The 111,028-nt window shown below is 63.8% G+C and carries 112 protein-coding genes and 8 tRNA genes (1 of these 120 running past the window's edge); 82 read left to right on the forward strand and 38 right to left on the reverse strand.

Features of this window, described 5'->3' with window-relative positions:
- The 38 genes from ACSQ3O_RS09760 to ACSQ3O_RS09945 form a co-directional block, all read left to right on the forward strand.
- Positions 1–70: the 3' portion of a hypothetical protein gene (locus ACSQ3O_RS09760; RefSeq protein ID WP_436138700.1), read on the forward strand. Its footprint begins 497 nt before the window's first position; 70 of the gene's 567 nt are visible here — the last part of the coding sequence; its start codon lies off the left edge, out of view; the stop codon is at positions 68–70.
- Between the two features lie 287 nt (positions 71–357).
- The gene (locus tag ACSQ3O_RS09765; protein WP_436138701.1) at positions 358–534 is read left to right on the forward strand and encodes a hypothetical protein; all 177 of its coding nucleotides are present in this window, start codon (positions 358–360) and stop codon (positions 532–534) included.
- On the forward strand, positions 531–737 hold the full coding sequence (locus ACSQ3O_RS09770; protein WP_436138702.1) for a hypothetical protein: 207 nt from the start codon (positions 531–533) through the stop codon (positions 735–737). The genes ACSQ3O_RS09765 and ACSQ3O_RS09770 overlap by 4 nt, the downstream gene beginning before the upstream one ends.
- Positions 734–1,186 (forward strand): DUF1064 domain-containing protein, encoded by a 453-nt coding sequence (locus ACSQ3O_RS09775; RefSeq protein WP_436138703.1) that lies wholly within the window; start codon positions 734–736, stop codon positions 1,184–1,186. The genes ACSQ3O_RS09770 and ACSQ3O_RS09775 overlap by 4 nt, the downstream gene beginning before the upstream one ends.
- The gene (locus ACSQ3O_RS09780) at positions 1,183–1,563 is read left to right on the forward strand and encodes a hypothetical protein (RefSeq protein WP_436138704.1); all 381 of its coding nucleotides are present in this window, start codon (positions 1,183–1,185) and stop codon (positions 1,561–1,563) included. Before ACSQ3O_RS09775 ends, ACSQ3O_RS09780 begins: the two co-directional genes overlap by 4 nt.
- Positions 1,563–2,150 carry a terminase small subunit gene (locus ACSQ3O_RS09785; RefSeq protein ID WP_436138705.1) on the forward strand — a complete coding sequence of 196 codons (588 nt, stop codon included), beginning with the start codon at positions 1,563–1,565 and terminating at the stop codon, positions 2,148–2,150. The genes ACSQ3O_RS09780 and ACSQ3O_RS09785 overlap by 1 nt, the downstream gene beginning before the upstream one ends.
- The gene (locus ACSQ3O_RS09790; protein ID WP_436138706.1) at positions 2,140–2,475 is read left to right on the forward strand and encodes a hypothetical protein; all 336 of its coding nucleotides are present in this window, start codon (positions 2,140–2,142) and stop codon (positions 2,473–2,475) included. Before ACSQ3O_RS09785 ends, ACSQ3O_RS09790 begins: the two co-directional genes overlap by 11 nt.
- Positions 2,472–2,771: a DUF4406 domain-containing protein gene (locus ACSQ3O_RS09795; RefSeq protein ID WP_436138707.1), complete on the forward strand. Its 300-nt coding sequence runs from the start codon at positions 2,472–2,474 to the stop codon at positions 2,769–2,771. Before ACSQ3O_RS09790 ends, ACSQ3O_RS09795 begins: the two co-directional genes overlap by 4 nt.
- The gene (locus ACSQ3O_RS09800) at positions 2,768–4,360 is read left to right on the forward strand and encodes a terminase (RefSeq protein ID WP_436138708.1); all 1,593 of its coding nucleotides are present in this window, start codon (positions 2,768–2,770) and stop codon (positions 4,358–4,360) included. Before ACSQ3O_RS09795 ends, ACSQ3O_RS09800 begins: the two co-directional genes overlap by 4 nt.
- 26 nt (positions 4,361–4,386) lie before the next feature.
- Positions 4,387–4,803, forward strand: a complete 417-nt coding sequence (locus tag ACSQ3O_RS09805) for a hypothetical protein (RefSeq protein WP_436138709.1) — start codon at positions 4,387–4,389, stop codon at positions 4,801–4,803.
- Positions 4,796–7,087, forward strand: a complete 2,292-nt coding sequence (locus ACSQ3O_RS09810) for a hypothetical protein (protein WP_436138710.1) — start codon at positions 4,796–4,798, stop codon at positions 7,085–7,087. Before ACSQ3O_RS09805 ends, ACSQ3O_RS09810 begins: the two co-directional genes overlap by 8 nt.
- Positions 7,088–7,156: 69 nt before the next feature.
- Entirely contained in the window at positions 7,157–7,435 is a 279-nt protein-coding gene (locus ACSQ3O_RS09815) for a hypothetical protein (protein ID WP_436138711.1), read from the forward strand.
- A 109-nt stretch (positions 7,436–7,544) separates the two neighbouring features.
- Entirely contained in the window at positions 7,545–7,739 is a 195-nt protein-coding gene (locus ACSQ3O_RS09820) for a hypothetical protein (protein WP_436138712.1), read from the forward strand.
- Positions 7,740–7,766: 27 nt separating this feature from the next.
- On the forward strand, positions 7,767–8,741 hold the full coding sequence (locus ACSQ3O_RS09825; protein WP_436138713.1) for a hypothetical protein: 975 nt from the start codon (positions 7,767–7,769) through the stop codon (positions 8,739–8,741).
- A gap of 23 nt (positions 8,742–8,764) precedes the next feature.
- The gene (locus ACSQ3O_RS09830; protein ID WP_436138714.1) at positions 8,765–8,950 is read left to right on the forward strand and encodes a hypothetical protein; all 186 of its coding nucleotides are present in this window, start codon (positions 8,765–8,767) and stop codon (positions 8,948–8,950) included.
- 79 nt (positions 8,951–9,029) lie between these two features.
- A complete protein-coding gene (locus ACSQ3O_RS09835) occupies positions 9,030–10,145 on the forward strand; it encodes a N4-gp56 family major capsid protein (RefSeq protein WP_436138715.1) in 1,116 nt (371 codons plus the stop codon).
- 67 nt (positions 10,146–10,212) lie between these two features.
- A complete protein-coding gene (locus ACSQ3O_RS09840; protein ID WP_436138716.1) occupies positions 10,213–10,656 on the forward strand; it encodes a hypothetical protein in 444 nt (147 codons plus the stop codon).
- An 81-nt stretch (positions 10,657–10,737) separates the two neighbouring features.
- Complete coding sequence (locus ACSQ3O_RS09845; protein WP_436138717.1) at positions 10,738–11,118, forward strand: hypothetical protein; 381 nt, start codon at positions 10,738–10,740, stop codon at positions 11,116–11,118.
- 9 nt (positions 11,119–11,127) lie between these two features.
- Positions 11,128–11,742 (forward strand): hypothetical protein, encoded by a 615-nt coding sequence (locus ACSQ3O_RS09850; protein WP_436138718.1) that lies wholly within the window; start codon positions 11,128–11,130, stop codon positions 11,740–11,742.
- A gap of 2 nt (positions 11,743–11,744) precedes the next feature.
- Entirely contained in the window at positions 11,745–12,380 is a 636-nt protein-coding gene (locus tag ACSQ3O_RS09855; RefSeq protein ID WP_436138719.1) for a phage adaptor protein, read from the forward strand.
- Positions 12,381–12,383: 3 nt separating this feature from the next.
- On the forward strand, positions 12,384–12,665 hold the full coding sequence (locus ACSQ3O_RS09860; protein ID WP_436138720.1) for a phage fiber-tail adaptor protein: 282 nt from the start codon (positions 12,384–12,386) through the stop codon (positions 12,663–12,665).
- Between the two features lie 15 nt (positions 12,666–12,680).
- Entirely contained in the window at positions 12,681–13,097 is a 417-nt protein-coding gene (locus tag ACSQ3O_RS09865) for a phage tail fiber protein (protein WP_436138721.1), read from the forward strand.
- Positions 13,098–13,108: 11 nt separating this feature from the next.
- Entirely contained in the window at positions 13,109–13,675 is a 567-nt protein-coding gene (locus tag ACSQ3O_RS09870) for a hypothetical protein (RefSeq protein WP_436138722.1), read from the forward strand.
- Positions 13,676–13,963 carry a phage fiber-tail adaptor protein gene (locus ACSQ3O_RS09875; RefSeq protein ID WP_436138723.1) on the forward strand — a complete coding sequence of 96 codons (288 nt, stop codon included), beginning with the start codon at positions 13,676–13,678 and terminating at the stop codon, positions 13,961–13,963.
- Entirely contained in the window at positions 13,964–15,337 is a 1,374-nt protein-coding gene (locus ACSQ3O_RS09880; RefSeq protein WP_436138724.1) for a hypothetical protein, read from the forward strand.
- Between the two features lie 4 nt (positions 15,338–15,341).
- Complete coding sequence (locus ACSQ3O_RS09885; RefSeq protein WP_436138725.1) at positions 15,342–15,827, forward strand: discoidin domain-containing protein; 486 nt, start codon at positions 15,342–15,344, stop codon at positions 15,825–15,827.
- Positions 15,828–15,838: 11 nt separating this feature from the next.
- On the forward strand, positions 15,839–16,330 hold the full coding sequence (locus ACSQ3O_RS09890) for a hypothetical protein (RefSeq protein ID WP_436138726.1): 492 nt from the start codon (positions 15,839–15,841) through the stop codon (positions 16,328–16,330).
- Positions 16,327–16,986 carry a hypothetical protein gene (locus ACSQ3O_RS09895; RefSeq protein WP_436138727.1) on the forward strand — a complete coding sequence of 220 codons (660 nt, stop codon included), beginning with the start codon at positions 16,327–16,329 and terminating at the stop codon, positions 16,984–16,986. The genes ACSQ3O_RS09890 and ACSQ3O_RS09895 overlap by 4 nt, the downstream gene beginning before the upstream one ends.
- Before the next feature lie 19 nt (positions 16,987–17,005).
- Complete coding sequence (locus tag ACSQ3O_RS09900; RefSeq protein WP_436138728.1) at positions 17,006–17,302, forward strand: hypothetical protein; 297 nt, start codon at positions 17,006–17,008, stop codon at positions 17,300–17,302.
- On the forward strand, positions 17,299–17,907 hold the full coding sequence (locus ACSQ3O_RS09905) for a glycoside hydrolase family protein (RefSeq protein ID WP_436138729.1): 609 nt from the start codon (positions 17,299–17,301) through the stop codon (positions 17,905–17,907). The genes ACSQ3O_RS09900 and ACSQ3O_RS09905 overlap by 4 nt, the downstream gene beginning before the upstream one ends.
- Positions 17,908–17,974: 67 nt before the next feature.
- A complete protein-coding gene (locus ACSQ3O_RS09910) occupies positions 17,975–18,427 on the forward strand; it encodes a hypothetical protein (protein ID WP_436138730.1) in 453 nt (150 codons plus the stop codon).
- A gap of 30 nt (positions 18,428–18,457) precedes the next feature.
- Entirely contained in the window at positions 18,458–20,851 is a 2,394-nt protein-coding gene (locus tag ACSQ3O_RS09915) for a hypothetical protein (protein WP_436138731.1), read from the forward strand.
- A gap of 62 nt (positions 20,852–20,913) precedes the next feature.
- The gene (locus tag ACSQ3O_RS09920; protein WP_436138732.1) at positions 20,914–21,861 is read left to right on the forward strand and encodes a hypothetical protein; all 948 of its coding nucleotides are present in this window, start codon (positions 20,914–20,916) and stop codon (positions 21,859–21,861) included.
- A 45-nt stretch (positions 21,862–21,906) separates the two neighbouring features.
- Positions 21,907–22,323, forward strand: a complete 417-nt coding sequence (locus tag ACSQ3O_RS09925) for an N-acetyltransferase (RefSeq protein WP_436138733.1) — start codon at positions 21,907–21,909, stop codon at positions 22,321–22,323.
- Positions 22,316–23,173: a hypothetical protein gene (locus ACSQ3O_RS09930; protein WP_436138734.1), complete on the forward strand. Its 858-nt coding sequence runs from the start codon at positions 22,316–22,318 to the stop codon at positions 23,171–23,173. Before ACSQ3O_RS09925 ends, ACSQ3O_RS09930 begins: the two co-directional genes overlap by 8 nt.
- Complete coding sequence (locus ACSQ3O_RS09935) at positions 23,173–23,898, forward strand: phosphoadenosine phosphosulfate reductase domain-containing protein (RefSeq protein ID WP_436138735.1); 726 nt, start codon at positions 23,173–23,175, stop codon at positions 23,896–23,898. The genes ACSQ3O_RS09930 and ACSQ3O_RS09935 overlap by 1 nt, the downstream gene beginning before the upstream one ends.
- Before the next feature lie 2 nt (positions 23,899–23,900).
- On the forward strand, positions 23,901–25,514 hold the full coding sequence (locus tag ACSQ3O_RS09940; RefSeq protein ID WP_436138736.1) for a hypothetical protein: 1,614 nt from the start codon (positions 23,901–23,903) through the stop codon (positions 25,512–25,514).
- A gap of 54 nt (positions 25,515–25,568) precedes the next feature.
- Positions 25,569–29,576 (forward strand): LPD23 domain-containing protein, encoded by a 4,008-nt coding sequence (locus tag ACSQ3O_RS09945; protein ID WP_436138737.1) that lies wholly within the window; start codon positions 25,569–25,571, stop codon positions 29,574–29,576.
- Here the strand turns inward: ACSQ3O_RS09945 and istB are convergent.
- Both istB and istA read right to left on the reverse strand, forming a co-directional pair.
- On the reverse strand, positions 29,557–30,321 hold the full coding sequence (istB, locus tag ACSQ3O_RS09950) for an IS21-like element helper ATPase IstB (protein ID WP_374258801.1): 765 nt from the start codon (positions 30,319–30,321) through the stop codon (positions 29,557–29,559). The genes ACSQ3O_RS09945 and istB overlap by 20 nt on opposite strands.
- A 5-nt stretch (positions 30,322–30,326) precedes the next feature.
- Entirely contained in the window at positions 30,327–31,973 is a 1,647-nt protein-coding gene (istA, locus tag ACSQ3O_RS09955) for an IS21 family transposase (protein ID WP_374258795.1), read from the reverse strand.
- Positions 31,974–32,116: 143 nt separating this feature from the next.
- Here istA and ACSQ3O_RS09960 point away from each other — a divergent pair, with 143 nt between their 5' ends.
- Positions 32,117–37,348 carry an LPD38 domain-containing protein gene (locus ACSQ3O_RS09960; RefSeq protein ID WP_436138738.1) on the forward strand — a complete coding sequence of 1,744 codons (5,232 nt, stop codon included), beginning with the start codon at positions 32,117–32,119 and terminating at the stop codon, positions 37,346–37,348.
- 9 nt (positions 37,349–37,357) lie between these two features.
- On the opposite strand, the gene ACSQ3O_RS09965 is transcribed toward ACSQ3O_RS09960, so the two are convergent.
- Together ACSQ3O_RS09965 and ACSQ3O_RS09970 are read right to left on the reverse strand one after the other, a co-directional pair.
- Positions 37,358–37,915 (reverse strand): hypothetical protein, encoded by a 558-nt coding sequence (locus ACSQ3O_RS09965; protein ID WP_436138739.1) that lies wholly within the window; start codon positions 37,913–37,915, stop codon positions 37,358–37,360.
- Positions 37,916–38,277: 362 nt separating this feature from the next.
- Complete coding sequence (locus tag ACSQ3O_RS09970) at positions 38,278–38,625, reverse strand: hypothetical protein (RefSeq protein WP_436138740.1); 348 nt, start codon at positions 38,623–38,625, stop codon at positions 38,278–38,280.
- A 141-nt stretch (positions 38,626–38,766) separates the two neighbouring features.
- On the opposite strand from ACSQ3O_RS09970, the gene ACSQ3O_RS09975 reads away from it, so the two are divergent.
- The 3 genes from ACSQ3O_RS09975 (at position 38,767) to ACSQ3O_RS09985 (ending at position 40,129) form a co-directional block, all read left to right on the forward strand.
- Complete coding sequence (locus tag ACSQ3O_RS09975) at positions 38,767–39,426, forward strand: SOS response-associated peptidase (RefSeq protein ID WP_436138741.1); 660 nt, start codon at positions 38,767–38,769, stop codon at positions 39,424–39,426.
- A gap of 107 nt (positions 39,427–39,533) precedes the next feature.
- A complete protein-coding gene (locus ACSQ3O_RS09980; RefSeq protein ID WP_436138742.1) occupies positions 39,534–39,788 on the forward strand; it encodes a hypothetical protein in 255 nt (84 codons plus the stop codon).
- Between the two features lie 125 nt (positions 39,789–39,913).
- Positions 39,914–40,129 (forward strand): hypothetical protein, encoded by a 216-nt coding sequence (locus tag ACSQ3O_RS09985; RefSeq protein ID WP_436138743.1) that lies wholly within the window; start codon positions 39,914–39,916, stop codon positions 40,127–40,129.
- Between the two features lie 135 nt (positions 40,130–40,264).
- Here the strand turns inward: ACSQ3O_RS09985 and ACSQ3O_RS09990 are convergent, their stop codons facing one another.
- Together ACSQ3O_RS09990 and ACSQ3O_RS09995 are read right to left on the reverse strand one after the other, a co-directional pair.
- Positions 40,265–41,080 carry a KilA-N domain-containing protein gene (locus ACSQ3O_RS09990; protein ID WP_436138744.1) on the reverse strand — a complete coding sequence of 272 codons (816 nt, stop codon included), beginning with the start codon at positions 41,078–41,080 and terminating at the stop codon, positions 40,265–40,267.
- Between the two features lie 281 nt (positions 41,081–41,361).
- The gene (locus ACSQ3O_RS09995) at positions 41,362–41,796 is read right to left on the reverse strand and encodes a thermonuclease family protein (RefSeq protein ID WP_436138745.1); all 435 of its coding nucleotides are present in this window, start codon (positions 41,794–41,796) and stop codon (positions 41,362–41,364) included.
- Positions 41,797–42,038: 242 nt separating this feature from the next.
- Here ACSQ3O_RS09995 and ACSQ3O_RS10000 point away from each other — a divergent pair, with 242 nt between their 5' ends.
- On the forward strand, positions 42,039–42,617 hold the full coding sequence (locus ACSQ3O_RS10000) for a 2'-5' RNA ligase family protein (protein ID WP_436138746.1): 579 nt from the start codon (positions 42,039–42,041) through the stop codon (positions 42,615–42,617).
- Between the two features lie 83 nt (positions 42,618–42,700).
- Here the strand turns inward: ACSQ3O_RS10000 and ACSQ3O_RS10005 are convergent, their stop codons facing one another.
- The gene (locus ACSQ3O_RS10005) at positions 42,701–43,612 is read right to left on the reverse strand and encodes a hypothetical protein (protein WP_436138747.1); all 912 of its coding nucleotides are present in this window, start codon (positions 43,610–43,612) and stop codon (positions 42,701–42,703) included.
- Between the two features lie 455 nt (positions 43,613–44,067).
- On the opposite strand from ACSQ3O_RS10005, the gene ACSQ3O_RS10010 reads away from it, so the two are divergent.
- Complete coding sequence (locus tag ACSQ3O_RS10010) at positions 44,068–45,141, forward strand: DUF6352 family protein (RefSeq protein WP_436138748.1); 1,074 nt, start codon at positions 44,068–44,070, stop codon at positions 45,139–45,141.
- 99 nt (positions 45,142–45,240) lie between these two features.
- Here ACSQ3O_RS10010 and putA read toward each other — a convergent pair whose 3' ends face one another.
- Positions 45,241–48,987, reverse strand: coding sequence for a trifunctional transcriptional regulator/proline dehydrogenase/L-glutamate gamma-semialdehyde dehydrogenase (putA, locus tag ACSQ3O_RS10015; RefSeq protein ID WP_436138749.1), 3,747 nt, complete (start codon positions 48,985–48,987; stop codon positions 45,241–45,243).
- Between the two features lie 127 nt (positions 48,988–49,114).
- Between putA and ACSQ3O_RS10020 the strand changes: the two genes are divergently transcribed.
- The 3 genes from ACSQ3O_RS10020 (at position 49,115) to rlmD (ending at position 51,526) form a co-directional block, all read left to right on the forward strand.
- Positions 49,115–49,588 (forward strand): Lrp/AsnC ligand binding domain-containing protein, encoded by a 474-nt coding sequence (locus ACSQ3O_RS10020; RefSeq protein WP_121506038.1) that lies wholly within the window; start codon positions 49,115–49,117, stop codon positions 49,586–49,588.
- Between the two features lie 113 nt (positions 49,589–49,701).
- A complete protein-coding gene (locus ACSQ3O_RS10025; RefSeq protein ID WP_137746424.1) occupies positions 49,702–50,007 on the forward strand; it encodes a hypothetical protein in 306 nt (101 codons plus the stop codon).
- A 58-nt stretch (positions 50,008–50,065) separates the two neighbouring features.
- Complete coding sequence (rlmD, locus tag ACSQ3O_RS10030; RefSeq protein WP_436138750.1) at positions 50,066–51,526, forward strand: 23S rRNA (uracil(1939)-C(5))-methyltransferase RlmD; 1,461 nt, start codon at positions 50,066–50,068, stop codon at positions 51,524–51,526.
- Between the two features lie 103 nt (positions 51,527–51,629).
- Here rlmD and ACSQ3O_RS10035 read toward each other — a convergent pair whose 3' ends face one another.
- Together ACSQ3O_RS10035 and ACSQ3O_RS10040 are read right to left on the reverse strand one after the other, a co-directional pair.
- Entirely contained in the window at positions 51,630–52,007 is a 378-nt protein-coding gene (locus ACSQ3O_RS10035) for a hypothetical protein (protein ID WP_436138751.1), read from the reverse strand.
- A 112-nt stretch (positions 52,008–52,119) separates the two neighbouring features.
- Positions 52,120–52,815 carry a Bax inhibitor-1/YccA family protein gene (locus ACSQ3O_RS10040; protein WP_436141102.1) on the reverse strand — a complete coding sequence of 232 codons (696 nt, stop codon included), beginning with the start codon at positions 52,813–52,815 and terminating at the stop codon, positions 52,120–52,122.
- 241 nt (positions 52,816–53,056) lie between these two features.
- Between ACSQ3O_RS10040 and ACSQ3O_RS10045 the strand changes: the two genes are divergently transcribed.
- Complete coding sequence (locus tag ACSQ3O_RS10045; protein WP_298451070.1) at positions 53,057–53,464, forward strand: GlcG/HbpS family heme-binding protein; 408 nt, start codon at positions 53,057–53,059, stop codon at positions 53,462–53,464.
- Positions 53,465–53,786: 322 nt separating this feature from the next.
- On the opposite strand, the gene hemP is transcribed toward ACSQ3O_RS10045, so the two are convergent.
- From hemP to ACSQ3O_RS10090, 9 genes are all read right to left on the reverse strand, one after another.
- Positions 53,787–54,008: a hemin uptake protein HemP gene (gene hemP / locus ACSQ3O_RS10050; RefSeq protein ID WP_298451066.1), complete on the reverse strand. Its 222-nt coding sequence runs from the start codon at positions 54,006–54,008 to the stop codon at positions 53,787–53,789.
- Between the two features lie 261 nt (positions 54,009–54,269).
- Positions 54,270–54,677 (reverse strand): ExbD/TolR family protein, encoded by a 408-nt coding sequence (locus ACSQ3O_RS10055; RefSeq protein ID WP_063460710.1) that lies wholly within the window; start codon positions 54,675–54,677, stop codon positions 54,270–54,272.
- A 3-nt stretch (positions 54,678–54,680) separates the two neighbouring features.
- Positions 54,681–55,400 (reverse strand): MotA/TolQ/ExbB proton channel family protein, encoded by a 720-nt coding sequence (locus ACSQ3O_RS10060; RefSeq protein ID WP_137746428.1) that lies wholly within the window; start codon positions 55,398–55,400, stop codon positions 54,681–54,683.
- 41 nt (positions 55,401–55,441) lie between these two features.
- Positions 55,442–56,128, reverse strand: a complete 687-nt coding sequence (locus tag ACSQ3O_RS10065; RefSeq protein ID WP_137746429.1) for an energy transducer TonB — start codon at positions 56,126–56,128, stop codon at positions 55,442–55,444.
- Between the two features lie 98 nt (positions 56,129–56,226).
- Positions 56,227–56,499: a (2Fe-2S)-binding protein gene (locus tag ACSQ3O_RS10070; protein WP_298451054.1), complete on the reverse strand. Its 273-nt coding sequence runs from the start codon at positions 56,497–56,499 to the stop codon at positions 56,227–56,229.
- Positions 56,500–56,676: 177 nt separating this feature from the next.
- On the reverse strand, positions 56,677–57,822 hold the full coding sequence (locus ACSQ3O_RS10075; protein ID WP_436138752.1) for an alpha-hydroxy acid oxidase: 1,146 nt from the start codon (positions 57,820–57,822) through the stop codon (positions 56,677–56,679).
- Positions 57,823–57,948: 126 nt separating this feature from the next.
- On the reverse strand, positions 57,949–58,641 hold the full coding sequence (locus tag ACSQ3O_RS10080; RefSeq protein ID WP_436138753.1) for a Fe2+-dependent dioxygenase: 693 nt from the start codon (positions 58,639–58,641) through the stop codon (positions 57,949–57,951).
- 70 nt (positions 58,642–58,711) lie between these two features.
- A complete protein-coding gene (locus tag ACSQ3O_RS10085) occupies positions 58,712–60,949 on the reverse strand; it encodes a TonB-dependent receptor (RefSeq protein ID WP_436138754.1) in 2,238 nt (745 codons plus the stop codon).
- A 238-nt stretch (positions 60,950–61,187) separates the two neighbouring features.
- Positions 61,188–61,508, reverse strand: a complete 321-nt coding sequence (locus tag ACSQ3O_RS10090; RefSeq protein ID WP_015014555.1) for an SWIB/MDM2 domain-containing protein — start codon at positions 61,506–61,508, stop codon at positions 61,188–61,190.
- A 277-nt stretch (positions 61,509–61,785) separates the two neighbouring features.
- Here ACSQ3O_RS10090 and rraA point away from each other — a divergent pair, with 277 nt between their 5' ends.
- Positions 61,786–62,298 carry a ribonuclease E activity regulator RraA gene (rraA, locus tag ACSQ3O_RS10095; protein ID WP_436138755.1) on the forward strand — a complete coding sequence of 171 codons (513 nt, stop codon included), beginning with the start codon at positions 61,786–61,788 and terminating at the stop codon, positions 62,296–62,298.
- A 24-nt stretch (positions 62,299–62,322) separates the two neighbouring features.
- Here the strand turns inward: rraA and ACSQ3O_RS10100 are convergent, their stop codons facing one another.
- Positions 62,323–63,231, reverse strand: a complete 909-nt coding sequence (locus ACSQ3O_RS10100) for a DMT family transporter (RefSeq protein WP_436141103.1) — start codon at positions 63,229–63,231, stop codon at positions 62,323–62,325.
- Positions 63,232–63,314: 83 nt separating this feature from the next.
- Here ACSQ3O_RS10100 and ACSQ3O_RS10105 point away from each other — a divergent pair, with 83 nt between their 5' ends.
- The 15 genes from ACSQ3O_RS10105 to ACSQ3O_RS10175 all read left to right on the forward strand — a co-directional run bounded on the left by ACSQ3O_RS10105 (position 63,315) and on the right by ACSQ3O_RS10175 (position 79,438).
- The gene (locus tag ACSQ3O_RS10105; RefSeq protein ID WP_436138756.1) at positions 63,315–63,734 is read left to right on the forward strand and encodes a gamma-glutamylcyclotransferase family protein; all 420 of its coding nucleotides are present in this window, start codon (positions 63,315–63,317) and stop codon (positions 63,732–63,734) included.
- 252 nt (positions 63,735–63,986) lie between these two features.
- Complete coding sequence (gene aceA / locus ACSQ3O_RS10110; RefSeq protein WP_055402695.1) at positions 63,987–65,318, forward strand: isocitrate lyase; 1,332 nt, start codon at positions 63,987–63,989, stop codon at positions 65,316–65,318.
- A 318-nt stretch (positions 65,319–65,636) separates the two neighbouring features.
- Complete coding sequence (thrS, locus tag ACSQ3O_RS10115) at positions 65,637–67,556, forward strand: threonine--tRNA ligase (RefSeq protein WP_436138757.1); 1,920 nt, start codon at positions 65,637–65,639, stop codon at positions 67,554–67,556.
- An 81-nt stretch (positions 67,557–67,637) separates the two neighbouring features.
- Positions 67,638–68,243 carry a translation initiation factor IF-3 gene (infC, locus tag ACSQ3O_RS10120; RefSeq protein ID WP_436141104.1) on the forward strand — a complete coding sequence of 202 codons (606 nt, stop codon included), beginning with the start codon at positions 67,638–67,640 and terminating at the stop codon, positions 68,241–68,243.
- Between the two features lie 181 nt (positions 68,244–68,424).
- On the forward strand, positions 68,425–68,628 hold the full coding sequence (rpmI, locus tag ACSQ3O_RS10125; RefSeq protein WP_008904041.1) for a 50S ribosomal protein L35: 204 nt from the start codon (positions 68,425–68,427) through the stop codon (positions 68,626–68,628).
- A gap of 26 nt (positions 68,629–68,654) precedes the next feature.
- Positions 68,655–69,014 (forward strand): 50S ribosomal protein L20, encoded by a 360-nt coding sequence (gene rplT, locus ACSQ3O_RS10130; protein WP_055402682.1) that lies wholly within the window; start codon positions 68,655–68,657, stop codon positions 69,012–69,014.
- 101 nt (positions 69,015–69,115) lie between these two features.
- Positions 69,116–70,168, forward strand: coding sequence for a phenylalanine--tRNA ligase subunit alpha (locus tag ACSQ3O_RS10135; RefSeq protein WP_436138758.1), 1,053 nt, complete (start codon positions 69,116–69,118; stop codon positions 70,166–70,168).
- Positions 70,169–70,257: 89 nt separating this feature from the next.
- On the forward strand, positions 70,258–72,705 hold the full coding sequence (pheT, locus tag ACSQ3O_RS10140; RefSeq protein WP_436138759.1) for a phenylalanine--tRNA ligase subunit beta: 2,448 nt from the start codon (positions 70,258–70,260) through the stop codon (positions 72,703–72,705).
- Positions 72,706–72,743: 38 nt separating this feature from the next.
- Positions 72,744–73,070, forward strand: a complete 327-nt coding sequence (locus ACSQ3O_RS10145) for an integration host factor subunit alpha (protein ID WP_436138760.1) — start codon at positions 72,744–72,746, stop codon at positions 73,068–73,070.
- Between the two features lie 97 nt (positions 73,071–73,167).
- Positions 73,168–73,599: a MerR family transcriptional regulator gene (locus ACSQ3O_RS10150; RefSeq protein ID WP_436138761.1), complete on the forward strand. Its 432-nt coding sequence runs from the start codon at positions 73,168–73,170 to the stop codon at positions 73,597–73,599.
- Positions 73,600–73,629: 30 nt separating this feature from the next.
- A tRNA-Pro gene (locus ACSQ3O_RS10155) sits at positions 73,630–73,706 on the forward strand.
- Positions 73,707–73,906: 200 nt separating this feature from the next.
- Positions 73,907–74,215, forward strand: a complete 309-nt coding sequence (locus ACSQ3O_RS10160) for a single-stranded DNA-binding protein (RefSeq protein ID WP_137746441.1) — start codon at positions 73,907–73,909, stop codon at positions 74,213–74,215.
- 934 nt (positions 74,216–75,149) lie between these two features.
- The gene (nirB, locus tag ACSQ3O_RS10165) at positions 75,150–77,693 is read left to right on the forward strand and encodes a nitrite reductase large subunit NirB (RefSeq protein WP_436138762.1); all 2,544 of its coding nucleotides are present in this window, start codon (positions 75,150–75,152) and stop codon (positions 77,691–77,693) included.
- Between the two features lie 17 nt (positions 77,694–77,710).
- A complete protein-coding gene (gene nirD, locus ACSQ3O_RS10170; RefSeq protein WP_298451001.1) occupies positions 77,711–78,067 on the forward strand; it encodes a nitrite reductase small subunit NirD in 357 nt (118 codons plus the stop codon).
- A gap of 57 nt (positions 78,068–78,124) precedes the next feature.
- Positions 78,125–79,438, forward strand: coding sequence for a nitrate- and nitrite sensing domain-containing protein (locus ACSQ3O_RS10175; RefSeq protein ID WP_436138763.1), 1,314 nt, complete (start codon positions 78,125–78,127; stop codon positions 79,436–79,438).
- Positions 79,439–79,591: 153 nt separating this feature from the next.
- Here the strand turns inward: ACSQ3O_RS10175 and ACSQ3O_RS10180 are convergent.
- From ACSQ3O_RS10180 to ACSQ3O_RS10205, 6 genes are all read right to left on the reverse strand, one after another.
- Positions 79,592–79,667: transfer RNA gene (locus ACSQ3O_RS10180), tRNA-Thr, on the reverse strand.
- A gap of 12 nt (positions 79,668–79,679) precedes the next feature.
- Entirely contained in the window at positions 79,680–80,687 is a 1,008-nt protein-coding gene (locus ACSQ3O_RS10185) for a class 1 fructose-bisphosphatase (protein WP_298450996.1), read from the reverse strand.
- A gap of 22 nt (positions 80,688–80,709) precedes the next feature.
- Complete coding sequence (gene pepN, locus ACSQ3O_RS10190) at positions 80,710–83,469, reverse strand: aminopeptidase N (RefSeq protein WP_436138764.1); 2,760 nt, start codon at positions 83,467–83,469, stop codon at positions 80,710–80,712.
- Complete coding sequence (locus ACSQ3O_RS10195; protein WP_436138765.1) at positions 83,450–84,139, reverse strand: HAD family hydrolase; 690 nt, start codon at positions 84,137–84,139, stop codon at positions 83,450–83,452. Before ACSQ3O_RS10195 ends, pepN begins: the two co-directional genes overlap by 20 nt.
- 3 nt (positions 84,140–84,142) lie before the next feature.
- Positions 84,143–85,247 (reverse strand): peptide chain release factor 2 gene (gene prfB / locus ACSQ3O_RS10200; RefSeq protein ID WP_109790915.1). Its coding sequence is split into 2 segments (ribosomal slippage): positions 84,143–85,165 and positions 85,167–85,247, totalling 1,104 coding nucleotides; the frame shifts between segments, so codons are not numbered across the junction.
- Positions 85,248–85,448: 201 nt separating this feature from the next.
- Complete coding sequence (locus ACSQ3O_RS10205; RefSeq protein WP_436138766.1) at positions 85,449–86,357, reverse strand: alpha/beta fold hydrolase; 909 nt, start codon at positions 86,355–86,357, stop codon at positions 85,449–85,451.
- A 157-nt stretch (positions 86,358–86,514) separates the two neighbouring features.
- Here ACSQ3O_RS10205 and ACSQ3O_RS10210 point away from each other — a divergent pair, with 157 nt between their 5' ends.
- On the forward strand, positions 86,515–87,576 hold the full coding sequence (locus tag ACSQ3O_RS10210; protein ID WP_436138767.1) for an aldo/keto reductase: 1,062 nt from the start codon (positions 86,515–86,517) through the stop codon (positions 87,574–87,576).
- A 95-nt stretch (positions 87,577–87,671) separates the two neighbouring features.
- Here ACSQ3O_RS10210 and ACSQ3O_RS10215 read toward each other — a convergent pair whose 3' ends face one another.
- Both ACSQ3O_RS10215 and ACSQ3O_RS10220 read right to left on the reverse strand, forming a co-directional pair.
- Positions 87,672–89,096 (reverse strand): M20 family metallopeptidase, encoded by a 1,425-nt coding sequence (locus ACSQ3O_RS10215; RefSeq protein WP_436138768.1) that lies wholly within the window; start codon positions 89,094–89,096, stop codon positions 87,672–87,674.
- Between the two features lie 26 nt (positions 89,097–89,122).
- The gene (locus tag ACSQ3O_RS10220; protein WP_436138769.1) at positions 89,123–90,121 is read right to left on the reverse strand and encodes a Bug family tripartite tricarboxylate transporter substrate binding protein; all 999 of its coding nucleotides are present in this window, start codon (positions 90,119–90,121) and stop codon (positions 89,123–89,125) included.
- 151 nt (positions 90,122–90,272) lie between these two features.
- Here ACSQ3O_RS10220 and ACSQ3O_RS10225 point away from each other — a divergent pair, with 151 nt between their 5' ends.
- From ACSQ3O_RS10225 to plsY, 3 genes are all read left to right on the forward strand, one after another.
- Positions 90,273–91,232: a LysR family transcriptional regulator gene (locus ACSQ3O_RS10225; protein ID WP_436138770.1), complete on the forward strand. Its 960-nt coding sequence runs from the start codon at positions 90,273–90,275 to the stop codon at positions 91,230–91,232.
- Between the two features lie 71 nt (positions 91,233–91,303).
- Positions 91,304–91,795: an aminoacyl-tRNA deacylase gene (locus ACSQ3O_RS10230; RefSeq protein WP_137746451.1), complete on the forward strand. Its 492-nt coding sequence runs from the start codon at positions 91,304–91,306 to the stop codon at positions 91,793–91,795.
- Positions 91,796–91,852: 57 nt separating this feature from the next.
- Positions 91,853–92,524, forward strand: coding sequence for a glycerol-3-phosphate 1-O-acyltransferase PlsY (plsY, locus tag ACSQ3O_RS10235; RefSeq protein ID WP_436138771.1), 672 nt, complete (start codon positions 91,853–91,855; stop codon positions 92,522–92,524).
- A gap of 41 nt (positions 92,525–92,565) precedes the next feature.
- Here plsY and ACSQ3O_RS10240 read toward each other — a convergent pair whose 3' ends face one another.
- Genes ACSQ3O_RS10240 through ACSQ3O_RS10250 form a run of 3 tightly spaced genes read right to left on the reverse strand, consistent with a single transcriptional unit; the run spans position 92,566 to position 94,787 of the window.
- Positions 92,566–93,585: an HD-GYP domain-containing protein gene (locus tag ACSQ3O_RS10240; protein WP_137746453.1), complete on the reverse strand. Its 1,020-nt coding sequence runs from the start codon at positions 93,583–93,585 to the stop codon at positions 92,566–92,568.
- Positions 93,586–93,592: 7 nt separating this feature from the next.
- Positions 93,593–94,258, reverse strand: a complete 666-nt coding sequence (locus ACSQ3O_RS10245; RefSeq protein ID WP_436138772.1) for a retropepsin-like aspartic protease family protein — start codon at positions 94,256–94,258, stop codon at positions 93,593–93,595.
- 43 nt (positions 94,259–94,301) lie between these two features.
- Positions 94,302–94,787 carry a YajQ family cyclic di-GMP-binding protein gene (locus tag ACSQ3O_RS10250; RefSeq protein WP_137746455.1) on the reverse strand — a complete coding sequence of 162 codons (486 nt, stop codon included), beginning with the start codon at positions 94,785–94,787 and terminating at the stop codon, positions 94,302–94,304.
- 74 nt (positions 94,788–94,861) lie between these two features.
- On the opposite strand from ACSQ3O_RS10250, the gene murB reads away from it, so the two are divergent.
- A complete protein-coding gene (murB, locus tag ACSQ3O_RS10255; protein ID WP_436138773.1) occupies positions 94,862–95,935 on the forward strand; it encodes a UDP-N-acetylmuramate dehydrogenase in 1,074 nt (357 codons plus the stop codon).
- A 193-nt stretch (positions 95,936–96,128) separates the two neighbouring features.
- Here the strand turns inward: murB and argG are convergent, their stop codons facing one another.
- From argG to ACSQ3O_RS10275, 4 genes are all read right to left on the reverse strand, one after another.
- The gene (gene argG, locus ACSQ3O_RS10260) at positions 96,129–97,466 is read right to left on the reverse strand and encodes an argininosuccinate synthase (RefSeq protein ID WP_137746457.1); all 1,338 of its coding nucleotides are present in this window, start codon (positions 97,464–97,466) and stop codon (positions 96,129–96,131) included.
- A 28-nt stretch (positions 97,467–97,494) separates the two neighbouring features.
- On the reverse strand, positions 97,495–97,812 hold the full coding sequence (locus ACSQ3O_RS10265) for a pyrimidine/purine nucleoside phosphorylase (RefSeq protein WP_010465797.1): 318 nt from the start codon (positions 97,810–97,812) through the stop codon (positions 97,495–97,497).
- Between the two features lie 184 nt (positions 97,813–97,996).
- Entirely contained in the window at positions 97,997–98,647 is a 651-nt protein-coding gene (locus tag ACSQ3O_RS10270; RefSeq protein WP_298450947.1) for a glycine zipper 2TM domain-containing protein, read from the reverse strand.
- 169 nt (positions 98,648–98,816) lie between these two features.
- Entirely contained in the window at positions 98,817–99,203 is a 387-nt protein-coding gene (locus ACSQ3O_RS10275; protein ID WP_436138774.1) for an ArsC family reductase, read from the reverse strand.
- A 60-nt stretch (positions 99,204–99,263) separates the two neighbouring features.
- Between ACSQ3O_RS10275 and folC the strand changes: the two genes are divergently transcribed.
- From folC to ACSQ3O_RS10330, 11 genes are all read left to right on the forward strand, one after another.
- Entirely contained in the window at positions 99,264–100,589 is a 1,326-nt protein-coding gene (gene folC / locus ACSQ3O_RS10280) for a bifunctional tetrahydrofolate synthase/dihydrofolate synthase (protein ID WP_436138775.1), read from the forward strand.
- 34 nt (positions 100,590–100,623) lie between these two features.
- Positions 100,624–101,466: an SPOR domain-containing protein gene (locus ACSQ3O_RS10285; RefSeq protein WP_436138776.1), complete on the forward strand. Its 843-nt coding sequence runs from the start codon at positions 100,624–100,626 to the stop codon at positions 101,464–101,466.
- Positions 101,467–101,498: 32 nt separating this feature from the next.
- Entirely contained in the window at positions 101,499–101,987 is a 489-nt protein-coding gene (locus ACSQ3O_RS10290) for a CvpA family protein (RefSeq protein WP_137746462.1), read from the forward strand.
- A gap of 78 nt (positions 101,988–102,065) precedes the next feature.
- Positions 102,066–103,571, forward strand: a complete 1,506-nt coding sequence (purF, locus tag ACSQ3O_RS10295; protein ID WP_436138777.1) for an amidophosphoribosyltransferase — start codon at positions 102,066–102,068, stop codon at positions 103,569–103,571.
- 121 nt (positions 103,572–103,692) lie between these two features.
- Positions 103,693–105,114, forward strand: a complete 1,422-nt coding sequence (gene gltX / locus ACSQ3O_RS10300) for a glutamate--tRNA ligase (RefSeq protein WP_436138778.1) — start codon at positions 103,693–103,695, stop codon at positions 105,112–105,114.
- Between the two features lie 65 nt (positions 105,115–105,179).
- Positions 105,180–105,255 (forward strand) — tRNA-Ala (locus ACSQ3O_RS10305).
- A 30-nt stretch (positions 105,256–105,285) separates the two neighbouring features.
- Positions 105,286–105,361 (forward strand) — tRNA-Glu (locus ACSQ3O_RS10310).
- 53 nt (positions 105,362–105,414) lie between these two features.
- Positions 105,415–105,491: transfer RNA gene (locus ACSQ3O_RS10315), tRNA-Asp, on the forward strand.
- Between the two features lie 63 nt (positions 105,492–105,554).
- Positions 105,555–105,630 (forward strand) — tRNA-Ala (locus ACSQ3O_RS10320).
- A 30-nt stretch (positions 105,631–105,660) separates the two neighbouring features.
- Positions 105,661–105,736: transfer RNA gene (locus ACSQ3O_RS10325), tRNA-Glu, on the forward strand.
- A gap of 53 nt (positions 105,737–105,789) precedes the next feature.
- Positions 105,790–105,866 (forward strand) — tRNA-Asp (locus ACSQ3O_RS10330).
- A 170-nt stretch (positions 105,867–106,036) separates the two neighbouring features.
- Here the strand turns inward: ACSQ3O_RS10330 and ACSQ3O_RS10335 are convergent.
- Positions 106,037–106,921, reverse strand: coding sequence for a LysR family transcriptional regulator (locus ACSQ3O_RS10335; protein ID WP_436138779.1), 885 nt, complete (start codon positions 106,919–106,921; stop codon positions 106,037–106,039).
- A 147-nt stretch (positions 106,922–107,068) separates the two neighbouring features.
- Between ACSQ3O_RS10335 and ACSQ3O_RS10340 the strand changes: the two genes are divergently transcribed.
- Together ACSQ3O_RS10340 and ACSQ3O_RS10345 are read left to right on the forward strand one after the other, a co-directional pair.
- On the forward strand, positions 107,069–107,695 hold the full coding sequence (locus tag ACSQ3O_RS10340; protein WP_436138780.1) for an N-acetyltransferase family protein: 627 nt from the start codon (positions 107,069–107,071) through the stop codon (positions 107,693–107,695).
- Positions 107,696–107,775: 80 nt separating this feature from the next.
- Positions 107,776–108,981, forward strand: coding sequence for an MFS transporter (locus tag ACSQ3O_RS10345; protein WP_436138781.1), 1,206 nt, complete (start codon positions 107,776–107,778; stop codon positions 108,979–108,981).
- A gap of 98 nt (positions 108,982–109,079) precedes the next feature.
- Here the strand turns inward: ACSQ3O_RS10345 and ACSQ3O_RS10350 are convergent, their stop codons facing one another.
- Positions 109,080–109,838, reverse strand: coding sequence for a 3-hydroxyacyl-CoA dehydrogenase (locus tag ACSQ3O_RS10350; protein WP_436138782.1), 759 nt, complete (start codon positions 109,836–109,838; stop codon positions 109,080–109,082).
- Between the two features lie 115 nt (positions 109,839–109,953).
- Complete coding sequence (locus ACSQ3O_RS10355; RefSeq protein ID WP_436138783.1) at positions 109,954–111,006, reverse strand: extracellular solute-binding protein; 1,053 nt, start codon at positions 111,004–111,006, stop codon at positions 109,954–109,956.
- Positions 111,007–111,028: the final 22 nt, after the last annotated feature.

Genomic DNA, 111,028 nt, shown 5'->3' on the forward strand with positions numbered 1-111,028 from the left:
GATTCGCCCCTACACCCTGCAGTCCGCTCGTTTGGCGCTGGGAATTGAGGGGCGGCAATCATGGCAATGAGCAAAGTGACGGCGGATTGTGCCAACCAGCAGGACAGTCAACGATTGGGCAAGGTGCCTGTAGATGCCAGACGAGATTGCAGAAGTCCCAGCACGTGCGAGCCCCAGTCCATGCGATGCGTGCCTGGCTGCGGCATCGAACCCACGAAGCGGGCGGTACCAGATGCGGTGCTTGGCTTGCTGTACGCGGCTGGTGCTGTCTGCGCACCCGAGCAAGCCGCAGGCTGCCGCAATGCTGGAGAGCATCGGCCGGTTCGAGGGGAGCCCTGGCCGGGCCGAAATATTGGCGTGCGTGGCCCAGATGCTGACGAAACCCCGCTGAGCGCGGCCGAGGTGCAGGCCGGAGTGATGTGCGGGGAGTTCGACAGCTGGCCCATGGAGCAGCGCTGGCTGCGCGCAGGGGCATGGGAGCGCAGGACGACTGGCCTGCTGGCCGCGCCTGCTTTCTGGGATGCCCTGCTGTGAAGTGGCGCTGCGCGATCTGCGGCCGCGTCACGCCGCAGCCTGCTGTGATGCTGGGTGCTGAGCCCATCGGCCCGAAATGCGCGCGCCGCGCGGGGTTGCTCAAGCTGGCCAAGCGCCCCGGCTCACGCCTGTCGACCGGCAAGCGGCATGCCCCACAACGCGACCCGAAAACCCGCGACCTGTTCGAGGGCCTCGCCGCATGAGCACGAAAGCCCTGCGCCTGACGCCCGCCGAGCTGGTGAACCTGCAGGCTCGAATCTCTGGAACCCGCCCCCTGACCGAGATGCGGGACGCGCCGGCCGAGCGCGCCAGGCGCGACCAGAAGTACGGCAACACCAAGGTGGAGGACGGCGGGCTCAAGTTCGACAGCAAGGCCGAGCACAAGCGGTGGCAGTACCTGGCCATGCTGGAGCGCGCTGGCGAGATCCGCGAGCTGCGCATGCAGGTGCCGTTTCAACTGATCCCTGCCCAGGTGTCGCCCAGCGGCAAGAAGGAGCGGCCGACGGTGTACCTGGCCGACTTTGTGTACCAGACGAAACAGGGGGGCCGCGTGGTCGAGGACGTGAAGGGGGCAGTGACGCCCGAATTCAGGCTGAAACGCAAGCTCATGCTGCATGTGCATGGCATTGAAGTGAAAGAGGTGAGATCGTGAAAGTGGTGCTCTACACACAGGACATGGAACCCATCACCGTGTTTGATTTGCCCATGCGGGCATTGGAGTTGGGCGGCGCATTGCGTTACGTGGATGTCGCAGTCGTTGAGGAAATCAGCCTCAGCCCCCCTGGGCGTGTGGCGGCAATGCACGAGCCCACCATGCACAAGGTAACTCTTGAGTTCCACAAGCTGCGGATGCCGGGCGGGGTTGAAAGCTGGATTGTCACGACGCGCGACGAGGCGCTGGCGCTGCGCTTGCGCCCGAGCTGGCTTCCCGGACAGCGCGGGGCGATCAACCAATACGAGCAGCGTATCCGCACCCTGTCGGAAGGCTTGCTGGCTGCTCTTTCGGGACCGTCACGAGGGGAGCGCTGATGGCTGTCAAACCCGAGCGAGGCCTGACCCCGGCCCGCGAGCGCTTCGCCCAGCTGGTGGGCTCTGGCATCAATCAGGCCGAGGCCTATCGCCAGTGCTACCCATCCTCCGCAACCTGGAAGCCGGTGAGCGTGCACCAGAAGGCCAGCCACCTGGCGGCCCAACCTATTGTGGCTGCCCGCATTGCCGAGGTCCAGGCCGGGGCTGCTGAGCGCGCGGAGCTGGACGGGGCGGAGATCCTTAAAGAGATCAAGCGCCTGGCGCTGTCCGACATCGGCGGGATCATGCACGAGGACGGCAAGCGCGTGAAGCTGCCCCACGAGCTGGACCCGGCCACGCGCGCCGCGGTCGCCAGCTTCAAGATCGACGAGTACGGCCGCATTGAATACAAGTTCTGGGACAAGAATGCCGCGCTGGAGAAGGCAGCCAAGATCAAGGGCCTGTACGAGGTGGACAACAAGCAGAAGGCCGACGCCCTGGGCGAGCTGCTGCAGGGCCTGTCGGGCAACGTGATGGGCCCGGCCCCCGGCGCCGAGTCCCCTGCGATGCACTTCCCTGACGACGATGGGGACCAGCATGGCGAATGAAAACCCCTTTGTGCACGAGACGCGCGCCGCCAATGCCATCGCCGCCAGCCTGCGCCCTGGGCGCGCCCCGCTGTCGGCCCCGAAGTCTCGCAAGGCCCAGGGCCTGACGCCCAGGCAGGGCGAGGTGCTTGCGTACCTGCACGAGTTCTTCGCCGACAACGACCAGATACCGCCCGTGTCGGCCGTGGGCAAGCGCTTCGGGATACGCCCGGGCGCCGCGCAATGGCACATGGATCAGTTGCTGCACCACGGAGCCATTGAGAGAAACACCGTTGGCCGCTGGCGCTTCGCGCGCCGCGGCGAAATCACACACGCGACCCCATGACCAAGCGCATCTACATTGCCGGCCCCATGTCCGGGCTGCCTGCCCTGAACTATCCCGCCTTCCACGCGATGGCGCTGGACCTGCGTGCCCAGGGCTACCACGTCGAGAACCCCGCGGAGAACCCTGAGCCGCATTGCAGGAGCTGGCTGGGATACATGCGCCTGGCCGTGGCCCAGCTGTCGAGCTGTGATGCTGTGCTGCTGCTGCCAGGGTGGTCGAGGTCCAAGGGCGCGTGCATTGAGCACCAGCTCGCCGTGGGGCTCGGGCTGGAGATCATTGAGGCTTCCCGCGCATGAGCGCACGCGTCGCGCTGACCCCCGAGGTGCTGGCCGCCAACCTGGACGACCCGGTTTGGCGGCTTTCCAACCTGTACAAGATCATCACCAAGGGCGACGGCGACGACGATGAGGGGCTGGTGGTGCCGTTCCGCCCGAACCGGGCGCAGCGCCGCCTGTTGGCCAGGCTCTGGCACCGCAACATCATCTTGAAGGCGCGCCAGCTGGGCTTTACTACCTTGATCGCCATCCTGTGGCTGGATACCGCGCTGTTCTCCAAAGAGCCCATCCGCTGCGGGATCATTGCCCAGGACAAAGACACGGCAGAAGAGATCTTCCGCGACAAGGTGCGCTTTGCCTACGACCAGCTGCCCGAGGCGCTGCGCGAGCGCATGCCCCTGAAATCGGCCACGACCAAGCAGCTGGTGTGGGCCCACAACGGGAGCAGCATCAAGGTGGCCACCAGCGTACGGGGCGGCACCTTCCACCGGCTGCACGTCTCCGAGTTCGGGAAGATCTGCGCGAAGACGCCCGACAAGGCGAAGGAGGTCGTAACCGGCTCCATCCCGGCCGTGCCCAAGTCGGGTGTGCTAGTGATCGAGTCGACCGCCGAGGGTCAAGAGGGCCCGTTCTATGCCATGACGGAGCGCGCCCAGGCTGTGCAGGAGCAGGGCAGAGCGCTCACACAAAAGGACTACGCCTTCCACTTCTTTGCCTGGTGGGAGGCGCCTGAGTACGTGCTGCCGGAAGATGCCGAAGTGGTGCTGACCGAGGCGCACCACGACTATTTCAACCGGTTGGAGGGCCAGATTGGGCGCACGCTGAGCCTGGGCCGGCGCAAGTGGTACGTGGCCACCATGGAAGCGGACTTTGGCGGCGACGCGCCGCTGATGTGGCAGGAGTACCCGAGCACGCCCAAGGAAGCGTTCCAGGTGAGCACCGAGGGCTGCTACTACGCCGCCCAGCTGTCGCTTGCGCGCAAGCAGGGCCGGGTGGTGCACACGATCCCGCGTGAAGCGGTGCCGGTCAATACCTTCTGGGACATCGGCCGCGGTGACATGACGACGATCTGGCTGCACCAGCGTGTGGGCTTGCAAAACCGCTTCATCGGATACTACGAGGCGAGCGGGGAAGACCTGGACCATTTCGCAGCCTGGCTGCAAAAGCTGGGCTACACCTACGGCAAGCACTACCTGCCGCACGACGCCAACGCCCGGCGCATCGGCATGAATCCCGACACGAGCCGCACGATCAAGGAAATGCTCGAAACCCTGATGCCGGGCCAATTCTTCGAGATCGTGCCAGTGGTCAGCAACATCACGGCGGGCATTCAGGCCACGCGCAACGTGTTCGCGTCCTGCTACTTTGACGAAACAGCGTGCGCCCAGGGCTTGAAGCGCTTGGGCGGGTATCGCAAGGAGTGGGACAAGAACCGCGGATGCTGGCGGGCGACCCCCTTACACGACGACAACAGCCACGCATCGGACGCTTTCCGGCAGTTTGGCCAGGAGGCCGACGGCGGCAATCAGTTCCCGAACGGGGGTTCTTCCGCCATGGCCGCGCGCAGCCAGCGGACGGGTCGGCGCAGGGCCAGCGGGATGACTGCCTGACGCACCAAGCATGGCGCAATCCGGCTATGGCAGCATCTATCGACCTTCGCAAAGCCCACCTTTCACGCTTCCACGGCGACCTGATGGCCGTCTATTCGTGGATCGACGACGAGCGGGCACTGTTCCTGATCCCCCACCTCCGCAAGGGAGCGCCCTGGTACATCGTCAAGGAATCCGCTGCCTATAAGTACGACAACCCGCACTACATGGCCCGCCAGTGCGCCGTGGCGTGCGACGTGCTGGGTATTGAGCCATCGCGGCCCAACTGGGTGCGGGTGGCCACGATCATTCACGAGGGCCTGCCCGACCTGGTGGCCATGCCCAGCGCCCCGCCCAAGGAATTCCACAACGCCAGCTTCGGCCAGGTGCTGCTGCGCGAAGACGGCAAGGTGCTGGGCGGTGAAGAGATCCGCCTGCCCAAGGAGGGCGTGTCGTATGGATGACTTCAATCAGGGCGGCGAAGTCGATTGGCTGGACGATCTCGAAGACGACATCGACGGCGCCGGGCAGGGCTCTACTGCGCTGGCAGCGGCCAAGGCCCCTCATGTGCTGGACTCCGACGAGGCGCGTGCCGAGCACCGACGCCTGCTGGAGTGGTACTACTACGAGAAGGAAAAGCAGGCCCCCAACCGCCTGGAAATGGCGATTGACCACGATTTCTACGACAACATCCAGTGGAATGCCGAGGATAAGGCCGAGGTCGAGGGCCGGGGCCAGGCTGCGCTGGTGTACAACGAAGTCGCGCCCATGGTGGACTGGCTCATCGGCACTGAGCGCCGCAGCCGCGTGGACTGGAACGTACTGCCGCGCACCGAAGACGATGTGGAGCTGGCGGCGGTCAAGAAGGACGTGCTCAAGTACGTCAGCGACATCAACCGCGTGCCGTTTCAGCGCTCGCGCGCGTTTTCCGACTCGATCAAGGGCGGTATCGGCTGGCTCGATGACGGCGCCCGCGATGACCCGACCAAGGACATTCTCTATTCGAAGACCGAGGACTGGCGCAACGTCATTCACGATTCGGACGCCTATGAGCTGGACCTGAGCGACGGCCGGTACATCTTCCGCTGGCGCTGGGTGGATGTGGACATCGCCGTCATGATGTTCCCCGACCGGCGCGACCAGATCCTGCGCGCGGTGCAAGAGCACTCACGCCACGGGTTCATCACCTTCCAGGACGACGAACTCACCATTGAAGGCACCGACCCGCTGCAGGGCCTGGCGCGAACGGGCTCCATCCAGTCGGGGTTTGGCGGCACAACCGTCGGCGCCAAGCGCAACAAGGTGCGGCTGATCGAAGCCCAGTACCGCAAGCCGGTCAAGGTCAAGGTCATCAGCGATGGCCCGCACAAGGGCGCGGTGTTCGACGAGCGCGATATGGCGCTGGTGGACTCCGTCAAGCTGCGCGGCGGCTCGATCATCGACCGCGTGATGATGCGCTTGCACGTGGCGGTGTTCACCGAAACCGACATGCTGGCGATGGGCCCGAGCTTCTACCGGCACAACAACTTCAGCTTGACGCCCGTGTGGTGCTACCGGCGCAACCGCGACCGCATGCCCTATGGGACGATCCGGCGCGTTCGGGATGTGCAGCAGGACCTGAACAAGCGGGCGTCCAAGGCGCTGCACATGTTGAACACCAACCAGATCATCGCGGACGAGGGCGCGGTTGCGGACTGGGACGTGGCATCCGAGGAGGTCAGCCGGCCAGACGGTCGGATCATCAAGAAGCCCGGCAAGCATTTCGAGATTCACCGGGATTCCGAAGGTGCGACCGGCCAGGTGCAGATGATGACGCTGCAGGCCCAGAGCATCCAGAAGAGCGCGGGCGTGGCGCAGGAGAACATGGGCCGCCAGACCAACGCGGTCAGTGGGGAAGCCATCAAGGCCCGCCAGCTGCAGGGTAGCGTGGTCACCACCGAGCCATTCGACAACCTGCGCCTGGCCACCCAGCTGCAGGGAGAAAAGCAGCTGTCCTTGACGGAGCAGTTCTACACCGAGGCCAAGGTCATCCGCCTCACCGGCCACAAGGGGAAGCTGCGCTGGGTCAAGGTCAACCAGCCCGAACCCCAGGCCGACGGCTCCGTTCGCTGGATCAACGACATCACCTCCAGCGCGGCCGACTTCCAGGTGTCGGAGCAGGACTATGCGGGCACGCTGCGCCAGGTGATGTTTGACTCGCTCAACAACATCGCCGGCCGGGTGACGCCCGACGTGGCCATGCGCCTGCTGACAATGGCCTACGAGTTTTCCGACCTGCCCAACAAGGACGAGATCGCGGACCAGTTCCGCAAGCTCACCGGCGAGCGTGATCCAGACAAGGAAATGTCGCCCGAGGAGGAGCAGGCCGCCATGGAACAGCAGCGGCAGCAGGCCGAGGCGATGGAAATGCAGCGCCAGACGGCTATGGCAGCCCTGGACGAGCAGCGCGCCAAGATCCGCGAGATCAATGCCAAGGCATCGAAGCTCGAAGCCGATGCGGGGGGCGCCGCCGATGGCACGGCCATGCAGGTGCGCGGCCAGATGGATCAGGAGATCGAGCGCCTGACCGAGCAGCTGCGCACCCTGCAGATCGACCTGAGAAACCAGACGCTCAAGATCAACAAGGACGCAGACACCGCCATCGAGGTGGCCCGCATTGAGGCAGCCAGCCGAGAGCGCATTGCCGAGATCCAGCGTGAGAGCGATGCCCGCCTGGGTGCCGTGTCGCAAAGACTGCCCGCCGCCTGAACAAAGCGATTCCCCCGCCATGGCAAGGGATACCCGCCGTCAGCCGCGGCACACCAACCGGAGATTCACATGACACGTTCCCGCCCCCTGTTCTCGCTGCTCTCCCTCGCCGCGGTTGCCGTAGCCGCCGCCTGTTCGGCTGTCGCCAGTACCGTGAGTGCCGGGTTTGGCTATGCCCGCGATTTCATCGTGGCCACGTTCACCGATGCCCCCCGCGCTGCGTGTGCTGTGCCGAGCCAGGCCTCGCCACGTGTCGTACTGGTCGCTGCCAAGGCCTTCGCGCACCGGCTGATGAAGCGACGACCCACGGTACAGCCATCGTCCTGGCGTATGTGCCCGTCGGTTTGACGCTCAACACCCCCGGAAAGCCCGCGCCCGCGGGCTTTTTTGCCTTCTGGGCACGCACCAAGCATGGAATTCTGCAGGCTCTCTTTCCACAGCCCCTATGGAGTACGCAATGGCCAAACGCAAGTCGCTAAGCACCGCGGTGCCGTCTGAAAACGATTGGCGCACTGAGTCGGACATGAGCACCCTCATAGAGGCCGAGAAGATCGAGAAAGACCCGAAGCGCATGGCGGCTGTCCGCAAGTTGGCGAAAAGCCGGCTGATGGGTTTGGCAGCCATTGCCGCTGAGGGTAAAGACGAGTCCTGATCCTCAACCTCCCTTGAAAGTAAGCGCATGAGTGCTCAACAGCCCCCCGCCCAGGCAGCCGACGACCAGCTCGACCCGGATCTGCTGACCCCCGAAGAGCGTGCCGCCATCGACGACGGTGCTCCGGACGAGGCCGAGCGCCTTGCTCTGCAGCGCCTGGCCAACGATGCCGACGGCGACGATCCGGATGACGCCGACGGCGACGACGACCCAGACGACAACACCGCCGCCGATGTGGCTGCCGATGTCGCTGCAGCGCCGCCCGCCTCACCAGCACCACCCCCCCAGCCTGCGCCAGCAGCCGATGATCAGGGCGATACGAAGCCTGCGCCCAAGCCGAGCGCTGCGGTGTACACAGCCGACGTGCCCAGCGATTTCAAGGAGCAGCAGGAGGCCATTGCAACCGAGCTGACACAGCTTCGCGACAAGTTCAAATCTGGCGAGCTGGAAGTTGACGAATACGAGACGCAGCGCGATACGTTGCTGGGCAAGCGCGATGACCTGCAGAAGGCGGTCATCAAGGCCGAGATTTCTCAGGAAATGCGACAGCAGGACGCGCAGCAAGCCTGGCAGTCGGCCATCGAACGCACGTTCGACAACGCCGCCAAGCCGGACGGCGGCGGCATCGACTACCGCACTGACGGCGCCAAGGCGGCCGATCTGGACCTGTTCGTGCGCCGCCTGGGTGAAGACCCGGCGAACGCCGACAAGGATATGGACTGGTTCCTGACCGAAGGGCATCGCCGCGTGCTGGCGCTGCACGGCATCACCAAGGCTGCGCCTCCGCCACCCCCCACCGCCACCGCGCCAACACCGCCCCCATCGCGCAAGCCGCCTGTGGGTTCCGTGCCCGCAACGCTGGCCCAGGTGCCTGGCAGCGACGGCCCGGGCGATGTGGCCGGCGAGTTCTCCGACCTGGATGCCCTGGAGGGTGAGGCGCTGGAAGATGCGCTGGCCCGCCTGTCGCCCGCCCAGCTCGAGAAGTACCAGCGCGGCCGCTGATGGCTTCCAACCGGCCCACCAGCATGATCGTCGACGTGCGGCCGGGCGAAAGCCTGGAGCTGCAGGGCGGGCTTGTCACCGTTGAGCTGCTGCACAAGAGCGGGCAGTTGGCGCGCTTGCGCGTCACTGCGCCGCCCGAAGTCTCGATCAGAAAACAGACCGAGCCCCACGGGGCCGGCGACCCTCGCACCGTACCAAGCATGGTGTGATGACTACCGGCCGATAAGTAACACGGCTTTCCCTGAGCGCAGGAGGTGCTCCCAAGGTTTAAACCCAAGGAGTATCTCTATGGCACGCACGATTGTTGGCGTAAACGACGCAAAGGCCGTCAAGCGCTTTTCGGGTCTTCTGGCGATGGACGTCAGCCAGAAGTCCTACTTCGGTCCCCGCTTCATGAAGCGCGGAGCTGATGCAGAAGTCCCGATCCAGATCCTCACTGATCTGGAAACGGACGCCGGTGAGCAGATCACGTATGACCTGCTGGCCGAACTGACCATGGCGCCCGTTGAAGGCGAAGACAACCTGGAAGGCAACGAGGAGCGTCAGCGCTTCTACACCGACCAGATCTACATCGACCAAGCTCGCTGCGGCGTGAACACTGGCGGCCGGATGACGCGCAAGCGCACCCTGCACGACCTGCGCCTGCGCGCCAAGCAGCAGCAGTCCAACTGGTGGGCCCGCCTGCAGGATGAACTGATCTTCATCTACCTGTCGGGTCGTCGCGGTATCAACCCCAACTTCCTGGTGCCCATCGGCTACACCGGCCGCGCCAACAATGGGCTGGCTGCGCCCGATGCGAATCACACCCTGTACGGTGGTGATGCGACTGCGTACAACAACGTGGACGCCACCGACAAGTTCGACCTGCGCCTGGTGGACCGCGCGAAGACCCGGGCCGACGCCCAGGGTGGTGGCGGCACCAACATCCCGGTGCTGCAGCCCTGCAAGATCGACGGCAACGAGACGTTCGTGCTGGTGATGCACACGTATCAGGAAGACGACCTGCGCTCCAACACGGCGACCGGCCAGTGGCTGGACATCCAAAAGGCCGCCGCGAGCGCAGAAGGCCGCAACAACCCCTTGTTCAAGGGCTCCCTGGGCATGTACCGCAACGTGATCCTGCACAGCCACCGCAACGTGGTCCGCTCCGCCGACGGCGGTGCTGGCGCCAACGTGGAAACCGCCCGTGCCCTGTTCATGGGTGCTCAGGCTGGTGTCTGCGCCTTCGGGTCGCCCGGCACGAACATGCGCTACGACTGGCACGAGGAAACCCGTGACAACGGCGACAAGGTCGTGATTTCCACGTCGAGCATCTTCGGTACCAAGAAGGTGCGCTTCGACATCGAGGGCACGCAGCAGGACTTTGGCCTGTTCAGCCTGGACACGGCAGCGGCCAGCCGCTGATAGGAACCCCCGCCAGGGATGGCGGGGCGTACTGACCACCCCCGAATGTTTCCTCTAGGAGAACCCCATGTTCACCAACAGCAATGACCTCTTGACCGGCCGCCGCCCTGTAGTCACTCCCTCGGGCTGCGAAGTGGTGGCCCAGCGCGGCGCGATTGCGCTGGTAGCCGCCGACCTCGACGCGAACGACGCAGGCTCGGTGTGCATTCTGCCGGCCGGTTGCGTGCCCGTCGGCATCGTGTACGACAGCGACGACCTCGACACCAACGGTGCTCCGACCATCGTGGCCTCTGTCGGCCTGATGACCGCAGACGACAGCGACCTGGCCACCGCCTGGGTGACGGGGATTACCGCGAGTCAGACCGGCACCTCTGCCGTGCTCACGTCCCGCGATCTGATGCGCGTGGCCCCGGCCACGACCGACCGCCGCGTGGGCATCAAGTTCACCGCTGCCGCGGCCACCAAGGCAGCCGGCACCGTCGGCCTGACCCTGCAGTACCGCGCCGCCTGATAGGCGCCGCCGAAGAGCCACCCGGCTGCAATCAGAAAAGGGGCATGCACTGCCCCTTTTTTCCACACACCGGAGATACCCATGAAACTGCAAACCGCGATCAAGCCACGCCGTGACGGCACCGTGACCGTCCAAGGCCTCAACGGCAAGACCTACGTATTCCAGCCCGACGAGTTCGGCGAGTTGAATGCCGATGTTGAACACGAGGCGACCGTAGCGCACCTGCTGTCGCTCGATTCATTCCTTCCTGCCGATGAAGCCGACTTTGACCGAGCACTGCTCACAATGAAATCCGCGCAGGGCGGGGCGGCTGCTGGCGATGACGAAGGCAACGACGAGAACGACTCGCCGAATCCTGACGCGCCTCCGCTTGAAGCTCGAACCCCGCCAGCGGCCTCTGGAAAGGCTACCAAGGCAGCGGCCAAGGCGACCGCTGCTGCTGCTGCTGCTGCAAAACCCTGATCGCTTGCCATGGCCACCTGGGCAGACTTCTATCCTGAGCTGATGCCGCATGTTGTGGGCTGCCCGCAGCCCATGGCAAACATCGCGCTGCGTGAAGCTGCCCGCGTGTTCTTTGAGCGCACGCGCATCTGGCGCGAGTGGCTGGACCTCGTCTCGGTGCAGGCCAATGTGCGCGAGTACGACCTGGATGTGCCGGATGGCGCAATGGTTGTGCGCATTGAGCGCACAACGTTGGACGGCGAACCATTGGCCGTGCTGTCGTTCAACCAGTTGCCCAGCGATCCCGCCCAGTCTGAGACATCGCCAGGCCTGACGAGCAGGGACCGCGCTGTCTTTACGCTGACGCGTGCGCTGCCAGCGGGCAAGCAAATTTCCGTATTCGCATCGCTCAAGCCGACAAAAACGGCCATGGGCGTGCCCGATGACTTGTTTGAGCACCACGGCCAAGACATCGTCGAGGGTGCAAAGCGGCGTCTGATGATGGTCCGAGGCACGAGCTTCTACGCTCCTGATCTGGCTGCAATGGCTGGCACGGAATTTGAGTCCGCCATTGGCACCAAGACGGTCACTGCCTGGCGCAGCGCCACCGGCAACACACCACGCGCTCGCGTGGGCTGGGCTTGATCATGCCCATCGCCGTTGCCAGCCTGATTGATGACCTGCGGATTGCCCTGCAGGACGCCACCGGCATCCGATGGAGCACGCCCGAGCTGGTTCGCTATATCAACCGGGCCCAGGACGATGTGCACCGCGCCCGTCCTGACACGACCGCTACCGTGAAAGCTGTTGCCTTGCGTGCCGGGTTCCGTCAGTCGCTGCCGGCCGAGGCCGCTTCGCTGATGGACATCCCGAGCAACGCCGACGGTCCCTCCATCACTAAGGTGGACAAACCGATGCTTGATGCGGTTGAGCAGAACTGGCGCAGCCGCAGCCCGTCCGGGCGGATCGTGCATTTCATGCACGACCTGCGCACACCGCGCATTTTTGAGGTGTACCCGCCCGCCACGTCAGGTGCGCGCGTTGACATCGAATTCTCAGCCTACCCAACGCCAGCGGTGGCGCAGCAGCAGGGCGCTTACAGCGATCTGGCCATCGCATCGCAGTGGGCGCCAGTGATCTACCACCTGGCGCTCTTCTACGCTTGGTCCAAGGACGCAGAGCACGCTGGGAACGCCGCCCTTGCTACCGGACACCTGGCGCGCGCTGAGCAGATGCTGGGTGTGGACCTGCAGACTACGGCCACCGTGGCTCCCAAGGAATAACCGATGGCCTACCACGCAAAACACGTCAAGCAGCCCATCGAGGTGCAGGACTACCCCTTCGATTTCACCGAGTACCTCCAGGAGATCAACGACGTGGCCGCGAGCTTCGTCGTCGCCGCCGCAGAGGGGGTGACCATCGAGTCGTCGAGCATGGAGCGCGGAGTTGTTCGCGCCTTCGTGTCCGGTGGCACTTCCGGCCGCTCCTACAAGGTGAGCGCCACGTTGACCACCCAGGGGGGCCGCGTCAAGCAGCTCGACATCCTGGTGAAGGTCAAGGAAATCTAACTCTAGGAGTCTCACATGGCTGGTTTTTCTGCCTCCCTCGCTAACGCCATCATCAACTCCACCTTGCGTGGTCAGGCGTTCCCCACCATTCGCACCACCTATTTCGCGCTGTTCTCCGCGGACCCCACCGATGCCTTCACGGCGGGCACTGAGGTGAGCGCGGCCTGGTATGCACGACAACCTGCGGGCGCGTTCGCTGCGCCGACCAACGGGGCGTCCTACAACAGCACCCGAGTGCAATTTCCACCCCTGACGGGCAGTGATGTGACCGTCACCCATGTGGGGATTGTCGAAGGAGCGAGCCCTACGGACCCCACCGCCACCCTGTTGTACAGCCAGGCACTCAGCTCACCCAAGGTGATGTCGGTGAACGACGTGTTTGTCGTTGATTCCGAGACGGTGTCGGGCGACTGGACCATCACGCTGGTCTAACCGAGCAGGTCATGAATCGCGGCACGATCAACGGTTACGCGCTGAACGCTCGTGGGCAGCGTGGTGGAGCCTTCCGTGTCGCTGCGGACTTGATCGCCTCTGCCTACGTTGTAGCGCAGTCGCGCGTGGTTCGTCGGCTGACTGGGCCGCTCACCGTGTCTGCTGCCATCGGCCAGGGCGGGCGCCGGGCGATACGGGAGAACTTCGGTTTACTGGTCGAAGCGGCCATTTCCGTGACTGCCATCCCTCTATTGCGGGGCTTGTTCAACGCAGCGTGTACCGCAGTCATCGCAGCTTCTGCAAGGGTGGGTCGCCGGTCGCTGATGACTTTGCCGGTGTCGGCAGAAGTGGTGATCGGCGCGCGCTCGGTTCGGCGCCAAGTGGTGAACTTCGTTGCCTCGGCCTCTTTGCCCCAAGACCTCACCAGCTGGCGGCTGTCACCCGAGGTGTTTGAAGGCACTGCCGGCATCACGCTTACAGCGGGAGTGCTCAACGAATTCCCATACGACGAGGACGCCCCTGATGAGCGCGTGTTCATCGTGCCCCCCGAGGACAACGTTTTTTATGTGGTGGTCTGAATGGCACTAGCAACAGTAACCCAGCAGCCTGGCGATGTGAAGGACTACGACATCGACTTCGATCAGTGGTTTCCCTCCGGTGACCAGATCGTGTCGGCCGTGGTCAACGCGTCCCCTGTGATGCCCGAGGCTCCCTCCGCTGTCGTTTCCCCCTCTGCGCGCCGCGTGAAGGTGTGGGTGTACGACGGTGGCTCGGACGGCCTGACCTACACGCTCTCCATCAAAGCATCGACAACAGACGGCCGCGTGAAGGAAGTGGAACTCATCGTGAAGATTCGGGAGACTTGAATGGCGAAGCAGCTTTGGCTCAACAACTTCGACACCGACCTTACCGGTGTCGTCAAGGCCCTCCCGGACACCGGCTCCCCCGCGACAGAACTGGGCTACGGGATCATCCAGCTGTCAGGAGCTGCTGGCACTGTGCTGCCTGCCCTCACCGATGGAAACTGGTTTCTGCTGACCCTGTTCAGCATGTCCGGTGGGCTAGAGACAAATCTGGAGATCGTGCGCGTGACCGCGGTGGACACCACCAGCGGCTCGGAAACACGTTTGACCGTGCAGCGTGCGCAGGAGGGAACGACCGCCCGCACTTACGCCATTGGGGACAAGGTCAGCTTGCGCATGACGGCCGGCTCAGCCACCAACATGCTCCAAGGTAGTGACAACCTGGCCGGCCTTGCCGACACGGCAGCAGCGCGCACGAACCTCGGAGCGGAGGCCGCGATCACGTCGGGAACCACCGCGCAATATTGGCGCGGAGACAAGACATGGCGCGATTTTGCTGCCGACGTGCGCGCAGCTGTCTTGACAGGATTGAGCACCGCAACCAATGCAGCAGTTGTCGCCACCGATTCGGTGCTCGCTGCGATTGGCAAGCTGCAAAAGCAATTTACAGATCACTTCGGCGCTGGCGGGACGGCACACTCAAATGCGGTAGCGGGTGGCGCAGCCGGGTTCATGACCGGCTCCGACAAGACCAAGCTGGACAGCGTTGCCAGCGGTGCAACGGCTAACAGCTCTGACGCCACGTTGCTTGCTCGTGCTAACCACACGGGCGGGCAGGCCATCAGCACAGTAACCGGGCTGCAGGCCGCTCTGGATGGCACTGAACCAAGCATCACGGCAGGAACCACCGCGCAATATTGGCGCGGAGATAAGACGTGGCGCGACTTCGCCACCGACGTGCGAGCTGCGGTACTCACAGGTCTTTCCACCGCCACATCGACCGTTGCAGACGCAACCGACACCGTGTTGTCGGCCATCGGCAAGCTGCAGGCGCAGGTGTCGCTGCGTGCGCTCATCGCATCGCCATCGTTTACCGGCACCGCAACCTTCCAGGGCGTGCGTGAAACGTTCATCACGGCCAACACCGGGACGGCCTACACCGTGGCGAACACGGCCGGCTCAATCCTGAATCTCACGCTCACTGGGAACTGCACGTTCACCTACCCCACGCCCGCGTCGGGAGGGCAGTTCACCCTACTGCTGGCACAGGATGCCACGGGAGGACGCACCGCCACCTGGCCCGCTACGGTGCGCTGGCCCGGCGGCACGGCACCCACGATCACCGGGACAGCATCGCGCACCGATGTGATCTCGTTCGTGTCCGACGGCACCTACTGGCTCGGCTTTGTCGGCGGCCAGAACTTCACGCGGGCCTGACGCTATGTTTGCAGCAACACGCGCAGGGGTGATGGTCAAAAAAGCCGGCACGGCAGTCCCGTACCGTTACTGGCGCATCTACGTCACGCTGCTGAATTCCAGTGGCATAACCATTGGCCTTGAGGAAATTGAACTGCGCGGGACGGTTGGAGGCGCAGACCTTACTACCGGTAGCACGCCTGTTCTCGTGAGTTCGTATTTGGACAACGGAGAGGAAGGGGCATACCCCGGAAGCGGCACCGTGGACAACATAGTGGATAGCCAGTTCTCGATTTGGTTCAGCGCGGGAGGCGGGCCACCGCACTGGGCGCGCTATGACCTTGGTACGGCCCAGTCGGTGGCACAGGTTGCAATCAAGCCGGGTCCATCCACAACATATTGCCCCCGTGACTTCATCGTCCAAGGCTCTGCAGACGGCACCACCTTCACCGACGTGAAGGCGTTTTCCGGTGTTTCCGCATGGTCCGGCTGGCAAGCTTTCACGCTCTGAGGTACCCGCCCGTGCCATACCGCAACACCCAAACCAACACCTTCGGCCACAGCGTCAGCACTGTTCGGTCAGCCTACCCACGGGTTTCAATTCCCGAAGGCGCGAACCACGGCGTGTTTACCTGGTACGTCCCCAGCAACCCTCCACCGCATGACTCGCGCGTCCAGGTCGCGGTTGAGATCATGCCCGCGAACAACATGCAACAGTGGCGCGTTGACCCCGCGCCGGTAGAGCAAGTGATTGCCTCCGTCACAGCAGCGGTTCAGCAGCGGCTCGACGCCTTTGCCCGCTCGCGCAACTACGACAGCATCCTGAGCGCCTGCACCTACGCCACAAGCACTGTGCCCAAGTTCGCGGCTGAGGGTCAGTACGCCGTCAACGCGCGCGATGCGAGCTGGGCCACTTGCTACCAGATCATGGCTGCCGTTCAGGCTGGGCAGCGCCCCATGCCATCGGTTGAGCAGGTGCTCTCAGAACTCCCCGTCCTGGACTGGCCCAAATGAAAAACATCCTTCAATACCTCCAGGCTGCCAGTGTTCCAGTGGAGCATGAACGGGATGCCGTCGATTCGCTGCTCGAAGCCCAAGAACGCGCCCACGGCCTGACCTGGACCAAGTGGAAGGTACGCCTGCTACACGCCGGCAAGATCGCCAAGCTGCTGCCGTGGCATGCCGAACGGCTGATCGAGGTGCGTCCCGACCTGGCCGATTGGGACATCGCGCCGATGGTCAACATCACAGCCCAAGGCGACAACGTGCCCTGGCCCAACGGCCGACCAGCTCCGGGCGCCTGGATGGACGACACACCCGAGGCACGCGCCGCCAACTACTGGTGCCAGGGCGCCCACCCCCGCAGCACCGAGTCGCGCAAGGCCTGGTACCGGCGCAACGCCGGGGAGTACCGCGCCTGGCGCCTCGGTCACCGGGTCACGCCTGGCGCAACGCGGGTGTGGAGCGCCAACGGCGTGACCGTCCGCGAAAACAACGGCGCCTGGCAGATCGTGGCGCAGGACAAATGGCTCGGCCTCGTTCCGGTACGCGTTCGCATCGGCTACGAGATCGACAACGTGGTGCGCGATGACGGCACGCAGCTTTGGTATCCGATCCCAGGGCACGACCTGCGCGCTCCCGTGACCTGGTCAACCATCCCATTTCGGTAATTCACCAGGAAGGACACCTGTGATCCCAGATAACTTCGGCAACCTCGTTGAGGTGCCACATATTGCGGCCCTCAAACAACGTCTTGACGAAGGGGATGAGCGCTTTTCGCGGGTGGAAAAGGAACTAGCCGAAAACACTGCCGCTACCCAGCGCATCGAGGCAAGCACCGCTGAATTGGTCGAATTTTTCTCCGCCATGAAGGGCGCCTTCAAGGTGCTCAACTGGGTCGGTTCAGCTGCCAAGCCCATAGGTGCGATCGTTGCTGCTTGCACCGCCATCGGCGTTGCCTGGGCCAACTTTCGGGGTGGCAAATGAAAGAGGCAATCCGCAAACGGCTCATCCAGGCCGCCCTGGCCATCACCATGGGTGCCGCTGGCGTGGCCACCTACCAAGCCCAGCAGCCCAGCGCCGAAGTGCTGCTGGCCATGGAGCTGGGCGCCCACTACGAAAGCAGCGGCCGCCACATCGGCACGCCCTACGTCGACAAGCTGGGCAAGGGTCAACCGCTCACCGTGTGCAACGGCGTCACCGGCCCCGAGGTGGTGGCGGGCCGCTACTACACCCCCGACGACTGCAAGCGCCTGGAGCTGCCCAAATACCTCGACGCCGAGCGCCGAGCAAAGGCCGCGCTGCGGCGCTGGGCCACGTACAACGTCTGGGTGCGCGCCAGCATCATTGACATGGTTTACAACCTCGGGCCCGCCGTGCTGACTGACACAGCGCTGGTACGCCTGGGGAACTCGGGCGACCTGGTGGGCATGTGCCAGCAGATGACCCGTTGGGTTCGCGGCACGGTCAACGGCCAATCTGTGGTGCTGCCCGGCTTGGTCGAGCGCCGCAGCGCCACGCGCGAGCTATGTGCGGAGTGGGGCAGGGACGGGCATTTCAGCGCACGACTGATTGCGGAGGTGCGGCCATGAGAGCCAACCTTGTCGCCTTCCTGCCGCTCGCGATCGCTCACTTGCTGCGGCGCAAAAGGGCCAAGCCATGAACCTGACCCTCCTCTCCAGCGTGATCGCCGCCGCGGTGGCGGCCGCGGCAGCCTGGGCATTCCAGGACGCCCGCTACACCGCCGACATCGCAGAGATGCGGTTGGAGCATGCCAACGACGTTTTGGCCGCCACTTCCAGGGAGCAGGCCAAGCAACGCGCCATCGACACTAAATACCAAGGAGCCCTCAATGCTGCACTCTCCCGTCAAAACTCTTTGCGGCGCGATGCTGCTGTTGCTCAGCGCGAGTCTGATGGGCTGCGCGCACAACTGTCCGATGCCGCCCGCCGTATCGCTGACGCTCCCCCAGCCACCGTCGCTGAGTACGCCACTGCCAGCAGTGAGCTACTCGCTGTCTGCAGCCGAGAGCGATCAGAGTTCGCAGCAAAGGCTGACGGGCACGCGTCTGATGTCCGAACCCTCCTTGAAGCCTGGCCGGTGATTCATTAGGGCGCGCCGACAACCACCCGGGAGCACGCAATGCCAGCCCTCAAGATCGAAACCTTCGGAGGTGAAATTCCTTCTGTGTCCCCGCGCGCCCTGCCGCCCAGTGCTGCGCAGGAAAATCGCAATCTGTTTTTGGGTACCAATGAGTTCCGCCCGCTTGCTACCGATGTCGAGGTGGCGCAGGCGCCGGGGAACACCACTTCCCTGTACCGTTTCGCTCGCGGGACGAATGGGGAGCTGAACACCAGCACGGCGACCGGCTGGGTCGTAGCGGAAAAAGACCGCAGCTACGTCAAAGGGCAGATCAACGACGAGCGCACGGAGCGCACCTACTTCACGACCGACGACGGCTCGGAACCCCTCCGAGCAATCACCGTGGCAACCCCCAACGCGCCTCGCCTGGTGGGCGTGCCGGCACCAATGAAGACGGCTGCGGTCGCAAACATCAGCGATGAGCTGACGGCTGAGGAAGCCACGAGCTTCATGACCGAGACGGCCGTGGTCGAGATTCAAAAGGCGCTGGTGTCTGCACTGCGCAATCCCAGCAACACCGTGCTGGATGTCGGCCGGCGAAAGTTGGATGGCCTGCCCACGGCGGGCCCGTTTCAGCTGTGGGGCATGCGCTGGTGCGATGACCCTGTGCTTGCCGGCCTATACGCCGACAAGCCGTACTACGCAGTGGCGGTCATTGGGTACAACTTTGGCGAGCAGATGGGGCTGATTGGCGCAGAAATGGATGCGCGTGGCCTGCCTAACGGCCCCGGGCCATACAGCCTGATGGCCATTCCGGTGAACGCCGGCGCCTTCGCTTATTGGATCGATGCGACTGTTGCCAGCAACAACCTGCGGGCTATCGTTTTTCCGGAGACAGGGTACGGGGCAAAGAGTGGCCAGCGGCTATTCACAGACACGCAGGTGGCCGAGCTGGTCGCGCGCGCCGTGAAGTGGTTTGACCCTGCGAACTATGCCCGCGCGCTGCGCGAGCGCTTGGACGCCGAGGTGCAGGCATTTGTGAAGCTCCTGGTCGCAGCGCCGGCCGGGGCCAATGAGACGGTCAAGGCGATGCGCAACCGCATAGCAGCCGCAGCGCATGAGGTGAATCAGCGTTCTGTTGAGCGGTTGAAGCTGTTTTCGGACGACACCCTCTGGGTAAAGGAGTGGCTGAGCTCCCGCGGTGGTGCGCTGGCCGTCGTCGGCCCTACCGTGCTGCGCATCGTCGAAACCCGGTTCTATGCCGCCACGTTCGTCACTGACTGGGACGAAGAATCCGCCCTGGGCACGCCATCCGACGTGTTGGATCTGGATCAAAACGATAGTGCGACTGTGGCGCGCCCAGAGCTTCCGCCCGGGGAAACCTTCACCGGACGCAACATCAACAGGTGGCGGATCTACCGCAGTAACAGCGGCAGCCAGTCGGCCGCTTTCCAGTTTGTGGAAGAGCTCAACATCAACACCCTGAGCTACACGGACACCAAAAAGGCCTCAGCCCTTGGTGAGGTGTGCCCCACGCTGACATGGGCCATGCCGCCCAAGCGGGACACCGGCACGAATCCGCACTTGCGCGGGTTGGTAGGGATGCCAAACGGAATCATGGCCGGCTTTTTCGACAATACCGTGGCGTTCTGCGAGCCCTACGTCCCTTACGCCTGGCCGGTTGAGTACCAGATCACCACCGAGTTTCCAATTGTCGGCCTGGGCGTCTTCGGCCAGACTGTTTTCGTGGGCACGAAGGGCAACCCGTACTTCATCAGCGGAGCCGATTCCGCGAGCATGTCCTCGGTCAAGCAGGATGTGCGCCAGGCCTGCGCCTCAAGCCGGTCTATCGCCATGATGCAGGGTGGCGTCTTGTACGCATCACCTGACGGCCTGTGCCTGGCCGACCACAACGGCGTGCGCGTGGTTTCCTCGGGCTTCATCACGCGCGAGGACTGGCAAAAGCTCGTGCCCGAGTCTATGGTGGCGCGCGCTCACGAGAACATCTGCTACATCATCTATGCGGGGCAGGGCGGTGGCTGCCTGTCGTTCGACCCAATGAGTGGGAAGTACGGGCACGTCTCGTTGCGCGGATCAGCATTTTTCTCCGACACGATCACCGATTCGCTGTATGCAGTCGATGACGGGAAGATCTGGCGAGTGTTTGGTGGTACCAGCCGGCGCGATGGGCGGTGGAAATCGCCCCTCATCACGCTGCCCAGGCAAACGGGCTTTGTCTGGTTGAAGGTGTACGGCGATCAGTCGCCGGCATCCCCTGCCGTCATCCGCCTTTACGGCGATGGCGCCCTGGTCCATGTGGCCACCGTAGTGAACATTGACCCAGTGCGCCTGCCCCCAGGGCGGTGGCTGGAATATGAGGCCGAGGTGGAATCGAGGGCGCGGGTCACGCGCGTGGTGGTGGCCAGCGACACGACAGAGCTGCAATCGGTATGACCAACCCCAAGAACAGAGCACGCCTCCCAGCGCTGCCGCCCGTGTCCGCACAGGACGCGTCCATGCGCGCCTGGCTGCAGGCTGTTACTGAACGCCTGGAGGTGCGGGAGGGCCAGCGCGGCGATGCCGACGAGCGGGCCCTCACGCAGCGCGATCTCGCGGCATTCCTGGCCGAGAGCACCAGCCCAGCTCCCAGCACGAAGGGTGGATGGTGGGAATCCATTTCCAACGTTGAAGATCTGGGAGAGGCGCTGCGCAACACGCGAATGTACAACGACCTACTGCGTCGGATCTCGAACGCGTCGGGAGAGCCGCTTGTCGGCGCCATGGCGGGGGAAGCAGCTTCGGCGCCGGCCGCCGCATCGTCGTCGGACACTCCGCCAGATGCCCTGCGTTTGGTCCGCAACGATCTGGATTTCTACCGCCTAACCTCAGCGACCAGTCGCGTGGATAGCTCCTATCAAGAGCTGGTGTGCACTGTCAACACCGCCAACTTCTTCTCGCAAGGGGGAAATCACATCGTCTTTGCCCTGGATTGCATGGGGGAAGCCGGCAGTGGAAACCCTCACAACGCTCCGGTCATCCGCAACGGGCAGAACCTTTTTTCCCTGGCGCGCGGATTCATCATCTTCGGCGATGGCTCTGTGCAGGCCGAGCAGTGGAACGGCACGTTTAACCCAGCGCTGGAACCAGTTACGTCGAGCGTGCCCGGGTTCAGTCCTGCCACAACCCCAATTTTCACCGTGCGGATTGTGGCCGGCTATCGCACCGGAGCGCTTGCCAATCACATGGCGATCACGATTCATCGTGGAGGCGGGAACGGCCAAGTCATTTTTGCCGGCTCAAAACCCTGGGGCTGGGACTGGACAGGGCGCCACGTGGCGTACTTCGCAGCCATTGGACCAGACTTCAAGTCGCCCAACGAGACAAACAACGTCGAAAAGCTCGGGATCGGGGCTGCACCGAATGCGACGGTCCATTTCTCCGCTGCAAAGCTGTCTATTGCGTAAGCGGCGACCCTCTGGTTCAGGCGCCAAGCATGCAAGCATGGACGCATGGCCCACCATGCACTCGACTACGACCTGGACAGCGTGCTGCCCTTTGCGCAGTCGCTGATCCCCGGGTTGTCGCGTTCGCAAGACATGCGGTGCATCGGGCTGCGAAAAGACGGCCAGCTTGTGGCGGCGGCGATTTACGAGGGCTTCAACGGCGAAAACATGTGGGTGCATCTGTGTGGCGCGCCAGGTGCACGCTGGATGACCCGCGAGTTCCTGCGTGCGGGATTCGCGTACCCGTTCCTTGTGTGCGGGGTCAAGCGCCTGAGCGGCTACGTGAACGCCAGCAATGCAGAGGCCCGGCGTTTGAATGAGCACTTCGGCTATCGGGAAGAGGCGCGGCTCCAAGGCGCGGGCCCCGAGGGTGACGACGTGATCCTGTATGTGATGTGGCGAAAGGACTGCCGGTATGTTTGACTTCGATATGCTGCCGCTCGGCGCCTTCGAGCCTCGCCCGGGCGGGGGGATGCGGCTTCATGGAGGGAAGGGCAACAGCGCGCCTGCGCCCGATCCTCGGCTGGTGGAAGCCCAGGTTCGCTCGATGGGCGTCCAGGATTCCGTCATCCAGCGCGTGCTCCAAATGTCCGAGGAGAACCTTCCGCTTCAACGCGAGCAGATGCAGTTTGGCCTGGATTCTGCCCGTACCGCGCATCAGCAATCCCAGGAAGATCGCACGTGGATGCTGGGCCGGCGTGAAAGTTTGTCCGGGCTTCAGGATAGGCTCGTCGCAGACGCCGCCGAGTTCAACACCGCCGACAAAGCCGACCAGCTCGCTGGCCAGGCCATGGGCGATGTCAACCAGGGCTTTGCAAACGCAGAAGGCCAGAACGCACGGGCCATGGCGCGCATGGGCGTCAACCCCTCGGACGGCCGATCGGCAGCACTTGGCAATCAAACCGCCATTGCCAAGGCATCGGCACTGGCGATGGCCGGCACTGGCGCGCGCGACCGGGCTCGCACCGAGGGTTACGCGTTGACGGACCGGGCCACCAACGCACTGGCGGGCTACCCCTCCATGGGCATGCAGGCTACAGGTGCAGGCGCGGGCTTCGCAGCGTCTGGGATCGGCATCGCGAACGCCGGGGCATCAGGCATGAGCGCCGGTTTCAACGCAGCCGGCAACATGGCCGGCCAGATGGGCCAAAACGCCACCGGCATGTACGGCACCCAGTCGCGCAACTACTACGGGCAGCAGGGCGGTGACTCCGTCGGTGGCGTGCTGGGCGGCCTCGGTGGGCTGGCCATGGGCGTCGGGACGATCATGTGATGCAGAGCATTGACCTGAGCCGATTCACAAGCCCGGCCCTGCAGTTTTCGGGCGGGAAGGACTCGCTCGCCTGCCTCTACCTGCTGCGCGACCAGCTGGACAAGATCACCGTGTACTGGCTGAACGCGGGCGACACGCCACCGGAGACGCTGGCCGTGGTGCACGAAGTGCGCCAGTGGGTGCCGCGGTTTGTCGAGGTCGCAACCGACGTGAAGGGCTGGCGGGATTTGAACGGGTACCCCACGGATCTCCTGCCTGCGAACTCCCATTTCATTGGGGTTCTTCATGGGCTCGGTCATGTGCGGCTGACCAACCGGTTTGACTGCTGCTATCACAACCTCATGGCGCCGCTGCACCAGCGCATGGTTGATGACGGAGTGGACGCGGTCATTCGCGGGACCAAGCTCTGCGACGGCGGAAAGATCCCCGCCGAAGGGGCCACCCCGTTTTATGACGTGCTGCTGCCGGTTCGCGACTGGACGCACCAGCAGGTTTTCGAATACCTCGAGCAGGTGGGGGCACCGCGCAACGCGATCTACGACCACTTCCACAAGATCAGCGCGCCGGAATGCATGGGTTGCACTGCCTGGTGGGGCGACGGGAAGTCGGCGTACCTCAGCGCAAAGCACCCCCATTTGCTGGGAGAGCACAAACGCAATCTTGTGGCCATCAAGCGTGCGATGCAGTCGCACCTCGATGAGCTCGAAACTGAAATCGGGAGCTGACCATGGCGCGACGATCTGGGGTGCAGGAATTCCTCAACAACTTCAACGCGGCGTTCAACGCGACGCGACAGGTAGGCCAGGCTTTTGAAACTGCTGGCGTCATGCGCGAGAAGCCCGTGGAGTCCCAGGGCTTCACGCCCGAGCAGGGGGCCGAGATCAGCGCAGCCGCGGAATCGGGCCAGAACCACATCGGCTACGACGATGCGAGCAAGGCGTATGTCGTGACGCCCAAGCTGGCCGACGATCAGATGGGCCCGGCAGAGCCAAAGGCCATCGCCCAGCAGGGCGTGACCGATTTCATGGGCAAGCGCACCGCAGGCGCCATGTCGGAAGAGCAGGTGAACAGCGCCCGCTTCAAGGCCATGGCTGGGGTGATGTCCAAGTACGACCCGGTCGCCGGCATGCGCATGCAGCGCGAAGCCAAGCAGGGGGAGCGGGACGATCAGCGCTTCGGCTGGGAGCAATCGCGCAATGAGCGCGAGATCAAGCTGGCCAGCGAGCAGGATGCAGACAAAGCGTTTGGCAAGCAGCTCGATACCAAGGTGGGCGAGTGGTTCAAGGGCCGGCTCAAGAACCCCGACGGCACCGAGCGCGCTGCCAGCGTGGACGACCACCTTGCGGCAAGTCAGTTCCGCGCCGCCCAGCTGACCGAAGCGGGCAAACTCGATCAGGCTGGCCAGGTGCTCAAGGAATACAGCGCCCAGTCCATGGTGAAGATCCAGCTCGATGGCGCCGCGCGCGAGCAGGCCCTGGGCAAAACATCGGCCGCGCTGGCGGCTGGCGACCTTGGCGCCGTCAAGGACTTCTACAACCAGTTCATTCCCGACGGTGCGCGCGTGACCGACGTGAAGCGCGGGGGCAATGGGCAGATCGTAATTCAGCGCGAGACGTTGGACGGCCGCCCCATGCCGGAGACGGTCATGAAGGACATGGGGCAGCTGGCCGCAGGCCTGGCCGCCTTCAAAGACCCGATGGCGGTTTACCAGTGGAGCCAAAACGAATTCAAGAACACGCTGGCGCTGCGCGCTGACGCACGCGCCGATCAGTCGTTGGCGCTGCAGGGCGCATCTGTGGCGGCCGGTCGGGATGAGCGAGCCCTTGCCCGGGGCGAAGCCGACAAGAAAGCATCCGCAGCGGTGGCGCTGTTCAAGGAAACGAACCCTGGCGCTACGGCCGCGCAGCTGGAGGCCGTGCGCACGGGGGTGCTGTCCGCCACGCCGGAGGCCGGAAAGAACGCCCCATCCGAGGTGAAGCTCGCGCAGGCCATGGTGTCTGCCGGCCTCGCGCCCGACATGAAAGCCGGCCTGGAAATGGCCATTACTCGCAAGTCGCAGTCGCCATCTGAAATGCACAAAGACTTTGTAGCGGCTGGTATGAAAAACGCACGCGGCTCCGATGGCGCGGCGCGCGCGGTGAAGGCGGCCGATGACGTGATGAGCAATATGGGCTACCGAAAGTCCGGGAACGGATGGTCTGCCGCTGGCGCAGGTGGCGGGACGCCTGCCGCATCCGCGCCGCCCGCGGCCGTGGACATGCTCAAGAAAGATCCGAGCCTGGCGGCCCAATTCGACGCCAAGTACGGCGCTGGTGCTGCTGCGAAAGCGCTCGGGAAGTAGGGCGTATCGCGCCAAGCATGGCCTCATCCGGGCATTGTTTTGCTCGGATGGACCATGGCACAAAACCCCTTCGACCAGTTTGACAGCGCCCCAGGCGCTAACCCGTTCGACGTATTTGACGAGCAGCCCTCCCTGAAACTTTCCAAGCCCGACATCCCTGAGTTGAGTGTCGGAAGTGTGGCGCGGGATATTGCTTCTGGCGTTCTTCAAATTGGTCCGACCGCGGTAAAGGGCGCCGCAGACATTGCCCGACTGGCGACCGGAGACCGCGTTGGGACTTCGCTGTCGCAGGCGATGGAAGGCGGAATGCACTCCATCCAGGATGCTGTTGGCTCGGAGCGCGCGGCTGTACAGCGGGCAAACTTTGCCCGCGACATGGCTGACGACAACGTAAGCATTGGCGATGCACTTCTGAACAACAAGGGAGCGCTCGCTGATCAATTGTTGCCGACTATCGGGAGTATGTTTCTGCCGGTCGGGGTTGCGGCGGGAGCAGGAAAGCTGGCCTCCGCTGGCAAGGCGGTGCAGGCACTGGACAAGACCGCAATCGCAGCCCGCGTTGCTTCCGCTCAGGCGGCGGCGGGGATCGGCGCAGTCACCGCTCAAAACGCTGCCGACACGTTTACTGAGTTGCTCGAAAAGGGCGCGTCGATGGGTGATGCATATCTCGGGGCCGGGATCACAGTGCCGTTCTCCGTCATTGCGGGGAAGCTGACGGGCGGGGGGGCCGAGGGCGCAATCACCCGTGCGCTGACTGGTACAGGCGCCGTAAAACAAGGCGCTGCGCAGTTGCTCAAGGCTTCCGGAAAAGAGGGTGCGCAAGAGATGGGCGAGGAACTCGGACAGATCACCGGGGAGGCCGCAGGCTCTGGAGAGGTGCCCAGCATCACGAGCGCAGGTAAACAGCTTGTGGTGGCTGGCACTCTTGGTGCTGTGATGGGCGGAGGTATCGATGTAGCGACTCAGGCGCAAGGCAAGTCATCGCAACAAGCGCCGGCCGTGCCCGCCGCGCCCGCTGCCGACCGCGGCCTCGCCGTGGACGTGACCTACAAGACGCCCGACGGCAAGACCGTCACCAGCACTGGCACCAGCGCTGCACCAGTGGCGGCCACGAACGACACGACCGCTGCAGAGCAGGCGCTGCGCACGCCCGTGACGCTCACGGCCTTGGATCGTGCAAGTGAAATTGATAGCAAGGTGGGCAGTATCCGCGAACGTTTGGCGGAGATTTCGGCAGAAAACGGTTACGGTCCAGCCTTCAATCAGGAGCGCGAGTCGCTGGCCCAAGAGGCAGCCACACTGGAGCAGGAGCGCGCGAGCATCGCCAGCACCTGGCCAGCGGCCGTCAAGGGCGCCCCCACGTCGTTCGCCACGGAGTCGGGTGCGCGCCTGGAAGGTGAATACGCCCTGATGGACGCGGCCGACCTGGTGACATCCCACACTGAGAGCCTGCGCGCAAACCCCTTGTACCCACAGGAGCTGCAGCCGCGCGACCGCAGCCGTAATGCCAGCGAGCTGCAGGTGTCGGGCATCGTGCAGAAGCTGGACCCCGCCCGCCTGGGCGTATCGGCTGACGCTGCCACCGGTGCGCCCATCGTCGGCGCCGACGGCCTAGTGGAGTCGGGCAACGCCCGCACCATCGCCATGAAGCGCGTGTATCAGGCCAACGGCCAGAAGGCTGAGGACTACAAGACCTGGTTGCGCAGCAACGCTGAGCAGTTCGGCCTTACCCCTGCGGCTGTCGATGGCATGCCCCAGCCTGTGCTGGTGCGCGTGCGCAGCACGCCGGTGAATCGCGCCGAGTTCGCCCGCCAGGCCAACGCCAGCACCGTGCAGCGCATGAGTCCGAGCGAGCAGGCCCTGTCGGATGCGAAGCGCCTGGCCACCCTCGATGGGCTGAACCCCGACGAAGAAGGCAACTTCACCAACAGCCATGATTTCATCCGCCAGTTCATGGCCACGCTGCCGATCACCGAGCAGAGCGACCTGATCGAGTCGGACGGGCGGCTGTCGACCGCTGGCTATCGCCGCGTGCAAAACGCCGTGCTCGCCCGCGCCTACGGCGACTCGCCCTCCCTGCGCCGCATGACCGAGAGCCTGGACAACAACCTGGTGAACGTGTCAAAGGCCCTGCTGCGCGTGGCGCCCACCATCGCGGCCGCGCGCGAGCGCATGCAGGCCGGCACCATGTACGAGGCAGACATTGCCCCGGATCTGCTGGCCGCGGTCGAGGGGCTGTCGGCACTCAAGGAAAAGGGCTGGACCGTTGCGCAGGAGCTGGCCCAGACTGACCTGACCGGCATCCGCTACTCGCCCGAGGCGGCCGACTTGCTGGCCTTCCTGTCGGACAACATCCGCAGCCCGCGCCGCATCGCAGAGTTCTTCCAGCGCTACTACGAGGCACTGGAGCAGGCGGGTGACCCGAGCCAGCCGTCGATGTTCGGCGACGACGGCCCTGCGCCGGCGCGCACGGACCTTTTGAAGCAAGCACAAGGAGCCACAGATGGCGGAACGCAAAACAATGCCCCGGTCGCTGGACAAGACGCCGAGCGGGGAATCAATCGAGAAAGTGCGCAAGCTGGCCAACCGGCTGCAGGGAAACCCCAGGATGCGCCGGGCCGTGGCCGCAGCGATCAAGGCGATGGGGCTGCGCGACCCGATGCCGGTCGAGGACAGCAAGGCAAACCAGCGGGCGAAGCCGCAGGAACCGCCCCAGGGCTGAAAGCCGACGACCTGGCCGGAGAGAAGATCAATCGGTCGTGGACAGCGTTTGCCGAGGATTCAGGATCCCTCGGTATTCCACGCGGCGACATGCCTCAGATCCGCGCGGAGCACCGGGGAGCCTTGGTGAACTTTCTCAAGGCGAGAGGAATTGAGAGCGCTCAGGAGGAAATTGCACCGGATCGATTGAAGCCCACCCAGGCTGAGTTTTCGCCCGCAAAGGTCGAAAAAGCGAAAGCCGTGACGCAAGGCGATCGGGCCATTCTGGTATCGGCCGACAACCACGTGCTCGATGGTCATCACCAATGGCTGGCGAAGCTGGAGAAGGGCGAACCGGTCAAGGTCATCCGGCTTGGTGCTCCGATCGACATCCTGCTCGAAGTGGTGGCCGAGTTTCCAAGCGTTCAGCAGAGCGATGGCGCCGGCGCGGGCCCAGTGCCCGCCGCGGAAAATTCTCTGGAGTGGGCAAGGCAAGACAGAAATGCCGCCTCCGAAGCTGGAGCTCCGGTACGTGGGCCTTTGGCGTCCATGCCCGGCAACGCGATCAGCGAAGTGCCATCGTCCGAAGCTTTGAACCAACTGCCGTCCGGGAACTTGACGAACTCGTCGCCCGAGAAGCCGAAGACAAACTCGCAGCCTGCAGGGAAAGTTGGTGGGACTCTCATTGGCACTCCTTCGCAGCCAATTTTAGACGCTGCACCCCCCGACACCGACAAGACAGCAATGGCACGCCTGAGCTTTGCTGGGGCCCGCGCTGCTTCGGCTGACGCGATGGCGTTGCGAACTGCTCAGGATCGGCTGGATGCAGGGGACGACGCGGAGCTGGTGCGGCGCGAGACGGGGTGGCATCGCGGTGTCGACGGCCGCATGCGGTTTGAAATCAGCGACAACGACGCGAAGGTGGATATGCCGCTGCTGGCAAATCTGCACCGCGGTGGATTCGACGAACGTGCCATTGAGCACGTTTCCTACCGCAAAGATCCTGACGGCACTTACCGGTTGACGCTGGCGCCGAAGAGCCCTCGTGCTGTCAGCGATTTCGTCAGCGTGGGTGGCATCCCGGAAAAGCTGCTGCCGTCACTGCTTCCCCAAAGCGCACTGGACGCCATCCAGAAAAACCAGGGCGAAGAAGACTTCATCGGCGCGAATTTGGATGACGCGCGCCGAGTTCGCGCACCATTTGAATTCACCGGGTTCAATGCCCTGCCGCTGGATGCGGTGATGGATCACCCAAAGCTGTTTGCAGCGTATCCGGCCCCGATGGCCACCCCAAACTGCTCCACTGTTGGCCAGTCAAACTGCTCCAGGCAGGACGGGGTGATTATGCGGGGTCTGAGGTGATGATCAGGCGTGCAGCAGCCTCTTTGAGCCTGTAGCTCTTGCCCTCGAACTCCAGCATGGCGCAGCGGTGCATGAGGCGATCGAGGATGGTGGTGGCCATGGTCGCGTCGCCCAGGTAGCGACCCCAGTCCTGCACGACGCGGTTGGAGGTGATGACGATGGAGCGGCGCAGCTTGTAACGCTGGTGGACCAGGGCCTGCAGCAACTCGGCGGCATGCTCGCTGATGCGCCTTGCCAGGAACAGGTCATCGAGCACCAGCAAGTCGGCCGCCACCCAGCCCTTGAGCAGACTGGCGCGCTCGTCGGCGTCGGCCAGCGCATAGCGAGCGAACTCGCTGTCAGCTTCGATGTAGGACACGTCATGACCGAGCAAGGTGGCTTGGTAGGCCACGGCCTTGGCGATGTGGCTCTTGCCGGTGCCGGGCTTGCCTACGATCAGGGCGTTGGCGCCTTCGCTGAGGAACTTCAAGGTGTGCAACTCGAAGCAGGCTGCGCGCGGCAGCTTTGGGTTGAAGCGCCAGTCGAAGTCGGCCAGGGAGGGCTTCTCATCCAGGCCGGAGAGCTTGAAGCGACGTGCCATCAGCCTGCTGTGGCGTCGGTCGAGTTCGTCTTGCAGCAAGGCTGAGAGCGTATCCAGAAAGGGCTCCTGAGCGGCCTGGGCCTGCATCAGGCGCGTCTGCAGGGTCTCAGCCATGCCTGACAGGCGCAGCTTGCGCAGGGTGGCCTCGATGTCGTGGGGGGTCATGGCGGTCATGCGAAGAAATCTCCTTGAGGTGTGATGGCGGGTGTCGTGGCCGCTGTGGCCATGGCGAAGAGTTCGCCGTACTCCTGTGGGTTGCGGATGAGGTCGTGCGTTTGCGTGGTGCTCGCGGGTGCGGCCTGCGTCGCTGTCGGGGCGGCATCGAGTTGGGCCAGAGCCTGCGCCACCAGGCGTTCGGTGATGGCCTTGACGTGGCGGTAGCTGTGCACACCGTCGTCGATGGCCTGGGCACAGGCGGTGTTGACCATCTGGCGTGGATAGCGGTCGGCCAGGTGCACGATGCCCCACAGCTTGCGCTGGCCCACACGGCCTTCGATGGCAAACAGCATCTGGCACAGCCGGGCGGCGTCCACGCCGATGGCATCGGCCTGCTTGAGGATGTGGAGGGTCTCGCGGGAGGGGTTGAAGACGCGCTCGTCCATGGGCAGCACCACGGTGCCTGGCCGCTCGGCCAAGGTGTGCGTGCGCAGCAGGGCCTGGGTCTGTAGGTCGCGAATCTCCAGGCGGCGCTCGAAGATGCGCACCAGCACCTTGGTGCCAATGTGCGCCGGCCGCGCGGCGTAGCTGCAATGGGCCACGCGCACGCAGCCGTCGTCGCACACGGTGCGCTGCTCGTCACGGAAGTACGCCATGGGCAGCGTGGGCAAGGGCTGCAGGTGGGGCCGCTCTTCTTCGAACATGGCCTGTACCTGGCGGCGCTCTGAGCCGTGGATGCGAGAGGCCGCCCACTTGGTCTCCCAGTGCTCCAGGTAGGTGTTCTGTTCTTCAATGGTCTCGAAGCGCTTGCCCTTGAGTGCCGTGGCCTGAGTGTGACCAATGGCATTCTCGACACTGCCCTTGCGGTTGGGGTCACGTACCCGCGCCGGGTCGGCCACGACCTCGTAGTGTGCCAGGGTGGCGGCGTACACGGGGTTGAGCTCGGGCTCGTACAGGTCGGGCTTGAGCACGCCTTCCTTGAGGTTGTCCAGGACCACGTATCGGCACGAGCCGCCAAAGTAGCGCCAGGCTTGTTCGTGCAGTTCGGCCCAGACCTGTTGGCCAGAATTCCAGACCACGCGGCGGAAACTGCGGCGCGAATACCGAAGCGTGGCCACGAACAGGCGTGGCTTGCGCCAGCGGTCGGTGCCGGGCACGCGGGTGGGCGCGCCTTCGCCGAAGTCCACCTGCATCTCCTCGCCGGGCAGGAAGCTCAGGCGGTCGAACTGCTCAGGCTCACGCACCCGGATGCGCGCCACGAAGCGTTTGACGGAGTTGTAGCGTGCAGCAAAGCCGTGGGCATCGACCAGGTCCTGGTAGATGGCCGTGGCATTGCGGCCCAAGCGCAACTGAGCTTCGATGAAGGCGCGGTGGGGCTCACACAGCGAGGTGGCCGCCGGCGCAGGCGCCAGCAGTAAAGCCGGTGGCCGGGGTGGAGCAGTTTGGCTGGCCAGGGGCACAACCAGGTCGGTGGCCACCCCGGGGCAGTTTGAATCGTCAGGCGACGGGGGCGGCGGATCGCCCTGGGCCTCAAAGCGCTTAGCCCAGGCGCGGATGGTGTGGCGGGAGATGCCGGTGCGGCGCTCAATCTCGCGCTGGGTGTTACCCGCGCGCAGGAGCGTCCAGATCGTGGTTTGTAGATGTGGCTTCAAGACGTTCACCTCGTGAATCCCCCCTTGTGATCAAGGGGGTGGAAGTTACGTCCTGCACGTCAGAGCTGAGGCGCCTGACTCACCGAAATCAATGGGTCAACTCACCCCGGCCAGGTGGAGCAGTTTGGGTGGCCATAAGTGGGGCAGTTTGGGTGGCCGCCGGGGCGTATCCGGCGCTGCGCGAGATCATGGTGAAGGTGGATGCCAAGCTGGGCAATGGGGCAACATTTGCGGTAACCGACTACGTGGACGGCACCGTTGGCAAGGTCATAAAGATTGGGAATCCGCTAGCGAAGGACGTGGACAGCGTGCTGTTGCATGAGATCCAGCACGGTATCCAGGACATCGAGGGATTTGCCTCGGGCGGTAGCGCTGGCGCAATCAACGAGCAGCAAACGGCCGACATCGCTCGGATGAAGCTGCTCGAATCCGACCCTGACTACGTTGCCGCACGCGCATGGCTTGCCGAGCGTGAAAACGAGATCCTTGAGGCTGGTGGCGAAGATTCTGATGTGGTTTCTCGTCTTAACGATCTAGAGCCTCGTGCCAGAAAGATGTCGAAGGCTTATCGCGAGATGGCAGAAGCGCGAGAGCGCATGGGGCGATACGGCATGCGCGGTCCATCCCAAGCCTACAACGATCTGGCTGGCGAAGTAGAAGCCCGCAACACCCAGGCACGCCAGGGCATGACGGATGCGGAGCGCCGCGCCACACCCCCGAGCAAGACAGCTGATGTCGCTGAACCGGATGTGATTGTGGTTTTCAACGGCAAGGAGATGCGAAGCGCTCCCGCGCCGGCCAATGCCGCCACTTTGGCGCCCGCCGCGGGCATGCCTGTCGCGGAATTGGCGGCCATTGCCACGCGCGTGAGGACGAGCATGCCGAACATGCCGACTGTGCACACGCTGGCCTCGCCCGCGAATGCGCCACCAGCACTGCAGGACTACATCCGCAAACAGGGGGCTTGGGCGGATGTGGAAGGCGCCATGCACGAGGGCGAGCTCTACCTGTTCGCCTCCGGGCTGAAGGATCCCGAACGGGCCGAGTTCGTTCTCGCCGAGCATGAGGCTGCCCACTTCGGATTGCGGGCCGTGCTTGGACCCCGCTTGCCCCAAGCGATGCGCGCCATCTTCAATCGCAACCCGGCCATCCAGCGGGCCGTGGCAGATCTCCAGCAGCGAGGAAACCTGACCGACATCGAGGCCACGGAAGAGGTGCTGGTGGACATGCCCAGCGCGCGCTTGGTCAAGTTGAAGGGCTGGCGCGCATTGGCAGACGCCATGGCGTCGTGGCTGGCGCAAAACGGGTTCACGGCTCTCGCTGAACGTCTGAAAACCGGCATTGACGCGAGCCTCACGGAGCAGCAGCGCGCTGATCTTATGGCTGCGGACGTGGTGCGCGCCGCTCGCGACTATGTGCGGGGCAAGGTCAACGGCAACCCCCGCCAGGCGAAAGGGCTGACGCGGCTGTACGACCACATCGCCAAGGAAATGGCGCAGCAGGAGACTTGGCTTCGGCGGGAGGCGAGAGCGCGGGGCTACAGCAGTGTCGACGACCTGCTGGAGCGCAATTACGGGCTCTTTGAGCGGCTCGCCGCGCTCTGGAAGATCAAGAACTCCGACTCCATGCCGGTGATGTCCCGAGCGCGCGGAAGCGGCTCCTTCCGGACGCCAGTGTCAACGGTGCTGGCCGACTTCCGCAATGACAATCCACTGAAGGCTCATGCGGACTACAAGGCTGCGAAGGGTGGCGACGTGCAGGCAGCCGCAAGACTGGTGCAGGACCTGGTCAAGCCCGAATCGCTCGCAGCAGCTCGTGCTCAGTTTGGGCCCGATGTCATTTTTGTCCCAGTGCACGCACAAGAAGCGTCCGGGCAAAACAAATTGCCGATTGCGCTCGCGGCCCACTACGCCCAAGCTGCAGGAGGGTCTTTCGATCCTGGCGTGGTTCAGTCCAACAAGGCGTTCCATACCGGCGCGGATGCGATGCAGCGGTTGATCGCGCGTGCAGAGTTTTCGGGTGCTGTCGAGCCTGGAAGGCGCTATGTGCTGGTGGACGATGTGACCACCATGGGCAGCACACTTGCCGACATGGCAGCGTATATCCAGCGCAACGGTGGCGAAGTGTCAGGCTCGGTTGTGATGGTCAATGCCATGCGCGGCGGTAAAATGCAGGCTGATCGCAAGATCATCAACCAACTGGAGGCCCGCCATGGAGATGACATCCGCAAGCTCTTCGGCTTCGGCCCAGAGCAACTCACGGCCCCAGAGGCGCAATACCTCATCGGTTTCCGAACGTCTGACGAACTCCGAGATCGAGTCGCTAAGGCAGGACGCGAACGAGGCGGCCGCCTATCTGCAAAAGGTATTCCCGGGGGCCAAGCTCCATCGGGTGACGGCACTGCAGAGCAAACAGACGGCCAACGCCTAAGCCGCGGCGCTGCGGTTCAGGGCCAGAACCTCACGCTTGATGAGGATGGCGAAGGGCCTGCCGCAGTTTCCACTCCTAGACTTAGCCGTGGGCAGCCCGGCCTAACTCCGACGCAGCTGCCGAGCAATCGTTGGCAAAAACTCAAGTCCAAAGTTGACCGCCTGATCAGCGCGGAAAACGTCGACAAGTTCCTGTATGAGTATCAGGACAAGCTGATCGACCTCAAGCGGCTGCGTGAGCACATCAAGACGCTCGGCGGCACGATCAATGACCTGAACGACGCCTATCAGGGCGAAGAGCTGTACCACAAGCGGGTTGCTAAACGCACAGAGGATTTTCTTGCCAACGAGTTGAAGCCACTGCTTGGCGACATGAACTCGCGCGGCATCACGCTGCAGCAGTTTGAGCAGTACCTCCACGCCAGGCACGCGCCCGAGGCAAACAAGGAACTGTCGTTCAGGAATCCCAACCAGCAAATGATCGACGCCGGGAAGGCGGGGGCTGACGCCCAGATCAAGCAGCTGGAGTTGGCGCTCCAGCGAGCGCAGGCAGCTGGTACAGCGGTCGCCCCTATCGAGAAAGCGCTGGAAGATGCCATGCGCGAGCGCGACCGTTGGAGCGGCGCGCAGGCATTCAAGGGAACAGAAGCCGAACGGCTTTCCTTGTCGGGCATGAGCGACCAAGACGCAGCGTCGTTCATGGCTGCGCTCAGCCCCAGGCGGGCTGCCGACATGAAAGTGCTGGCCGGCAAGGTGGATGCCATCAACGCAAAGACGTTGGACGCGCTGCAGTCGTACGGCCTGATGGATCCGCAAACCCTGCAGGCTTGGCGCAGCGCATACCAACACTATGTTCCCCTACATCGCGACGAAGCTCACCCCGATAGCGTGAGTCATCCCATCGGGCAGGGCTACTCAGTCAAGGGCGATGCCGGCAAGCGCCGCGCAGGCAGCAACGCCAAGGTGACGCACATCCTCGGACACATCGCAATGCAGCGTGAAGCAGCGCTGACTCGCGGCGAGAAGAACCTGGTTGGGCAAAAGCTGTACGTCATGGCGGCTCAGAACCCGGATGCGGACTGGTGGCAGGTGGATCGTCCACCGAAGACCCGCCGTGTTGATGCACAAACCGGTCTCGTGACAGAGGGTGTGGACCCTCTGTACAAAAACCGGCCCAACGTGATCATGGTGCGCATTGCCGGCAAGGATGCGGCCATCGTATTCAACGAGCGCAACGAGAGGGCTGCCCGGCTCGCCCAGTCGCTGCGTAACCTCGATTCCGGCGATCTTCACTATGTGCTGGGGTGGGCGTCGAAAGCTACCCGGTGGTTCGCTTCGGTCAACACGCAATACAACCCCGTGTTCGGCATCATCAACTTCGCGCGGGACGTGCAAGGCGCGCTCCTGAACCTGGGCACGACGCCGCTGAAAGGGAGAGAGGCGGAGGTTGCAAAGCACATGCTGCCGGCCCTGAGAGCGATCTACAGAGACCTCCGCGCTGTTCGCGCAGGCGGTACGTCAGGCCAGACTGGCGGCCAGTGGGGCGCACTTTGGGAGCAGATGCAGAACGATGGCGGCACTACCGGTTACCGTGACCTGTACGCCGATCCCAAGGACCGGGCCGAGTCTCTGGAGAAGGCGATGGCCGCGCTCGAGCGCGGGAAAACGAGCCAGTTCCTGCATGGGGTCCTGGACTGGCTCAGTGACTACAACGAGACGATGGAAGGCGCAACCCGGCTGGCAGCCTACAAGGTTGCGCTGGAGGCTGGCATGAGCCGCCCACAGGCCGCAAGCCTCGCCAAGAATCTCACAGTGAACTTCAATCGGAAGGGGCGCCAGGCACGCGAGATTGGCGCGCTTTATGCGTTCTTCAATGCAGCGGTTCAGGGCACCACCCGCATGGTCGAGACGCTGCGCGGGCCGACCGGCAAGAAGATCATGCTGGGAGGGGTGATGCTGGGCGCCGTGAATGCCATGGTCGGCATTGCCATGATGGGTGGTGGAGGCGACGACGAAAACGGGTGGATGAAGATTCCCGAGTTCGTGCGCGAGCGCTCGCTGGTGATCCCGCTCGGGCGTGAGGACTTCGTCGCCATCCCGCTCCCGCTGGGGTTCAATGTGTTGCCCAACATGGGGCGAAAGGCCGTGGAGGCCATGTCCGGCTTATCGAAAAAGAGCACTGGTGCTCAGCTGGGTGAAATGCTCGGCATGGCTGTCAACGCGTTCAATCCGTTCGGCGCCCCTTCGGAATTGAGCGGGGCCCAGCTCGCATTGATGCTGTCTCCGACCGTCACTGATCCAGGCATTTCGCTAGGCTTTAACACGGATTGGACAGGCAAACCGATTTACCGTAAGGACAGTAACGCCTTGGACCCGACGCCGGGCCACCTGCGCACGAAGGACACAGCCTCAACACCGTCTAAGGCTGCATCGCTGTGGCTCAACAAGATGTCCGGTGGCACGGACTATCGGCCTGGTGCCATCAGCTTGACGCCCGACCAGATCGACTATGTGATCGGGCAGCTGACGGGCGGGGTGGGCCGCGAGCTCATGAAGGTGAATCAGGTGGCTGCTGCGCCGTTCAATGGCGACGAGTTGCCAGCGCACAAGATTCCACTTCTCGGCCGTCTGTATGGCAACGTGCGCGGCGCATCTGCAGAGGCTGGCAGTTTCTACGAGAACATCAAGGAGCTCAACGAATTAGAGAATGAACTGCAGGGGCGCGACCGCGATGGGGGGGATGTACATGGGCTCCTTGCCAAGGAGCCACTGACTGAACTGATTGGCGCGGGCAATCAAGCGGAGTCAGAACTGCGCACTTTGCGCCGAGAGCGCTCCTTCGCGATGAAAGCGGGTGACGCGAAGCTGGTCAAGGAACTCAACGAGGAAATTGGCGCGGTGATGAAACAGCTCAATCGAGAAGTCGCCAAAGCCAGGAAAGGCGGTGATCAGTGATGCTTGTTCCTATTTCGCCTCGGTTGCTGATGCTGCTTTCTCATCAGCCAGCACCATCTTGTGTGCCTCGATCAGGAACCATGCCATGTTCTCGGGATTGTTCTTCGGGTCATTCGCGAGTTGCTTGACGTATTTGTCAAGGGCCGCATATTTCACCGGATCTTTTCGATAGTCGATTCCGCCAGGGCTGGCAGCTTCGAAGTCCAAGAACGCTTTCACAACGGCGCCCCATTGGTCACTCGCTTTTTGCCTGGCCTCGGATTGCTGATTGGCCGTAGTTTTGGCAATCCTAGCGTCCGCACCTTGTTTGAACTGGGCTTGGCCTTCTGGAGTGCTTGTATCGATCCAGCCCTGCGTCCGCATGCACGCTGTCGTTACCTCTGCGATACGCTTTTGGTACTGGATCGATGCAATTGCATCGCCCAATGCTGCGCCAGAGTTGTACCCTGATGCGAAGTTTGATGCGAACCCTGGGTTGGCAGTCGTGGTGGCGTTGAAGGTCCCTTGGGAGCCGTATTGAGAGTACGTTCCACGAGTTGTGTATGAGGTGGGCGCGGGTATGTCCATTCGCGCGGTGGGGATAGGCGCTGGTCCCGTGCCCGATGCAAACGCCTGGCATTCAGCCAGGGCCATAGTGGCGCCGTCGTGACCGTCGCCCATTCGGGCGGGGTGTCTCCAGACAGACGTGCTGGCACAGCCCGCAAGCATGGCCAACACAGATGTGACGACGATTAACCGCATCATGAAAATCTCCACATTTGTCGCGAAATGTAGCAGACCCATACGCATGCCAAAATCAATCTCGCGCGGAGCAGCTCGCCTCTGCACACAATTCAAGCAGTGAGCGAGCGGGAAAAGGTAGGGCGCAGACGCTTTTCGATGCGCTGTGGGGACAGCCTGCGGGAACCTTCTCAACTGGTGCAGTCTGGCTAATCGGTCGCCCCATGGGCGTGCTGCTCATGCCAGCGCTCGCTTACCGTGGGCCCGGCTTTGGCAACCCCGCCCGTAGGCAAGCTGCTCGCCCACCGTGACAGGTCAAACCCTGGCAGCGCGACGTTGGGCTCCACGCTTGGGCGCACTAGCCACAGCTGCTCATGCTCATACTGGCGGCCGTCCTCCACTTCGATCACGTGGCCACGTAGCAGAAAGCCGTCGCCCACCACGTCTACAAACTCTGGGTCAAACATCAGCAGCGTGACCATCGGGTGCGACACCCATTCGCCCAGCAGCCGCACCTCGCGCAGCGTGCGCCGCGCCGCGCAGATGGACGCCGGCATATGCGAGATCTCCAGCCGCCCACGGGCAGGCGCTGGCCATTCGTCGGGCCGCAGCCGCAGGCCGGATGATCGGAGGGGGATGACTTCGCAGAACACTGTGCAAATATACAGTCTTTCGCGCGATGGGTGTACAGTGCTCCCATGTGCAATCGGTACACACCTCCGGAAGTCGCAGACATCGAACGTGAGTGGTCTATCACAAGCCGCAACCCGGTGCGCTGGTGGGACCAGACTCTGTTTCCGCGAGGCAAGGGCCCATTTATCCGGCGCGCCCGGGATGACGCCGGATACAGCCGCGAGCTGATCGTGGGGCAGTGGGGTCTGATCCCGTGGTTCGCCAATGAACCGAAGCTGAAGTACCCCACGAACAACGCCCGGAGCGAAGAACTGGAGGCGAAGGCCAGTTACAAGCACCCATGGGCGCGCGGGCAGCGCTGCATCATCCCGGCGGCTGATTTTGATGAACCCAACTGGGAGAGCGGGAAAAACGTGTGGTGGCGCTTTCGACGTCCCGACGGGCGCCCCTGGGGCCTGGCTGGGCTGTGGAATACGTGGACGGACAAAACCACCGGCGAGGTGCACGAGAGCTACACCATGCTCACCATCAATGCGGATGCCCACCCGCTGATGAGCCGGATGCACAAGCCAGACCCCAAGCTGGGGGCGGATGCGCAGGACAAGCGCAGCGTGATCCCGCTGGACCCTGCCGACTATGACCAGTGGCTTGCTGGGACATTGGAAGATGCGAAAGGCTTGCTGCGCCTGGCAGGGGTTGATGCTTTTGTGGGCGCGTCCGTTTAGGAAGAAGGAAACCGCCTCATGGGCGCTCTACGTCGCGCCTCAGCGCTCTTCACATGCAGCTATCTCGACCTTAAATGGGCGGGTGGCCACCGTAGAATGCGCGGGCCATGACGCAATCGATCTCTATCGCTGTATCTGATGACGTACCAGATGATGTGTTTGCTCGAGTGGCTTCCATGGCAGAAACAATCGCCGCGACGGACGTCACCTTTGAGGGCGTGGCCATTGCTGTCACTCGAGCGCGCCTAGACACTGTGCCCGTGCTCATTCAGGATTCAGACCCGATACGTCGGGAGCTGTTGCAGCTTCTGGTGGAGGAAGCCCTGAAGGGGCAGTCGGATTCGCTGTTCGGCTCCCTTTAGGCAGGCACCGCGCTGCAAATGGCTTCACCCTGACCGCGGTGTAAGCGCTTTCCTACGGGCTCGCACGGCCAGAAATCTAGGCTCGGATATTTGCCGCCGCACGTGGGTTGGGTACGGAAGAGCCAATGAGCATTACAGTCTTCGTGGACAGAAAACTATCGGAAGCGGCCGTCAAAGAGGTTGAGCACCTCGCTCGGCATCTGGAGGAGCGCGACCCGAATTGGGAAGGGCGGCTGATCTGGGTGAAGCGGGGGCCCGCTACTTTCGTAGCCGACACGGAGGACCCGCTGCGGGGGGCGCTGCTCGAACTGCAGGTCACCGCGCTGCTGGCTGGCTCCTGAAATGCGCGAGCCGTGGCGTCGTAGACCACGCAACCGCCACACCGAGGAAGTGGGTTGCAAAGCAGTTGTGGATGGCCAGCAGCAGGGCGGGCGCCAGGGCGCAAAAAAGCCACCCGGAGGTGGCTGGTCGGGGGGTTATGCCTTGCGCTTGAAGCTGGGCTTATTGGCGGGCAGCGTCGGGGGCTGATGTGGTTTGCTCAACAAGAGGATTTTGTCGAGCGCGGGCAGGGCTGCTGGGTCGCGTGCCTTGAAGTACGTGGCGGCGTGCTGTGGCATCCACACCTCTGCCATCAAGCGACGGAAGACGCCAAGATATTCAACAGAGTACAGATTGGCCGGAACGACTCGGCCATCCGGGAACTCGTGGTTGTACTTGGCGAGGGAATTCGTGTCTACGCCGCATTCGTCACGCAAATGCTTGCAGAGCAGTTTGGCGTGCGAGATGTCGGGCATGCACTTGTCGGGAAGACGGTAGCCGTTCGCCTCCATTGGTCCCACCAGGAAGTTGGTCATTTCCTGTAGCACCGAGAAGTAGCCCAGCGGAATTTTGTTCAGGTTCAAAAGGTGCCGCTCAAGATGGTAGGGCAGCTTGGCGGGGCCCGCCTTGCCCGACATCCAGTCGAAGACCCACTTGGACACTTGCACGGCGAACTGTGGAGACAGCCATTGCGCGAGATGAATAGCGATCTGTGGGTGTACCCATGTTCCCTGGAGCGAAGGGCTCCCTCCTTTGATCGACTGCACGAGTTCCGATGCCGGAATTCCGGCATCGGAAGCTAGGGCGCCAATAAAGGCGATGTAGCTATCATTTTCGAAGTAATGACTGATTTTTCGGCCTGCCGCCTTGCACATTGCGGTGGCGTTGATGTACCCGTCCGATGCACGCTGCTCTACGACAGAGTTCTGCACTTGGTGGGAGATGAGGGATAGGGAGTACTGATGAGTTGGCATGGTGTGCCTTTCGCAAAGGGGTAACCATGCGTCCTTCTCCTACAACAATATTATTGAGCAAACAACAATATCGCTGTAGAATTCAAGACGCACAAGACAGCAGAAGCGGTTCTTCTCAGGGATCCACGCGACTGCAACGTTTGCCTGAAGTAGCCGACCATTTCGCAAGAAGTGGTCGGTTCTCTTTTGGGGCAATCTGAATTGTAACCGACACAATTACCGAATGGCGCTCGTAAACCGGGAGTGCCAATGCGTAAATTTCTGTATCTATTCCCAGTGGGTTAACGCGTTGCCCTCCGCCACTCCCAGGGGGGCACGGCCGCCTGGGACCACAAACCCCTGCCAGCTTGCCGCGCCGTGTGCTCGATGCCCTCCAGCTGCGCGTAGCCCTTGCCGTATTTCACATAGAACCAAGCCATGCCAGCGTGCACTTGCGCTGTGGCCACGTCTTGGCCTTGGCACTCCACGTCGCCGACCGTACGCCCGTAGCGGTCCCTGGCGCGCGGGGTGATGGCGGCCTGCGTCTGAAAGCACAGGCCGGCCAGATGCTGGCGAGACACTTGGCCGAATGGTTGCGCCTTTTCAGGCGCATCAATGGCCGAAATGCGTACAGTAATGCGCTCGTACGCGCCTGGCTCACCACACCGCGCGGTAATGGTGTCCCCGTCGGTGACGGCGACCACGAGGCAGAGCAGGGCGGGAGCAGATAGTGGCATGGGGCCGCAGTGTAGACTGGCCTCAATGTCGTGGTCGGTGCCTTCACCCCTTCAAAACGATAGTAAATCTGCGCATGGTATTGATCATGGCATCGACTCATGGCGCATGAGAAAACCATATAAAAATCAATGCTTTATGGCTCCCATTAACAATAGAGTGGGAGTGAGCGGGTGAAAATCAAAACACTGTTTATTTAAACAGTGTTTTGATTCAAAATCTGATCCTCACTTCTGGGGATCGCATGTTGCAACGCCACGATCTGTACTTTTTCGTTTGTCCGCCGCGCCATGTGGCTGAGCGGGCATTTGGCTTGTTGAACGGGTTGGAGCTTACGCCTTGCCCATGGCGTGCGGCGCCCATGCCAGCGGCGCGACTGCATATCACCCTGGAAAAGCTTGGGCAGTTTCGGGGGGCGATTCCCCCTGACACCGTGGACAAGGCCCTGGCCGCTGCGAACTACGTAGCGTTTGAACCATTCGATGTTGCTTTTGATCGGGTGGAGTACAGCGGTGGGGTTGATGGCTGTGGCATGGCCTGGTTGACGGGCCGCAGCTGGGGGTTGCGAGGGATCCGGGGGCTGGAACACACGCTGGCGCATGCGATGCTGCGGGCTGGATTCCCGGAAAGCCAGATTCGCACGCACTTTCATCCCCATGTCACCCTCAACTATCGACACGAGCCGTTCGATTGGTGTGCTGTTGCGCCACTGGCTTGGCGAGTCAACCAGTTCATGCTGGTTGATAGTTGGTACGGATTAGGCAGACATGATCTGCTTGGGTGCTGGTCATTGTCGCCGCGCCAGCTCCCGTTGCCCTGGTAGGCGGCACATCGCACGACGGTGCTTTGCTCGCACGCGATGGTCGGGCCCAACTGGGCAGGATGGGGACTTGAACTTGCCCCTGGCTATGCCTTCACCTCGCCCGTCAGTGGGTCGTAGACCCGGCCGTCGTAGTTGATGATGTTGCCGGTGGCTGTGTCGAATCGGCTCAGCTTGTAGGTTCCGGCCCCTTTGCCATCCAGGCCGATGTAATCTGCGTTGGCATAAGCAACTCGGTTGTTCTGGGCCAAGTTTCCGTCTTTGGCCCATTTGTTTTCTGTCAGCCACTCTGAGATGTTGACCCCAAACGGCGCCGAAATTTCTCCGCTCATTCGCATTTTGGCAAGCGTGGGATCCATGCTGAAACCTTCTGCGGCAAGCAGTTTGTCGGGGTTTTTCTTGTAGTAGGCAGCCGTTTCGGTGGACATCTTGGACAAATCGCTCTTCACCAGCGTTGATCCATCGGTGGGAAATTCCGATAGGTGCCCACTGCGGATGGATTCGTAATCGGCTGCAAATTCGGGATGGTTCTTGAAGAACATGTAGCGGCCAACGACCGTGTCATCACCGCCATTCAGAACCATGGAGGCGACCCGAATGTAGTCTGGCGGCTCATAGTCTGCTGCGAATGTGTCGCCCAAGTCTTTTTCCCACTGCTTGAATTCTTCCAGATTGCTGAAGGGGGCCGCAGTGGTTGATGTTTTAGTCGCGGATGCCGTAGCGGTAGCGGAGTTGCTTTGCGTCCCCTTGCTGTAGAGGTCTGCAGTGGATGTGTAAGCAGTTTTCCCGCTTGATGCGGTGCTGGCTGCCGCACTGGCGGTTCCAGCACGCGAGGCTTCAGCCGACAGCTGCTCCAGCGTTGTTCGCAGCTCCTTGAGAAAGGTGAGAGGGTCTGCGTTGGAATGGTTTTGTGCGGTGCGCTCGGCGGCGCGCGCAGCCAAGGTGCTGGACACTCCCATGGATGTCAGCATGTTGGTGGCTTGAGAAACATCGAGCATCTTGTGACTCCTTGGTGGGGCTGATCGCCCAGCTATAGGTTGTCCTGGGTTGTGTGGGACGTTGCTCCTATGCTCCTCGAATCAGATGTTTCCAGTCCCCGTGTAAGCGCCAAAAAGACTGGGCTTTTTCTGCGAACAGCCGAAAAAGGAATGCTCTGCGTTCGTCTGGTGCTGGCCGCTACTCTGTAGCTCCGCCACCCCCAATATCGGGAGCGCTTTGTTGTATTCGGTGGAGGAGCGTTTGTGGCGCACCACTTGTGCAGAATGCACGGCAACATCCGGGGTCACTCAGGCCTTTCCGCGCTCGGTTTTTTGCTGGGCGGAGGTTTGCATGTGGCGATGCAATCCGGTGACCATATCGCCCTTTTATGTACACCCATCCTGATGAACTCACTCGCTTTTTACCTTGTACCTCTGTGGCGCTGCATGCCCGGTACCGATGAGACGGGCATTGCATGACAATCAGCACCACTGATTTCTGGCCCGCTAGTGGCTTCAAGGCGCTGGCACGCAATGCACGGGGCTGGCTGGCGCCCACCGAGGTCTATGTGCGCTCTCTGCTGGATCGCCCAGAACTGACCCTGGTGCCAGAATCTTGCGTGTCCGAGGTGGCCTTGCACAAGGGCTTGCAGAGCGCGCCGCTCAGACCTGTGGCAACTGCTGAACTCGCGTCCTTGGAGGACGACGATGCTCGCGAAAACTACACCGTGTTCTTGCGCTTCCGCGATGGCCTGCTGGCCGCTGGCACGCTGGAGGCTTATTACCTGCAACTCATGCGCAGTGGTGCGGTGAACGTGCCCGCCGTGTTCATCGACGCCGTGGTGCAAGCCCTGCTGCGCAACCTGCTGGACAACTGCAACGACGCCTTCGAAGCCCGCGCTGCCGAAATGCTGTTTCGGTCGCAGCGCGTTACCTTGCAGGACGCGCAAATGTTGGCAGGCGACCGGGCGACGCTCGACATGCTCAACGAGACCGCGGGCCTGGGCGAGGTGGGACGCATGCTGTTGCAAAGCGGCGCACTGCAGCCCACGGCGCAGGTCAAAGTGCTGTCGGCCGACAACGCAGGGCAGTATTGGCAGGAGAGCGATCGCCACCACTTTCTGCTCGACTTGACCCACGAGCTGACGCAGGACCTGAGCCATGGCCTGACCTTCAAGATGACCCGTGCACGCTCAGGCCTGAAAGCCCTGGCCCGCGTGCTGGAGCGCTGGGTGGCACATCTGCTTGGCGTGCAGGTGCAGATCGAGCCTGTGCACCAGGTCACCGACAGCGCGTGGCGCTGGCATGTGGGGCTGGATGTGGAGTCCACCGCCATCCTCAACGACCTGTACCAGGACCGGCCCGTGGAGCCAGAGCGCATGGCACGGCTGGTCAGCCTGTTTACGCTGACCTTTGCGAACCCGGCCGAGATGCGGGCCGATGTGGCGGGCAAGCCGGTGTACCTGGGGCTGGCGACCAACGCCGAGGGCGTGGTGCGCATCAAGCCGCAGAACCTGTTGCTCAATCTGCCGCTGGCATCAGCATCCTGAGTGCTATTGAATTGATAGCTATCAAGACATGATGAACAGGCGGTAGCAGCCCCTTTGGTTCAAAAAAATCCCCTTGGTTGGTAGTCTGGTAACGGGCCCTCATCCAATCGTCATCAGGCTTGCGTTTCCGCCAGCTGCTGCTGTGTTCACACTCAGCGCCCGTTCGATCAGCAAGCGCTCCAGCGGGATGTCGGTGGCGCCGGGCTGCAGCGCGGTCACGCCTACGATGGGCCCTGGGCGGCGGGCGAGGGCGGTGCACACCGCCTGCAGGGATTCGGCGTCGCCATGGTGCAGCACGGAGTCCAGTGCCACGGAGCCATCGCTCAGGGCGTTGTCTTGCAGCATGACTTGGGCCTGCACGTGGGTGGGCAGCTTCGCGCGTAGCCCTGCATGGGCGTGGGGCCACAGGGCTGTCCCTCCGCTGGCGAGCACCGCCGCTGTCTGCACCAGCAGGTCGTCCGCGCTGTGCGCTATGCACAGCACGCGGGCGCGGGGTGCCAGTGTGTAGACATTGCGCTCGCCCGTGGGGCCGGGCAGGGTGCGGGCGGTGCCGCTCTGTGTTTCTCGCGCAAAACGCTGGCAGTGGCCCGCCAGGGCCAGGTTGCCCTGGTGGTGCGCCCATTGCTGCAAGGTGCCCAGCGGGGCCAGCTGGCGCTCGCGCCGCTCGGTGTCTGGCGGGCTGGTGCGGTCGGCCTCGGCCAAGGTGCGCGCCAGTGCATTGGCCGGGCGCTGCGACAGCAGGCGCAACAGGTACAGCGGCCCACCGGCCTTGGGCCCCGTGCCCGACAGGCCTTCGCCACCAAAGGGCTGCACGCCCACCACAGCGCCCACCATGTTGCGGTTCACGTACACGTTGCCCGCATGGGCGCGGTTGACCACCCGGGCAATGGTTTCGTCGATGCGGGTGTGCACGCCCTGGGTGAGGCCGTAGCCAGTGGCATTGATCTGGTCCAGCAACTGGTCCAGGTCGTTGCGGGCATAGCGCACCAGGTGCAGCACGGGGCCGAAGACTTCGCGCTGCAACTCGCCAATGTGCTTCAGCTCGATCAGCGTGGGCGGCACGAAAGTGCCCTGTGCGCTGCTCATGGCCAGATGGCTGGAGTGCTGGAACACACGGTGGCCTTGGGCCTTGAATCTTTTGACGTGCTGGGTGATGCCTGCCTGCGCCTCGGCATCAATGACGGGGCCCACGTCCACGCGCAGCTCAGCGGGGTTGCCCACGCGCAGCTCACCCATGGCGCCTTGCAGCATTTCGACCACGCGGTCGGCGGCTTCTTCCTGCACGCACAGCACGCGCAGTGCCGAGCAGCGCTGGCCTGCGCTGTCAAAGGCGGACGACACCGCATCGCCCACCACCTGTTCCACCAGCGCGGACGAGTCCACGATCATCGCGTTCTGCCCACCCGTTTCGGCAATCAGCGGGATGGGGCGGCCAGCGGCATCCAGCCGACCGGCCACGGTGCGCTGCAGGATGCGCGCGACCTCGGTGGAGCCTGTGAACATCACGCCCATCACGCGGGCGTCGCCAATCAGGCGCGCGCCCACGGTCTCGCCCTGGCCGGGCAGCAGTTGCACTGCTGCGCGGGGCACACCGGCCTGCCACAGCAGGCGCACGGCCTCGGCGGCGATCAGCGGGGTTTGCTCTGCCGGCTTGGCCAGCACCGGGTTGCCTGCAGCCAGGGCAGCGGCCACCTGGCCCATGAAGATGGCGAGCGGGAAGTTCCAGGGGCTGATGCAGGCCACCGGGCCCAGCGGGATGTGGGTGGTGTTGTCGAAGGCGCTCTGCACCTGCGCGGCGTAGTAGCGCAAGAAGTCCACCGCCTCGCGCACCTCGGCCACGGCGTTGCTGGCGCTTTTGCCCGCTTCGCGCATCAGCAGGCCCAGCAGGGGTTGCATGCGCGCTTCCAGCAGGTCGGCGGTGCGCAGCAGGGCCGCTGCGCGCTCGGCGGGCGGCGTGGCGGCCCAGGGGGCTGCGGCGGCCTGGGCGTGGGCCAGGGCCTGGTCCACGTCGGCAGTAGTGGCTTCTTGCACTTGGCCCACCACATCGCTGTGGTCAGCAGGATTGCGCACGGGCTGGGTGGTGCCTGCGGGCAAGTCAGTAGCCAGCAGGGGCGCTGCCGTCCAGGCGTGGCTTGCCGTGGCTTGCAGGGCGGCAGCCAGTTCGGTCAGCGTGTTTTCGTTCGACAGGTCCAGCCCGCGCGAGTTGCTGCGGTGGGCGCCGTACAGGCCCTGGGGCGTGGCAATGCGGGGGTGGGGCAGGCCTGCGGTGCCTTCTGCCGCAGCTTGCTGGTCCACCACTTGCACGGGGCTTTTCACCAGCTCGTCCAGCGCAATCGTTTCGTCGGCAATGCGGTTCACAAACGAGGTGTTGGCGCCGTTTTCGAGCAAACGGCGCACCAAATAGGCCAGCAGCGTTTCGTGCGTGCCCACGGGGGCGTAGATGCGGCACGGGCGGCCGAGCTTGCCTGCAGCGATGGCGCCCACCACCTGCTCATACAGCGGCTCGCCCATGCCGTGTAGGCACTGGAACTCGTACTGCCCGGCGTAGTAGTTGCTGCCCGCCAGTTGGTAGATGGTGGCCACCGTTTCGGCGTTGTGCGTGGCGAATTGGGGGTACACGGCCTCGGGTGCCGCCAACAGCTTGCGGGCGCAGGCGATGTAGGAAATGTCGGTGTGCACCTTGCGCGTGTAGACGGGGTAGTCCTCCAGTCCATCGACTTGGGCGCGCTTGATTTCGCTGTCCCAGTACGCGCCCTTGACCAGGCGCACCATCAAGCGGCGCTGGGTGCGGCGGGCGAGTTGAACCACGTAGTCGATGACGAAGGGACAGCGCTTTTGGTAGGCCTGGATGACAAAGCCAATGCCGTTCCAGCCCGCCAGGGTAGGCTCATGGCACAGGCGCTCCAGCAGGTCCAGCGACAGCTCCAGGCGGTCGGTTTCTTCGGCGTCGATGTTCAGGCCGATGTCGTATTGCTTGGCCAGTGCCGTCAGGCGCAACACCAGCGGGTACAGCTCGTCCATCACCCGGCCAAACTGTGCGCGGCTGTAGCGGGGGTGCAGGGCCGAGAGCTTGATGGAAATGCCCGGGCCTTCGTAGATGCCGCGCCCGGCAGAGGCCTTGCCAATCGCGTGGATGGCCTGCTCGTACGACGCGTAGTAGCGCTTGGCGTCTTCGCTGGTCAGCGCGGCCTCGCCCAGCATGTCGTACGAATAACGAAAGCCCTCGGCCTCCATCGTGCGGGCATTACGCAGGGCTTCGTCAATGGTTTCGCCGGTCACAAACTGCTCGCCCATCATGCGCATGGCCATGTCCACGCCCTTGCGGATCAGGGGCTCGCCGCCCTTGCCGATGAGGCGGCTGAGCGAGTTGCCGAGACTGCCTTCGCTGTGCGTGGCCACCAGCTTGCCGGTGATGAGCAGGCCCCAGGTGGCGGCGTTGACGAAGAGCGAGGGGCTCTTGCCCAAGTGAGCATCCCACTGGCCATTGCTGATCTTGTCGCGGATGAGCGCGTCGCGTGTGGCCTTGTCGGGGATGCGCAGCAGCGCCTCGGCCAGGCACATCAGCGCCACGCCTTCTTGCGAAGACAGCGAAAACTCCTGCAGCAGCCCTTGCACGATGCCCGCACGTCCGGCGCTGGCCTTGCGTTCGCGCAGCGCCTTGGCGATTCGCAGGGCCAGTTGTTCGGCCGCTGCGGCTTGATCGGCAGGCAGGCGGGCCTGCGCCAGCAGCGGGGCCAGGGCCTCGGGCTCGGGGCGGCGGGTGGCGGCGGTGATGGCCGTGCGTAGCGGGTTGGACAGCGGCGTGCGGGGCGCGAAGTCTGCAAACAGGGCGGAGGGCTGCGTCATGGCGTTGTCTTTCGGTGGTTTGGAGTGCCAAACAAGGGGTTGGGCGCGTTACTGGCGATGATCCTTGGGTTTCTGGTGAATAAATGTTCGAAAATTCTGGGTCAAGCCGAATAAATCGCTAATGAATATGCAAGCAGAACCCGATCTGGACCGCATTGACCGCAAGATCCTGTCAATCCTGCAGGAGGACGGCCGCATCGCCAACCTCAAGCTGGCCGAGGCCGTGGCCCTGTCGCCCACAGCCGTGCTGGCGCGGGTGCAGCGCCTCACGCGCGATGGCTTCATCCTGGGCTACGAGGCACGGCTGAACCCGCTCAAGTTGGGCGCAGGCATGCTGGTGTTTGTGGAGGTGCTGCTGGACCGCACCACGCCCAACGTGTTCGACCAGTTCAAGGCGGCGGTCCAGGTGCATCCCGAGATCATGGAATGTCACATGGTGGCGGGCGGGTTCGACTACCTGCTCAAGACGCGATCCGCTGACATGAACGCCTACCGCGTGTTTGCGGGCAATGTGTTGTGGCAACTGCCCGGCGTGCGCGAGACGCGCACCTATGCAGTGATGGAAGAGGTCAAGCACACCAACCATTTGCACCTGCGCTGAGAGGGCGGGGCGGTGGCAGAAGACTAGTACGGCCGCAGCCCGAGCCAGATTGGCTCTGCAGGGCAAAGCCCGCATAATGCAACGCAGCAACCGCCAGACCGAGGAGAAGAACCATGAGAGCCCTTCCAACCGCTGCCGCCGCCTTGTTGGCCGCCCTTTTCAGCCAGTCGGCCGCCGCCGGGTGTTATGTGGTCTATGGCCCCAACAAGGACATCGTCTACCGCGCCCCCGAGCCACCGGTCGATATGTCGCGCCAGATCCACGAAACCCTGCCGCGTGTGGCTCCGGGGGGCACCCTGGTGTTCTCACCCGACGATTTTGGCTGCGAACTCACCATCAACAAGCTGCCGCTGGCTTCGGCCGCTTCAGCCGTATCGGCGCCAGGGGGCATGCGCCCCGCACGCGCAGACCGGGGCTAAACCAGCCCCACGGCCCGGCCCGCTGCAGCGGCGGCCCTGGGCCTGAGACAATCGGGGGATGAGCGAACCGAAAGAACTATCCCCCTCGTTTGAACCCGTGGCGCAGGATGCCACCGACCTGCCCGAGGGCTGGCTGCAGGTGCAGTCCATGGACCTTGACGCCCAGGGCGTAGCCCGCAAGCCCGATGGCAAGGTCGTCTTCATCGATGGTGCCCTGCCTTCCGAGCTGGTCACCGCCAACACCCACCGCAAGAAGAACAACTGGGAGCAGGCCAGCCTGGTGGCCATCCACCGCGAGTCGTCGCAGCGCGTGCGCCCTGGCTGCCAGCACTTTGGCCTGCATGCAGGGGCCTGCGGTGGCTGCAAGATGCAGCACTTGCACGTGGGTGCGCAGGTGGCCGTCAAGCAGCGCGTGCTGGAGGACAACCTCTGGCACCTGGGCAAGGTCAAGGCCGAGACCGTGATGCGCCCCATTGAAGGGCCCGCCTGGGGCTACCGCTTCCGTGCCCGCCTGGCTGTGCGCCATGTGATCAAGAAGGGCCAGGTGCTGGTGGGCTTTCATGAGCGCAAGAGCCGCTACATCGCCGACATGCAGACCTGCAAGATCCTGCCACCGCATGTGGACGCGATGCTGATGCCGCTGCGCGCGCTGATCGCCAGCATGGACGCGCGCGACACCTGCCCGCAGATCGAGCTGGCCTGTGGCGACAGCGTGACTGCCATGGTGCTGCGCCATCTGGAGCCGCTCTCCGCAGACGACATCACCCGACTGCGTGCTTTTGGCACGGAGCATGGCGTGCAGTGGTGGCTGCAGCCCAAGGGCCCCGACACGGTGAAGCTGCTGGATGAAGGTGGCGAGCAGCTGTCGTATGCGCTGCCGGACTTTGGCATCACCATGCCCTTCAAGCCCACGGATTTCACCCAGGTGAACCCGCACATCAACCAGGTGCTGGTGACCCGGGCGCTGCGCCTGCTGGATGTGAAGCCGCACGAGCGCGTGATCGACTGGTTCTGCGGCCTGGGCAACTTCACGCTGCCGTTGGCCACGCAGGCGCGCGAGGTGCTGGGCATAGAGGGCAGTGAGGCCCTGGTGGCCCGTTCGCGCGAAAACTATGCATTGAATCAGACCCTTGCGCGCGACCAGAAAGCGCTGGCAGCTACTAATTTTGTAGCGCGCAACCTGTTTGAGATGACCCCCGAAATGCTGGTGGCCGATGGCACTGCCGACAAGTGGCTGGTGGACCCGCCGCGCGAAGGCGCGTTTGCGCTGGCCAAGGCGCTGGCCGACATCGAACAGGCCCGCATCGGTGCCGAGGGCGCTGGCCCGCTGCCTGCCGGTGCTGAGGGCTGGACGCCTCCGAAGCGCATCGTGTACGTGAGCTGCAACCCCGCCACCCTGGCGCGTGATGCGGGCCTGCTGGTGCATCTGGCAGGCTACAAATGCACGGCAGCGGGCATGGTCAACATGTTCCCGCACACTGCGCACGTTGAGAGCATGGCGGTGTTCGAGCGGGTGTAGCGGAGGAGGGCTGTGCTGCCGGGGCTGTGGCCCTGGCGTGCATGCCCGCTGAAGAAGACAAGGGGAAAAAAGGCAGGGCCTTGCCCCTGGCGAGCCAGGCCGCTCAGCTGCGGCTGCGGCTGGATGCGGGGTCGCGGGTTTCGGTTTCGATCTCCGTGCTGCTGCCCTTGCGCGGTTCGGGCTTTTCGACCTTGGTCAACACCGAGGGCGTGCCCTCGATCTTGTTCTCGCGCATGTAGGCGTCCATCTCTTTCCACCCCGCAAACACCGAGGCCTTGGCGGCCTTGGGGTTCAGGGTGTAGCAGTCTTCCAGTCCACGCAGCGCGTGGCGGCAGGCTCCGCCAATGGCCTTGGCCTCGGCGTCGCGTTGCGCAACACGGGGGTCAGGGCCCAGGCCGGGGATCTTGTCGCAGCCAGCAAGCAGCAGAAGGCCCGCCAGAACCGTCAGGCGTATCGCGGTGGAGGGGCTTTGTGGATACATGTACTTGCATTATCGGCACACTGGCCGCGCTATTGAGGCCTGATCCGGGTGCGCGGTCCACAAAAAAGGCTCCCGAGGGAGCCTTTTGATGGTGGTCAAGGGATCAGCGGGGTTACTCGCGCTCGCCGCCCATGATGCCCAGCAGGGCCAGCAGGCTCTGGAACACGTTGAAGATGTCCAGGTACAGGGCCAGCGTGGCGCTGATGTAGTTGGTCTCGCCGCCGTCCAGGATCTGCTTCAGGTCATACAGCATATAGGCGCTGAAGATGCCGATGGCCAGCATCGAGATCACCATCATGCCCACGCCGGAGCCGACGAACACGTTGATGATGCCGCCCACCATGAGCACCAGCGCGCCTACCATCAGCCACTTGCCCATGCCCGACAGGTCGCGCTTGATCACGCTGGCCAGGCTGGCCATCACGAAGAACACACCGGCGGTGCCGGCAAACGCCGTCATGATCAGGTCGGTGCCGTTCTTGAAGCCCAGCACCATGCCGATCAGGCGCGAGAGCATCAGGCCCATGAAGAAGGTGAAGGCCAACAGCACGGGCACGCCTGCGGCCGAGCGCTTGGTCTTTTCGATGGCGAACATGAAGCCGAACGCGCCGCCCAGGAACACGATCAGGCCTAGGCCGCCGGTCAGCGAGCGGGTGATGCCGGTGGCCACGCCGATCCAGGCGCCCAGCACCGTGGGGATCATGCTCAGGGCCAGCAGCCAGTAGGTATTGCGCAGCACCTTGTGGCGCTCTTCCTGCGAGATGCCATAGCCCGCAGAGTGGCCCAGGGTGGTGACTTGGTCGTTCATCATCTTGTGTCTCTCCTTGTTGGCCTGCACAGCGCAGACGCCCCAAATTTTAGGCGTTGGTGGTTTTTGGCCACCCAATAACCGCATCCGGTCACCTACTTTTGGTAAGGGTACTTTCACCCTGCGTGGGGGTGAGCGCGCCCCGTGATGCCGCTATGCTTGCGGCTTCCTCGGCCTGGGCGCTCCAACAGGGTGGCCCGCGCGATCTTTCTACTTCCTTCTCCTATCCGGACACCTCTCCATGAAAACCAAGCATGAACTCGAACTGGCCGACGTCAAGGCCGTTGCCGCCGCTGCCGAAGCCGAGGCCCTCAAGAACAACTGGGCCGTGACCATCGCCATCGTGGACGACGGCGGCCACCTGCTGTGGCTGCAGCGCCTGGACGGCGCCGCTGCCGTGTCCTCGCACATTGCCCCCTCCAAGGCCCGCACGGCCGCGCTGGGCCGCCGCGAGAGCAAGGTGTACGAAGATGTCATCAACGGCGGCCGCACCTCGTTCCTGAGTGCACCCACCATTGACGGCCTGCTCGAAGGCGGCGTGCCGATCATGAAGGACGGCCAATGCCTGGGTGCCGTGGGCGTGAGTGGTGTGAAGTCCACCGAAGACGCCCAGGTTGCTCGCGCTGGGATTGCGGCCCTGGGCCTGTAAGGACTGAACTGCACGCATGGATGGGCCGTGTGGCGCCATCCTGAAGCGGGGGCGTCACAAACCTGCACTCCGCGTCACGCACAAAAAAACCGGCTGAAGAGCCGGTTTTTTTATGGTGCCTGCGCTGCATGTTCTGACAGCGGCGACCGAGAGATCGGTGGAGAAAAAAAGCCTGGCTACGCGGGAGAACCCGTTGGCTGGCAAAAACGACCCTTGCGAGCTTGTTGCAAGCCCGGGAGTCGCCCCACGATGAAACTGTTGGGGGCCTGGCAGCAGCCTGAATGTGCTGCCGAGGGGGAGGAGGGGAGCAGGGCGGCTGCGCTTATTTGGTCAGGATCAGCTTGCCCAGCTTGGTGGCCTGCAGGCGGTACACCGAGCCGTTGTGGCTGATCGCCACGGCTTTCTGGCCCTGCAGCAAGGCGCTGCTGTCCACGGCGGCCGACACGGCTTCGGCGCTCTGGGCGCCTTCGCCAGGGGCGAGCGAGGCCGCCTTGTCGGCGGCGGCAGAGCGCAGGAGCGAGGCGGCGGTCATGGTGGCTTGCATGGAGGTTTTTTCCTGTGTCATTGCATTGCGTTTTGCTAATGATAACGATTCGCAATTACGAGTCAAGCGAATTGCATGTTTCTTTTTGTTCTTTTTTCCGGCGTCCAGCGTGTGGGGGCGTTGAACGGCGGCACGCCCTGGCGTTGATCCGCCTTGCGCCGGGCCTGTGGGGCCGGACAAGGCTCGGCGATGTGGCGGCCCACAAAAAAGCCCGGCAAGCAAGGCTGGCCGGGCGGGGGCAACAAACCCTTCAGGGGGCTGTTACTGCGGGTCGGTCACAAACCCGATCTTGCGCACCCCGGCGCGCTGCGCAGCGGCCATGGCCTGGGCCACGTATTCGTAGCGCACGCTCTTGTCGCCCCGGATGTGCAGGTCCGGCTGGGGCTCCTTGGCGGCCTCGGCCTGCAGGCGGGGGAAGAGTTCTTCTTCCGTCACCTGCGATTCGTTCCAGTAGAACTTGCCATCTGCCGCCACCGACAGGCGCACGGTCTCGGGCTTGACGTTTTCGGGCTGGTTCGTGGCCCGGGGCAGGTCTACGTTGACCGAGTGTTTCATCACCGGCACGGTGATGATGAAGATGATGAGCAGCACCAGCATGACGTCCACCAGGGGCGTCATGTTGATCTCGTTCATCACATCATCGGCATCGTCTTGCGTTCCGAAAGCCATGGCTTAGTTGCCTTTCTTGATGGGCAGGACCTTGCCCTGTTCGCCACTGGCAGACACGCGGGCACCGGTCACGAAGTAGGCATGCAAGTCGTGCGCAAAGCTGTTGAGGCCGCCCAGGATGGACTTGTTGCCACGCACCAGCGCGTTGTAGCCCAGCACGGCAGGGATGGCCACGGCCAGGCCCAGGGCGGTCATGATCAGCGCTTCGCCGATGGGGCCGGCCACCTTGTCGATGGTGGACTGGCCGGAAGTGCCGATGGCCACCAGCGCATGGTAGATGCCCCACACGGTGCCAAACAGGCCGATGAACGGGGCGGTAGAGCCCACCGAGGCCAGGATGGCCAGGCCCGATTGCAGGCGGGCGGTGAACTCGTCGATGCAGTTGCGCAGGCAGCGGGTGACCCAGTCGCTCACGTCCAGGCTGTCGTGCAGGTGGGCCTTGGTGTTGCGGTGGTGGGCCGTGGCTTCACGGCCTTCCAGCGCCAGGTGGCGGAAGGGGTTGGTGGGGTCGGCGCCCAGCTTGGTCAGGCCGGCCGCGAAGTCCTCGCTGTGCCAGAAATCCTGCGCGGCGCGGGTGTGCTTCTTGAACTTGATGATGTCCAGCGCCTTGATGAGGATGACGACCCACGAGGCCAGCGACATGGCCAGCAGGATGATGGCGACGGCGCGGGTGACGAAGTCGCCCTGGATCCATACGTTGGCGATGCCGAATTGCGATTCCATGAAAAAACTCCCTGAAGCGGTGATCTGAAACTGTGAACTGGTTATTCGAGAACGAAGTTGACCGGGACCAGGTTCCACATGGTCTCGACCACTCCGTTGCGTTTGCCGGGCACGAAGCGCCAGCGCATGACGGCCTCCTGGGCCTGGCGGTCCAGGCGCTCAAAGCCGCTGGACTTGTTGACTTCCACCTTCTGCGGCGTGCCGTCGGTGCCGATCAGCACCCGCAGCACCACCTTGCCTTGCTCGCCCATGCGTTTGCTGATGGCGGGGTAGCTGGGCTTGGGGTTGTTCAGGTAAGCGGCGTCGCTGGAAGGCAGCTCGATCTTGGGCGGCGCAGGCGGTGCCGGTGGGGCGGGCGGCGCCGGGGGTGCAACAGGCGCCTCGATGGGCGGCGCGGGCGGCTGGGGCGTGGTGATGCCCGTGGGGGCATTGGGCGCCGGTGTCGGGTCGGCAATTGCCACAGGCATGGGGGCCGGGCGCGGCGCGACCTTGGGGGCCGGGCGGGGCGGTGGTGGCGGCGCCGGGGGCGGCGGTGTGACCTTGGGGGGGGCGGGCGGGGCGATGAACTCGCTCAGCAGCTCGGCGGGCACGATGACCTCGGCCGCACGGCGCAGCAGGCCGGACTGCAGGGCCCAGATGCCTGCCACGTGCAGGGCAATCACGGAGCCCACGATCACGGTGTTGCGGCTGACACCCCCGGGAGTGGCAAAACGATCAGGGTGAGACATAAAAATGATAGCAACCAGCGCTTGTGTATCAGGCGCCAGGGGCTTAAAAGACCGATGTTACTTGCGGAAGATCCACCAGGCAGAGCCTGCCACGAGGATCAGGCTGCCAGCGAGTGTTGAGAGGAGTTCCATGACTTGCTTTCCAGGATGGAGCTGGCAAGCTGGATCGGCTGCGGTGCCGCGTCATTGTGCAGGGCGGCTACAGGATTCGAAACACTGCACTGCGCCACCACGTCGCGGGCGCAGCTTTCGCAGCAACCACATTGGGTGGCCACGCCCAGTTCGAACTGGATTTCATCGAAGCTCATGCCAGCACGCGCATGGCGGGCAATCTCACGGTCGGAAACCCGGCGGCAAACACAGACGATCATGGGGAGCAGGCAGTGTGGCTGGCTGTTGAAGGGATGACGAGATTATAAATACGAATCTATCGCATTTGCAATAAATCATTCCTGCCGACAGGGGCAAGGCTTTGATCGGCGTCAACACCTGTCACCGGCCATGGTCGCTGGCCATGGTTTTTGGCCATCCTCGGCCATCGCCAGACATCACGCGCCGGGGCGCAGCGCCTGGCTCTCTGTGGCGTCCAGCAGCGCAGGGCGGGCATCGGCCAGTGTGGCGCAGCCGGTAAGGGCCATGGCAACCTCCAGCTCGTCGCGCAGCACGCGCAGCACATGGGCCACGCCTGCGGCCCCGGCATTGGCCAGGCCCCACACGGCGGGGCGTCCCACCAGCACGGCCGAGGCGCCCAGGGCCAGGGCCTTGAGCACATCGGTGCCGCGCCGAATGCCGCCGTCCACCAGCACCGGCACCGCGCCGCCCACGGCCTGCACCACGCGGGGCAAAGCGGTGGCGGTGGCGGGCGCGGTGTCCAGCGTGCGGCCGCCGTGGTTGGAGACGATCAGGCCCGCCGCACCCGCTGCCACCGCTTGGCGTGCGTCGGCCGGGTGCAGCACGCCCTTGAGCAGCACGGGCAGGCGGGTGATGGACTGCAGCCAGGCCACGTCGTCCCAGGTGGGGGCCTGGTGCAGCAGGCCGTCAAACAGCGCGCTCTGCCCGGGGCGCAGGTCGGGCTGAGGGGCGAGGGGCAGGCCCGCCAGGTTGACAGGGCCCACGCCCGGCGGCAGCCGAAAGCCCGCGCGCCGTTCGCGGTCGCGCACGCCGCTGGCGGGTGCATCCACCGTGAGTACCAGGGCCTCGTAGCCCGCTGCCTCAGCCCGCTGCACCAGCGCCTGGGTAAAGCCCCGGTCATGCTGCAGATAGAGCTGGAACCACAGCGGGCCGCGCCCCGGGTCGGGCTGCACGGCCTCGGCAACAGCTTCGAGCGACACGCTGGCCTGGGTGCTGAGCACCACGCCCGCGCCCAGCGCCGCCGCCGCGTAGGCCATGGCCAGTTCGCCATCGGGATGGGCTAGGCGCTGGAAGGCCACCGGGGCCAGCAGGATGGGGTGGGTCAGCGTGCGGCCCAGCAGCTGCACCCGGGTGTGGCCGCCCGCCAGCGGCCGCAGCACGCGGGGCCACAAGGGCAAGGCGTCCCAGGCGCTGCGGTTGGCGCGCAGGGTGATTTCATCGCCCGCGCCTCCGCTGAAGTAGGCCCAGGCGTTGTCGTCCAGCTGCTGGCGCGCCTGCATTTCGTGGTCGGCCAGGTTGGCGATCTCGGGCGGCAGTCGGTGGCGGGCGGGGGTGTAGGTCATACCAATGAAAAAAGCACCTTGCGCGCGTTCAGTATGCGCGAGGTGCTATTGAAATAGGAGTGAATCTGGCAAGGCAGGGGCCATGGCCTGAAGGAGCTGTGGTGCCTGGGTGCCGGAGGAGGCAGGTCACACGTCGGCCCACATGCGCAGCAGGTTGTGGTACGTGCCCGACAGCGCAATGACCGAGGGCTCCGTTTCGCCCACGCTCTGGCGCAGCCGCAGCAGCGACATGTCCATGTCGAACAGCAGCTGCCGTTGCTCCAGCCCGCGCACCATGCTCTCCACCCAGAAGAAGCTGCTGATGCGCTGCCCGCGTGTGACGGGCGACACCTGGTGCACGGTGCTGCTGGGGTATAGGACCATGTCGCCTGCAGGCAGCTTGATGCGTTTCTCGCCCCAGGCTTCGGTGGCCACGAGTTCGCCGCCTTCGTATTCGTCCGGCGGGGTGAGGAACAGTGTGCACGACAGGTCGCTGCGCACCCAGGCGTTGTCGGCTGTGGAGTGCATGACGGCGCTGTCCACATGCTTGCCGTAGAAGTTGGCGCCGTCGCCGTAGCGGTTGAACAGCGGGTTGTAGATGCGGCGGGGCAGGGCGGCCGAGAAGAACAGTGCGTTGCGTGCCAGGGCGGCCTTGACCAGGCCCTGCAATTGGGCCGACAGCGCGCTGCCCTGCGCCAGCTGCAGGTTGTTCTTCTGGTGCACCGCCTGGCCGCCTGCGCTGCGGGCGCCGTCCACCCAGGGGGCGTCGGAGGCCCAGAGCTGTTGCCGGAAGAATGCGACTTCTTCGGCCGTGAGAACGTGGGGGATGTGCAGGAACATGGGGGGCCATTGTGACTCCGCCCCAGTGAAGGGGCGGAGTCGTTTCGTCAGAGCATCAGCGCATCAAAGGTCAGAAGCGCGTCTTGATGGACACCTGCACGGCGCGGGGAGCGCCCGGCGTGTAGAAGCCACGGTAGAGGCCGTCGGCGTAGGTGCGGTCGAACAGGTTGCTCACGTTCAGCTTGAGCGAGGTCTTGTCGTCAAACGCGTACTCGGCCATGGCGTCCATCACGGCAAAGCCGCTGGCGTACACCGCGCGCGAACCCTCGGGGTTCTGCTTGCTGCGGTAGGTCAGGCCTGCGCCCACGCGCAGCTTGGACGTGACGGCGTAGGTGCTCCACACGCTGCCGCTGTGCTTGGGCGTGAGGCCGGGGCGGTCGCCCTGCACCTGTGCGCCACCACCGTTGGCTGCCAATGCCACGTTGCTCTTGTCGATCTTGGCCGAGGGGATCCAGGTGTGGTTGACGAACAGTTCCCACTTCGGCGTCAGGCGGCCTGCCAGGTTGAACTCCATGCCCGTGGCGTGGCGCTTGCCGGACAGCAGCTCTTGCGCGGCGGCGGTGTCGGGGTCGGTGTTGCGCTCGTTGTACTTCTCGGTGCGGAACAGGGCCACACCCAGCAGTGCGCGGCGCTCGAACAGCTCGAACTTGCTGCCGATCTCGAAGTTGCGGCTCTTTTCGGGGTCGGTGTTGGCGGTGCGGGCCGTGTTGGCACCGGGGTTGCCGAACTGGTAGGTGTCGCCCGAGGTGTTGTACGAGGTGCCGAACGAGGCGTAGTACGAAGCCAGCTCATTGGGCTGGAACAGTAGGCCCACGCGCGGGCTGACCAGGCTGTCGGAGCGGGAGTTGCTCAGCGCGCCGGTGGCGTTCTTGTAAGAGGCCTTGAAGTTGTCATAGCGCAGGCCGCCCACCAGCTTCAGGCTGTCGTTCAGCGCCACCGTGTCCTGGAAATACAGGCCCAGGTTGCGCGACTTGAAGGTGTTCCACTGCACGGGTGCACGGCCATCGGCCACCCAGGCGCCATCGTTGGGCGAGCCGACGGTGGTGTTGGGGCGGGTGGTGGTGTTGGGGTAGTTCTGGTTGCGTTTGGCGTCGTCGTCGTAGTAGTCCACGCCGGTCAGCACGGCGTGCTTCTTGCCGCCCCAGTTGAAGGTGTTGCTGTAGTCGCTTTGCACCTGCAGCACGTCGCTTTCACCCAGGCGGCCCTTGGAGCCGCGCGTCAGCGCGGTGTTGCCGTTGATCTGGTCGAGCGTGATGGCGCTGTTCTGGAAGCCGATGGTGCTGGCCAGCAGATCGCGCTCGTACGTGCCGTAGCGCAGGCGCGTGTTCAGCTCGCCGTTGTTGTCAAAGCGGTGGATGTGGCCCAGCGTCACGTGCTGCGCCGAGGTGTTGTTGTGGTCGCTGGCCAGGCCGTAGTAGTTGCGGGCGTCGAGCGGCGTGTTGATCTTGCCGTCCACCACGCGCCAGGGGTGGTTGTAGAGCGGGCGGCCCTTGGATTCGAGGTAGTACAGGCCGATGGAGAACTCATCGCGCGTGCCGATGCCCCAGGCAAACGTGGGCGCAATGCCGCGCTTGTCCTGCTTGGCGCCGTAGTTGTCGAACTCCTGCACCATGGCGTTCAGGCGGAAGGCCGCGTTTTCGCCGGTCTTGAAGTTGAAGTCGCCCGTGGCGCGGTGGTATTGGCCGGTGCCGTAGGTGTACGAGGCTTCGTGCTGGTCAATCAGCAGCGGGGCCTTGTTGACCTGGTTGACGACGCCGCCGGTCGAACCCTTGCCGAACAGCATGGATGCCGAGCCCTTGAGCACTTCGACGCGGTCCAGATTGAAGGTGTCGCGCTCGATCAGCGGGGCGTCCTTCATGCCGTCCACATAGATGTCGCCCGCCTGGCCCAGCGAGAAACCGCGCAGGCGCACGTCTTCTTCACCCGTTTCGCCCGACTGGAAGGTCACGCCCGCGGTGTTGCGCAGCACCTCGCGGAAGTCGTCCAGGTTGCGGTCGTTCATCTGCTTTTCGGTGAACACCGTCACGGACTGGGGGATGTCCTTGATGTCCTGGTTGCCCTTGCCGACCGTGGTTTTCTTGAGCAGCAAGGTGTCCTTGCCTTGCACGTCGGCGGCTTCCTGCACCGTTACGGTGGACAGGGTGGCTTCCTTGGTGGCGGTCTGTGCCATGGCGCCCATGGAGGCGGCCAGCATCAGCGCGCCCAGGGGCAGCAGGGCCTTGTCGGACGCGGCGACGGGGGCGAGGGAAATGGGGGATGCGGTTTTACGCAGCGCGGAGCTGCGGCGCAGAGCGCGTGATTTTGCCAAGATGGCCTCCATCGATGGGGTGCAGGGGGGCGATGTGTGAATGGCGCGCGGGGCGCCAGAAGCGGCGAGAGGCAGTGGCTAGATCAACATGGCTGTGCGTCGTCGTGCTGCTTGATGTTACATCAAATGCGGGTCATTCTCATTTGTGTTGATGTTCGCATGCCACACTGCGGTGACACGCCCAATAAAAAAGCCGGCAAAGCCGGCTTTTTTTGTGCTGCGGGTGCAGTGCGTCGGTTTACTTGACGTGCTTGCCGATCAGGCCAGCCAGTTCAAACATGGAGACCTGGGGCTTGCCGAACAGCTCCTTGAGCTTGGCATCGGCGTTGATGTTGCGCTTGTTGGTGGCGTCCTGCAGGTTGTTGGCCTTGATGTAGACCCACAGCTTGCTGATGATCTCCGTGCGTGGCAGCGGTGCCGAGCCCACCACGGCGGCCAGCGCGGGGCTGGGCGTGAGCGCCTTCATGAAGGCGGCGTTGGGGGTGCGCTTCTTGGCGGGGGCAGCGGCCTTCTTGGCTGCTGGGGCTGTGGTTGCCGGAGCTTTTTTTGCAGTTGCCATGTTGGGTGTTCCTTGTTGGAAGTAAATTTTCACCAGCGAAAACGACGCTTTCCCACTGGCAGAGCGATGCTAATGGGAAAAAAACGGGTTTCCAAGGGAGAAACGGCTTTTTTTGCCTCGATTTGTAGCTGTGGCGCCGCGCAGCGCGCAGCAATTCACCGCAAAGCCGCACCAGCCTTGACAAAAGCTGGGCGGCCTGGGGCAGGCGTTGGGCTGACAATCCTGGCTTGGCCCGTTTCAGTGTCACCGACCCACTTTCTGAAAGGTTTTTGTCGATATGTCTGCAGCTTCCGCCTCCTCCTTCTCCACCTGCGACTTCTGTGACGAACACAAGACCGATGTGAGCGGCACGTTCCGCGTTCTGCCACCCGTCTTTCACAGCTATGGTGGCAAACCGGTCTTTGCGGGCCCTGTCACCACCGTCAAGTGCCACGAAGACAACTCCCTGGTCAAGGCGGCCGTGGAGTCGCCGGGCGAGGGCCGCGTGCTGGTGGTGGACGGTGGGGGCTCGCTGCGCCGCGCGCTGGTGGGGGGCAATTTGGCGGCTGCAGCGGCACGCAATGGCTGGGCGGGCCTGGTGGTGGACGGCTGCGTGCGCGACGTGGCAGAGCTGAATGCCGCCGCCGTGGGCATCCGGGCGCTGGCGCTCATGCCGCTCCCGACAGAGCGCAGGGGCGAAGGGCAGCGCGATGTGGCTGTGCTGATCCAGGGCGTCTGGGTGCGGCCCGGCGATTGGCTGTATGCCGATGCCGACGGCATGGTGGTGAGCGCACAGGCGCTGGCGGCCTGACGGCCTCACGGCAGTGGGGCTGCGTCAGCCGCTGCGGTCGCCCCGCCCCACGCGCAGTGCGGCGCGCGAGGGCAGGGTGGCCATGATGACGCTGGCCAGGGCAATCGCGAAGGCAAACCACTGCATGCCCGTGAGCGACTCTCCCAGCACCAGCACACCCACCAGGGCCGCACTGACCGGCAGCAGCACCGAGAACACGCCGCCCTGTGCCGCAGGCACGGCCTTGAGCCCTGTCATCCAGAGCCACACGGTCCACATGCAGGCCGCCAGGGCATAGAACAGCAGCAGTGCCCAGGTGCCCCAGCCGACGGCCGCAAAGTTGAAATCGAGCGCCAGGTACAGCCCGAACGGCGTGGTCAGCACAAAGCCCCACAGGTTGATGAGCGAGGTGATGCGTTTGGGCCCCAGGCTGCCCGTGAGTTTTTTGCCGATCACCGTATAGGCCGCTTCGCAAACCACTGCGCCTATCAACAGCAACTGCCCCAGCCACGCCGTGTTTTGGGAATTTTTGGGGCCTGCCGCCTGTCCCATATGGGATGAGTGCTCTGGTTTTGATAGTGCAAACAGCGCAATCCCTGCCACCGCGCAGACCACGGCCAGCCAGGTGCGTGGCGCCACCCGTTCGCGCAGAAAAGCCCAGCCCATCAGCGCCACGGCGGCCGGGATGGCGGCCATGGTCACGCCCGCCGACACGGCATCGGTCAGGCTCACACCGTAAATCATGCAGATGGTGAACAGGAAGTTGCCCAAAAACGACTCCAGGAACAGCAGCCGCCGGGTCTGCGGTGTCAGCGGGGGCTCATCCGCTGGCTTCTTGAGCCAGTGCAGCATGGCCACACCGCCGATCCCAAAACGCATCCATGCCAGCAAAAACACCGGCAGCACTGCCGCGAGCGGTTTGGACAGCGCCACATAACTGCCCACCAGCGACATGCTAAGTGCTAGGCACAGGTAGGCAAAGGGGCGGTTGGGCGTGTTCACTAGACTGGGCGCTGTTCAAAAAAAGAGTGCGCATCATGCCCGACGAATCCGTGCCCGCCCGGCCGCTCCGCTGCGTTTTTGTCTACGGCACGCTGCGCCGTGGCGGCAGCAATGACATCACGCGGCTCAAGCCCGCGCCCCGCTATGTAGGGCCTGCACAAGTGGCCGGGGTGCTGTACCACCTGGGGGCCTACCCCGGCATGTTGCTGGGCGGTGGCCGGTGCGTGGTGGGCGAGGTCTATGCCATCACGCCAGCGCTGGAGGCGGTGCTCGACGGCATCGAGGGCGTGCAGGGCGACCCCGGCGACGAGTACATCCGGCGGGAAGTGGCCGTGCAGGTGGCGGAGCAATTGCTGCGGTGCCTGGTGTACGAGATCAACCCACAGCATGTGGTGGCGGCCCCGGAGATCCCGCACGGCGACTGGCTCCGTGCGGTGGGTCGCCAAAGCAATTGAATTTATCGCAATGTGAAAGTTATTTTTCTTGATGCGGAATGCGATAGATGTTGCATTGCCGCAATTTTTCTCGATATGAGAAATCAATTTCTGTATTGAGAAATCGCGTGGTTAAGTGGTTGTTTTGCAAGGAGAAAATTTATCTCTTCTATAAGACATAAGAGCTTGCACAAGTCTTATAGAAGACTTAAAGTTGTCTTCAAGGGCGGCACACAGCAGCCCGGCGTTTTCAACCAACCCTGGAGTGATCTCATGCCCCAATCCCTCAACGAACAACTGAGCCGCGAACAGCAAATTGCCGCCCTCGAAAAAGACTGGGCGACCAACCCCCGCTGGAAGGGCGTGAAGCGCGGTTACTCCGCAGCCGACGTGGTGCGCCTGCGCGGCTCGCTGCCTATCGAGCACACGCTGGCCAAGCGCGGCGCTGAAAAGCTGTGGGACAAGATCAACGGCGGCGCCAAGAAGGGCTACGTGAACGCGTTCGGCGCCATCTCTGCCGGCCAAGCCATGCAACAAGCCAAGGCCGGCCTCGAAGCCGTGTACCTGTCGGGCTGGCAAGTGGCCGCTGACGGCAACACCAGCGAAACCATGTACCCCGACCAGTCGCTGTATGCGTACGACTCGGTGCCCACCATGGTCCGCCGCATCAACAACACCTTCAAGCGCGCTGACGAAATCCAGTGGGGCCGTGGCATCAACCCCGGCGACAAGGAATTCATCGACTACTTCCTGCCCATCGTGGCCGACGCAGAAGCTGGTTTCGGCGGCGTGCTGAACGCCTTCGAACTGATGAAGAACATGATTCAAAGCGGCGCTGCTGGCGTTCACTTTGAAGACCAGCTGGCTGCCGTGAAGAAGTGCGGCCACATGGGTGGCAAGGTGCTGGTGCCTACGCAAGAAGCCTGCGAAAAGCTGATCTCCGCACGTTTCGCTGCTGACGTGATGGGCGTGTCCACCATCGTGCTGGCCCGTACCGATGCCGAAGCCGCCAACCTGATCACGTCCGACCACGACGCCAACGACAAGCCTTTCCTGACTGGCGAGCGCACGCAAGAAGGCTTCTACCGCGTGAAGAACGGCCTGGAGCAAGCCATCAGCCGTGGCGTGGCATACGCTCCTTACGCCGACCTGGTGTGGTGCGAAACCGGCGTGCCAGACATCGGCTTTGCCCGTGAATTCGCTCAGGCCGTGCACGCTGCCTGCCCTGGCAAGCTGCTGTCCTACAACTGCTCGCCATCGTTCAACTGGAAGAAGAACCTCAACGACAAGCAGATCGCCTCGTTCCAGGAAGATCTGTCGGCTCTGGGCTACAAGTACCAGTTCATCACGCTGGCCGGCATCCACATCAACTGGTTCAACACCTTCCAGTTCGCCCATGCATACGCCCAGGGCGAAGGCATGAAGCACTACACCGAAATGGTGCAGGAACCTGAATTCGCAGCACGTGAAAAGGGCTACACCTTCGTGTCGCACCAGCAAGAAGTGGGCGCAGGCTACTTCGACGACGTGACCACGGTGATCCAGGGCGGCTCGTCCTCCGTGAAGGCCCTGACGGGTTCGACCGAAGAAGAGCAGTTCCACTGATCTTGAGGGGCTGATGCGCCGCCGGGGTGTGGCGCAAAATGCACCGAATGAAAGCCCGAAGCGCCCGCTTCGGGCTTTTTTGTTGGCGGCAAGGTTAAAATGCCAGCAAATTCACTGCACAAGAGCGAGAAAGGCAATCTGGTTATGACACCGCGAACTACATCGGAGATGTTGACCGGCCTCTAAGGCTGGCTGTTCGCGCCTGCACGAGATTGCACACACCTCCAAAAAGCGCGGACCTGTTCCGCGCTTTTTTGTTTTACGGGCCTGGCGCGTGCCCGCACCCCTTGCACTGATTGAAAAGAAAGAGTTACTCCCATGATTCACATCACGCTTCCTGATGGCTCGCAACGCGAATTCCCGGGCCCTGTGACGGTGGCCGAAGTGGCGGCTTCCATTGGCGCGGGCCTGGCCAAGGCAGCCCTGGCGGGCAAGATTGACGGCAAAGTGGTGGATACCAGCTACCAGATCACGGCCGACAGCCCGCTGTCCATCGTCACTGCCAAGGATGCTGATGGCCTCGAAGTCATTCGCCACTCCACGGCCCACTTGCTGGCCTATGCGGTGAAGGAGCTGTTTCCTGATGCGCAGGTCACCATCGGCCCGGTGATCGAGAATGGCTTCTTCTACGATTTCTCGTACAAGCGCCCCTTCACGCCCGAAGACCTGGTGGCCATCGAAAAGCGCATGGCCGAACTCGCCGCCAAGGACGAGCCCGTGGTGCGCCGTGTTCTGCCGCGCGACGAGGCCGTGGCCTATTTCAAGGGCCTAGGCGAGCACTACAAGGCCGAGATCATTGCGAGCATCCCCAGCAATGAGGATGTGAGCCTGTACCGCGAAGGCAATTTTGAAGATCTGTGCCGTGGCCCCCACGTGCCCAGCACGGGCAAACTGAAGTTCTTCAAGCTCATGAAGGTGGCGGGCGCCTACTGGCGTGGCGACCACCGCAATGAGATGCTGCAGCGCATCTACGGCACGGCCTGGACTTCCAAGGAAGAACTGCAGCAGTACCTCACCATGCTGGAAGAGGCTGAAAAGCGCGACCACCGCAAGTTGGGGCGTGAGCTGGACCTGTTCCATATGGACGAGCATTCGCCCGGCACCGTGTTCTGGCACCCCAAGGGCTGGGCACTGTGGCAGGAGGTCGAGCAGTACATGCGCCGTGTGTACCGCAACAACGGCTACCAGGAAGTCAAGGGCCCGCAGATCCTGGACAAGAGCCTGTGGGAGAAAACGGGCCACTGGGACAAGTACCGCGACAACATGTTCACGACCGAATCGGAAAAGCGCGACTACGCGCTCAAGCCGATGAACTGCCCCGGCCACATCCTGATCTACAAGCAGGGCATCAAGAGCTACCGCGACCTGCCGCTGCGGTACGGCGAGTTCGGTGCCTGCCACCGCAATGAGCCCACGGGTGGCCTGCACGGCATCATGCGCGTGCGCGGTTTCACGCAGGACGATGGCCACATCTTCTGCACCGAAGAGCAGGTGCAAGAGGAGTGCGCAAATTACACGGCTCTGGTGCAGAAGGTCTACAAGGACTTCGGCTTCACCGACATCATCTACAAGGTGGCTACGCGCCCGGAGGCGCGCATCGGCACTGAAGAGGCCTGGGACCGCGCAGAGAAGGCGCTGATGGATGGCTTGCGCTATTCGGGCTGCGAGTTTGAGATCGCTGAAGGTGAGGGTGCGTTCTATGGCCCCAAGATCGAGTACACGCTGAAAGACGCGCTGGGTCGCCAGTGGCAGTGCGGCACGATGCAGATCGACCCCAATCTGCCCGAGCGCCTGGATGCCGAGTACGTGGCCGAAGACGGCAGTCGCAAGCGCCCGCTGATGCTGCACCGCGCGACGGTGGGCAGCATGGAGCGTTTCATTGGCATGCTGATCGAGCACTACGCTGGCGCGTTCCCTGTCTGGCTTGCTCCCGTGCAGGTGGCGGTGCTCAACATCACCGATGCACAGGCCGATTACTGTCGCGAAATTGCAGCAAAGCTGCAAAAAGCACTGCCGAATCAAGACCTTAGAGTGGAGACCGATCTGCGCAACGAGAAGATTACGTATAAAATACGTGAGCATTCGTTGCAAAAGCTGCCGTACATCCTTGTCGCGGGCGACAAGGAGAAGGCCGCAGGAGCCGTCGCAGTGCGCGGCCGGGGCAATCGTGACCTCGGCGTGATGTCTGTTGAAGCGTTCGCCGAGCTGATCGCCCAAGACATCGCCACCAAAGCCTGATTCTTGCATGAAAAAGTGCTTTGGCGCCTGCCAGTTGTGCGGTTGTTGCTACAAAAATTGTAGTGTTTTGATTCAAGGAAGATAGCCATCGCTACTGAATTTCGTGATCGTCGCCACCGTGAAGAGCGCAAGCACCGTCTGAACCGTGAAATCATGGCCCCGGAAGTGCGTCTTTCCGGGCCTGATAACGAGCCTTTGGGTGTTGTCAGCCTGATGGAAGCCCTGCGCATGGCTGGCGAGCTGGATGTGGATCTGGTGGAAATTGCTGCCACTGCAAATCCACCGGTGTGCCGCCTCATGGACTACGGCAAGTTCAAGTACCAAGAGCAAAAGCGTGCGGCGGAAGCCAAAGCCAAGCAGACGGTCATTGAGATCAAGGAAGTCAAGTTCCGTCCCGGGACGGACGATGGCGACTACAACATCAAGATGCGCAATATCCGCCGCTTTCTGGCGGATGGCGACAAGTGCAAGATCACGCTGCGTTTTCGTGGCCGCGAGATCACGCACCAGGAGCTGGGCCTTGCACTGCTCAACCGCATTCGCGATGAGCTGGCAGACACCATCATCATCGAGCAGTTTCCCAAGCTGGAAGGCCGTCAGATGATCATGATGATTGCGCCGGGCCGCAAGAAGCCGGCTGCCAAGCCGGCTGCAGAAGGCGCTCCGGCACCAGGAGCATCTGCCTGAGCGGCATCGGCATAGATGCCAGGATTTGAGCATTGCGCCTGAAAGGGCAAGGTGCTTGAAGGCGGTGTGAAAGCACCGCCAAACGAAAGGCTAAAGCCTTTCGAAAAAGTGGCTCGGGGCCAACAAGTTTGCAGATCGGTTTGCAAACGCCTCACGAGCACAATGAAAAAGGAGCATTCACATGCCCAAAATGAAGACCAAGAGCAGCGCGAAAAAACGTTTCCGCGTTCGTCCCGGTGGCACCGTCAAGCGCGGTCAAGCCTTCAAGCGTCACATCTTGACCAAGAAGACCACCAAGAACAAGCGCCATCTGCGTGGTGCGGTTGCTGTGCACGAGACCAATATGGGCTCGATTTCACAGATGCTGCCCGGCATGGGCGTTTAATTTACTGACGAACAAGGAGTACATACATGCCTCGCGTCAAACGTGGTGTAACGGCCCGTGCCCGTCACAAGAAAGTTCTCGCCCTTGCTAAGGGTTTCCGTGGTCGCCGCGGTAATGTCTACCGTATCGCCAAACAGGCGGTAATGAAGGCTGGGCAATATGCCTACCGTGACCGCCGCACCAAGAAGCGCGTGTTCCGCCAGCTGTGGATCGCCCGTATCAACGCCGCTGCCCGTGAACTGGGCCTGACCTACAGCCAGTTCGCCAACGGCCTGAAGAAGGCTTCCATCGAGATCGACCGCAAGATGCTGGCCGACCTCGCAGTGCACGACAAGGCTGCCTTCGGTAGCATCGTGGAGCAAGTCAAGGCCAAGCTGGCTGCTTGAGTTCACGATGAGCGGCTATCGTTCTGATAGCTGCTTGCGCAATAACAGCAAGGGCTAGGGCTTGAAAAGGCGCTAGCCCTTGTTCATTTTCAAGAGTCGATATGAACGAGTTGGATTCCCTGATCGAAAGCGCGACGCAGTTGTTTGCCCAAAGCGCTACCCCCGCTGATCTGGAAAATGCCAAGGCGCAGTTTCTGGGCAAGTCGGGCCGCGTGACCGAACTCATGAAGGGCATGGCACAGCTTTCCGTCGAGGAAAAAAAATCTCGCGGTGCCGCCATCAACGTAGCCAAGCAGGCGATCGAGGCAGCACTGACGGCGCGCCGTCAGGCCCTGGCCGATGCGGAACTGCAAGTGCAGCTCAAGGCCGAAGCGCTGGATGTGAGCCTGCCAGGCCGCCAGCGCGGGCAGGGTGGATTGCATCCCGTTTCCCTCACGCTGGAGCGTATCCAGGGCATCTTCGGCTCCATGGGCTTTGATGTGGCTGAAGGCCCCGAGATCGAAACCGACTGGTTCAACTTCACAGCATTGAACACGCCGGAAGACCATCCTGCGCGTTCCATGCACGACACTTTTTATGTGGAAGGCGGCACGCCCGAAGCGCCCAACCTGCTGCGCACCCACACCAGCCCCATGCAGATCCGCCACGCGGTGCAGCATGTGAAAAAACACCGTGCGCTGCTTGACGTGGGCCAGACCATGCCCGAGATCCGTGTGATCGCCCCGGGCCGCACCTACCGCGTGGACAGCGATGCCACGCATTCGCCCATGTTCCACCAGTGCGAAGGCCTGTGGGTGGGTGAGAACGTGAGTTTCAAGGACCTGAAGGTGATCTTCACCGCCTTCTGCCGCACCTTCTTCGAAAGCGACGATCTGGTGCTGCGTTTCCGTCCGAGTTTCTTCCCCTTCACCGAGCCCAGCGCCGAAATCGATATCCAGTTCCAGGCAGGCCCGCTCGCCGGCCGCTGGCTGGAGGTGGCCGGCTCCGGCCAAGTGCATCCCAACGTGGTGCGCAACATGGGGCTGGACCCTGAGAAGTACATCGGCTTTGCCTTTGGCATGGGCCCCGACCGCCTGACCATGCTGCGCTATGGTGTGAACGATCTGCGCTTGTTCTTCGACGGCGACGTCCGCTTCTTGTCGCAGTTCCAGTAAGCAACAAGGCCCGGGCCCACAAGCCATTTTCGCCCTGGCGCGCGCACTGACCCTGGCCGCGCGGGCACCTTCCGTACAAGAGTTCGACTATGCAATTCCCTGAATCCTGGTTGCGTGAGTTCTGCAACCCACCCCTTTCGACCGCCGAGCTGGCCGAGACGCTGACCATGGCCGGCCTGGAGGTGGAGGAGCTGCGCCCTGTGGCGCCACCGTTCTCCAAGATCGTCGTGGGCGAGATCAAGGAGGCCGTGCAGCACCCCGACGCCGACCGCCTGCGCGTGTGCCAGGTGGACGTGGGGCAGGGCGCCTTGCTCAACATCGTCTGTGGTGCACCCAATGCGCGCGTGGGCATCAAGGTGCCCTGTGCCATGGTGGGGGCTGAACTACCACCTGGTGACGATGGCAAGCCCTTCCTCATCAAGGTTGGCAAGCTGCGCGGTGTGGAAAGCCAGGGCATGCTGTGCTCGGCCCGCGAGCTCAAGCTGTCGGAAGACCACGGTGGTCTGCTGGAGCTAGACACCTCTGCGCCCGTGGGCCAGGACATCCGCAAGCACCTGAACCTGGACGACACACTGTTCACCCTCAAGCTCACGCCCAATCTGGCGCATTGCCTGAGCGTCTACGGTATTGCGCGTGAAGTGTCGGCCTTGACCGGCGCGCCGCTGCAGCAACCGTCGTTCCCTGCGGTGGCTGCCAAGCTGTCCGACAAGCTGGCTGTAAAGGTGAGTGCACCAGACCTGTGTGGCCGCTTCTCCGGCCGCATCGTGCGCAACGTGAATACGCGCGCTGCCACGCCCCAGTGGATGCTGGACCGCTTGGCACGCTGCGGCCAGCGCGGCGTTTCGCCCCTGGTGGATATCTCCAACTACGTGATGTTCGAGCTGGGCCGTCCTTCGCATATTTTTGACCTGGACAAGATCCACGGTGGCCTGGATGTGCGTTGGGGCAAGGCTGGCGAGCAGCTCAAGCTGCTCAATGGCAGCACCATCACGGTGGATGACAAAGTGGGTGTGATCGCAGATGACAACCAGGTGGAATCGCTGGCCGGCATCATGGGCGGCGATGCCACCGCGGTATCCGACGACACGAAGCATATCTACATTGAGGCGGCCTTCTGGTGGCCTAAGGCGGTGGCAGGTCGTTCTCGCCGTTTCAACTTCTCGACCGATGCAGGCCACCGCTTTGAGCGTGGTGTGGACCCGAGCCTGACGGTCGAGCACATCGAACGCATCACCCAGCTGGTCGTCGATATCTGCGGCACGCCGGACACCGCCTGCGGCCCGATGGACGACCAGTCGGTGAACCTGCCGGTGCCGCAAGCCGTCACGCTGCGCGTGGCGCGCGCGGCCAAGGTCATCGGCATGCCTCTCATGCAGGCGCAATGCGCTGATGCGTTGCGCGGCCTGGGCCTGCCGGTGACGGAGGGTGATGGCTTGCTCACCGTCGTGCCGCCCTCGTACCGCTTCGACATCACCCTCGAGGAAGACCTGATCGAAGAGGTTGCGCGCATGGTGGGCTACAACAACCTGCCCACAACCCCTCCGCTGGCACCCATCACGCCCAAGCTGGCGCGCGAAGCCACGCGCAGCCCCTTTGCTGTGCGCCGCTTGCTGGCGGGGCTGGGTTACCAGGAAACTATCAATTTCAGCTTTGTGGAAGAGCGCTGGGAGCACGAGCTGGCGGCCAATGCGCAGCCCATCAAGCTGCTCAACCCGATTGCCAGCCAGATGAGTGTGATGCGCTCGACCCTGCTGGGTTCGCTGCTGCAGGTTTTGAAGTTCAACCTGGACCGCAAGGCCCAGCGTGTACGCGTGTTTGAGCTGGGCCGTGTGTTTCTGCGCGATGGGACCGTGCGCGACACCGACACGACGGTGGAAGGCTTCCACCAGCCCATGCGCGTGGCGGGGATGGCTTATGGCCCGGGCGACATGCTGCAATGGGGCCGCAAAGAGCAGTCCATTGACTTCTTCGACGTGAAGGGGGATGTGGAAGCACTGCTGGCTCCTTTGCAGGCAACCTTTGAGCCTGGCACCCATCCCGCCATGCACCCGGGCCGCTGCGCACGCGTGCTGGTGCAAGGCCGTGCGATCGGTTTTGTGGGCGAGTTGCATCCTCAGTGGCGCCAGTCCTGGGATTTGCCCCAGGCCCCTGTGATGTTCGAGCTGGAGCTGGATGCCGTATTGCAGCGTGTGGTGCCGCAGTTCAAATCTGTGGCCAAGCACCAGGCGGTGGAGCGCGATCTGGCTGTGGTGGTCGCGGAGCGTGTGACGCACGCTGACATCATGGCGGCGGTGCAGCAGGCGGTGCCCGGTGCCACGCTTCGCTCGGCCGTGCTGTTTGATGTGTATCGCCCCAAGGTGCTGCGTGCAGGCGAAGAGGCCTCTGCAGGTGGACTGGCGCAAGGTGAGAAGAGCCTTGCCGTGCGCTTGACGCTGGGCAGCGACGACGCCACGCTGACGGAGGCTGAGATCGATGCTGCGGTGCAGGCCGTGGTGGCTCAGCTGGTCCAGCGCACGGGTGCAAGGCTGCGTGTTTGATGACCGACAAAGATAACGCCCAACCGGGGAGGGATGCCATGATCGAATTTGCCGTCGAAAGCCTGGAGACACCGGCACTGACCAAGGCACAGCTGGCCGATCTGCTGTTCGACCAGATCGGCCTGAACAAGCGCGAGTCCAAGGACATGATCGACGCATTCTTCGATCTGATCGCGCAAAGCCTGGTTGAGGGCAAGGACGTCAAACTCTCGGGTTTTGGCAACTTCCAGATTCGCACCAAGGCGCCGCGTCCAGGGCGCAATCCGCGTACTGGGGAGGCCATTCCCATCAGGGCGCGCCGGGTGGTGACTTTTCATGCCAGCAGCAAGCTCAAGGAGCAGATCCAGACAGCGGCTGTGGTGTGAATTTGTACCGAATTTGTGTGCAAGATGAAATCGGTGGCTGGCAGTATTGGCGCGTCTGCAGTACGCTTGTCGGCTTTCCGGTTTGAATCCGCATCCCATGGGCACCACCCTTCCCTCCATTCCTGCCAAGCGATACTTCACGATTGGTGAGGTTGCGGAGTTGTGCGGCGTCAAGCCCCATGTGCTGCGCTACTGGGAGCAGGAATTCACGCAGCTGCGGCCCATGAAGCGGCGCGGAAATCGGCGCTACTACCAGCACCATGAGGTGCTCATGATTCGCCGCATCCGCGACCTGCTGTACGACCAGGGCTTCACCATCAGCGGGGCCCGCAATCGACTTCAGGAGTTGGCCCATCCCACACGTGAAGAGCCTGCAGGGGCTGCGGTGGAGTCGTTCGACAGCGAGTTGCCGAGCATGCTGCTCGACAGCACTCAGGATCTTTCGATTCCTTCCGTGGGCTTCGCATTGGACTCCAATGCAGTGCGCAAAGAGTTATTTGAGATTCGTGCGCTACTTTCTCTGGGCTGAGGTTTTTTGTGTATATAATCTAAGTCTTGTCGGCGTGTAGCGCAGCCTGGTAGCGCACTTGCATGGGGTGCAAGGGGTCGCGAGTTCGAATCCCGCCACGCCGACCATTGTTAGCAAAAGCCCAGAACCGAAAGGTTCTGGGCTTTTTTGCTTTTACGCCGCTTTGGGCAGGCTGAGAGGTTGCGCACACCTCTCTTGCGCTGAAACGGTGGAGCCGCTCTCGACATGGGTTCGAAGCAGCACATTGCCTTGTGTTGAGTGCGCCAAGACGGAACAAAACAACGCCCACATTGGGTCAAGGATCTTCATGATCGACGGATTGGTGGCCGGACGGCTTTACGGCGAAATCGAACAGCGTATGGACAAGGCGGGCAAAACCTTCGCTCTGGCCAAGGTGCGGGCCAGCACCGCCGATGGGGAGGTTTTGTTCGTCAACGTGATTGCGTTTGATGCAGGGGTCTGCGCCTCGCTGCTCTCCCTGCAGGATGGTGACTCGGTGGCGCTTTCTGGCAGCCTGACTCCACGTGTGTGGACCGACAAACAAGGCAACACCCGACCCGCGCTGGACATGGTGGCGCACCGGGTGGTCGTGCTGCCAGGGGTGGAGTCGGTGTGATCTGAGGCAGGGGCTTAGCGCCGCTTCGGGCGACCATGGCTCTGCGCTGCGTCGTGCTGACATGGTGGCCGCCCGCTTTGTGCTGAGCGGTGGGTGACCTGCTGGTTTTTTAGAGTGTGAGGCCTCCGTTGCGGGCCTCGCGGTGGGCCGTTCCGTTCCAGGCTGCCGCGATATTGACGCTTCTATTTTTGGGGTGCGGGTTTCCCAGGCGCAAATCCCAGGGCTTTGAGTTCGTCCTCACTCAGGTGTAGCTCGGTCAGTTCGGGTTGTCGTGCTTCTACATTGCGCCGCCGCTCAAAGTTGGTTGGCGGGCCTGCTTCTGTCAGTCGTCGGTCCTTCCCGCTGCGCCGGTCGGTGGCGACTCTGCGTTCTACGCTCATGGTCGTGATCTGCTGTTGGCGTTACAAAAATGGGGTTTGGCGCCTGCACTCGCCTGGGCCTGCACAAAGCGTGTGCTTCGCAGTCTGCCCGAGTTGATGCTGTTTGCAAACCAAAAAAGCGACCCGCTGTGAGGAGCTGGCGAGGAGATCAACACCTTGCCAGACATTGGGGATTCCCCATGTTGGGGATGCCTCGCGCACCGCATTGATGCGCCTTCACCTTGGTGGCGAACAAGCAGCCCGGGCTGTGCCCTTTGCCGCTCGGAATGAGCGTTTGCGTTTCCTGTCCTGGGATGAAAAAGATCGGCATGGATATTGCTGATCTCTTGGTGATCCTCCGGTAATGCTGCCCGGGATCCCATGAAACCCTCCGCTAAAGATGGCGGAACCCAAGCGAGTGCTGGGCGCAGTGGCCCACGTTTGGCTGTTCCAACCCACGCCCCGTGCTGTCTGCGGAGGGTGTGTTGCTTCGGTGCCCTGGACGGGGCCCGAGGTGCGCATCCTGCCTGTATCTCCCCCTTGGCGACGCACCGGGCCCTTGCAGGATGAAAAGCATGAAGATTGTTCTTATTGGCCACGGTATGGTGGGCCACAAGTTCCTGGAAAGCCTGGCTGAAACGGGGCTGTCCAATGTCGAAGTGACGGTGCTGTGCGAAGAGCCCAGGGCTGCATACGACCGGGTCCATTTGTCCGAATTCTTCAGCGGCAAGACGGCGGAGGACCTCTCGCTGGTCGAAGCGGGTTTCTTTGAGCGCACAGGCTTTTCGCTGCGACTGGGGACGCGTGCCGCGTCCATCGACCGGCGCACACACACTGTGACCACCGTCAGCGGCGACGTCTTTCACTACGACAAGCTGGTGTTGGCCACTGGATCCAATCCGTTTGTGCCGCAGGTGCCAGGGCGTGAGCGCGACCATTGTTTCGTCTACCGCACCATCGAGGACCTGGAGGCCATGCAAGCCTCAGGCGCCAAGTCCAAGACCGGTGTGGTGGTGGGCGGCGGCCTGCTGGGCCTGGAATGTGCCAAGGCGCTGCGTGACATGGGCCTGGAGACCCATGTGGTCGAGTTTGCCCCCCGCCTGATGGCCGTCCAGGTCGATGAAGGCGGTGGGCGTGTGCTCAAGGCCAAGATCGAGGAGCTGGGCGTGCAGGTGCACACTGGCCGCAACACCCAGGAGATCACGGACGGTGCGCGTGCGCGCCACCGCATGAAGTTTGCGGACGATTCGTACCTGGAGACCGACATGATCGTGTTCTCTGCTGGCATCCGCCCACGCGATGAACTGGCTCGCCAGTGTGTACTGGCCATCGGCCCGCGCGGTGGTGTCGCCATCGACAGCGCTTGCCGCACCAGCGACCACAATGTGTATGCCATTGGCGAATGTGCCTCGTGGAACGAGCAGACCTTCGGTCTTGTGGCGCCGGGCTACGACATGGCCCGCGTCGCGGCCCGCCACATCGCGGGCGATGCCGAGGCGGCCTTCGTCGGCGCCGACATGAGCACCAAGCTCAAGCTCATGGGCGTGGACGTCGCCAGCATCGGCGACGCCCATGGCAAGACGCCGCACAGCCGCAGCTGCCAGTACGTGGACGAGCGCCGCCAGGTCTACAAAAAGATCGTCATCAGTGAGGACGGCAAGCAGCTGCTGGGCGCCGTGCTGATCGGCGACGCCACCGAATACGGCACGCTGCTGCAGATGGCGCTCAACGGCATCACCCTGCCCGAGGACCCCGAGTTCCTGATCTTCCCGTCCAGCGACGGCAAGGCCAAGCCCGGCCTGGGCGTGGACGCACTGCCCGACACCGCGCAGATCTGCTCGTGCAACAACGTCACCAAGAGCGGCATCTGCGAGGCCGTGGGCAACGGCGCCTGCACCATCGCCGAGATGAAAGTCTGCACCAAGGCTGGCGCCACCTGCGGCGGCTGCGTGCCCCTGGTCACCCAGGTCATGAAGGCCGAGATGGCGCGCCGCGGCATGGCCGTGAACAACCACCTCTGCGAGCACTTCGCGTACTCGCGCCAGGAGATCTACCACCTGGTGCGCGTGGGCCAGATCAAGAGCTTCGAGGACCTGCTGGCCAAGCACGGCAAGGGCATGGGCTGCGACATCTGCAAGCCCGTGGCGGCCAGCGTGTTCGCCTCGTGCTGGAACGAATTCGTGCTCAAGAAGGAGCTGGCCAGCCTGCAGGACAGCAACGACTACTACCTGGGCAACATCCAGAAGGATGGCTCTTACTCGGTGGTGCCGCGCATGCCCGGTGGCGAGGTCACACCCGACGGCCTGATCGCCGTGGGCCAGGTGGCCAAGAAGTACGGCCTGTACACCAAGGTCACGGGCGGCGCGCGCGTGGACATGTTTGGCGCGCGGGTCGAGCAGTTGCCGTTGATCTGGGAGGAGCTGATCGCCGCCGGTTTCGAGTCGGGCCATGCCTACGGCAAGTCCCTGCGCACCGTGAAGAGCTGCGTGGGCTCTACCTGGTGCCGTTACGGAGTGCAGGACAGCGTAGGCTTGGCCGTGGAGCTGGAGAACCGCTACAAGGGCCTGCGCGCCCCGCACAAGATCAAGTTCGGCGTCTCGGGCTGCACGCGCGAATGCGCCGAAGCGCAGGGCAAGGACATCGGTGTCATCGCGACCGAGAAGGGCTGGAACCTGTACATCTGCGGCAATGGCGGCATGAAGCCGCGCCATGCCGAGCTGTTCGCGTCCGATCTGTCCAAGGAAGACCTGGTGCGCATGATTGACCGGGTGCTGATGTTCTACGTGCGTACGGCCGACCGGCTGCAGCGCACCAGCACCTGGCGCGAAAACCTCGAAGGCGGCCTGGACTACCTGAAAGACGTTTTGCAGAAGGACAGCCTGGGCCTGTGTGCAGAGCTGGAGTCGCAGATGCAGAACGTGGTGAACACCTACCAGTGCGAGTGGAAGACGGCGGTGACCGACCCCGAAACACGCAAGCGCTTCCGCTCGTTCGTGAACAGCGACAAGGCCGACGAGAACGTGCTCTTCGTCGAGGAGCGCGGTCAGATCCGCCCCGCGCGCGCCGAAGAACGCGGCCAGGCCGTTGCAAAAGTGATCCCCATCCGTCAGGCCGCTTGAAGAAAGAAGAGAACACCATGAGCGCACTCCCCATGACCAGTACCGACGCCCTCGCATGGACCGACATTTGCGCGGTCGATGACATCCTGCCCAGCACCGGCGTATGCGCCCTGGTGGCCAACCGCCATGTGGCGGTGTTTCGTGTCGGCGCCGATCAGTTTTTTGCCATCGACAACGTGGACCCCAAGTCCGGTGCCAGCGTGCTGGCTCGGGGCTTGGTGGGCAGCATTGGCGATCGTGTGGTGGTGGCTTCACCGCTGTACAAAAACCACTTTGATCTGCAGACCGGCGAATGCCTGGAGTTGCCGGGGCAATCGGTGAGCGCACACAGCGTGCGCGCTGTGGGCGGCCGTATCAGCGTGGCCGTGGCCTGACACAATTGCAGTCACGACGCGGCACTTCTGCTGCGTCCCAACAAACAGGAATCCTGCATGCCAGACCCGGCCGCGCCTTTGTCGGTATCGAACCTTGTGCTCCGCTCCAAACAGCTGGAGATCGATGCCGTGCGCCATCTGGCGAGCCGTGCCGAGCTGGTGGATGTGATCGGGCAACTGATCCAGGGCCTGCAGCGGGAGCGGGGTGTTTCGGGCGCGTACCTGGCGTCCAAGGCGCAGCGGTTTGCGGATGTGCGTTTGCGCGTCATCGAGGAGGTCGTGCCCCTGGAGGTGCGGCTGCGCGACGTGTTTGCGCAGCACATTGAACCGGGGCAGGGCGCCACTGCCAAGGCGCTTTCGCTGATGGCGTGGGCTTTGCTGGGCCTGGAGTCGCTGCCCGCGCTGCGCATCCAGATCGAGCGCCAGGCCATGTCGGCGCACGACTCCGTGGCGGCCTACAGCCACCTCATCGCGGGGCTGATAGAGCTGGTTTTCCACGTTGCTGACGCGGCAGGCCTGCCCAGCGTGTCGCGCATGCTGGTGGCTTTGCTGCACTTGGTGCAGGCCGAGGAAGAAGCCGGTCAGGAGCGGGCCCTGGGAGCCTTGTTGTATGCCTCCGGCAGCAGCAACGAGGCGCACCAGCAGCGGGTGATTCACCTCATCGATGCCCAGGAGCGCAGCCTGCGCGTGTTTTCTGAATTTGCAGAGCCTGCGCTGCGCGCGCGCTGGGAGCAGCAGCAGCTGGTGCCTGGCATGGCCCAGTTGGAGCGCCTGCGCCGTGCATTGTGTGTGGCCCGGCCGGGCGCCTCCCTCGACAGCGACCTCAGCGACACCTGGTTCGATGTGTGCTCCGAACGCATCAATGCGCTGTGGCACCTGCAGGTGGATCTGGTCAAGCGCCTGCGTGAAGACTGCGAGGCGCGCATCCTGGAGGCCCAGCAAGACTTGCAGGACTCCAAGGGCCTGCTGCGCGGCCTACGTGACAACCCGCCACAACGCACCCATGCGGTAGACCGCTTCTTCGACATGGCCCAGGTGCCATCGGCCTTGCCTGAGCCGGTAGGGGGAGGGCGCACGGGTGAAGCAGCCTCGCTGGTGGACCTGCTGCAGACCCAGTCTGCGCGCATGGCCAGCATGGAAGCCGAGCTGGAAGTCGCCCGCCGCACGCTCAACGAGCGCAAGGTGATCGAGCGGGCCAAGGGTGTGCTGATGGCGCGGCTGGGCATGAACGAGGAGGTGGCCTTCCGGGCACTGCAGAAAACCTCCATGGACCAGAACCGTCGTCTGCTGGAAGTGGCCGAAGCCACGCTGTCGCTGCCGGATTTTGCATTTGCACAGAAGGCGACTCAAAACTCCAAGCCCGGGCCCTGAAGGGCTCGGTGGTTTTTCTCAAAGGCTTGACCCACCAGACAGGTCTGCACTCTGCCAAGCGCCATGGCGCCGATGCCCAGAGTTCGCAGCAAAGAAGGCCTTTGCGAGAACCATGAAAAAAGCCCTGAATCTTGCGAATCAGGGCTTTTCATTTGGTGCCGGAGAGATGAATCGAACACCCGACCTTCTCATTACGAATGAGCTGCTCTACCGACTGAGCTACACCGGCGTAAGCCTAATATTATAGCTTGGAATGGTAGCTTGTCACGCGCTCGACCTCATTTTTTGAGCCGAGGATCACGCTGACGCGCTCGTGCAGCTGGGTGGGCTGGATGTCCAGGATGCGCTGCTTGCCGTTGGTGGCGGCGCCGCCCGCCTGCTCGACCAGCCAGCCCATGGGGTTGGCCTCGTACATCAGGCGCAGCTTGCCGGGCTTGTTGGGTTCACGCTTGTCCCAGGGGTACATGAAGACGCCGCCACGGGTCAGGATGCGGTGCACGTCTGCCACCATGCTGGCAATCCAGCGCATGTTGAAGTCCTTGCCGCGCGGGCCTTCCTTGCCCTGCAGGCATTCGTCGATGTAGCGCTTCACGGGCTCGTCCCAGTGGCGCATGTTGCTCATGTTGATCGCAAACTCCTTGGTGTCCTCAGGAATGCGGATGTTCTCTTCGGTCAGCACGAACGAGCCCTGCTCGCGGTCGAGCGTGAACATGGCCACGCCGTCGCCCACGGTGAGCACCAGCGTGGTCTGCGGGCCATAGATGCAGTAGCCCGCGGCCACTTGCTGCGTGCCGGGTTGCAGGAAGTCGCCTTCCTCCACACCCCGGTCGCCATCGGGCTTCTTCAGCACGCTGAAGATGGTGCCGATGCTCACGTTCACGTCGATGTTGCTGGAGCCGTCGAGGGGATCGAACAGCAGCAGGTATTCGCCTTGTGGGTAGCGGTTGGGCACCAGGTAGATGCCGTCCATTTCCTCGGACGCCATGGCGGCCAGGTGGCCGCCCCATTCGTTGGCTTCGATCAGCACCTCGTTGGCGATGATGTCGAGCTTTTTCTGGATCTCGCCCTGCACGTTTTCGCTGCTGGCCGTGCCCAGCACGCCGCCCAGCGCGCCCTTGTTCACGGCGTGGCTGATGCTTTTGCAGGCGCGGGCCACCACTTCGAGCAGCAGGCGCAGCTGCGAGGGGATGAGGCCGTCCACCCGTTGCTGCTCAACAAGGTAGCGGGTCAGGCTGATGCTTTTTGCCATGGGAGTTTTGCTTTCAGGTGGGTTAGTCGGCCAGGGCGCGGGTGACGACCTCGCGCACGTCGTTGGACAGATCGGGCTTGGCTGCAACGCGGGCGATGGCCTCGCGGGCAGCGCTGCGCCAAGGGTCTGCCAGCTTCTTCCAGCGGTCGAGCGCGCGCGCGAGGCGGGCGGCGACCTGCGGGTTGATGGCGTCCAGCTCGATCACGCGGTCGCTCCAGAACACATAGCCTGCCGCGTCGGCACGGTGGAAGGCGCCGGGGTTGGCGCTGCAGTAGCTGAAGATCACGCTGCGCGCGCGGTTCGGGTTCTTGAGGCTGAAGTCCGGGTGTGCCATGAGCTGGCGCACGGCGGGTAGCACATTGCCACCCCGGTCCGGCGCACCGGCTTGCAGCGCGAACCACTTGTCGATGACCAGGGGCTCGTCCTTGAACAGGGCGTGAAAGCGCGCCAGCGCCGGGGCGGCCAGCTCGCTGCCACTGGCCACCAGGGCGGTGAGCGCGTTGAAGCGGTCCGTCATGTTGCCCGCCACCTTGAAGCGCTGGTAGGCCTTGCCGGGCCAGACTGCATCGCCCGTCTTCTGTGCGGCAATGCACAGCATGTGCAGCGCCAGGCCGCTGAGTGCGCGGCGGCCGGAGGAAACGGGATCGGGGCGGTAGCCGCCGGTGTCCTGATTCTGTTCCCAGGCCCATTCCCAGTCGGCCTGCAGCGAGACGGCCAGTTGCTCGCGCATGGCTTCGCGCACGGCGTGAATGCGCTGGGGGTCCACCATGTCCTGCTGCTCTGCAATGTAAGTTTCAGACGGCAGCGTGAGCACCAGTTCCTTGAAGGCGGCATCCAGCAGGGGGTTGCGCAGCACGGCGCGCATGGCTTCCACAAACTCTGCAGGCAGAATTTTATGCTCAAATCGGCCGTTTCCGCCTATCTGTAAAGCGTTGTTAGCTATTGAATTAATAGCGATTCGCAGCGCCAGGCGCTGACCGGCTTCCCAGCGGTTGAAGGCGTCGGCGTCGTGTGCCAGCAGGGTGAGCAACTGTGCGTCGGTGTAGTCGATGTCCAGCACCACGGGCGCGCTGAAGCCGCGCAGCAGCGAGGGCACGGGCTCGGCATCCAGGTTGGTGAAGGTCAGGGTCTGCGATGCCTCGGTGAGCACGATCACGCGCGAGGTGCTGCCCGACGATTCTTCGCCCGACAGGTGCAGGGGCAGTGCGGCGCCGGCGCTGGCGTCGATCAGGCCCAACTCCACCGGGATGACGAAAGGCTGCTTCTCGCTCTGGCCGGGCGTGGCCGCGCAGCTTTGCGACAGCGTGAGCGCATAGCAGCGCGTGGCAGCGTCATAGCGGCCCGTAGCGCGCACGCGGGGCGTGCCAGCCTGGCTGTACCAGCGCTTGAACTGGGGCAGGTGCTGCGCCAGCGGGCTGCCCGGGTTGGCATCGGCAATGGCCTGCACGAAGTCGTCGCAGGTCACGGCCTTGCCGTCGTGGCGCTCGAAGTACAGCTTCATGCCTTTGGCAAAGCCTTCGCGGCCCACCAGGTTGTGCTGCATGCGCACCACTTCCGCACCCTTTTCGTAGATGGTGACGGTGTAGAAGTTGTTGATCTCGACGTAGCTGTCGGGCCGCACCGGATGGGCCATCGGGCCCGCGTCTTCGGGGAACTGCGCCGTGCGCAGCACGCGCACGTCCTCGATGCGCTTGACGGCACGGGCGGACGGGCTGCCCGCCAGGTCCATGCTGAATTCCTGGTCGCGGAAGACGGTGAGGCCCTCCTTCAGGCTCAGCTGGAACCAGTCGCGGCAGGTCACGCGGTTGCCCGTCCAGTTGTGGAAGTATTCGTGGCCGACAACACTTTCGATGTTGGCGAAGTCGGTGTCGGTGGCGGTGGATTCGCTGGCCAGAACGTACTTCGTGTTGAAGATGTTCAAGCCCTTGTTCTCCATGGCGCCCATGTTGAAGTCGCTGGTGGCGACGATCATGAAGCGCTCCAGGTCCAGCGGCAGGCCGAAGCGGGCTTCGTCCCAGGCGACGCTGTACATCAGCGAGTTCATGGCATGTTCGGTCTTGCCCAGATCACCGGGGCGCACGTAGACCTGCAGCAGGTGGTCGCTACCCGAGCGGCTCTTGATGAGCTGCTCGCGCGCCACCAGTTTGCCTGCCACCAGGGCGAACAGGTAGCAGGGCTTCTTGTGCGGGTCCACCCATTTGGCGAAATGCCGTGCGCCATTGGGGCCGTCTTCCAGCGGGCCGCTGTCCACCAGATTGCCGTTGGAAAGCAGCACCGGGTACTGGGCCTTGTCGGCGCGCAGCGTGACGGTGTAGCTGGCCATCACATCGGGGCGGTCCAGGAAGTAGGTGATGCGGCGGAAGCCCTCGGCCTCGCACTGCGTGAAGAACGTGCCCTGGCTCACATAGAGGCCCATGAGCTGCGTGTTCTTGGCGGGGCAGCAGGTGGTGAAGATCTCCAGCGCGAAGGGCTCTTCGCCTTCGGGCAGGTTCTCCAGCACCAGGCGGGCGCCTTCCATCTTGAACGAGGTGCCCTGGCCGTTGACCAGCACACGGGCCAGGTTCAGGTCTTCGCCGTCGAGCTTCAGTGGCTGGGCGGGGGCTGCGGGGTTGCGGCGCACCGTCATGCGGTTGAGCACGCGGGTCTTGGCCGGGTCCAGGTCGAAGGTCAGCTCGACACTGTCGATCCAGTAGGCGGGGGCGGTGTAGTCCTCTCGGCGGATGGCGATGGTCTGGCCTGCTCCGTCTCCACTTCCGTCGGCGCTAAGCAGTTGCTGCAACATGGATGCTCTCCAGAAAGTCGGTGTTCATGAGTTCGGTGTAGTCGCGCACGGCGGCCAGCACGTGGGGCCCGGCCAGTTGCTCGGGCGTGTGGGTGCTGCAGATGGCCACGGCGCGCATGCCCGCGCGGCGCGCGGCCTCAATGCCAAAGGGCGCATCTTCAAAAACGATGCAGTGCGCCGGGTCAGCCGCGATGCGGCGTGCGGCTTCGAGAAAGATGGCGGGCTGGGGCTTGCCAGGCAGGCCCTCGTCGCCGCGCACGATGGCCTGCGGCGCGGGCTCCAGGCCGAGGTGGCCCAGGGCGAATTCCACGTTGCCGATGTCGCCCGCCGTGCCCACGGCCAGCTTGAGGCCGCGTGCGCGGACCTGGGCGGCAAACTGGCGAAAGCCCGCCACCTCGGCAAAGCGGGGGGCGAACAGTTCGCGGTAGATGGTTTCTTTTTCGTGCGTGAGCGCGTCTGCCTCGTCCTGCGACACGGGGCGGCCCAGCAGTTCCACGATGCACTCGGTGCCATTGCGGCCCGTGGTGCGCGCCATGAGGTCGGGCACGTCGATGTCCATGCCCCGGCGGCGTGCAAACTCGACCCACGCCTGGGCGTGCCAGGGCATGGAGTCGATCATGGTGCCGTCCATGTCGAAGATGATGGCGTCGGTGCGTATCCGCGTCGGCATCGCTTACACGCCTTGCTTCAACGAAGCTTCGATGAAGGCGTCCAGGTCGCCGTCCAGCACCTTCTGCGTGGCCGAGATTTCGACGTTGGTGCGCAGGTCCTTGATGCGGCTGTTGTCCAGCACATAGCTGCGGATCTGATGGCCCCAGCCCACGTCGGTCTTGGTGTCTTCCAGCTTCTGCTGCTCTTCCATGCGCTTGCGCATTTCAAAGTCGTACAGGCGGCTGCGCAGGCGCTGCCAGGCCACGTCGCGATTGCTGTGCTGGCTGCGGCCGTCCTGGCACTGCACCACGATGCCGGTGGGGATGTGCGTCAGGCGCACGGCCGAGTCGGTCTTGTTGATGTGCTGGCCGCCCGCGCCGGAGGCACGGAAGGTGTCGGTGCGCACGTCGGCGGGGTTGATGTTGATCTCGATGGAGTCGTCGATCTCTGGGTAGACGAACAGCGAGGCGAACGAGGTGTGGCGGCCGCCCGAGCTGTCGAACGGGCTCTTGCGCACCAGGCGGTGCACGCCGGTTTCGGTGCGCAGCAGGCCAAAGGCGTATTCGCCTTCGATCTTGATCGTGGCGCTCTTGATGCCCGCCACATCGCCGGGGGTCTCGTCTTCGACGGTGGCCTTGAAGCCCTTGCGCTCGGCGTACTTGAGGTACTGGCGCAGCAGCATGCTGGCCCAGTCGCAGGCCTCGGTGCCACCGGCGCCGGCCTGGATGTCCACAAAGCAGTTGAGCGGGTCGGCCTCGTTGCGGAACATGCGGCGGAACTCCAGCTCTTCCACCGCTGCGCGCATCGTGGCGGCTTCTGACTCGATGGTCAAAAGGCCGGCTTCATCGCCTTCCTCTTTGCTCATCTCGTACAGCTCGGCGTTGTCGGCCAGATCGCGGGTGAGCTTGTCGAGCGTGACGACCACGCTGGAGAGCGACTTCTGTTCCTTGCCCAGCTCCTGGGCCTTCTTGGGATCGTTCCAGACCGAAGGGTCTTCCAGCGACGCGTTTACCGTGCGCAGGCGTTCAAATTTGGCATCGAAGTCAAAGATACCTCCGTAACTCTGCCGTGCGCAGAGCCAGGTCGCTGAGGGTGGTGCCGATGAGGTTGATGCGTTCTGCGTCCATGATTCTTGTCCTGGGTGTTCTGTGGAATAACCCGCGATTTTCTCATGGGATGACAAACCGCCCTGCCAAAGCCCTGCGAAGGGCTTTGGAGCGCGTGGGCCCGGGTTGGCAGGGGCCCTCCTGGTGTGCTGTTGAATCAAAAATGATAGCTATAAAAGCTTATCCATCAGGCGGTAGGGCCTGATTTGATTCAAATCTGCGTCAGGGCTGCTCCAGAAACTCCTCGATCAGCCATGCCACCTGGGCGGGCTGGTCGTGGTGCAGCATGTGCGCGGCGTCGTGCACCACGGCCGTGCGGCAGTTGCCCACATGGGTCAGGCGCTGGTGGTATTCCTCCAGCGTGTAGCGGCCCTTCCACCACTGGCCCAGGCTGTCGTCGCTGGCCTCCACGGCCAGCACGGGCGCGGTGATGTTCTTGTACAGCTCCATTGCCTCGTCCAGGCGGTACAGCTGGGCGCTGGTGATCTTGTGGGCCGGGTCGCCCAATATCTCCCACTGGCCCTGCGCATTGGGCTGCGCCCAGTGGCCTGCCAGCCATTGGGCTTTGTCTTCGGACAGGCGCGGGTTGGTTTTCATCAGCCTGCGGGCCACGCCTTCCTGGCTGTCGTAGCTCTTGAGCGCCATGTCGCCAGTGTGCAACTGCTTGATCTCGTCGATCCACTGCGCGTAGCGCTTGGGCGCCTGCGCAGGCCGCGTGGCGGGCATGCCAAAGCCCTCCAGGTTCACCAGGCGGCGGATGCGCGCGGGTCGTACGCCCGCATACATCATGGCCACGTTGCCGCCCATGCTGTGGCCCACCAGGTCGATGGCTTCGCCGGGGGCGTAGTGGTCCAGCAGCAGATCCAGGTCGGCCAGGTAGTCGGCAAACACATAGTGGTCTACCGGCGCGCCGGTGGTCAGGCCAAAGCCACGCCAGTCGGGGGCGATGATGCGGCGTTCGTGCTGCAGCGCGTCCACCGTGAACTGGTACGAGGCGCTCACATCCATCCAGCCGTGCAGCAGCACCAGCGTGGGCAAGGTGCTGGTGTCCGGCCCCCAGTGGCGGACGTGGTAGTTCAGGTGGCGCATGGGCAGCGTGCTGCTGCGCGAGGGTTTGAGAACTTGGTACATGCTCTGCCAATGGTACGTCGATGACGCCGTCGCCCGGGGGGCGGTGCTGTCGCCAAGGAGTCCGGCGCCCGGCAGGTTTTGGCAATCACTTGTACCATCGCCAGCCGGGGCCGCAGCAGGCCCTGTTTACTTTTCCACCATCTGGAGCCTTCACCGCATGAACACCGTCCGCTTGGGTCAGAGTGACCTGCTTGTCACCCCCATTTGCCTGGGCACCATGACCTTCGGCGAGCAGGTCAATGAGGCCGACTCGCACGCCATCCTGAGCCAGTCGCTTGCGCGCGGCGTGAACTTTATCGACACGGCAGAGATGTATGCCGTGCCTGCCAAGGCCGAGACCTTTGGCGCCACTGAAACCATCATCGGCAACTGGTTTGCCAAGAACCCCGGCGCGCGCCAGAAGCTGGTGGTGGCCACCAAGGTGGCCGGCCCATCGCGTGGCATGCCCTGGGTGCGCGAGGGCAAGGGCATGACCCCGGCCGACATCGTGGCGTCGTGCGACGCCAGCCTGCGCCGCCTGCAGACCGATGTGATCGACCTCTACCAGATCCACTGGCCCGAGCGCCATGTACCCGCCTTCGGCAACATGTATTACGACCCCGCCAAGGAAACGTCGCAAACCCCCATCCGCGAGCAGCTGGAAGCGCTGGCCGGGCTGGTGAAGGCGGGCAAGGTGCGCTACATCGGCCTGTCCAACGAAACCCCTTATGGCGTGCACGAGTTCGTACGCTTGGCCGAGCAGCACGGCCTGCCGCGTGTCGCCACCGTGCAGAACCCGTACTGCCTGATCAACCGCACCTGGGAAAATGGCATGGACGAAACCTGCCATCGCCTGGATGTGTCGTTGCTGGCCTACTCGCCCCTGGGCTTTGGGCTGCTGACGGGCAAATACGACGAAAGTGGCATCACCGGCCCGAATGCCCCCCAGGGTGCGCGCATTGCATCGTATGAATCCGTGCGCAAACAGCGCTGGGGCCGCCCCGAGGCGCTGGCTGCCTCCCGCCGCTACAACGCGCTGGCGCGTGCCAACGGCATGACGCCCACGCAGATGGCGCTGGCGTTCTGCTACACCAAGTGGCAGGTGGCCAGCACCATCATCGGCGTGACATCCGTGGCGCAACTGGAGGAAGACCTGAACGCCTGGGGGACGGCGCTGTCTCCCGAAGTGCTGAAGGCCATCGACGCGATCCGCTGGGAGCTGCGCGACCCGGCGCTGTGACCGGGGGCAGGGCGTGGCCCTGTGACTCTGCACGAGCAAAACAAAGGGGCCCCGCAGGGCCCCTTTGTTTATTGGCGAATCGTCGTGCACAGCCTTTAGGCCGTCGCCTCCTGGCGGGTGGTGCGTCCTTCAGTCCACGGCGTGCCTTGGGCCTCCCCCAGGTCCCAGAACAAACCGGCCATCACCGCCAGCCCTTCGCGTGCCACGGGCGCCAGCAAATGCTCGTTGGGCGCATGCTGGGCGCAGGCGGGGTACGAGTGGGGCACCCACAGCGTGGGCAGGCCCAGCTGGTCTGCAAAGATGTCGTTGGGCAGCGAGCCCGCCAGGTTGGGCAACAGCGTTGCGGGCTGGCCTGCGCTGGCCTGCAGCGAGGCCATTGTCCAGTCCACCCAGGGGTTGTGCAGGTCGAGCCGCGTGGCGCCGCAGTGCATGCCCATGGTGATCTCGACCTGGCTGAAGCCATGCGCGTCCAGGTGCTCGCGCAGCGTGGCCTGCACGTTCTGCCAATCGGTGCCCACCACAAAACGCAGCTGGCAGTGCGCCACCGCCTGTGCGGGGATGGCATTGATGGGCCGCTGTGCGTTGCCTGCGCCCAGCGCCAGCACCTCCAGCGTGTTCCAGCCGACCAACTGTTCAGCCGGTGTCAGGCCAGGCTCCCCCCAGCCGGGAGTGAGCGCGGGGTCGTCGGCACCGGTGCCAATCACCACGTCCTGGAGGGCGGTGCGCAGCTTGTCGGGTACCGCCGGGGGCAGCAGGCCTTTGACCAGGATGCGCCCCTTTCCATCCACCAGCGTGGCCAGCGAGTGCGTGAGCACCGTGGCTGGGTTGGCCAGCACGCCGCCCCAGTTGCCCGAGTGATACGCCTTGTCGCGGCTGCGCACGGCGAGCGAGAAATTGATCGCACCGCGCGACCCCAGAAAGAGGGTGGGGTGGCCCGCATTCACGCGCGGGCCGTCGCTGGCTACGAACAGGTCGGCCTTCAACGCATCGCGGTGTTGCTCGCAGAAGGCGGCCAGGCCGGGCGAACCCGCTTCTTCACCCATCTCCATGAGCAGCGTCACGTTGTAGCCCAGGCGGCCACCCCGGGCCTCGATGGTGTGGGCCAGTGCGGCCAGGCTCACGGTGTGCTGGCCCTTGTTGTCGGCCGTGCCCCGGCCGTACCAGCGCTCGCCTTCGATGGTCAGCTCCCAGGGCGAGAGGCCCTCGCGCCATTGCGCGTCCTGCCCGTTGACTACGTCGCCGTGGCCATAGGTGAGCACGGTGGGCAGGGCGGGGTCTTCCACGCGGCGGGCCACCAAAAAGGGGCCGCCTTGTGGCGACGGGTTGTCGAGCACCTCACATTCAAAACCCAGGGGCGCGAGCCAGGGCAGCATTTCGTCGGTGAGGTAGGCGCGCAACTCGGGCGGCACCTTGCCGGTGTCGCTTTCGGTGCGCCACGCCACGCGGCGGCGCAGGTCGGTGGCAAAGCGGCCATCGTCAAAGTAGCGCTGGACGTTGTCGATCAGGTGTTGTCGGGTCATCGTGCGGGTCCTGGTTGGGTGGGGCGTCACTCCACCACGATCTTGGCGCGGTGGGCCAGTGCGCGGTAGCGGCCAATTTCGTTGTCCATGGCGGTGTGCATGGCTTTGGGGCCCACAAACACGGGCTCCATGCCCTGGGCGCGGATCTGCTCTTGCAGATTGGGGTCACGCAGGGCGGCTTCCACTTCCTTGATCAGCTTGTCCACGATGGGCGCGGGCGTGCGTGCAGGGGCGGCCACGGCGTACCAGCCGTCAAAGGCCGCGTCGGGCAGTTTTTGCTCCACCACCGTGGGCACCGAGGGCAGGGCGCGGGCACGCTCATTGCCCGCAATCGCCAAGGCACGCAACTTGCCGGAGCGCACATGCGGCGCGGCGCTGGCCACGGTGTCGATGGCCATCTGGATCTCGCCGCCGATCAATCCCATCATGGCTTGTGCGCTGCCCCGGTAGGGCACGTCCTGCAGGCGAACGTCGGCTGCCTGTTCCAGCAACGCGCCGACCAGGTGCGGGGCCGAGCCCGAACCGAACGTGGCGTAGTTGATGGTTTTGGGCGCGGCCTTGGCTGCTGCCATCAGCGCGGCCAGGTCCTTGTAGGGCGAGTTGGCGTTGACCACGATCACCAGCGGCGCGCGCGCAACGATGGCCACGGGGGCCAGGTCCTTGAGCGGGTCGTAGGGCAGTTTGGGACGCAGCGCGGCATTCACGGTGTAGCTGGTGGAGCCCGATACCAAGAGCGTGTAGCCGTCGGGATCGGCCTTGACCACCGTTTCGGTGCCGATGATGGTGGACGCGCCGGGTTTGTTGTCGGTGACCACCGGTTGGCCCAGGCGTGCGGACAGCTTCTGCCCCAGGGCGCGGGCCACGGCATCGGTGCCGCCACCGGGCGGGAAAGGCACCACGATGCGCACGGCGCGCTGGGGCCAGGCATCTGACGGCGAGGTGGCCTGGGCAAACGAAAGGCTGCTGGCGCTGGCGAGGATGGCCAGGGCTGCAGACGACAAAGAGGCTCGAACAAGGTGTTTCATGCGGACTCCGGTGGAAAGCGCCCCGGCATCAGCGGGTGCGATGGGGCATGGGTGAATTGGAGCCTCAAGCCATGCAAGATGGATGCTGGTTTACCATTGCTTGGAATAGAGATTTGGCAACTGAGTATTGCCTTTTTGTGGGTGGTAAGCCATGCCTGTTTCCTTCCTCAGTCTTCCATTGCGCTACTTTCTGGAAGTCGCGCGCACCGGGTCTGTCAACCAAGCGGCGCAACGCCTGCATGTGGCCGCCTCGGCCGTGAGCCGCCAACTGGCCAAGCTGGAAGACAGCCTGGGGGTGGTGCTATTCGAACGCCAGGCGCGGGGCATGGCCCTGACCGAGGCGGGCACCCGGCTGCTGGCCCATGCCAGTGCCCACGACGCGCAGGCGCTGGAGCTGGTCGAGCAATTGCAGGATTTGTCCGCCCAAGGCGCCCTGCGGGTGCGGCTGGCCTGCACCGAAGGGTTTGCTGCAGCCTTCATGCCGCTGGTCATGGCGGGTTTTCGGCAGGCATACCCGCAGGTGCAACTGCAGTTGCAGGTGGCCGTGCCGCAAGAAGTGTCGGCCCTGGTGCTGCGCGGCGAGGCCGATCTGGCGCTGAAGTACAGCATGGCACCCGAGAAGGGCCTGCAGGTGCTGCACTCAGCCATCGCCCCCATCTACGCCGTCATGCCCGCACAGCACCCGCTGGCGCGCCAGCGCAGCGTGCGCGTGGCCGATGTGGTGCGCTACCCGCTGTTGCTGGGCGCGGCCAACACCACGGGGCGGCAGTTGTTCGACCTGAGCTGTGCGGTGCAGGGCCTGCGCTATGTGCCCGCTGTGGAGAGCAATTTCTCGTCGGCCCTCCTGCCCTTGCTGAGCGGGCAGGACGTGGTGCTGGCCAGCTATCTCACGGCGGCGCGCTGGGTGGAGGCGGGCCTGCTGGCGGCCCGGCCGTTTGACGAAGCCCAGTTGCAGCAGCGGCGCCTGCAGGTGCTGGCCGCCGAGGGGCGTATGCCCTCCGCTCTGGTGCAGCAGTTCACACAAGCGCTGGTGGTGGCCATTGAGGAGTACGGCAAGCGCAAGGTGGGGCGACGCCGTAAGGCCGCAGCAGCGCCTGCCACGGTGTTCTGACACCTCGCTGCAGGATTCAACGCGCTCACATTTGGATACGGATACCATCGGTGCCCTATCCGCACCACACCATGGCCAAGAAAGAACACGTTTCCGAGACCCAAGCCACCCAGCTGCTCAAGGCGAACAAGGTGGTTTTCACCGAACACCCATATGAGTACCTGGAGCACGGCGGTGCCATGCACAGCGCCGAGGTGCTGGGGCTGGACCCGTTCACCGTGGTCAAAACCCTCGTCATGCAGGACCAGGACGCCAAGCCGCTCCTGGTGCTGATGCACGGCAACCGCAAGGTCTCTACCAAGAACCTCGCGCGCCAGATCGGCGCCAAGTCGGTCGAGCCCTGCGCGCCCGAGGTGGCCAACCGGCACAGCGGCTACTTGGTGGGAGGCACATCCCCGTTTGGCACGCGGCGCACCATGCCGGTCTACATCGAAGAGACCATCCTTGCGCTGCCCCGCATCGCCATCAATGGCGGGCGCCGGGGCTTTCTGGTGCAGCTGGACCCGCAGGTGTGTGTGCAGCTGCTGGGCGCCAAACCCGTGCAATGTGCGCTGGCAGAATAGGTCGCCGCGCGATGCAACCCCTCAGAAGGCTGACCATTTGATTTCCAAGGAGTTGCTTTGACCGCCGTTTATCCCGTTCTTGCCGCTGTGGCCGCCTACCTGCTGGGTTCGCTGTCGTTCGCCGTCATCGTGACGCGTGTGATGGGCCTGAGTGACCCGCGCACCTACGGCAGCAAGAATCCGGGCGCCACCAATGTGCTGCGCTCGGGCTCCAAGGCCGCCGCCATCATCACGCTGCTGCTCGATGCCGTGAAAGGCTGGCTGCCAGTGGCGCTGGTAATGTGGTTCGGCCACCCTTACGGCCTGGAGGACGGTACCGTGGCCCTGGTGGGGCTGGCGGCTTTTCTGGGGCACCTTTGGCCCGTGTTCTTCCGCTTTGAGGGCGGCAAGGGCGTGGCCACGGCGCTGGGGGTGCTGGTGGGCATCAGCGGCTGGCTGGGCCTGGCCACTGCGCTGACCTGGGTCATCATCGCCTTTTTCTTCCGCTATTCATCGCTGGCCTCGTTGGTCGCAGCCGTGTTTGCCCCGGTTTATTACCTGCTGGTGGACGGTGTGGTCTGGTATGCCGAGGGCACGATTGCCGCTGCGATGGTGGCGATGGCACTGCTGCTGGCCTGGCGGCACAAGGAAAACATCCAGCGCCTGGTGGCGGGCAAGGAGTCCCGTCTGGGCAGCAAGAAAGACAAGCCAGTTGCCGAGGCTGCAGCGGGCAAAGCGCCCAAGCACTGAAGGGGCTGCGGGCGTGCCCCTGCCCAAAGGGCTGGCGGGGCTCAGAGCGTTCCGGGCCCCGTGACCAGCCCGCGCAACCCGGCGCTGTGCTGGGCAGCATACAAACCCAGCCGCACCATGGTGCGGTGGTTGAGTTCCAGGCTCACGGCCGAGCGCGCCAGGGCCGACTGGATGCGCGGCTTTCCCGAGGCTGTCTGGTACAGGCTGGGCTGGGCCTGGTGGTTGCCGCTGCGGTCGAGCAGGCTGGCCACCAGGGGATGGTTGGCCTTGTCGCTGCGGCGCAGCACGATGGCGGTGTCGCCGTTGTCCAGTTTCACAAACGTGCCCGGCGGGCACAGCCCGATGGAGCGCACGAGGGTGTAGCTCACCTCGTCGCGCTGATCCACCTCTTGCCCCACGATGGCGCGCACCGAATCGGTGGCGCTGCGGCCTGCGCGCGACTTGCGCGGGCTGATCATGGCCGCATAGCGGTCGATGGTGCCCAGGATGCGCGTGAGCCGGTCTTCCGGGTCCTGGTTGGCCAGCGGCACGCGCTCGGCAATGCTGGCGTGGTGTTGGCCCACCACGTCCAGCCAGAGCGCATCGCTGATGAACAGGCGCTCCAGCAGCAGCATGCTTTCTTCGGGGTGGCTCTTGATGGCTTCCTGCTGTGCGGCGGTGGGGCGCTCGCGCTGCTCTGCTAGTTCGTCCTGCAGCGCGGTCATGCCGATGTTCATGGTCAGTGCTGCACGCACCAGGCTGTCACGCTCGCGCTGGGGCAGCTTGAGTTCGAGCGCCATGATGTGGCACAGCGTGCCGCAGACCAGCGCGTGCGAGGCGCTGTAGCCCACGGTGGACGTGGACGCCAGCTGGAACATCAGGTACAGCGCCGCATCGATGTCATGTGCCACCAGGTCCTGCAGCCACACGTCGAACTGCCGCACCTTGCCGGGGAAGTCCTGCACCTGCAGGGGCCGGGCCAGCAGCACCGACAGCGCCGATTCCAGGTCGGACCAGAGGCTCAGAAGATCCTCGTACTCCCCTTCGGAATGTGGGTGGCTGGCGGCGGGGTGGGCGGACATGGTGGGGTCAGTTGCGCTTTTCGAGCACCATCTGGTCGTTGCTGCGGGTCATCTGAAATTCGTTCAGAAAACTGTTGCCCAGCAGCACGTAGGGCATGGGTTGGGAGGTGACGATGGCCTCCACCCCAAACACCTCCACATCGCCAACGCGCACAGAGTCAAGCTTCATGCGCCAGCCTTGCCCAACGCCATTGGCCGTGCCCATGCGCACAGGCTGGCCGTTTTGATAGTTCAGCCCCATCCGGTCTGCATCAGAGCGGCCAATGGCGACGGTGGAGGCGCCGGTATCGACCATGTACTGCATGACCTTGCCATTGATGGTGCCGCTGTTCACAAAATGCCCCCGGCTGTCGGCGGTCAGCACAAGGCGCTTGCCGCTGGCACCGCTGCGGCCCCCCACGCGGACCGGGGCTTCGCCCAGCCGCAAGATGCGCCGTTCGCCCTTGACCTCGACGGTGGCCTCTTCCTTGAGCACCGCGATGACCTTGACCCCCTGGAATTCATCCCCGGCGCCCACGGCGCGCGGCGGGTGGGCATCCACCACCAGCAAGGCCTTGCTGCCCAGCATGCCGGCCAGTGCCACCGATTGCGCATGCACTGCTCCGGTGGCGGCCAGCAGGAGCCCGCCAAGGGCCACCGTGGCGGTGGGCAGCAGGTGCAGGAGCTTAGTCATGGTTGTGGGGGTGAACGTGGGTGGGTAGTGCAGGGCGCGGGGCTCAGTCGCGGAAGTTGTCGAACGACAGCGGCACGTCGGTCACGTCCTTGCGGATCAGCGCCATGGCGGCCTGCAGGTCGTCGCGCTTGGCGCCGGTCACGCGCACCTTGTCTTCCTGGATGGCGCCTTGCACCTTGAGCTTGCTTTCCTTGAGCAGCTTCTGGATCTTCTTGGCCAGCTCGCTTTCGATGCCGTTGCGCACCTTGATGACCTGCTTGACCTTGTCGCCGCCCATTTTCTGGACATCGCCCATGTCCAGAAAGCGCACGTCCACGTTGCGCTTGGTCAGCTTGTTGCGCAGCACGTCTTCGATCTGGGTGAGCTGGAAGTCGGCATCGCCGATCAGGGTGATGTCCTTGTCCTTGATCTCGATGCTGGCGGAGGTGCCCTTGAAGTCGAAGCGGGTGCCGATTTCCTTGGCGGTGTTCTCTACGGCGTTTTTCACTTCAACCAGGTTGGCTTCGCAGACAGTGTCAAAAGATGGCATGGTGGTTCTCTATCTCAGGGGAAACGGGGTCAATGCACCAGGTGGTGACAGGGCCGGGTGCGACAATCGGGCCAATGGTAGTCGAGAAAAACGTCCCTTTGCAGCCCTGCAACACCTTCGGTATCGCTGCACGTGCGCAGACGCTGGTGCGGGTGCACACCGCCGCCGATGTGCTGGCCGTGCTGGCCGATCCTGAGCTGGCGGCAGCGCCCAAGTTTGTGCTGGGCGGTGGCAGCAACATCATCCTCACCGGCGATGTGAAGCCCGTGGTGCTCAAGATGGAGGTCAAGGGCCTGCGCCTGGTGGCAGAAACCCCCAAGGCCTGGATCGTGGAAGCTGGGGCTGGCGAGGTCTGGCACGACTGTGTGGCCTGGACGCTGGCGCAGGGGTTCCCGGGGCTGGAGAACCTGGCCCTGATTCCGGGCACCGTGGGCGCATCGCCCGTTCAGAACATTGGTGCCTACGGCGTGGAGTTGCAGGACCGCTTTGAATCCCTGGACGCGATCGACCTGGCCACGGGTCGTGCCTTCACGCTGGATGCCGCGCAATGCGGATTTGGCTACCGGGATTCGGTGTTCAAGCATGCGCCCTCGGATGCGCCCGGCGCAGACGGTTTGCCCCGGGGCATGGGCCTGGAGGGCCGCGCCGTGATCACCCACGTGCGTTTTCACCTGCCCAAACCCTGGAAACCGGTGCTGGGCTACCTGGACCTGGAGCGCCGCATGGTGGAGGAGGGCGTCTCGCAGCCCACGGCCCAGCAGATTTTTGACTGGATCTGCGACATCCGCCGCGCCAAGCTGCCCGACCCGGCCGTGGTGGGCAACGCAGGCAGCTTCTTCAAGAACCCCACGGTGTCGCCCGACCAGTGCGCCGACATCATCGCGCGCGAGCCGCGCATCGTGCACTACCCCATGGCGGACGGCAGCATCAAGCTGGCGGCGGGCTGGCTGATTGATGCCTGCGGCTGGAAAGGCAAGTCCATCGGCAAGGCCGGTGTGTATGAAAAGCAGGCGCTGGTGCTGGTGAACCGGGGGCAGGGCGCCGACAGCGTGACGGGCGGCGAGGTGATGACGCTGGCCAAGGCCATCCAGACCAGCGTGTATGAGCGCTTCGGCATCCGGCTGGAGCCGGAGCCGGTGGTGGTGTAGGCCCAGCAAGCCTCCGTCAAATCGCCTGCAAACCCGACAGGCCCTGATAGGCCCCGCCAGTCGCTCCACACGGGCAAAGAAAAAGCCACCGTCTCCGGTGGCTTTACTCATTTTTTGATAGCTGCTAGCGCATGATGGTCGCGCGGGAGAGCCATTTTTTGCCACTATTTTGAGTGGCAAACTTCCGCAAAACTCACTTGCGGTCGTTTTCGAGCTGCGCCAGGGCGGCATTGCCACCCAGTGACAGCAGGCCTGCGCGTGCGTACACGCCCAGCTTGTCGCGCGTGTCCGAGATGTCCAGGTTGCGCATGGTCAGCTGGCCGATGCGGTCCAGCGGGCTGAACGGCGCGTCTTCCACCTTTTCCATCGACAGGCGCTCTGGCGCGTAGGTCAGGTTGGGCGACTCGGTGTTGAGCAGCGAATAGTCGTTGCCACGGCGCAGTTCCAGCGTCACGGTGCCGGTCACGGCGCGGGCCACCCAGCGCTGGGCGGTTTCGCGCAGCATGATGGCCTGGGGGTCGAACCAGCGGCCCTGGTACAGCAGGCGGCCCAGCTTCAGGCCGTTCAGGCGGTACTGCTCGATGGTGTCCTCGTTGTGGATGCCGGTCACCAGGCGCTCGTAGGCGATGTGCAGCAGCGCCAGGCCGGGGGCTTCATAGATGCCACGGCTCTTGGCTTCGATGATGCGGTTCTCGATCTGGTCGCTCATGCCCAGACCGTGGCGGCCGCCAATGCGGTTGGCTTCGAGGATCAGCTCGACCGGGTCGTTGAACTCCACGCCGTTCAGGGCCACAGGCTGGCCTTCTTCAAAGCGCACCGAGACTTCTTCGGCCTTGACTTCGACCTCGGGCTTCCAGAACGCCACGCCCATGATGGGGTTGACGATGCGGATGCCGCTGTTCAGAAACTCCAGGTCCTTGGCCTCGTGCGTGGCACCCAGCATGTTGCTGTCGGTGCTGTACGCCTTTTCGGCACTCATCTTGTAGCCAAAGCCGGCCTGGGTCATGAACGCCGACATTTCGGCGCGGCCGCCCAGTTCGTCGATGAACAGCTGGTCCAGCCAGGGCTTGTAGATCTTGAGGGAAGGGTTGGTCAGCAGGCCGTAGCGGTAGAAGCGCTCGATGTCGTTGCCCTTGAAGGTCGAGCCGTCACCCCAGATGTTGACGTCGTCTTCCTTCATCGCGGCCACGAGCATGGTGCCGGTCACGGCACGGCCCAGGGGGGTGGTGTTGAAGTAGGTCAGGCCGCCGGTGCTGATGTGGAAGGCGCCTGCCTGCAGGGCGGCAATGCCTTCATGGGCCAGCTGTGTGCGGCAGTCCACCAGGCGGGCTTTTTCGGCGCCGTATTCCATCGCCTTGCGGGGAATGGCGTCGTAATCGGGCTCGTCGGGCTGGCCCAGGTTGGCGGTATAGGCATAGGGCATGGCGCCCTTGAGCTTCATCCAGTGCAGCGCGGCGCTGGTATCGAGGCCGCCCGAGAAGGCGATGCCGACTTTTTGCCCAAGGGGCAGGCTTTGGAGAATGGTGGCCATGTGCGGGGTCCGTTGCGGTGTGGAGCGATCAGCCGAAGTGGCAGATGTAGTGATAAGCCTCGGTCACGCGAATGTCGAACTTCGAGTTGCCGGGCACGCTGAATTTTTCGCCTGCGGACGACTTCACCCAGGCATCGGTGCCTGCCAGCTTGTATTCGCAGGAGCCGGCCACGCATTCCATGATCTCGGGCGCACCGGTATTGAAGGTCAGCGTCGCAGGCAGCACCACGCCCACCGACTTCTTCGTGCCATCGGCAAAGGTGATGCCGTGGCTCACGCACTTGCCGTCAAAGTACACATTGGCCTGGGTGGTGACGGACACGCCGTCGATTTTTTCGGTGGTCATGGATGCGCTGGATTGGGTTAGAGGAAACCCGCGATTTTAGGGCAGGGGTGGTGCAGCGCTGGCGGCCGGACCCAACGAAACCTGCGCCCGGGGTCTGGGCGCAAAAAAAAAGAGCCCCGAAGGGCTCCATTTCTTGGCGGCCAATGCTCAGGGCTTGGGTGCCCTGCTGTCCTCAAGCGTGCGCTCAGCGCCAGTAGGGGTTGCGGTGGTGCGGGTAGTACGGCCGGTCGTAGCCGTACTCGATCACCGTCACGGGCGGCGTCACGTAGGTGGGCTGCTGGTAGACCGGTTGCACCGGGTAGGTGGATGTCACCACACCGGGCTGGCTGTACACGCCTTGCTGCGCGTACGGGTCCGGCTGGGTGGAATAGGTCTGGCCGGTGGGCTGCACGCTCAGCGGGATCCAGCGGCCGGGGTCGTTCTGGGTGCGCGTGGTGTATTGCCGGCCTGCATATTCGTAGACCACGTTGTAGCCCACGGTGCGGTTTTCGTAGTAGGTCTCAGTGGTGCAGCGCTGCACGTTTTGGTACTGCGGCTGGCCACCTTCGATCTGGTTGCCCAGCACGGCCCCACCGATCACGCCAATGGCCGTGGCAGCTGCGCGGCCGCTGCCCTTGCCGATGGCATTGCCGGCGGCACCGCCTGCAATGGCGCCCATCACGGCGCCCGCGCCGCTGGTGCGGTTGCCGCTGTAAACGGTTTCATTGCCGCACACCTGCTGGGGGACGCCCACCTGTTGAACGATGGGGGTGGCCGACAGCACTCGGCCTTGTTCCTGGGCGGTTGCCAGGGTCGCGACGGCGGCCATGGCGGAAAAAATCACGATCTTTTTCATGGAGAAACTCCTTTCGGGTCGGTACATAACGCACCGAACACAAGAAAAGTTTAGGCCCGTGTTGTCAATTCGGGCCCCGGCAGCCGTAAATCTGCGTAAAGATTTGTGCGATTTTCCCGCGTTGGCGGGCAAATGTCAGCAGGTCGGCCGGTCCGACCTGCTGGATTGGTCAGCTCTGGGGCGCTGCGTCGCGCCAGGCCTGCCATTGGTCGGGCGAAAAGCCCACAGACACCTGGGTACGGCCTGCATGCTGCCATTCGACCACGGGGCGTTTGATCACGCTCGGCTGCGCCTGCATCAGGGCGGAGGCGCTGGCGTCGTCCATGACGGCTGCCTGGGTGCCGGCATCCAGCTTGCGCCAGGTGGTGCCCTGGCGGTTGACCAGCTTCTGCCAGCCCACCGCGCTCAGCCAGGCAGGCAATTGGCTGCCAGGGACTCCTTGTTTCTTGAAGTCGTGAAACTGGTAGTCCAGCCCCTGTTCGGTGAACCAGGCGCGGGATTTTTTGACGGTATCGCAGTTGGGAATGCCGTAGAGGGTGATGCGGGCGTTTGTCATGCCGCGCATCATCCTCGAAAACGCCGTGGTGAATGCCGCTCGGCGACAATCCCGTGCTGTATGCAAACCAAACCCCACACCCTGGAAGGCTGGCTGCGCCATTGCGAGCAGCTGCATCCCCACAACATCGACATGGGCCTGGACCGGGTCAGCGAGGTCGCACGCCGCATGGCGCTGCGTTTTGAATGCCCCGTGATCACAGTGGCGGGCACCAACGGCAAGGGCTCCACCTGCGCCATGCTGGAGGCGGTGGCCCAGCAGGCGGGCTACCGCACGGGGGTGTACACCTCGCCCCACCTGGTGCATTTCGAGGAGCGCTGCCGTGTGCATGGTGAAAGCGTGATTGCTTCTGATTTGATAGCGCACTTCGAGGCTGTGGAGCGCGCAAGAGTCCAAAATGGCAATGAAGTTTCGCTGACCTACTTCGAGTTCACCACCCTGGCCATCCTGCGGCTGATGAGCCATGCGCGGCTGGATGTGGCGATTCTGGAGGTGGGGCTGGGCGGGCGGCTGGATGCGACCAACATCGTCGATGCCGACTGTGCCGTGATCACCAGCATCGACATCGATCACACCGAGTTTCTGGGGCCCGACCGCGAAAGCATTGGCCGGGAAAAGGCGGGCATCATGCGCACCGGCCGCCCGGTGATCGTGAGCGATCCCATGGCCCCCCAGAGCGTGGTGGACCATGCGCGCGAGATTGGTGCGGACCTGTGGAGTTTTGGGCGTGATTTCAACTTCTCGGGCGACAAGCAGCAGTGGAGCTGGGCGGGACGGGGGCGGCGATATGCCGGTCTGGCCTATCCCTCGCTGCGCGGCGCGAACCAGCTTGTCAACGCCTCGGGCGTGTTGGCCGCGCTGGAGGCACTGCGCGACCGCCTGCCGGTGACGGCCCAGGCCGTGCGCAACGGCCTGGGCCTGGTCGAGTTGCCCGGCCGCTTCCAGATCGTGCCCGGCCAACCGACCCTGGTGCTGGATGTAGCGCACAACCCCCATTCGGTGGCCGCCCTCACGGCCAATCTGGACGCCATGGGGTTCTTTCCCACCACACACGCCGTTTTTGGTGCCATGGCCGACAAGGACCTGGCCCCCATGCTGGCCAAAGTGGGGCCCTTGGTGGACCGCTGGTACTTCACCAACCTGCCGACCCCGCGTGCCGAGACCGCTGCCACCCTGCAGCAGAAGTGGAACGCCGTCCACATGGTGGCGGGTGGCCGCCGGGACGTGGCATCGAGCGTGCACTCAGACCCCATGCAGGCCCTGGAGGCGGCGGTGGCTGCGGCAGACCCCGCTGATAGAATCGTGGTCTTTGGCTCGTTTTATACGGTGGGTGGTGTGCTGATCAACGGAACACCTCGCCTGCAGGCCAAACATCTGGGCCAATAGGGCAGGTTCCGAGGTCCGAACGAGTCGTTACTCCATGGCATTTTTCAAGTTTCGGTGGCCCGGGCAGGGTGAGCAGCAACAGGCCGAGAAGCCGTCCAAGCGCCCGCGCACGCCGCAGGCCGAGAGTATCGAGGTGATGCGCCGCCGGGCCCGCCACCGGCTGATCGGTGCCGCCGTGCTGGTGCTGGTGGGGGTGATCGGATTCCCCTTGCTGTTCGATACCCAGCCCCGGCCTGTTCCCGTTGATATTCCCATCGAGATTCCTGACCGCAACAAGGTGGCGCCCCTGGTGGTGCCCGCACCAGTGGCCGAAGCCCCTGCGGCCAAGCCCGTAGCAACTGCCGCACCGCAGGCTCCAGCGCCGGTGGCGCCGCGTGCTTCTGCACCGCGCAGCGCGGCGGCCAATGGGCTGACGGAGGGGGAGGAGCTGGTGCCAAGTGCGCGTCCAGCCACAGCCAAACCGGCCACTGCGGTGGCCGCTGCCACGCCCGCTACGGCCCCCAAGCCTGACGCCAAGCCGGCCGCTGCACCGACGCCCCCGGCCGCACCCGAGCCAAAGCCTGCGCAACGCCCCGATGATTCGGCGCGTGCGCGTGCCCTGCTGGAAGGCCGCGCTGCAGAGCCAGTGGCCAGTGCCAATGCCGAAGACGCTCGCTTCATCGTGCAAGTGGGGGCATTTGCCGACGCTGAAAAAGCCCGTGAAGCGCGCACCAAGGTGGAGCGCGCCGGCCTCAAGACCTATACCCAGGTGGTGGACACCAAGGAAGGAAAACGCACCCGGGTGCGTGTCGGTCCGTTCACCAACCGGACGGAGGCTGACAAAGCTGCGGCGCGCATCAAGGCGCTGGAGCTGTCGGCTTCGGTGCTGACGCTGTAAGCCTGCGGCTCGTTTTCTGATTTTTTGCGTTCATGGCTGCGCTGGATTGGATTTTTGTCGCGGTGCTGCTGGCGTCGATGCTGATTGGCGCCTGGCGTGGCCTGGTGTTTGAAGTGCTGTCGCTGCTTGGGTGGGTGGTGTCTTTTTTTGTCGCGCAGTGGTTCGCGGCAGACATGGCAGAGCTGCTGCCCATGGGCGAGTCGGCTGGGGCGCTGCGCTATGCAGCGGGTTTTGCCGTGGTGTTCGTGGCGTCGGTGTTTGCCTGTGGCTTTGTGACCTGGCTGGCTAAGAAGCTGGTCGAAGCCATCGGCCTGCGCCCGGCAGACCGCACGCTGGGTGCGGTGTTTGGCGTGCTGAGGGGGATGGTGCTGCTGCTGGCGGTGGCCGTGGTGGCGGGATTGACCTCGCTGCATGAAGCCCCCTGGTGGCAGGAGTCGCAAGCGGCCCCGGTGCTTGCAGAAGTGCTTCGGGGCTTGAAACCGGCGTTGCCGGAAGAATTTGGTAGGCATCTGCCTTCTTGATATCGATGGGGCAGGGGCCATAAGCCGCTGCCAAGTGGTTGCCGCGGGGCTGTTCCCGCAAACGGATGGAAAACAACTATGTGTGGAATCGTCGGCGTCGTCAGTGCAGCGCCCGTCAATCAGCTGATCTATGACGCTTTGTTGCTGTTGCAGCACCGTGGTCAGGACGCAGCGGGCATCGTCACCCAGCAGGGCCGCAAGTTCTTCATGCACAAGGCCAAGGGCATGGTGCGCGATGTGTTCCGCACGCGCAACATGCGAGCCCTGCCGGGCAATGTGGGCCTGGGTCAGGTGCGCTACCCCACGGCAGGCAATGCCTATAGCGAGGAAGAGGCGCAGCCTTTCTACGTGAACGCGCCCTTTGGTCTGGTGCTGGTGCACAACGGCAACCTGACCAATGCGCGTGAACTGCGCACCGAACTGTTCCAGACGGACCACCGCCACACCAACACCGAGAGCGACTCCGAGGTGCTGCTCAACGTTCTGGCGCACGAGCTGGAGCGCTCCACCCGGGGTGTGCCGCTGCAGGTCGAGGATGTGTTTGCTGCTGTGCGCGCAGTGCACAAGCGCGTCAAGGGCTCTTACGCCGTGATCGCGCTGATCGCAGGCCACGGTTTGCTGGCGTTCCGTGATCCCCACGGTATCCGCCCGCTGGCCTTGGGCCGCAGCCAGGATGGCACGGTGATGGTGGGCAGCGAGTCCGTGGCGCTGGAGGGAACCTCCCACGTGTTCGAGCGCAACATCGATCCGGGCGAAGCCGTGTTCATCACGCTGGATGGCCAGGTCCATGCCAGCCAATGCGCCGAAAAGCCGCAACTCAACCCCTGCATCTTCGAATTCGTGTACCTTGCGCGCCCGGATTCGGTGCTGGACGGCATCTCGGTTTACCAGGCGCGCCTGAACCTGGGCGAGGCCCTGGCCAAACGCGTGGTCTCCACCGTGCCGCCGAATGAGATCGACGTGATCATTCCGATCCCGGAATCCAGCCGTCCCAGCGCCACGCAACTGGCGCACCTGCTGGGCATCCCGTACCGCGAAGGCTTCGTCAAGAACCGCTACGTGGGCCGTACCTTCATCATGCCGGGCCAAGGCGTGCGCAAAAAATCTGTGCGCCAGAAGCTCAACGTAATCGGCAGCGAGTTCAAGGGCCGCAACGTGCTGCTGGTGGACGACTCCATCGTGCGTGGCACGACCAGCCGCGAAATCGTGCAGATGGCGCGCGACGCCGGTGCGCGCAAGGTGTATCTGGCCAGCGCCGCGCCGCCTGTGCGCTATCCCAACGTGTATGGCATCGACATGCCCACGAGCAGCGAACTGGTGGCCCATGGCCGCACGGTGGAAGAGATCCGCCAGGCGATCGGCTGCGATGCGTTGATCTACCAGGATGTGGACGGCATGAAGAGGGCCGTCGGTTCGCTCAATGCGTCCATCGCGGGCTTTGATGCCTCGTGTTTCGACGGCGTGTATGTCACGGGTGACATCACGGCAGAAGGCATTGCCAGCCTGAATGAAGGGCGTGTGGGGGTGGAAGAAGGCGAGGAAGACACCTCCCGCCTCGCGCTGCCCAACGCGCAAGAAGCGTAAGCGCCAAGGTCCGAAGGCTTTGGGGGCAGCGTGGCGGATGTTCGCCCCGCCGCCCATCGGATGGATAGACGGATTGACCGAATCGTGACACTGGCCCCGCAAGGGGCCAGACCTTATTGATATGACTGAAACCACTGCTTCCAGCACGGGCCGCGTGCGCACCCGGTTTGCCCCGTCCCCCACGGGCTTTATCCACCTGGGCAATATCCGTTCGGCGCTCTACCCTTGGGCGTTTGCGCGGGCGACAGGTGGCGACTTCATCCTGCGCATTGAAGACACCGATCTGGAGCGTTCCAGCCAGGCGGCGGTGGATGTGATCATCGAAGGCATGGCCTGGCTAGGCCTGGACCACGACGAAGGTCCGTTCTACCAGATGCAGCGCATGGACCGCTACAAGGCGGTGCTGGCCGATCTGCAGGCCGCAGGCCATGTGTACCCCTGCTACATGAGCGTGGCCGAGCTGGATGCCCTGCGCGAGAAGCAGATGGCCGCCAAGGAGAAGCCCCGCTACGACGGCACCTGGCGCCCCGAAGACGGCAAGGCCTTGCCGCCGGTGCCCGCAGGCGTGTTGCCCGTGCTGCGCTTCAAGAACCCGCAAGGGGGTGTCGTGGCCTGGGACGACAAGGTCAAGGGCCGTATCGAGATCCGCAACGATGAGCTGGATGACCTCGTGATCGCGCGCCCCGATGGCACACCCACCTACAACTTCTGCGTGGTGGTGGACGACATCGACATGGACATCACCCACGTGATCCGTGGCGACGACCATGTGAACAACACACCGCGCCAGATCAACATCTTCCGCGCGCTGGGCAAGGAGCCGCCCGTGTACGCCCACCTGCCCACCGTGCTGAACGAGCAGGGCGAGAAGATGAGCAAGCGCAACGGCGCCAAGCCCGTCACGCAGTACCGCGATGAAGGCTATCTGCCGGATGCCATGGTCAACTACCTCGCGCGCTTGGGCTGGAGCCACGGCGACGATGAGATCTTCAGCCGCGCGCAGTTCCTGGAATGGTTCAACCTCGACCACCTGGGGCGCAGCGCCGCCCAGTTTGACGAGGCCAAACTGCGCTGGGTGAACGCCCAGCATCTCAAGGCCATGGCCGACGATGCGTTGGCCGCCCTGGTGGCGCCGCAGCTGCAGCAGCGCGGTGTGTCGGCCGAGGCACTGGCCGATGGCCGCCTGGTGCGCATCTGTGCATTGTTCAAGGACCGTTGCGACACCACGGTGGTGCTCGCCCAGTGGGCGCAGGTGTTCTACGGCGACGTGACGCCCGTCGAGGCTGAGCGCACGCAACATGTCACCGATGCCATCGCGCCAGCACTGGATGCATTGGCTGACGCATTGTCTGCCTGCGCATGGGACAAGTCGTCTATCAGCGCCGCCTTCAAGCAGGTGCTGGCAAGCCAGGGTCTGAAGATGCCCCAACTGGCCATGCCTGCACGGGTTCTGACCGTGGGCACGGCCCATACGCCGTCGGTCGATGCCGTACTGGAATTGGTCGGACGTGAAAAAGTTGTAGCGCGTTTGCGAAACCGCTAAAAATCTGTCTATAATTCAAGGCTCAGATGATGACAACAAATACTAAGTGTTTGAAGTCATTAAGTGGGGGTATAGCTCAGCTGGGAGAGCGCTTGCATGGCATGCAAGAGGTCATCGGTTCGATCCCGTTTACCTCCACCAAAATTTGATATCGGTTAGTTCCAAGGTTTTGACCCTATCGTCTAGAGGCCTAGGACATCACCCTTTCACGGTGAGTACCGGGGTTCGAATCCCCGTAGGGTCGCCAAGTTTGTAGCGCTTGGCTTGTGTTGAAGAATGCAAGCAAAAAGCTGCCTGCCAGGAGTGGTAGTTCAGTTGGTTAGAATACCGGCCTGTCACGCCGGGGGTCGCGGGTTCGAGTCCCGTCCACTCCGCCAGTTTCAAAGCCCTTGCAGGCTTCTTGTGTGCAAGGTTTTCTTTGGCGAAAGCTAAGGGAATTTGGGGGTATAGCTCAGCTGGGAGAGCGCTTGCATGGCATGCAAGAGGTCATCGGTTCGATCCCGTTTACCTCCACCAAAATTTGATATCGGTTAGTTCCAAGGTTTTGACCCTATCGTCTAGAGGCCTAGGACATCACCCTTTCACGGTGAGTACCGGGGTTCGAATCCCCGTAGGGTCGCCAAGTTTGTAGCGCTTGGCTTGTATTGAAGAATGCAAGCAAAAAGCTGCCTGCCAGGAGTGGTAGTTCAGTTGGTTAGAATACCGGCCTGTCACGCCGGGGGTCGCGGGTTCGAGTCCCGTCCACTCCGCCAAATTTTCATGACAATGCAGACCATTAAACGTTTGCGGCGCAATGAGGAAAAATTAAACGGACTGCAGTAGCTATTACTGCAGTCCGTTTTTCTTTGTCCGTCGATGGGCTGTGAGCCTGCGCCGGGTAACCACGTTGACAACGTTGAAGGTGAAGACCGCAGCCGCAGCGTCACCGACGAAGCGCCTGCAATGCAGCCACCGTTTCCCGCAGTCCACGGTGCAGCCGCTTGTCCTTGCGCAGGACGATGGCAAGCGTGCGGCGCAGCGGTGGCGAGAGGGGCCGCACTTCCAGCGCGCTGCCGTGGTGCGTGTCATGCACCGCCATGCCGGGCAGCACCGCGCAGCCCAGGCCGGCGGCCACCAGTTCCTTGATTGCCTCCACACTGCCCAGCGACATGGCCGGCTGCAGCGCCACGCCGGCACGGGCGAACCACACGTTGGCTAGGCGCCGGGTCTGGCCGCCAGGCTCGTAGAGCAGCACGGGGTGGCGTGCCAGCTCCTTGGCGCCTACGCGCTTTGGCAGCCCGGTGCCTTGAGGGGCAATGGCCACGAAGGCATCGTCCAGCAGCGGGGTGACATGCAGCATACGCCCGCTGGCGGGCAGCGTGACCAGGCCCAGGTCCAGCGTGTTGTCTTCCACAGCCTGCACGATGCCGGCGGTGTTGCCCGTGCTCACCGTGATGTCGAGACCCGCAAAGCGCTGCCGCAGCGACCGCAGCACGGGGGGCAGCAGGAAGATGCAGGCTGTGGCGCCCGTACCCAGCCGCACGCGGCCTGCCGTGCCGTCGGCGTGGCGGGCGACCGCTTCCAGGGCGTCGCTCAAGGCTGCATCGATGCGGCCCACGTGGGCCAGCAGCTCGGCACCTGCGGCCGTGGGGCGCAGCACGCGTCCTGCGCGCTCCACCAGGGGCGTGCCCAGACGCTTTTCAAGCTGGCGCACCTGCAGGCTCACCGCCGGCTGCGTCAGGTCCAAATGCAGTGCCGCCGCTGAAAAACTGCCCAGTTCGATGGCGGTGGCAAAGCCATGCAGCTGGTCGAGGTTGATCCGTTCCATGGCAAAGAATTTCTCATACTCTGCATAAAAATACAAAGCTTCTTTTATGGATAAAGGCTTGCCACACTGGCAGCTATGCACACCTTTTCAAGCACTCCACACCCTCCACACCCCCCAAGCACCGGCTGCGCCAGCCATGCCGCGCCCTTGCTTCCCGCTGCTGTACAGGCCGCCCAGTCCGCCAACGGGAAACCCGCGACCGTACCCGCCGTACGCGCCCTGCGCGACGACGACCTGGCTGCTGTTCAGGCGCTGTACGCGCACCACGTGCTCCACGGGCTCGCATCCTTCGAGGAGGTGCCCCCCGGTGTGAGCGAGCTGCGCGTGCGGCATGCCGCCGTAGTGGCTGCAGGGCTGCCCTACCTGGTGGCGGAGTGCGACGGCAGGGTGGTCGGCTTTGCCTACGCCACGCTGTACCGTGCGCGCTCGGCGTACCGCCACACGGTGGAGGATTCCGTCTATGTGGCGCCGGGCTTAGCGGGGCGCGGCATTGGCGCCGCATTGCTGGGCGAAGTGATCCGGCAGTGCGAGGCGGGGCCTTGGCGCCAGATGCTCGCGGTGATTGGGCAGGGTGACGAGAACGCCGGCTCGATGGCGCTGCACGAGCGCCTGGGGTTCGAGCGCATCGGCGCGCTGCGGTCGGTGGGGTTCAAGAAAGAGCGCTGGCTGGACACAGTGTTGATGCAGCGGCCCCTCGGCGCAGGCAACGAAACGCGGCCCGCCAGCAGCATGCCGCTCTGCGGCGCACCGGTGCAGAGCAGGGCGGGGGCGTAGTGGCGGTGCCTTCGGGGTCCGCCGCTGCGGCGGCCAGCTCGGCTCCTACGGCACCAGGTCAGTGGCTTCCGGGCCGAGCCGTGCTGTATCTGGGCGTCTCGCAGTTCGTCGCATGGGGCATCTCGTACTACCTGATCGGCGCGCTGGGCGACGCCATGTCGGCCGGGCTCGGCTGGAGCCGCACGGTGGTCCATGGCGGGTTTGCGGCGTCACTGCTGGTGATGGGCGTCGTGTCCAGCGCGGCGGGGCGATGCGTAGACCGATGGGGCGGCCGACAGGTGATGGTGGCGGGATCGCTCTTGCTGGCGGTGGCATGCCTGGCCCTCGCTGCTGCCCAAGGTGTTGCGGCCTACTACGCGGCCTGGGTGGTGATGGGGGTGGCCATGCGCCTGACGCTGTACGACGCCGCTTTTGCCGCCCTGGCGCATTGGCTGGGGCCGAAAGCGCGTCGGCCCATGGCGCAGATCACCTTGCTGGGTGGCTTGGCATCCAGTGCCTTCTGGCCTGCGGGGCACGCCCTGGCAGGCGCCTGGGGATGGCGTGGTGCGCTGGTGGTGTACGCCGTCCTAGCCTTGCTGATGGTGCCGCTGCACCTGGCGTTGCCGCGGCGCGCTCCGCAGGTGCTGCGGGCGGCAGAGCTTGCTGGGCCTACGGATGCCGCGCCGCTGATCGGCGGTGAGCCGCCGGCCATAGCGGGCGCACGGCGCACCCTGGCCGGGGCGCTGTTCGCCGCCATGACCACGCTCGTGAATTTTCTGAACGCGGGCATGTCGGCGCACACCGTGGGGTTGCTCGCGGGCCTGGGGCTTGCGCTGCCGTGGGCGGTGGGCATCGCGTCGTTGCGGGGCGTGGGCCAGTCATCGGCCCGGCTGGCCGACGTGCTCTGGGGCGGGCGCTGGCATCCGCTCGCGCTGGGCGCCGGCGCCGCCTTGCTGCTGCCGCTTGCCTGCCTGGCGGGACTGTGGTCGGGTCAGGTGCTGGCGGCCGCTTTGGTGTTCGTGCTGGCCTATGGTGCGGGCAATGGCCTCTTGACCATCACCCGTGGCACCGTACCGCTGGTGCTCTTCGATCACCGCACCTACGGCGCTCAGGTGGGGCGGCTGGTGGCCCCAGGTTTCGTGCTGTCGGCCTGTGCGCCCGTGGTGTACGCGGCCGTCATCGATCACGCAGGGGCGGCGGCTGCCTTGTGGCTGTCGGTGGGAGTGGCGGTGCTGGCGTTCGGCGTGGCGCTGGCGTTGTGGATTGGCTTTACGCCTGGTGCCCGCCGGTCCAGCACCAACCCATGAGGCCCGGCGGAGCTGGGCCTCATTGCATGGCCCCGGAGGGCCTTCGCGCCTGATCAGCGGGCGTGAATAGCTATATTTATGATAGCAATCGGCATCTTTCAGCGCGGTGCCAGGCGGATGGCACCGTCCAGGCGAATCACTTCGCCGTTGAGCATGTCGTTCTCGAAAATGTGCTGCACGAGCTTGGCATAGTCCTGCGGCGTGCCCAGTCGGCTGGGGAAGGGCACTCCGGCAGCCAGCGCATCCTGCACTTCCTGGGGCATGCCAAACAGCATGGGCGTGCCGAAGATGCCGGGGGCAATCGTCATGTTGCGGATGCCGTTGCGCGCCAGATCGCGGGCGATGGGCAAGGTCATGCCCACCACGCCGCCCTTGGAGGCGGAATAGGCGGCTTGGCCAATCTGGCCGTCGTACGCTGCCACGCTGGCGGTCGAGATCAGCGCACCGCGCTCACCCGTGGACTCGGGTTCGTTCTTGCTCATGGCCTCGGCGGCCAGGCGGATCATGTTGAAGCTGCCGATCAGGTTGACCGTGATGGTCTTGCTGAACAGGGCCAGGGCGTGGGCGCCGTTCTTGCCCACCGTCTTTTCGGCGGGGGCGATGCCGGCGCAGTTGACCAGGCCCATGAGCTTGCCCAGCGAGACCGCCTTGGCCACCACGGCCTGGCCATCGGCCTCGTTGCTCACATCACATTTCACGAAGGCGCCGCCAATCTCCTTGGCCACGGCTTCGCCTTTTTCTGCCTGCATGTCGGCAATGACCACCGTGCCGCCCTGGGCGGCCAGCATGCGTGCCGTGCCTTCGCCCAGGCCCGATGCGCCGCCGGTGACGATGAATACCTTGCCCTTGATGTCCATGTGCTGTCTCCAGTAAGTTACGTTAACGTAAACGTCAATTATGGCGCATCTCTCCGCAACGCTGAAGGCGAAAAAAAGCCCGGACCAGCCGGGCTTGCAAGGGGGCAGTGCGGGCTTACTGGAAGCCGACGCGGTCCAGCATCTGCTGCACCTTGGTCACATTGGCGCCCACAGCGCTGATCGGGATGGTCTCGCTCTTGAAGGGCTTGCCGTCTGTCATGGCCTTGAGGGCGGGGTTGTCCAGCGCCACGCCCTTGGCTGCGGGCCACTCGTTGTTGCCGTTGGCGAAGTAGTTCTGGGCTTCAGGGCTGGCCAGGTACTCCAGGAACTTGACGGCATTGGCCTGGTTCTTGGCATGCTTGGCCACCGCGCCACCCGCGATGTTCAGGTGCGTGCCCCAGGATTCCTGGTTGGGGAACACCACGCCCACCTTGTTGACCACCGCCACATCTTCGGGCTTGGTGGAGCGCATCATGCGCGCCAGGTAGTAGCTGTTGGTCACGGCAATGTCGCATTCGCCAGCGGCCACGGCTTTGATCTGGTCGGTGTCGCCGCCCTTGGGCGGACGGGCCAGGTTGGCCACCATGCCCTTGAGCCAGGCTTCTGCTTTCTGCTCGCCCATGTGCTCGGTCACGGCGCCGAACAGGCTCAGGTTGTAGGGGTGCGAGCCCGAGCGGATGCACAGCTTGCCCTTGTTCTTGGGGTCGCCCAGCTCTTCGTAGGTGTCCACATCGGCTTTCTGGACCTTGACCTTGTTGTAAACGACCACGCGGGCGCGGGTGGACAGGCCGTACCACGCGATGCCGCCGTCGGCGACAGGGTTGCTGCGCAGGTTGGCCGGAATGGCGTCGTTCAGCACCTTGGACTTGATGGGCTGAAACAGGCCATCAACTTCACCCTTGTAAAGACGCGCTGCATCCACCAGCAGGATCACGTCGGCAGGCGACGCTGCACCCTCGGCCTTGAGGCGTGCCAGGATGCCGGCGTCGTCTGCGTCCACGCGGTTGATCTTGATGCCGGTGGCCTTGGTGAAGCCGGTGTACAGGGCTTCGTCGGTGGAGTAGTGGCGGGCCGAGTAGAGGTTCACCACCTGCTCCTGGGCATGGGCGGTGCCCGCAGCGGCTGCCAGGGCACAAACACTCAGCAAGGCTTTCACAGTCTTCGACATGGGATGCGTCTTTCGGGGTTGT

It is taken from the genome of Acidovorax sp. LjRoot74 (assembly GCF_964254355.1).
In the GTDB taxonomy this organism is placed as follows: Bacteria; Pseudomonadota; Gammaproteobacteria; order Burkholderiales; family Burkholderiaceae_C; genus Acidovorax.

Coding starts and splice junctions, on each gene's coding strand:
- ACSQ3O_RS09775 (WP_436138703.1), top strand. CDS start 734: ATGAGCACGAAAGCCCTGCGCCTGACGCCCGCCGAGCTGGTGAACCTG.
- ACSQ3O_RS09785 (WP_436138705.1), top strand. CDS start 1,563: ATGGCTGTCAAACCCGAGCGAGGCCTGACCCCGGCCCGCGAGCGCTTC.
- ACSQ3O_RS09790 (WP_436138706.1), top strand. CDS start 2,140: ATGGCGAATGAAAACCCCTTTGTGCACGAGACGCGCGCCGCCAATGCC.
- ACSQ3O_RS09795 (WP_436138707.1), top strand. CDS start 2,472: ATGACCAAGCGCATCTACATTGCCGGCCCCATGTCCGGGCTGCCTGCC.
- ACSQ3O_RS09800 (WP_436138708.1), top strand. CDS start 2,768: ATGAGCGCACGCGTCGCGCTGACCCCCGAGGTGCTGGCCGCCAACCTG.
- ACSQ3O_RS09805 (WP_436138709.1), top strand. CDS start 4,387: ATGGCAGCATCTATCGACCTTCGCAAAGCCCACCTTTCACGCTTCCAC.
- ACSQ3O_RS09810 (WP_436138710.1), top strand. CDS start 4,796: ATGGATGACTTCAATCAGGGCGGCGAAGTCGATTGGCTGGACGATCTC.
- ACSQ3O_RS09815 (WP_436138711.1), top strand. CDS start 7,157: ATGACACGTTCCCGCCCCCTGTTCTCGCTGCTCTCCCTCGCCGCGGTT.
- ACSQ3O_RS09820 (WP_436138712.1), top strand. CDS start 7,545: ATGGCCAAACGCAAGTCGCTAAGCACCGCGGTGCCGTCTGAAAACGAT.
- ACSQ3O_RS09825 (WP_436138713.1), top strand. CDS start 7,767: ATGAGTGCTCAACAGCCCCCCGCCCAGGCAGCCGACGACCAGCTCGAC.
- ACSQ3O_RS09830 (WP_436138714.1), top strand. CDS start 8,765: ATGATCGTCGACGTGCGGCCGGGCGAAAGCCTGGAGCTGCAGGGCGGG.
- ACSQ3O_RS09835 (WP_436138715.1), top strand. CDS start 9,030: ATGGCACGCACGATTGTTGGCGTAAACGACGCAAAGGCCGTCAAGCGC.
- ACSQ3O_RS09840 (WP_436138716.1), top strand. CDS start 10,213: ATGTTCACCAACAGCAATGACCTCTTGACCGGCCGCCGCCCTGTAGTC.
- ACSQ3O_RS09845 (WP_436138717.1), top strand. CDS start 10,738: ATGAAACTGCAAACCGCGATCAAGCCACGCCGTGACGGCACCGTGACC.
- ACSQ3O_RS09850 (WP_436138718.1), top strand. CDS start 11,128: ATGGCCACCTGGGCAGACTTCTATCCTGAGCTGATGCCGCATGTTGTG.
- ACSQ3O_RS09855 (WP_436138719.1), top strand. CDS start 11,745: ATGCCCATCGCCGTTGCCAGCCTGATTGATGACCTGCGGATTGCCCTG.
- ACSQ3O_RS09860 (WP_436138720.1), top strand. CDS start 12,384: ATGGCCTACCACGCAAAACACGTCAAGCAGCCCATCGAGGTGCAGGAC.
- ACSQ3O_RS09865 (WP_436138721.1), top strand. CDS start 12,681: ATGGCTGGTTTTTCTGCCTCCCTCGCTAACGCCATCATCAACTCCACC.
- ACSQ3O_RS09870 (WP_436138722.1), top strand. CDS start 13,109: ATGAATCGCGGCACGATCAACGGTTACGCGCTGAACGCTCGTGGGCAG.
- ACSQ3O_RS09875 (WP_436138723.1), top strand. CDS start 13,676: ATGGCACTAGCAACAGTAACCCAGCAGCCTGGCGATGTGAAGGACTAC.
- ACSQ3O_RS09880 (WP_436138724.1), top strand. CDS start 13,964: ATGGCGAAGCAGCTTTGGCTCAACAACTTCGACACCGACCTTACCGGT.
- ACSQ3O_RS09885 (WP_436138725.1), top strand. CDS start 15,342: ATGTTTGCAGCAACACGCGCAGGGGTGATGGTCAAAAAAGCCGGCACG.
- ACSQ3O_RS09895 (WP_436138727.1), top strand. CDS start 16,327: ATGAAAAACATCCTTCAATACCTCCAGGCTGCCAGTGTTCCAGTGGAG.
- ACSQ3O_RS09905 (WP_436138729.1), top strand. CDS start 17,299: ATGAAAGAGGCAATCCGCAAACGGCTCATCCAGGCCGCCCTGGCCATC.
- ACSQ3O_RS09910 (WP_436138730.1), top strand. CDS start 17,975: ATGAACCTGACCCTCCTCTCCAGCGTGATCGCCGCCGCGGTGGCGGCC.
- ACSQ3O_RS09915 (WP_436138731.1), top strand. CDS start 18,458: ATGCCAGCCCTCAAGATCGAAACCTTCGGAGGTGAAATTCCTTCTGTG.
- ACSQ3O_RS09920 (WP_436138732.1), top strand. CDS start 20,914: ATGCGCGCCTGGCTGCAGGCTGTTACTGAACGCCTGGAGGTGCGGGAG.
- ACSQ3O_RS09925 (WP_436138733.1), top strand. CDS start 21,907: ATGGCCCACCATGCACTCGACTACGACCTGGACAGCGTGCTGCCCTTT.
- ACSQ3O_RS09930 (WP_436138734.1), top strand. CDS start 22,316: ATGTTTGACTTCGATATGCTGCCGCTCGGCGCCTTCGAGCCTCGCCCG.
- ACSQ3O_RS09935 (WP_436138735.1), top strand. CDS start 23,173: ATGCAGAGCATTGACCTGAGCCGATTCACAAGCCCGGCCCTGCAGTTT.
- ACSQ3O_RS09940 (WP_436138736.1), top strand. CDS start 23,901: ATGGCGCGACGATCTGGGGTGCAGGAATTCCTCAACAACTTCAACGCG.
- ACSQ3O_RS09945 (WP_436138737.1), top strand. CDS start 25,569: ATGGCACAAAACCCCTTCGACCAGTTTGACAGCGCCCCAGGCGCTAAC.
- istB (WP_374258801.1), bottom strand. CDS start 30,321: ATGACCCCCCACGACATCGAGGCCACCCTGCGCAAGCTGCGCCTGTCA.
- ACSQ3O_RS09965 (WP_436138739.1), bottom strand. CDS start 37,915: ATGGACATACCCGCGCCCACCTCATACACAACTCGTGGAACGTACTCT.
- ACSQ3O_RS09970 (WP_436138740.1), bottom strand. CDS start 38,625: ATGCCGGCGTCCATCTGCGCGGCGCGGCGCACGCTGCGCGAGGTGCGG.
- ACSQ3O_RS09975 (WP_436138741.1), top strand. CDS start 38,767: ATGTGCAATCGGTACACACCTCCGGAAGTCGCAGACATCGAACGTGAG.
- ACSQ3O_RS09980 (WP_436138742.1), top strand. CDS start 39,534: ATGACGCAATCGATCTCTATCGCTGTATCTGATGACGTACCAGATGAT.
- ACSQ3O_RS09985 (WP_436138743.1), top strand. CDS start 39,914: ATGAGCATTACAGTCTTCGTGGACAGAAAACTATCGGAAGCGGCCGTC.
- ACSQ3O_RS09990 (WP_436138744.1), bottom strand. CDS start 41,080: ATGCCAACTCATCAGTACTCCCTATCCCTCATCTCCCACCAAGTGCAG.
- ACSQ3O_RS09995 (WP_436138745.1), bottom strand. CDS start 41,796: ATGCCACTATCTGCTCCCGCCCTGCTCTGCCTCGTGGTCGCCGTCACC.
- ACSQ3O_RS10000 (WP_436138746.1), top strand. CDS start 42,039: ATGTTGCAACGCCACGATCTGTACTTTTTCGTTTGTCCGCCGCGCCAT.
- ACSQ3O_RS10005 (WP_436138747.1), bottom strand. CDS start 43,612: ATGCTCGATGTTTCTCAAGCCACCAACATGCTGACATCCATGGGAGTG.
- ACSQ3O_RS10010 (WP_436138748.1), top strand. CDS start 44,068: ATGACAATCAGCACCACTGATTTCTGGCCCGCTAGTGGCTTCAAGGCG.
- putA (WP_436138749.1), bottom strand. CDS start 48,987: ATGACGCAGCCCTCCGCCCTGTTTGCAGACTTCGCGCCCCGCACGCCG.
- ACSQ3O_RS10020 (WP_121506038.1), top strand. CDS start 49,115: ATGCAAGCAGAACCCGATCTGGACCGCATTGACCGCAAGATCCTGTCA.
- ACSQ3O_RS10025 (WP_137746424.1), top strand. CDS start 49,702: ATGAGAGCCCTTCCAACCGCTGCCGCCGCCTTGTTGGCCGCCCTTTTC.
- rlmD (WP_436138750.1), top strand. CDS start 50,066: ATGAGCGAACCGAAAGAACTATCCCCCTCGTTTGAACCCGTGGCGCAG.
- ACSQ3O_RS10035 (WP_436138751.1), bottom strand. CDS start 52,007: ATGTATCCACAAAGCCCCTCCACCGCGATACGCCTGACGGTTCTGGCG.
- ACSQ3O_RS10040 (WP_436141102.1), bottom strand. CDS start 52,815: ATGAACGACCAAGTCACCACCCTGGGCCACTCTGCGGGCTATGGCATC.
- ACSQ3O_RS10045 (WP_298451070.1), top strand. CDS start 53,057: ATGAAAACCAAGCATGAACTCGAACTGGCCGACGTCAAGGCCGTTGCC.
- hemP (WP_298451066.1), bottom strand. CDS start 54,008: ATGCAAGCCACCATGACCGCCGCCTCGCTCCTGCGCTCTGCCGCCGCC.
- ACSQ3O_RS10055 (WP_063460710.1), bottom strand. CDS start 54,677: ATGGCTTTCGGAACGCAAGACGATGCCGATGATGTGATGAACGAGATC.
- ACSQ3O_RS10060 (WP_137746428.1), bottom strand. CDS start 55,400: ATGGAATCGCAATTCGGCATCGCCAACGTATGGATCCAGGGCGACTTC.
- ACSQ3O_RS10065 (WP_137746429.1), bottom strand. CDS start 56,128: ATGTCTCACCCTGATCGTTTTGCCACTCCCGGGGGTGTCAGCCGCAAC.
- ACSQ3O_RS10070 (WP_298451054.1), bottom strand. CDS start 56,499: ATGATCGTCTGTGTTTGCCGCCGGGTTTCCGACCGTGAGATTGCCCGC.
- ACSQ3O_RS10075 (WP_436138752.1), bottom strand. CDS start 57,822: ATGACCTACACCCCCGCCCGCCACCGACTGCCGCCCGAGATCGCCAAC.
- ACSQ3O_RS10080 (WP_436138753.1), bottom strand. CDS start 58,641: ATGTTCCTGCACATCCCCCACGTTCTCACGGCCGAAGAAGTCGCATTC.
- ACSQ3O_RS10090 (WP_015014555.1), bottom strand. CDS start 61,508: ATGGCAACTGCAAAAAAAGCTCCGGCAACCACAGCCCCAGCAGCCAAG.
- rraA (WP_436138755.1), top strand. CDS start 61,786: ATGTCTGCAGCTTCCGCCTCCTCCTTCTCCACCTGCGACTTCTGTGAC.
- ACSQ3O_RS10100 (WP_436141103.1), bottom strand. CDS start 63,231: ATGTCGCTGGTGGGCAGTTATGTGGCGCTGTCCAAACCGCTCGCGGCA.
- ACSQ3O_RS10105 (WP_436138756.1), top strand. CDS start 63,315: ATGCCCGACGAATCCGTGCCCGCCCGGCCGCTCCGCTGCGTTTTTGTC.
- aceA (WP_055402695.1), top strand. CDS start 63,987: ATGCCCCAATCCCTCAACGAACAACTGAGCCGCGAACAGCAAATTGCC.
- thrS (WP_436138757.1), top strand. CDS start 65,637: ATGATTCACATCACGCTTCCTGATGGCTCGCAACGCGAATTCCCGGGC.
- rpmI (WP_008904041.1), top strand. CDS start 68,425: ATGCCCAAAATGAAGACCAAGAGCAGCGCGAAAAAACGTTTCCGCGTT.
- rplT (WP_055402682.1), top strand. CDS start 68,655: ATGCCTCGCGTCAAACGTGGTGTAACGGCCCGTGCCCGTCACAAGAAA.
- ACSQ3O_RS10135 (WP_436138758.1), top strand. CDS start 69,116: ATGAACGAGTTGGATTCCCTGATCGAAAGCGCGACGCAGTTGTTTGCC.
- pheT (WP_436138759.1), top strand. CDS start 70,258: ATGCAATTCCCTGAATCCTGGTTGCGTGAGTTCTGCAACCCACCCCTT.
- ACSQ3O_RS10145 (WP_436138760.1), top strand. CDS start 72,744: ATGATCGAATTTGCCGTCGAAAGCCTGGAGACACCGGCACTGACCAAG.
- ACSQ3O_RS10150 (WP_436138761.1), top strand. CDS start 73,168: ATGGGCACCACCCTTCCCTCCATTCCTGCCAAGCGATACTTCACGATT.
- ACSQ3O_RS10160 (WP_137746441.1), top strand. CDS start 73,907: ATGATCGACGGATTGGTGGCCGGACGGCTTTACGGCGAAATCGAACAG.
- nirB (WP_436138762.1), top strand. CDS start 75,150: ATGAAGATTGTTCTTATTGGCCACGGTATGGTGGGCCACAAGTTCCTG.
- nirD (WP_298451001.1), top strand. CDS start 77,711: ATGAGCGCACTCCCCATGACCAGTACCGACGCCCTCGCATGGACCGAC.
- ACSQ3O_RS10175 (WP_436138763.1), top strand. CDS start 78,125: ATGCCAGACCCGGCCGCGCCTTTGTCGGTATCGAACCTTGTGCTCCGC.
- ACSQ3O_RS10185 (WP_298450996.1), bottom strand. CDS start 80,687: ATGGCAAAAAGCATCAGCCTGACCCGCTACCTTGTTGAGCAGCAACGG.
- pepN (WP_436138764.1), bottom strand. CDS start 83,469: ATGTTGCAGCAACTGCTTAGCGCCGACGGAAGTGGAGACGGAGCAGGC.
- ACSQ3O_RS10195 (WP_436138765.1), bottom strand. CDS start 84,139: ATGCCGACGCGGATACGCACCGACGCCATCATCTTCGACATGGACGGC.
- ACSQ3O_RS10205 (WP_436138766.1), bottom strand. CDS start 86,357: ATGTACCAAGTTCTCAAACCCTCGCGCAGCAGCACGCTGCCCATGCGC.
- ACSQ3O_RS10210 (WP_436138767.1), top strand. CDS start 86,515: ATGAACACCGTCCGCTTGGGTCAGAGTGACCTGCTTGTCACCCCCATT.
- ACSQ3O_RS10215 (WP_436138768.1), bottom strand. CDS start 89,096: ATGACCCGACAACACCTGATCGACAACGTCCAGCGCTACTTTGACGAT.
- ACSQ3O_RS10220 (WP_436138769.1), bottom strand. CDS start 90,121: ATGAAACACCTTGTTCGAGCCTCTTTGTCGTCTGCAGCCCTGGCCATC.
- ACSQ3O_RS10225 (WP_436138770.1), top strand. CDS start 90,273: ATGCCTGTTTCCTTCCTCAGTCTTCCATTGCGCTACTTTCTGGAAGTC.
- ACSQ3O_RS10230 (WP_137746451.1), top strand. CDS start 91,304: ATGGCCAAGAAAGAACACGTTTCCGAGACCCAAGCCACCCAGCTGCTC.
- ACSQ3O_RS10240 (WP_137746453.1), bottom strand. CDS start 93,585: ATGTCCGCCCACCCCGCCGCCAGCCACCCACATTCCGAAGGGGAGTAC.
- ACSQ3O_RS10245 (WP_436138772.1), bottom strand. CDS start 94,258: ATGACTAAGCTCCTGCACCTGCTGCCCACCGCCACGGTGGCCCTTGGC.
- ACSQ3O_RS10250 (WP_137746455.1), bottom strand. CDS start 94,787: ATGCCATCTTTTGACACTGTCTGCGAAGCCAACCTGGTTGAAGTGAAA.
- murB (WP_436138773.1), top strand. CDS start 94,862: ATGGTAGTCGAGAAAAACGTCCCTTTGCAGCCCTGCAACACCTTCGGT.
- argG (WP_137746457.1), bottom strand. CDS start 97,466: ATGGCCACCATTCTCCAAAGCCTGCCCCTTGGGCAAAAAGTCGGCATC.
- ACSQ3O_RS10265 (WP_010465797.1), bottom strand. CDS start 97,812: ATGACCACCGAAAAAATCGACGGCGTGTCCGTCACCACCCAGGCCAAT.
- ACSQ3O_RS10270 (WP_298450947.1), bottom strand. CDS start 98,647: ATGAAAAAGATCGTGATTTTTTCCGCCATGGCCGCCGTCGCGACCCTG.
- ACSQ3O_RS10275 (WP_436138774.1), bottom strand. CDS start 99,203: ATGACAAACGCCCGCATCACCCTCTACGGCATTCCCAACTGCGATACC.
- folC (WP_436138775.1), top strand. CDS start 99,264: ATGCAAACCAAACCCCACACCCTGGAAGGCTGGCTGCGCCATTGCGAG.
- ACSQ3O_RS10285 (WP_436138776.1), top strand. CDS start 100,624: ATGGCATTTTTCAAGTTTCGGTGGCCCGGGCAGGGTGAGCAGCAACAG.
- ACSQ3O_RS10290 (WP_137746462.1), top strand. CDS start 101,499: ATGGCTGCGCTGGATTGGATTTTTGTCGCGGTGCTGCTGGCGTCGATG.
- purF (WP_436138777.1), top strand. CDS start 102,066: ATGTGTGGAATCGTCGGCGTCGTCAGTGCAGCGCCCGTCAATCAGCTG.
- gltX (WP_436138778.1), top strand. CDS start 103,693: ATGACTGAAACCACTGCTTCCAGCACGGGCCGCGTGCGCACCCGGTTT.
- ACSQ3O_RS10335 (WP_436138779.1), bottom strand. CDS start 106,921: ATGGAACGGATCAACCTCGACCAGCTGCATGGCTTTGCCACCGCCATC.
- ACSQ3O_RS10350 (WP_436138782.1), bottom strand. CDS start 109,838: ATGGACATCAAGGGCAAGGTATTCATCGTCACCGGCGGCGCATCGGGC.
- ACSQ3O_RS10355 (WP_436138783.1), bottom strand. CDS start 111,006: ATGTCGAAGACTGTGAAAGCCTTGCTGAGTGTTTGTGCCCTGGCAGCC.